A 115,343-nucleotide genomic window follows, 5' to 3' on the forward strand; every position below is an offset into this window, starting at 1 on the left:
GTATCGACCGTGACGGCGTTGAGCGTGGCCAGGTTCTGTGTAAGCCGGGTTCGGTGACACCGCACACCAAGTTCGAAGCCGAAGCCTATATCCTGACCAAGGAAGAAGGCGGCCGTCACACCCCGTTCTTCGCGAACTACCGTCCGCAGTTCTACTTCCGGACCACTGACGTGACCGGCACCGTGACCCTGGCGGCTGGCACCGAGATGGTTATGCCTGGCGACAACGTCGGCTTCACCGTCGAGCTGATCGCCCCGATCGCGATGGAAGACGGCCTGCGCTTCGCCATCCGCGAAGGCGGCCGCACCGTCGGCGCCGGCGTCGTGTCGAAAATCATCGAGTAAGTCGGCTTTGCCGACTGGTGGGCGGCAGTTGCTCTGAAAGAGCAATGAGAGCCCACACCGTCGAACCAAAGAAGGCCGCTCCACACCGGGGCGGCCTTTTTTTTGTGTGAAGACCTTGGCTATTCACAAATATTAACCAATTCTTCCAGCGCTTCTAACAGAGGTGAATTGTTATCTGCTGAATTGTAGTGTTCGGCGTGTGAGCTACCCAAATCACTCGTGCAATGCGTTTCATTGCATTCGATGGCTGTCTCCCGAATGAGCTGGCCAGCAGGCTGAAGAGCTTCATCGTTGTTGTAGGTTTCCATGAACGCAATCGAGTAGTTTTCTGCATTGTCACCCCCACCACTAAATACAACGTAATGGTCATCCGCTCTCAGGATGCGGAGGTCTACAATCGGAGTTTTCAAATAGGTTCCCTGATGCAAGATACCGTTTTGATCTGAAGTTTCCGTGCCGATCAAAAATATACATTTCTGTGGAAAGGAGATCTGCTGGGTTTTCTTTCGTCCGGCTGCCTGCGGCTGTGATGTCAAAGACATCTTGGCGATTTTGTGAGTCAGGCTCTCATAGTCGGCTTCGCCAGCTAAAACCGCGCGACAAGCTACGATGATTAGAATGGAGGCACCTAATAGGTGTTTCATATTGTTTCCTTCGAATGACGCTAGTCGACGGTTGGTATAATCCATATGGAGAAATCCCAATACCGAAAGCAACTTTAACGCGCGATGATTCCGTTTGCAGAGCATGGATTCCCCCTTGCCAAACCCCGCCAACCCCACTTTACGCGCGTTCTCAACAAGAACGTCACGGCGGGGTGATCCCAGCTTTTGAGGCGTGACGTGGATTGGCGATGCGCGTCTGTCCTCCTCCCTGCTGCGACGTCAAGGAAACGGGCAGAGCGTCTCATGTGGGCGCGGTCCGCACGGACTGAAGCCCTTACTTGACAAGGGCTGTGATCCATACCGGCGGCTGACGGTCTTGCCGTCAGCCGCTGGTGATTGCAAATCAGGACAGTGCTGATTCAGCCGCCGCCCGGACAGCGCGGATGTTGTTTCCGTAGACCTGTGGGGTTGAAACCGAACCGCCTTTGAATACAGCCGAACCGGCCACCAGCACATCCGCACCCGCCGCTGCAACCAGCGGGGCGGTATTCGGGTCGACGCCACCGTCGATTTCAATATGCACCGGACGATCACCGATCATCTGACGCAGTTTTTTGACCTTGCCGGTCATGTCGATGAATTTCTGGCCCCCAAAGCCGGGGTTCACGGTCATCACGCAAACCAGATCCGTGAGGTCCAGCAGATGCTCGACCGCTTCGGCTGGGGTGCCGGGGTTCAGGGCAACGCCGGCTTTCATTCCGGCGCCGCGAATGGCCTGCAAGGTGCGATGGGTATGTGGGCCAGCCTCGATATGTGCGGTCAGAATGTCCGCTCCGGCATCGGCATAGGCCTGGATGTAGGGATCGACCGGCGTGATCATCAGGTGAACATCCATCACCGTTTTCACATGCGGGCGAAAGGCTTTCACGGCCGGAGGGCCAAAGGTCAGGTTTGGAACGAAATGGCCATCCATCACGTCAACATGAACCCAGTCGGCGCCCTGCGCTTCGATGGCCTGAATTTCCTGCCCAAAATTGGCGAAATCGGCGGACAGGATAGACGGCGCGATCTTGATGGTGCGGTCAAAGCTCATGGTGGCCTCGTATCAGCTGAAGAGTCGCGGATGCGTATACCCCTGAGCCGGTGGGATGGATAGCCCCCGCAAACGCTGTGCCGCCACAAAACTCTTACCGCGTGGCATCTGACCCAATGGGTTGAGATCTCGGCCCGGAGGTCGGATGCGGCTGAGAATCCTAGTTCGCTGATGCCTCGTTCAGGGTCAGCGTTACACGCTCACCCGCGAAAACCGTGCGGCCGAACTCAACTGGCCGTCCATCCGGGTCGGCATTGACGCCGACCGAAAAGAGAACAGGAGCACCTTCTGACAATTGAAGTTGTAGCGCCTGCGTTGCGGTCGCCCCGCGCGCGGTCAGGCGAGTCGAGACGCGGACGTAATCCCTGATGCCGCAGGCTTGCAGCGCTTTGGTGACGGATTGGGTTTCGGTCAATGTCTGCAAGATATCCGGAAATCGTTCCGCGGGGAAAACGCTTTGAAACAGGGCTATGGGCTGCCCGTCCGCCAGGGATAATCCGTCATAGACGTGCACTGGATCACCCTTGTTAAGGCCCAGAGCTTCGGCTTCGGCTTCATCGGCGACGCGCGTGGTCAAAGCTAGGATTTTCTTACCCGGTATCTTGCCGCTGGCCGAGATGTTCTTGTGATAGCGCACCCTTTTGCCGATCGGATAATCCGTTGGCCGTGCCGCAACAAAAACGCCCGCACCGCGCCGAGCGTGCACCAGCCCCTGATCAGACATGTCAGCCAAAGCGCGCCGTACCGTGTGGCGGTTGACGCCATGGGTGGCGGCCAGCTGGGTTTCGGTCGGCAGGCGATCTCCGGTTTGATAGCGCCCCTCGGCGATGTCCGAGGTCAGGCGCAGGGCAATACTTTTCCAGATCGGCGTTTTGCTCATTCCACCAAACCTTCAAACGGTCGCAGATTGCGTTTTGACAACCTGTCGGTTAACATTTGTCTAGTTGTATAGTTCATGTAGACAACCTATCCAAGAGGCTTTGATGGCAAACCATACGAAAATCGGGATCAAGGCACGGAAGGAATGGATGGGTCTGCTGGCGCGCGCGCCGAACACTGCCCTAATGGCGCTGTGGGACGGCATCCAGGACTGCCCGAGTTTCGAATGGCTGCGCAGGCCCGAAGTGGGTGGTGTCATGGTGCGTGGCCGCATCGGAGGAACCGGCGCTTTGTTCAACCTGGGTGAAATGACCGTTACGCGCTGCTCGGTCGTGTTGCAGGATGGTACGGTCGGTCACGGATATGTTCAGGGCAGGTCGAAATCCAAGGCAGAAGCGGCGGCATTGATTGATGCGATGATGCAGACGGCCGCTGCTGGTGATTTGCAGGAACGGCTGCTTGATCCGCTGAGGCTGCAAATGCAGTCCATCAAGACAGCGCGCGCCGCAAAGGCAGCGGCCACCAAGGTCGAGTTTTTCACGCTGGCTCGGGGGGAAGACTGATGCCTGTTCAAATGCGGTACTCGGGGGGCTTTCAAGACGCACCTGTCGACGCGGCACATGCATTCCGCGCGGCCATGACCGCCATGGCGCGCCCGGGTGAACTCCGCACCCTGACTGGCTGCGCACCACCTGCGCCCTTGTCCGTCGCGGCTGGCACGCTGCTCCTGACGCTTTGCGACGCCGAGACAAACGTTCATCTGGCGGGTGAAGCCGACACCGATGTGGTGCGCGAATGGCTGACCTTTCACACGGGTGCACCGATAGTGGCGGCGGAAGAGGCTGATTTTGCCCTTGGTACGTGGGATGCACTGGCGCCGCTCAACACCTATTGTATCGGGACGCCGGAATACCCGGACCGGTCCGCGACACTTGTTGTGGAATGCAAGCGGCTGGAGCAGAACGGAGCGGTTCTGAGCGGCCCCGGCATCCGGCACACGGCGCGGCTTTCTCTGCCGGATATTCCGGCTCTTCAGAACAATGCGCTGCTTTTCCCTTTGGGGTGTGATTTTTTCTTCACCTGCGGTGAGGCGGTCGCGGCCCTGCCGCGTAGCACGCAAATCAGGTCCAGGGGGTAAGCCATGTATGTCGCTGTCAAAGGGGGCGAAAAAGCTATCGAAAACGCCCATGCGTGGCTTGCCGAAGAACGCCGCGGTGCGACAGATGTCGCGGAACTGAGCTTCGCGCAGATCCGTGAACAGTTGGGCCTTGCGGTGAACCGGGTCATGGCTGAGGGGTCGTTATACGATCCCGACCTTGCTGCGCTGGCAATCAAACAGGCGCGCGGCGATCTGATCGAGGCGATTTTCCTCGTCCGCGCTTACCGCACGACCCTGCCTCGTTTCGGCTATTCCAACCCCGTCAAAACCGGCGACATGGCCTGTGATCGCCGGATCTCGGCCACGTTCAAAGATGCCCCCGGTGGTCAGGTTCTGGGGCCAACCTTCGACTACACCCACCGATTGCTGGACTTCAAGCTGGCGGCCGAGAGCGAAGTTCCAAAGGCGCCTGAAGGCCCTGTGCGGCTGGAATCAACGCCACATGTTACCGCATTCCTGAAGGATGAGGGTATCATTCAGGATGAACCGGCCCGCGATGACGTTCCGGGCGATCTGACCCGTGAACCGATGGAGTTCCCGTCCACCCGCCCGGTGCGCCTTCAGTCGCTGACCCGTGCGGACGAGGGATTTGTGCTGGGCATGGCTTATTCGACCCAGCGCGGTTACGCCCGCAACCACGCCTTTGTCGGAGAATTGCGTATCGGCAAGGTCGTGGTTGAGCTGGACATCCCCGAGCTGGGCTTTGCCATCGATATCGGCGAGGTCGAGCTGACCGAATGTGAGACGGTGAACCAGTTCACCGGTTCGAAAACGGAACCGCCACAGTTCACGCGGGGCTATGGGCTGGTCTTTGGCCAGTCTGAACGAAAGTCCATCGCGATGGCGCTGGTCGATCGGGCCTTGCGGTGGGAAGAGTTGGGTGAAGACAACGTGGGCGCGCCCGCGCAGGATGAAGAATTTGTTCTGAGCCATGCGGACAACATTCAGGCCACCGGCTTTCTCGAACATATCAAGCTGCCGCATTACGTCGATTTCCAGTCCGAGCTGGAACTGGTCCGCAAACTGCGCCGAAAGGCCCAAGAGCGCATGTCAGAGGAGGCCGTGGAATGAAAGCCGTCGTTTTTGATATCGGAAACGTTCTGGTCAAGTGGGATCCGCATCTGGCATGGCTGGAGGAGATGGGCAGCCGCGAGGCGGTGGCAGATTTCCTGACGCGCATCAATTTCCCCGAACGCAACCTGCGGGCCGATGGAGGAGAGATGTTCGCCGATCTGGCCGCTGAACTGGAAAATGCGGAAGATCGGCAGCGCCTCAGTGTTTACGTTGAACGTTATGCCAGAACCGTTCCGCAAAAGATCGAGGGAAGCTGGCGCCTGCTTTACCGCCTGAAAGAGAAAGGCACTCCGGTTCACGCGATCACCAATTGGTCAGCGGAAACCTGGCCTGTCGGCGTGGGGGCACATCCCGAATTGGGCGAAGTGTTTGGTGTCACCGTCGTGTCGGGGCAGGAGAAGCTTTTGAAGCCTCAGCCAGAGATTTTCCATCTGTTGTGCAAGCGGGCCGGGCTTTCACCCGAGAACTGCATTTTCATCGATGACGGGCTGCACAATGTCGAAGGCGCGCGTGCGGTGGGCATGGATGGGATCCACTTCACCGCGCCGCACGCGCTTGAACGCGCTCTTGCAGAAAGAGGCTGGTTATGAGCGCGTACAACTTCGCCTATCTGGACGAACAAACCAAGCGGATGATCCGGCGGGCGATCCTCAAAGGTCTGGCCATACCGGGGTATCAGGTGCCGTTCGCCAGCCGCGAGATGCCGATGCCCTATGGCTGGGGTACCGGGGGCGTACAGGTTTCAGCCGCGACGTTGACGCCCGAGGATACGTTCAAGGTGATCGATCAGGGCGCAGACGACACGACCAACGCCGTATCCATCCGCAAGTTCTTTGAAAACACCGCAGGCGTCGCCACCACGGAAAAGACGGAACAGGCCACAATCATTCAGACCCGCCACCGCATCCCCGAAGCAAAACTGCGCGAAGACCAGATCATCGTTTATCAGGTGCCGATTCCCGAACCTCTGCGCTTTTTGGAACCGCGCGAGACTGAGACGCGCAAGATGCACAGTCTTGAGGAATACGGGCTGATGCATGTGAAACTGTACGAGGATATCAGCCAGCACGGGGCGATTTCGACCGCTTATGCCTATCCGGTGAACGTGGCTGGACGCTATGTCATGGACCCGTCCCCGATTCCGAAATTCGACAATCCAAAGCTTGAGATGGACGCGATCCAGCTGTTTGGAGCCGGGCGCGAGCAGCGTATTTATGCGGTGCCTCCGCATACCAAAGTCGTGAGCCTCGATTTCGAGGATTATCCGTTCGAGGCCACCAAGGCCGATCATCCCTGCGATCTGTGCGGGGCCGAAGACAGCTATCTGGACGAGGTTATCATGGATGACGCGGGCAACCGGATGTTTGTCTGTTCTGACACGGATTACTGCCGGTCAAGGCGTGAGGCGGGGCATGCAGGCCAATTGGCCGGAAAGAACGCGCAATGACCCCTCTGTTGCAAGTCAAAGGCATTGAAAAAAGCTATGGCCGCCGGATCGGATGCGCGGATGTGAATTTTGATCTCTTCCCCGGAGAAGTAATGGGAATCGTTGGTGAAAGTGGGTCGGGCAAGTCGACCTTGCTCAACTGTATGGCCGGCCTTCTGAAGCCGGATGCCGGGCAGGTGATCTTTGATACCCGTGCAGACGGCCCGGTCGATACGGTCACAATGTCCGAGCCAGAGCGCCGGATGCTGAGCCGCACCGATTGGGCCTTTGTCCATCAACATGCGCGCGACGGGTTGCGGATGTCTGTCAGCGCCGGAGGCAACATTGGCGAGCGGCTGATGGCCGTCGGCGGACGCCACTATGGCAGCATTCGGGGCAAGGCCATTGACTGGTTGGGCCGGGTCGAGATTGACGAGAGCCGCGTCGATGACCGCCCAAGCGCGTTTTCGGGCGGGATGCAGCAGCGTTTGCAGATCGCGCGCAATCTGGTGACAGGTCCTCGGCTGGTGTTCATGGACGAACCGACCGGTGGTCTGGATGTGTCGGTACAGGCGCGTTTACTGGATTTGTTGCGCGGACTTGTGCGTGAGATGAGGTTGAGTGCGATCATCGTCACCCATGATCTTGCCGTGGTGCGTCTGCTGGCGGATCGGTTGATGGTGATGAAAAGCGGTCGCGTGGTCGAGGCCGGGCTGACGGATCAGGTACTGGACGACCCGCAACATGCCTATACGCAGTTGCTGGTGTCCAGCGTTTTGCAGGTTTGAGGCTTTGGGGAAAGATGAAGCGATGATTGAACTTGTCGATGTCAGCAAAAGCTTCACCCTGCACAATCAGGGCGGCGCCGCGATCCCGGTGGTGAAAGGCGCGTCTCTGAAAGTGGAACCGGGTGAGTGCGTCGCCCTGACCGGGCCGTCGGGTGCAGGCAAATCCACGCTGATGCGGGTGATCTACGGCAACTATCTGGCGGCCACTGGTCAGGTGCTGGTCGCAGGGTTGGACGTGGCCCGGGCTGAACCGAGGCAGATCCTGTTGCTGCGTCGTGACACGTTGGGCTATGTCAGCCAGTTCCTGCGGGTCGTGCCTCGGGTGCCGACGCTGGACGTTGTGGCAGAGCCGCTGCTGGCCGTGGGCTGTGACAGGCAAGTGGCAATGGACAGGGCAGCCGGATTGCTGAAACGGCTGAATATTCCCGAACGTCTGTGGACCCTCAGCCCGACGACTTTCTCGGGTGGCGAAAAGCAGAGAGTGAACATTGCGCGAGGCTTTGCGCATGAATATCCGGCAATGCTGTTGGATGAACCGACCGCAAGCCTGGATGCGCAGAACCGGGAAACGGTTTTGTCCCTGATCGAAGAGGCCAAGAACAAGGGCGTGACGATTGTCGGGATTTTTCACGATCTCGACGCACGCGAACGGGTCTGCGATCGCGAGGTCGATGTCTCGGACTTCACGCCGGGGATGGCTGCATGACGCTTGCTCCGGTCATAGCGGTCGTGGGTCCTTCGGGGGTCGGAAAGGACAGCGTAATGAACGCGTTGGTGGCCCGGGCGCCGGGTGTTCAGCGGCAGCGGCGGGTGATTACCCGTCCCGAAGGCGAAGACGGCGAAGATTTCGACCGGGTCTCGGTCGATACATTTCAGCGAATGGAACGGGATGGTGCGTTTGCGCTGAGTTGGCATGCGCATGGGCTGTGTTACGGCGTGCCGAAGACGATCACGCGGCAGCGGCAGGTGGCCGTGGCCGTTCTGGTCAACCTGTCACGAACGGTGTTGCTTGAGGCGCAGGAGGTGTTTGGTGATCTGATCGTGATTTCCCTGACGGCCAAGCCCGAGGTTCTGTCCGAACGCTTGTCCTTAAGAGGGCGGGAAAGCAAGGCGGAACAGACGCGGCGTCTGGACCGGGCCCAAACGTCTTTGCCCAACGGTTTGAATCAGGTCCTGGAATTCGACAACTCCGGTGCGATGGAAGATACGGTTGCCGAAATCCTGTCGCACCTTCAACCGGAAAGCCCGTAGCGATGGATAAGGTAGAAGCGCCCGTCCTCGGCCTCGCCCGTAAGGGCCAGATCCGTGATCTGGAAGGGCTGCGGCAGCAGTGGGACCAGATCGGTTTGCAGCGCGTTCCGAGTTGCTTTCAGGGTTGGTTTGTCCAGCTTGCCGCTCAGCGTGATGTGAAAGCGGAACGCGTCCAGTACGTAAGGATAGCCCCACTGAACCAGGTTGGCGTCTTGCTCTGGGGTCAACCCGGCGGCGCGACGGCGGGCCAGTTCGGCCTTGGAGGTAGGCGCACGAAAGCTGTCCAGTTCCCGAACACAGGCCGCGGCAAGCGCATTCAGTGCCCGCGTCTCACCCAACGGACGCAGGGCCAGAAAGCGCCCAAACCGGGCGATCTCGAGGCCATCCAGCGACACAGGTGGTTGGCGGGAGGCGAGCGAGCTGCACGCCTCTTGCAGGGCTTCGAGTGTTTTGCTGTCGCGCAGTCTGAACGGTGGCTTCAGTGTCGCGTGCAGCCCGTACTTGCGCGGCACCTCCGTGACAGCGGCAACGTCGATGCCTTCGACAATCGGATGGGCAACCGGCTTTCCCGCCTCCATGTCCCAACCCAGCCAACTGGTTGCAAATTTCGCCCATTCCTTTCCCGCAGGCGGCGCAAAATAGATCGCGTATCGCGTGAATGTCATGTCGGCCTCCTCTTGCGTGGCCTTCCTCGGTCTCAACATGCGTGAAGTTCAGATGACAGAAGAGTTGATCCTTGCCAATGCCACGCTTGTATTGCCGAATGAAACCGTAACCGGCAGTGTCCGGATTGTGGGTGAGGCCATCGCTGAAATCGACACCGGAAACGGGGTTCCCGCGGGCGCGATAGATTGCGAAGGCGACTATGTCAGCCCCGGCCTTGTCGAGTTGCACACGGACAACCTTGAACGTCACATTCAACCGCGCCCACAGGTGAACTGGCCCCATGCCGCCGCAATTCTTGCGCATGATGCGGAATTGGCCGGCGCCGGGATCACGACAGTGTTCGATGCCATGCGGGTTGGATCGATCCCGTCGGGCGCCCGGCGGTATGGGAAATACGCCCGCGGCCTGTCGCAGGAGTTGTGGGATCTGCACGAACAGGATGCGCTCAAGATCAGCCACTTTCTGCACTTGCGGGCCGAGGTGTGTTCGGAAACTCTGGTTGAAGAGCTGAGCGAATTTGGACCGGAAGACAGGGTTGGCATTGTGTCCATAATGGATCACACACCCGGTCAGCGTCAGTTTCGAGATATGGGCAAGCTGGAGACCTTTTTGAAGGGCAAATATGCCATGGATGATGACACGTTCTTTCAGCACGTGGCGCAATTGAAAGGGCTTCGAGATCGCAATGGCGTACTGCACGAGGTCGAAGCTGTCAAAGCTGCCCGCCGTTTCGGAGCAGTATTGGCCAGCCATGACGACACGACTGAAGATCAGGTGAAAGTGTCCGTAGGTCACGGCATCCGTCTGGCCGAGTTCCCCACAACCGTCGAAGCGGCACGCGCCTGCCACAAGAACGACATTCGGGTCATGATGGGCGCGCCGAACATAATCCGCGGGGGGTCGCATTCAGGCAATGTTGCTGCCTACGAGCTGGCTCAGCTTGGGTATCTGGACATCCTGTCTTCGGATTATGTGCCGTCGGCCTTGTTGCTGTCGGCGGTTAGGCTGGGCGAGATTTGGGGCGACCTGGCGCGGGGGATGAAGACGGTTACGCTGGCACCGGCTCGGGCCGCAGGGTTGGAGGAGCGGGGCGAGTTGCGCGTCGACGCCCGCGCCGATGTCATCCGCTTCCGGATGCGCGCGGGTGTACCCGTCCCGAGTTCGGTTTGGGCGCGCGGTCGACGCGTGGCGTGATCAGGCCGTGTAGAACAGGTAACGGTCCGGGGCGATTGTCTTGGGCCCCTGGATCTGGGCAAAGCCGACCAGGGGCTGACCTGAAATCAACAACCCGCCGGGCTGCATGACTTTTGCGATCAGCGGGCTGAGACGCTCTGCTTCGGCGACGTCCTCGTGCTTGATGCCGCGTCCGAAATCGTAATGCGCCAGCGCGATTCTATGCCCGTCGGCCGCCAGTCTGAGCAGCATCGGTTCGGCCTCACCTTGCAGGAAATCCTCGGCCGGGGGGGTGCTGTCCGGATGGCATTGCAGGATCCGGTCCATCACCCAGATCCGGCGCTCTGGCAGGATTTCACGCAGGTGGTCATAGGTGCGGCCATTGCCCAGGCCCATATCCAGCACATCCCCCGGCTGGCCGCTGATCCGCTCGGCCGCCCAGTTCAATCCGTCGCGTTGGGCCGTCAGTCGGCGCAGCATGGAATCCAATCGGCTCATGGTGATGTCCTCATTCGTTCTCTGGCGCGACCCAGGCTGTGGCGGGCCCGCTCAGCAGTTTGCTCAGAAGGGCCTCGGTAAAGGTCCAGATGTCCTGATCATGGACCAGATGATGGGTCAATATGCCAAAGGGCTCGGTGTTGTCTGAACGGCCTTCGCGTCGGTCTCGCAGAAGACCAGCAGTCTGCGCGACCAGGGCGTCGGCTGAGATCAAGCCACGCGACCCGCGCCAGTCGATCGGATCAAGGTGGGTATTGATCTGCTCAAGACCCGGTGCGGCCAGGCATGATTTGCGGGGCGTTGCGGTGGACAGGATGCGGTATCCCAGCTTTGGCAACTGTTTGGCCATTTCGGGTGCAATGCGATTCCAGGGGGGCACGAACATTTGTCGCATATTGTCACCAAACAGGGACCGAAGACGCACCATCCCGGCCTCCGCATCCGTCACCATCATGTCCAGCGGACGGTCGAGCCGAAACTCGGCCTTCTTCTCGCCGCGGGGCGCATGGTTTGTATGCGCCCACCCGTGTACGACCGGAACAAGAGACGCGCGCGCGGCGACGTATTCCGCCAGCGCGGGCGTCGCGTCGCGTGGAATGACGGCCAGATGCACGGGCAGGCCCAGTTTGTCGGCCAGCTCGGAAAGGCGGTCCAATTGCGGTGTTGGCGCAATGGCATCATCATCGCGCCACCACAAAGGCAAGAGCAAGCTTTCGGCACGCCAATGATTCAACTCGACGTCAAGTGGGCGCCAGTCGGGGTTCATGTGCGCTGCTCCAGCAGGCGCTTGGCGATATGAACGGACTGGATGGCCCCGTCAAAACCGAAATCCTGTTGTACACGGGGGCCGTCGGCCACGACACGCTCCACCGCCCGAGCCAATGTCGCCCCGCTCAACGCTCGGCTTTCCAGAACTTCGATTGCGGGCAGATCGGACAGGCTTTGCCCGCGCAGCCCTTGTTCCACCTCTTTGCCGTCGTCGAAAGGTACAAACACGGCGGGGGTGCCACTTTGAAGGATATCCATGGCAGTGTTGTAGCCGCACATGCTTACCGATGCCGCTGCCAGGGGCAGCATCTGGCGGAAATCCGGCCGCACAGGTTCCAGAACAACCGAAGCACCTTCGGCCATCCGGGACAATTCCGCGATCCGTGCCTTTGCATCCGTTCCACCGACCAGCAGGCGCCAGCGCCTGTTGGGCATCTTTCGGGCGGCCTCGATGGCCGCGCGAAAGATCGGTTGCCCGACGGATCCGCCGCCAGCGCTGACCAGGATTTCATCCTGGCCCGCTGCGTCGGGGTGAGGTTGGGGCAATGCAGGCGCCACAAAGCCGGTATAGTGAAGTCGCTTGGCCAATCGGTCCGACACCGGCCAGCTGACCGACAGGGGTGTAACGCTTTCGGTGGAATGCACCAGAATGCCGTCATAATGCCGAGACACGATTTCATCCGCGCGCTCGGCCTTGGCGGGTTTGGAGGGCGGAGCCAGAATGTCGCGGACCGATCCGAGAATGACGGGACGCTCAGGCAACGCGCTTGCCGCATTCAAGGCCGCATCGAACTCGGCCGACAGTGATCGGCGACCAAAGGGGTAAAGCTCGGTGATCAGGATCTGCGGCTGGAAGCTGTTCACCGCCTGCACCAGGGCGGCCTCGCGCGTGGCGTGATAGGCCGCGTCAGCCTCGTCGCCGCTTTCGGTCAGCAAACGGGTGAAGTTGGTTCCGTCTGACCTGAGCGGCGGCAAGCCGAACAGGGTCATGCCCGTGCTGTCCAATTGCGGCGCGGGCATGCCACCCGTCACGACCATGACGTCGTGGCCATCATCCCGAAAGGCCCGCCCCAATGTCAGCGCCCGGCTGAGATGCCCGGTGCCCAACAGGTGCGTGACGATGATCATCACCTTCATTGCGGGGCCTCGTATTTGATCAGGCGAACGGGGTCGGCGTCGGCGGTCATGGTCTTCATGTCGACGATATACAGCCGATTGCGTTTGATCTTAAAGGGGGCAGGTCCTTCGAAATTCCAACCCCATGCCCAAGCCAGAATGACCCGCATGATACCGATATGACAGACTGCGACCGTATCCTGCCGCAGCGCGGACAGCCAGGGGCGAAGCCTGTCCCGAACCTCGGCCGGGCTTTCTCCGTTTGGTGGGCGGAAATCCCAGCCCCAATGCTCGATATGACGATATCCGCTGGATGCGTCCGCGATCAGGTCGACCCCGCGCTGACCTTCCCAATCGCCCCAGTTCATCTCGGTCAACGCGTCCGAGGTGTTCGGGTCGCGACCGGTCACGATTTGCGCCGTCTCACTGGCGCGGTGCAGGGGGCTGGACCAGATGTCAGCCTTGGCCCAGTCCTGCGGCAATCCATAGCCCGCCAATTCGGCTCGGGCGTCATCGTCCAGCGGTATGTCGCTGCGCCCCTGGATCCGTCCCGCGCGGTTCCAATGGGTGTGCCCGTGGCGGAGCAGTGCAAGCCGGGTCATGTTACGTCCTTCAGCAGGGGTCGGAGGGTTGCCCACAAGCGCTCGGTCGCCTGTGGCATCAGGTGGCGCTCTGCCACGTAGTTGCGTGCCGCAGCGCCCAGAGTGTGGCGCAGCGTGGAATCCGATAAAAGGGCCTGCATGCCATCCGCAAATCCCCTGGCGCCGCTTTCGACGGATGGATAGGCCGCCGGGGACAGAACATCGCGTACACCGGGCCGATCCTGAGCGACCACAGGCAATCCCGCAACCTGCGCCTCGAGGTAAATCATGCCGTAAGCCTCATTCACTCCGGGCCATGCGAGCAGAGATGATTGTTGATAGACGCGTTGCAGTTCTTCCCGGTCAAGCTGACCCAGAAAACGCACCCGCTGTCCGAACGGCGCCATCAGCGCCTCAACCTGCCTGCGAGCCGGGCCGTCTCCTGCGATGTTCAGGTGCCAGTCCCCGGTCAAATGCGCCAGGGCCTCGGACAATATCTGATAGGACGCCAGCTTGTCCCCATGCCGCATCATGCCGACGGTCAGCATGGGTGCGCCACCTGTGGCGGCCGGAGGCAGTTCCGAGATGGGCAGGAACGGAGGCAATTCGACCAAAGCCTGATCGCCAAAGCGATCCCGCCGCAAAGTGATCAGGTCGTTGGCCGTATGATAAAAGATCACATCCGCTGCATCGCAGGCCTGATGCGCTGCCTTGGCGAACTCAGCCCACGGCCCGTTTAACCGACTGGATGCGCGGGTGCTTTCCAGTTGCACATAGGGAATGCCACGCGCCTTGCAAACCCGAGGGCCCAGCAGGTCAGGTGCCTTGTAATAGTTGTGGTAGGTCACCCACAAATCGGTATCTGAAGGCATGTCAGAGACAAGTCGCTTCGCTTCATCTTCTGCCGCGCGCCTCAGGGCTTGTTGCAGGTCTTCGTCGCCGCTTTTGTCATAGATGCGCAAGTCGGTCGCCAGATCGACCGTATCACCCTCGGCGGTCAGCGCCTGCATCAGGTTCCGGGCCATTTCACGGTCGCCCGAAGGTTTCGGGCTGTCAGGAGATTTCATCGGGGCATAAAACGCGACCCGCGCCATTAGGCGTTTTCCATGCACATGGAGTTGAGGCGTTCCGACAGCCGTGCGATGCCGGGAGCCATCCGGAACTCAGCGATCAGACGGTCATAGGCCGCATGCGCCATCTTTGACGCTTGCTGCGGATTGGCTGACAAACGTTCCACGGCTTCTGCAAGTGCAAAAGGGGCGTCATCGGACAAAACCCCATGTGTTCCGGTTTCGATAAACTCGGGGATCGCCGAGACCGGTGTCGACAGGATTGGCAACAACTGAGACGCGGCCTCCATCAGCACATTCGGCAACCCGTCGCGGTCTCCGTCCTTCGCGATACGGCTGGGCAGAACGAACAGGTCGGCATCACGCATTGCTGCGATGACCTCGGGCTGGTCGCAAGCCCCTTTCCAAGTGATCCGGTTCGCAATGCCGGCTGCGTTCGCCTGTGCCCTCAAAACGTCATCCAATGCGCCGCCGCCGATATGGGTCCAGTGCCAGTTCAGGTCATCGGGCAGCAATGCGAAAGCCGCGATCAGACGATCGAAGCCTTTTTTCTCGACCAGCCGCCCGACAGAAATCATGTGAAAAGGATCATTCACAGCACGCAGCTGTCGCGTTGGGGGCTTGGGAAAGCGAGACAGGTCCAAACCGTGATAGATCAGGTCCACGCGCTTGGGGTCATCGGCCAGGCTGCGCAGATGTTCCGCTCCGATGGCTGTGCAGGTGGCGCCAAACGTGGCCCCGTAGGAGGCGGCTTGCAGCTTTTCACGTTTTTCCCAATCCGGCGACGTCCAGATATCCTTGGCATGAGCCGAAAAACTCCACGGCAATGCGCGCATGATGGCGGCGTAACGGGCAACGGATGACGGCGTGTGCATGAAATGAGCGTACAACCCTTGCGTCCGGGCAGGCAATTCTGCGGCCAGAACGCAGGCTTGCCCAAACCGTCGGATGCGATTGGGCGTCGGGTCGCGCTTCAAGTCCTGACGCCAGGTCCGATAGGCCCTGTCGTAACCGGGAAGCGTTTGGGCCAGGGCCCGTGCCGCCCAGACCCGTTTGGGTTCATCATGAAGATACTCGGGCAGGTATCGGACCTGTCCTGTGAACCGGTCATGCAAGGGATGACGTTTCGTATCGGTCGGGTGCCGCAAAGACCAGATGTCAAAGCGATGCCCGGCCTCCTGCAAGGCGACAAGTTCCTGCGCAATGAACGTTTCGGACAGTCGTGGCCAACCTTTGACCACAACCGCCAATCGAGGAGAATCTGAGGTCATCCGGTGGCTCGTTCCTGTTCCCAGGTCAGCAGGCTCTCGATGCGGTCGGTGACATAATCCAGCCCGTCCAGCAATCCGCTTTGTATCGCCTGCGACGGTAGGGACTGGTGCGGTAATTCCCGAATGGCGCGGATCATCGCGTCCGGCGTCAGGCCATCCCGGTTTTCATCCAGCATTCGGACAAGGCCCAGCCCTTCTGCGCGCGAGGCCCGTATCCACTGTTCCAGACGGGGCGTGGTGCGCGGGACGATGACAGCGCGTTTGTCAAAGGAAAGAACCTCGCAGAACGTGTTGTAGCCGCCCATGCAGACGACGCCTTCGGCCCCTGCAAACAGCGTTTCGATCTGGGATTCGAACCCAACGGCAGTGACGCGGCCGTTCAACGCGGCAACGCGGGTTTCGAAATCTTCGCGCAACTCACCGGACAGGAAGGGGCCATAGACCAAAACCGCGCGCGGCGACAGATCCGGGTCTTTTTCATATGCGGACAGGACGAGGTTGACCATCGCCTTGCCGTCGCCGCCACCGCCGGGCGTGATCAGGATGTAGGGTTGTTGCGGAGGCTCGCCGACCGGACCAAGATCGCGGCGCAGATATCCCGTCCAGTGGATGCGGGACTGCGCCGAAGCGCTCAGCGGCAACCCCTGCGTCGGGTCATAAATCGACTGCAAGCCGTAAACCCAGATTTCGTGATAAAACCGTTCGGTGGCTTCAACGGCCTCCTTGCGCGCCCACTCGGCGGCCAGGACTTCGGGTTCATCCAGAACATCGCGCAACCCAAGCACCATTTTGGTTCCGCAGTTCTTTTGCAGATGGTTCAGTGTCGGTAGCAGCTCACCCCGAAACCCCGTCGGTTCCTTGTCGACGATCAACACGTCAGGGTCGAACTGCTGAACGGCGGTTTGAATAAGACCTGACCGCAACTCGGTCACTTCTTCGATGCCCATCCCGATCGTGCGTGCAGCATAAGACCCGTCTGCGCGTTTGGTGACACCGGGCAGGCGCACGTGGTCAACGCGACGGGGAAAGGTAAACCGTCCGGCCACGGGTGATCCCGTCAGGATCAGCGCGGATGCGCTTTGGTCCGCCTGCGTGATCGCGGCCGCCAAAGCCCGAGACCGGCGAAGATGGCCCAGCCCGAACGTATCGTGACTGTAAAACAGGATACGCGGTGCGCGGCCCGGTTTGGAATTGGTTTTGCCTAGGCTCATAGTGTTGCCTGTCTTCTTGATCCCGGTTCGAAATCCGCGCGTTTGCAAGCGTTACTGTATATATCCCCGTCGCGCTTGCCAAAGGAGGAATTGCTCTTCAGCAAATGTTCCAAGCATTGCGATTTGGCAACAGCATATTGACGGTTTCGCGTCATGTCGCACCAAAGCTTGAGAGGGATCGCAAAAGAACCGATGAACTGGCAAAGGGGCAGGGCCTTCAACTGCCGTTCATATTCAATTTTCGCCAGATTGAAAACATCCGGAATTACGCAGTGCGCCAAGAACACGCCCGAACACGATATTGAGCAGGGTGCACCCGAGTGTTTGAACTGCCTAAAACCCTTCTGTAATCTGATCGCTATCGGAAAAACTGGATGCAAAACCCCATGAAACATACCTTTCTGGCCGCAACACTTCTGGCTTTGTGGGCTTTTGTACTGGCGCTTCCGGTAAGCGTTTCAGCGCAAACATCCTTGATTCCGGGATACAACGCGGACAGTTCGTCTGCGTCCTCGCCGGAAAGCGACCTGGCTGCCGCAATTCGCGCCGCCAGCGAAGCCGGGGCCAGTGTGATCGTCATCGACAGCGCCGGGCAGGTTGTGACAACGGCAGGCGGCACGGATGCGGGTACGAATGATGCGGCGGGCGATTCGAACAATCCCATGGGTGAGGGGTCGCAGCTGATGAAGGCGCAGGAGCGGTTCTCGAAATTCCGTGAGTCCATGCAGTCACGGCTTGAGGCGCTGCCGTATTCGGTGTTCGAAGTGAAGTATATCCTGCGCCAGACCAGTCCGGACGGTCGCATTCAGACCTATGTGGAAGTTCTGGGCTGGAACATCCTGTTCCTGTTGTTGGGCCGCTGGCTGTCTATCGAGATATACGGGAAACGCATCGCGCGTCGCTGGGTCGTGGCGCGGATCAAGGATGAACCGCAGGGTTACCGAGAAAAGATGCCCTTCCTTCTGTTCCGGTTCCTGATGGGGATCGGAGCGACGATATTTGCCATGCTCATGGCCCTGATCGTCGGATACCTGTTTTTTGGCGAAGCGGACGATATCTCGATCCAGTTCACGGTCACGGCGATCTTCACGGCGTTCTTCCTGTCGCGCACGGTGTCCGATCTGTGGCGGATGGTTTTGTCACCTTACCTGAGTCAATACCGGCTGCCGCCGTTCTCGGACCGGGACGCCAAGCGGCTGTATCTGTGGGCTTCGGCCCTCGCGACCTATGACATCACGGTTGTTCTGTTTTCGACCTGGGTTGCGGATTTCGGGCTGAACTACAACGTCTACGCCATGGTCTATGGCTGCCTGACAATGGTAGGCGCTTTTGGCAATATTCTGATGATCCTGTTCAATGCCCGGGCCATTTCAAATGCCATCCGGGGCGGAAGAGCGCCGGATCAGGTCTCGTGGTTGTTGCGGTTCGTCTCCTTCGGCTGGGCACCTGCACTGATCGTCTATGTCGTGTTCAGCTGGTTCCGCCTGGCGGTTGATCTTGCACTGGAGAACCCAACGCCGCTGCCGCTGATCGCAAGCAGCTATATGATCTTCATGTCTGTCGTCGTTGCCTATGGTGCGATGAACTACGTGCTGGAGCGGTATTTTGACCGTTCGCGCAAGATCAACGAGATAAACGAAGAAACCGCCGCTGCCGAAGCGGATGCCGAGCCCGTGGAAACGCCCGAGGCAGAACAGCGCAAACAGTATCTTCTGACCTATGAGGATCTGGCGCGTCGGGTGGCTGGAATTCTGGCCTTTGTGATCGGTGTCTATGCCCTTGTGGTGATTTGGTATCCCGATGCGGAATGGAGCGAGGACCTGCCGGTTGCACGTGTGCTGGATGTAATGGTCATCATCTTCATCGGCTACATCCTGTTTCATTTCTTTCGCATCTGGATCGACAGCAAGATAGCGGAAGAAGTCGATGATGGCACCGAGGCCGAACTGGGCGATGAGGGCGGGGAAGGCGGACAAAGCCGGCTGGCGACGCTGCTGCCATTGTTCCGCGGCGCAATTCTGGCCGTTGTGGTCGTGACCATCATGCTGATCGTTCTCATGGAACTTGGTATCAATGTCAGCCCGCTGTTTGCGGGTGCCGGTGTGGTTGGTCTGGCTGTCGGTTTCGGATCTCAAACACTGGTGCGAGACATCTTTTCCGGGGCGTTTTTCCTGATGGATGATGCCTTTCGGAAGGGTGAGTACATCGATATCGGAGACGTCAAGGGAACGGTCGAGAAGATCTCGGTCCGGTCCTTCCAGCTGCGTCACCATCTTGGCGCGTTGAACACGATTCCTTTTGGCGAAATCAAGGTTCTGACGAACTATTCCCGTGACTGGGTGATCATGAAACTGCCGCTGCGCGTGACCTATGACACTGACGTGGAAAAGGTGCGAAAGCTGATCAAGAAGCTGGGGCAGGAGTTGCTGAGCGATCCTGTGATCGGCGAAAACTTCATACAGCCGCTGAAGTCCCAGGGCGTGATCGAAATGCAGGATTCAGCGATGATCATCCGGGTCAAGTTCATGACCAAACCGGGCGATCAGTGGCTGGTGCGCAAGAAGGTCTATCAGGAAATTCGTGAATTGTTCGCGCGGGAAGGCATCAAATTCGCGCATCGCGAAGTCACCGTGAGGTTGGCAGACGGCAAAGACGCCGATGACCTGACGCCGAAACAGCGTGAGGCGGTAACAGGCGCGGTGCAGGCAGCGATCGATGAGGATTACCTGGACGATATCGGCCCTGGGGGCGACGATCGATAGGGGCGCGGCTGCGTACCGGATGGTCAGTAGGCGTCGAGCGGCCAGACAGGTTCTGAACTGCCCAGTTTCGACGCGGGCAAATCCCAGCGCATCGTCGCTTCGCCGACCCTCAGTGCAGGGTTGAGGCGATGGCCCGGCCCCCAGCCGGACGCCTCTGTCGCCGTGCCGTAATCCGGTGTTGCCGGGCTGATGGGTGAAGCTTCTGCGTCGTCTTTGCCGAGCACGGCCAGAAGTTCGGCGGTGCGCGCCAGAGAGAGATGTGCGTGCATGATGGAATTGCCTGACGCGGCCTCGGCCAGTGCGGACAGGACGGCAGCCGCCATCAGATAGCCGGTCGCGTGGTCCAGAGCCTGAACCGGCAACGGGGTCGGCTTGTCCGCGTTCGCCCACTCCATCCCGGCATGGGCGATACCCGCGCTCATCTGGACAAGGCTGTCAAACCCGCGCCGGGTCGACCATGGACCTTGCCAGCCATAGGCATCCAGCGTGACTTCGATCCGGTTCGGAGCCAGCTCGTCACGTTTGGCCCGGGTCAGACCCAGTGCCTCCAGCGCGCCGGGTCGATACCCGTGTATGAACACATCCGCCTGAGCCAGCAACCCATGCAATCGTTCAAGGCCGGTTTCGGATTTCAAATCAAGATAGGCGCAGCACTTTCCCAGCGATATGTCGGGGATCACCCCCGGTTCATCCCAGCCAGGTGGGTCGATGCGCAAGACCTCGGCTCCGAACCCTGCAAGCGTTCGCGTAGAAACCGGGCCGGCCAGAACGCGCGTCAGATCCAGCACCCGTAACCCTGCCAGAGGCCGATCAGCAGTGGCCCGGGGTCTGTCGCGCAGATTGACATAGCGCGGTCCCTGCCATCCGATCAAAGGGTCGCGCGACACGGCGCGGCCTTGTGGGTGATCAAGCCATTCCGTCCGGCTGCGCATGGCAGCGGCCACCCCACCTTCGGCAACAACCGCCGTTTCCAGATCCGATACTGACCAAGATCTGACGGCTTTTGCCACGGCTTCACGCTCTGGCCGGGTGCCAAGGACTTTCAACGCGGCAGAGCGATGGCGGGGCAGGTTTGTGTGCAGCCTAATCCAGCCATCAGCGGCTTTGTAGTCGCCCGCGACCGCATCCCACAAACTGGGCATGTCCCAACCATCCGGCTTGAAGGAATAGCCGAACCACAGAGATGCCAGCCGATGATCAATCGAGACTTCGGGTGCCTTCGTGGACAGGTTGATCGCCTGGATCAGCTGGGCCATTTCCCGCCCCACGGCTGCGAAACTGGCGGTGGCCAATTCGGAAACGGCAAAGGCGCTTGGCAGAACACCGGCACCGACCCTGTGATAGCTGCCGGCAGCGGGAAGCGTGGCAAGAAGACTCATTGCTGATAGGGGTCGAGACTGTCGCGCAGCCCGTCACCAAGGAAGTTGAACGCCAATACCACGACAATGATCGGCAGCATCGGGATTGCCGTCCAGGGATAGATCTCGATCGACGCGAGGTTCTGCGCGTCATTCAGCATCACGCCCCAACTGACTGCGGGTGCGCGCAGGCCGAGGCCAAGAAAGCTGAGCGCCGTTTCCCCCAGGATCATGGCTGGGATCGACAATGTGGCCGATGCAATCAGGTGCGACATGAAGTTGGGCAGCAGGTGCTTGCGGATCACGCGGCCAGAACTTGCCCCCATCATCTCGGCGGCTCTGACATATTCCTCTTCCCGCAAAGACAGGAACTTCGCCCGAACCGAGCGCGCCAAACCCGGCCAGTCGAGGATGCCCAGAATGATCGAAATGATGAAGAACACTGCGACCGGGCTCCAGTTCGAAGGCACGGCGGCGGAAAGGGCCAGCCACAGCGGCAGTTCCGGCAACGAACGCAGGATTTCGATGACGCGGTTGATGGTCCAGTCGATACGCCCGCCGAAATAGCCGGCCATCGAACCGAACAGGATGCCAAGGAAGAAGGACACCGAGATACCGATCAGACCCACCGTCAAAGACAGTTGCGCGCCATAGAGAATACGGCTGAAGATGTCTCGGCCCAGACGGTCGGATCCCCACAGGAACAGCGTTGTCCCCTCTGGCGGGCAGAACAGGTGTGTGTCCGACGGTATGAAACCGGCCAGCTTGTATTCAGAGCCTTCGCAGAAGAACCGGATCGGGCGCGGGTCTTCTGTGTCGGGGACAAACTTCCATTGGAAGGTTTCAAGGTCCGCCTCGGCGACGATCGGATAGACATGTGGGCCGATGAACTCGCCCTCGTGAAACCAGTTTACCGATTGTGGCGGCGCGTACAGGTGCTCTCCGTTTCGGTCATTTGGCCCGTAAGGCGCAATAAACCCGGCAAAGGGCAGCATTAGATAACAAAACAGCAGGAAAATGCCCGAGATTAGGCCCAGCTTGTGGGTTTTGAACTTGCGCCAGACCAGAACCCAGTTGGGGGCATCCAGATCGGCGCGTTCCAGCTGCTGAATCGAGGCCTGCGGATCAAACGGCGCGTCATCGACATAGCGGTTGTCAGGACGATCAGTCATGCCTCGCGCCCCTCATACCGAATGCGCGGATCCAGCATCACCAGCAGGATATCCGAAATCATCGTGCCGATCAGCGTCAGCAGGGCGACGAACATCAGGATGAACGCCGACAAGAACTGATCCTGCGTCTTCAAAGCAGTCAGCAGTGTGGGGCCGATGGTTTGCAGGCCCAGAACGACCGATACCAGAACCGAGCCGGACACCATCGACGGCAGCAGGTTGCCGATATCGGCGACAAAGGGGTTGAAGGCCACCCGCAGGGGATACTTGGTCAGCATTCGTGACGGGGCCATGCCCTTCGCGATGGCGGTTTCCACATAGGGTTTGCCGAGTTCGTCCAGCATGTTCGCGCGCAGACGCTGCATCATCGCCGATGCCCCTGAAGTACCGATGACGAAGGTCGGTACGATCAGGTGGATGAGGATGGACTTCAATTTCTCCCAACTCATCGGCTGGCCTTCGAAACTCGGATCCATCAAGCCCCCGATCGGCAGGTTGAAATACTGGTGGCCATAATAGAACAGGATCAGCGCCAGCAAAAAGTTCGGCGTTGCCAGCCCCAGATATCCGACGAAGGCCGAGGTATAGTCGATCCATGTCCGGGACCGCGCGGCGGCGATAACGCCCAGTGGCAATGCGACGGCATAAACAAACAGGATTGCAGCCAGATTGACCACAACCGTCAACCAAAGCGTGTCACCGACGATTTCGGAAACGGGACGGTCGAATTCAAAGGACCACCCGTAATTGCCCTGAATCAACCCGGAAAACCCGTGCGGTCCGGGCCAGAATCCCATCCAGATCAGGTATTGTTCCCACATCGGACGGTCCAGAGCGTATTCAGCGCGCAGAAACTCTGCCTTTGCGACACCTGCGGACTGGCCCGAGGCCTGAAGTTCAGCGATCTGGTTGCTCAGATAGTCGCCGGGCGGAAGGTTGATGATTACAAAAACCAGAACCGAGACCACCAACAAAGTCAGCAGCATCGTGAAAAAGCGATACACCACGTAGCGCAGCATGATCATTTAGCTGCTCCTGCTCAGTCGGCGAAAAAGAATTCGTCCGGGCGGTGAATGCCGAAATGTGCACCGGGTTCCCAAGCCCACATAGCCTGTTCCGGAACATTGCGCAGGCGGTTTGACACCACAATGGGCTGGGGGGCGCCGTTTAGGATGCCAATCGCATAGACCTGATCGGCATGGATTTTCAACATCTCGGTCCAGACAGCTGCGCGTTCTTCATCGGTCGCGGCGATTTGCCATTCATGCGCCAATTCCATCAGGCGCTGCGCCTCTGGCATGTCGGGGGCCTCACCCGCTTCGCCACCGGTCTGATAGTGCTGCCCCCATTTTGGCCAGGCCAGAAACACCTGATCTGTCGGGGCCAGATAAGCCGGAGATGTATGCGCCTGTGGAATACCGTCATCCCAACCGAACCAGACGGACGCCATGGAGTTGCCCGCGAAAACGCGGTTGCGCAGGATGTCCCTGTCCAGCGGGCGCATGACCAGTTTGACACCGATTTCACGCCAGGTATCGGTTACGATCTGAAGCGCGTTTTCGACTTCCTGCCGCTCACCCGCGGTTTCGATAACCAGCTCCATCGGACGGCCGTCAGGCAAAAGGCGAATGCCGTTCTTGTCGCGCTGATCCAGACCAGCCTCATCCAAAAGTGCATTGGCCTGATCAATATCGTATTGTGCCCAGGCCGCAGCGTTTTCTTCACTGTAGAAGGGCGAGGCGGGAAGAACCGAGTTCGCGGCAGGGTGTGCGAGTTTGAAGTAAAGCGCCTGGTTGATGGTCTGCCGGTCGATGGCCAGCGACAAGGCGCGCCGAACACGAGCGTCCCTCAGTACATTGCGCCAGACGTCATCAGAGAAGTTCAGGTTCGGGTAGATCGCGACCTGCGAGGCCACGCCGGTTTTCCACAACAGCGTTTTGTATCCGCCCTGTGCTTCGCCTTTCTTGAGGATCGACGCGTCTCGGAAGGCAAGGCCACGGCCTTGCAGGTCGCTTTCACCGGCGTTGGTCTTGGCGGCAACAAGACCGGGGGCGACGATCTCCATCTCGACCACGTCAATATAGGGAAGCTGCACCCCCTTGCTGTCGATGCGGTGATAATAGGGGTTGCGCACAAAGCTGTGACGGATTTTCTTGCCCGAGCTGGCGTTCAGCCATGGCTGCAACGTGGGAAGTTCGTGGTTGTCGAACTTGTAAAGATTATCCAGCTTGTTGTGCAGCGCTGCCCAACTTTTGACCCGGGCATCTTCAACCTGAAAGGCAAGCTCTTCCGCATCTGCGTATTTCTCGTGATACTGTTTCAGAAAGGCGGCCGGCCGGTAAATAAAAGGCGGTCGTGCTTGTGCCAGAGATTGCAGAAAGTTCGGGTTGGGATCATCCCATTCGAAGATCACCGTGGTCTCATCAGGAAACGTGACCGTGGGCAATTTGCCTTCGACGATCAGAAAATCGGGTGGGCCTGACGGGCTGAGCAACTCGTTGTTGGCGACGTCTTCCCACCAATAGCGGAAGTCTTCCGAGGTAAAGGGAGAGCCGTCCGACCACTTGTGTCCTTCGCGCAGTTTCAGGGTGAATTTGCGATTGCCCTCGTTTTCATACGAGGCCAGCAGGTCGGGTACCAATTCGTAATCTTGGTTGAACCCGACCAACCTTGCATAGCCGTAGACAACCATCTGCCGGATATCTTTGGATCGTGTGACCATGGTGCGCAGAGTGCCACCCGGTTTCCCGAATTCTCTTCCTTTTGCGGCCAGATCCACAATCAGAGGGTCCTTGGGCAAACGCTCCTGCACTGGCGGAAGATTGCCGCTTTCAACCTCGGCGCTCCAGAATGCGCTTTCCTGAGGTGTCGGGATTGTCTCTGCCGCGGCGGGCAGGGTCCCTGAAAACGCCAGCATTGCGGCCAGCAGCAGAGGGCGAATGGTATTAAACATGGCAACGTACCTTATGGCCCGGTTCCAATTCCACCAATGAGGGTATCACGGTGTCCGAGAAACGAAAGGCTTCATCCCAACTGTCCGGCGCGCCGGCACCCAGAGAAACCAATTGAAGGTCAATCGGGCGATTGATGTCGGGTTCGGGTTGAGCGGCAATCAGCGCCTTGGTGTATGGATGGCGCGGATTGTAGAAAAGAGTTTCGGGCGGTGCCTGTTCGACGATCAGACCCCGCCTCATGACGGCAACTTCGTCAGCGATCCGTGCAACAACGGCCAGATCATGTGAGATGAACAGGTAGGACAGGTTCAGGCTGTCTTGCAGGTTTTCCAGCAAAGTCAGGATTTGTTCCTGAACAGACACATCCAATGCCGAGGTCGGTTCGTCGCACACGATCAACTGCGGGTCCAGCATCATGGCCCGCGCCACTGAAAGGCGTTGTCGCTGCCCTCCGGAAAACGCGTGCGGATAGCGTTTGAGCATATCACCCGTCAGGCCGACGCGCTGCAACATCTCGGCGGCTTTGTCACGCTGTTCGGCTGTTGTGCCGATGCGATGGATTTCCAGTGGCTCGGTCATGGCGTCCTGGATGCGCATCCGCGGGCTGAGCGAACTGTAAGGGTCCTGAAACACCATCTGCGCCTTGCGCTGAAACGCTGTGCGCTGGGCTCGGGTCATTTTGTGCACCGTGATCGGGTCGGCGTCGGGGGCGGTACGAAACAGGACTTCACCACCGGGGTCGGGCAATTCAGCCCCCAAGGCGATGCGGGCCGCCGTTGTCTTTCCAGATCCGCTTTCACCGACAATTGCCAAAGTCTTGCCGCGCGCCAGGTTCAGGTCGACTCCTCGGCAGGCATAGATTGCTTTGTCGGATTGCCATCCTTTGCTGGACCGCATGGTATAGGTCTTGGACACATCCTTCATCTGCAGGATCAGATCCGTGTCGGGCATCGGTATACCCACCGCATCCTGATCCGGTATTTCCGGCGCGGCATCAAAAAGCTGCTTGGTATACGGGTGTGCGGGCGCGGTCAGGATCGGGGCGGCGGGGCCGGCCTCCATGATACGTCCCTTGTGCATGACGACGACCTGCTCGGCCATGTTGGCGACGACGCCCAGATCATGAGTCACCAGAATAAGCGCCATGCCGGTTTCACGCTGCAATTCCTTGATCAGGCCCAGAACCTGCGCCTGCGTGGTCACATCCAGTGCGGTGGTCGGTTCGTCCGCGATCAGCAATTCGGGTTTGGACACCATTGCCATGGCGATCATGGCACGTTGGCGCATACCGCCTGACAACTCGAAAGGGTAGGAGTCATAGGCACGCTGTGGATCAGGGAAACCGACACGTTCGAATTGCGTCAGGACCTTTTTGCGCGCCGCGGACTCGGACAGCCCACGATGCAGCCACAAAACCTCGCTGACCTGATTGCCGATCTTGTGCAGCGGGGACAGCGATCTCATGGGCTCCTGAAAGATCATTGAAACCCGATTGCCGCGGATGTCGCGCAGCTCACGTTCGGAAACCGTGGTGAGCTCGCACATGCCCTTGGAATCGTTCAGGGTAATCGTGCCGCTTCGAATCTGCGCCGTGCGGGGCAGGATACGTAAGGCTGCGCGGCATGTGATTGTTTTTCCCGATCCCGATTCTCCGACAAGGGCAAGCGTCTGTCCGGCTTCGACATCGAAGTTCACATCCGTGACCACGGAATTGCCCGTACCAAAGCCGATGCTGAGGTCTCTTACGGACAACAACGCGCTCATGCGGGTTTTCCACCCGTTTGACCGTTCGATGACATCGGTTACTTCAACTCCCCGTGATTTTTTGTTCAGTGTCGCGCGGTTCCGCCCGACTAGTCAAACCCGTTCTTGGGCCGAAATGTCGCGAAATCGTGAAACTATGGGCTTCGTCGCTACACAAAGTCTTGAGATTTTGCCATCAAGGACGGCATCGGGCGCATTTATGCTCTCGAATGGTATCAAGGAGATATTTTCCGGTGTCCGAGAATCAAAGCCGTCTGGATCTGTTCATCGATCGCATGGTGTCTCAGCGCGCTTGTCTGGATCACGCAATCCGGCACACTGCGGGCATGACAGGTCCGGTGTTCGAATTGGGTTTGGGCAACGGGCGTACGTATCACCATCTTGTGCAGCACATGGATGGTCGCCCGGTCTATGTGTTCGAACGCGCGGTGGCCTCGCACCCCGACTCGACCCCGCCCGAAGATCGCGTGATTCTGGGTGATGTGCGGGATACCCTACCTGCATCGGTTGAACGGTTCGGTGCGTCAGCCAGCCTGATCCACGCGGATCTTGGCGGGCACAATCGCGAAAAGAATGACAAATTCGCGCGGTTTGTATCTCCGCTCATCGAGCCTTTGCTTGCTCCGGGCGGGCTGATGGTCTCGAGTGATCGGATGTATTTCGAAGGGCTGACCGAGATGCCGTTGCCCGAAGGCGCCGTCGAAGGGCGCTGTTTCATATATCGCCGCTGACCGAAAAGGAGTAACGGCATGATTTTCTACGATTGCTCCACTGCTCCAAACCCTCGTCGTGCGCGGATGTTCATTGCCGAAAAAGGATTGGATATCGAAACGCGTGAGGTCTCGATTGCGAAAGGTGAACAGTTGAGCGAAGCCTTTCGCGCTGTGAATCCACGGGCCACGATCCCGGTTCTGGTAACGGATGACGGAACCGTTTTTACGGAAAATCTGGGCATTGCGGCTTTTCTGGAGGCACAGTTTCCGGAACCGCCTTTGATGGGCCGAACCCCCAAGGAAAAAGGTTTGGTTCTGATGTGGAACGCGATCGTCGAACATCAGGGCGGGGCACCGATTGCCGAGGCATTGCGCAATGGACATCCCGCCTTCAAGGATCGCGCCATTCCGGGCCCTTCCAATCATGCGCAGATTCCCGAACTTGCACAGCGCGGGCGCGAGCGTGTGGCATCCTTCTTTGAAATGCTGGAATCACGTCTGACGGAAAGCCCGTTTGTGGCCGGTGACGTGTTTTCCCTGGCGGATATCTCGGCTTTCGTTTTTGTCGATTTCACCCGCGTCATCAAGATGCGTATCCCGGAAGACAACGCGGCCACCCTTGCGTGGTTTCGAGCCATCCAATCTCGTCCAAGCGCAAGTCTGTAAACCTGCTGAACCGTGCCGGGTTGCGTTGTGATCAGCACTGTACAGAAATGTCTAGACAGATGTGAACAGTGCCACTAGCGTCTCCTCAGATTCTGTTCAGGGGAGGTCGGGATGAAATCCCAATATCGCGTCGTGGTCATCGGAGGAGGCGTTGTCGGGGCCTCGGTTCTGTATCACTTGGCCAAGTTTGGCTGGTCGGATGTCGTCATGTTGGAACGGCGGCGGCTGGCGTCTGGGTCGTCCTGGCACGCAGCGGGAGGCATTCATGCTTTGAATGCCGATCCGAACATGGCGTCTTTGCAGGCCTATACCATTGATCTGCTCAGCGAGATCGAGAAGGAATCAGGCCAGAATATCGGCCTGCACATGACCGGTGGTCTGACGCTGGCGGGAACCCCCGAGCGGTGGGAGTGGTTGCAGGCCAATTACCGTATCTTCCAGTCCATCGGCATTGATGACTGTGAACTGCTGAGCCCTGAAGAGGCGCAGAAACGCTGCCCGATCATGTCCACCGACGGCATTCTGGGCGCGATGTGGGCCGACCGCGAAGGCTATATCGACACCACAGGCACCGTGCAGGCCTATGCCACCGCCGCGAAAAAGCGCGGTGCCGAATACTACGAGGAAACCAAGGTCGAGGAACTGATCCAGACGGCGGATGGCTGGCAGGTGGTGACCGACAGGGGCACGATCACCTGCGAACATGTGGTCAACGCCGCCGGCCTGTGGGCCAAGCAGGTGGGACGCATGGCAGGGGTCGAACTGCCGGTTTCTCCGCTGAAACACCATTACCTGATCACCGACACGGTGCCCGAGGTCGCCGCGGCCGATTTCGAGATGCCGATGACCGTGGATCTCGAGGGCTTCACCTATATGCGGCAGGATCAGAAGGGTGTTCTGGTCGGAATCTACGAGGTCGATCACGAACACTGGGCCATGGACGGCGCGCCGTGGAATTATGGCGAAGAGCTGTTCCAGGAGCAGCTGGACCGTATCGAAAACGAACTGACGCTGGGGTTCGAACGCTATCCGGCGATCCAGAACGTGGGCATCAAGACATGGGTGAACGGTGCGTTCACCTTCTCGCCCGACGGCAACCCTCTGGTCGGTCCGGTGCCGGGCAAGCGCGGTTATTGGACCGCCTGCGCGGTGATGGCCGGGTTCCTGCAAGGCGGCGGCGTCGGCAAGACGTTGGCCGAATGGATGATCCATGGCGAACCCGAGGCCGACGCGTGGCCGATGGATGTGGCGCGCTATGGCGATTTTGCACAGAACAAGCGCTACATCCGCGAGACGACGGGCCAGTTCTATTCCCGCCGCTTCGTGATGACCTATCCGAACGAGCAACTGCCCGCCGGACGCCCGTTGAAAATGGCACCGGCGCATGATGCGATGACCGAGGCAGGGTGCAAATGGGGCGTCAGCTGGGATCTCGAAGTACCGCTTTATTTCGCGCCGAAAGGGTTCGAGGAAACCCCGACGCTCAAGCGTTCGAACGCGCATGACATCGTGGCCGAGGAGTGCAAAGTGATCCGCGAAGGTGCGGGCCTGCTGGATATTTCGGGCTTTTCGCGGTTCGAGGTTTCCGGTCCGAACGCAGAAGCTTGGCTGGACAATGTCATGGCCTCCAAGCTCCCCGGCCCGGGTCGTGCGAAACTGGCCCCGATGTTGGGTGAGGATGGACGCCTGAAGGGTGATCTGACGGTGCTGAATTGGGGCGACGGGACCTGGTGGATCATGGGAAGCTATTACCTGCGGGCCTGGCATATGCGCTGGTTCGACGATCACATGATGGATGGCGTCAATATCCGTGATTTGGGCGAGGAATATTGCGGCTTTGCCGTGGTCGGGCCGAAGTCACAGGCGGTTGTGGAAAAACTGGCGGAACAGGATATCTCGGGCTTGAAGTTCATGGGGTGCGGCGATTTCGATATCGGCCTCGTGCGCGCCCGCGTCGCCCGCATGTCGGTGACCGGAGAAAAGGGGTACGAGATCAACTGCCGCTATGGCGACCATATCAAGCTGCGCCGTCTCCTGCTGGAAGCGGGGGCCGAGGAAGGCATCCGCGAATGCGGTTTCAACGCGATGCTGTCCACGCGGCTTGAGAAAAGCTTTGGCATCTGGTCGGCGGAGTTCACGCAGGCCTACACACCGGGCATGACCGGAATGGATCGCTGGATCGACTGGGACAAGGACTTTGTTGGAAAGGCGGGCGCGCTTGCCGAACGTGACGGCAACGGCCCCGCGCAAATTCAGGCGACACTGGAAATCGATGCTCTGGACGCAGATGCCAGCGGATACGAACCGGTCTGGGCCAATGGCGAACGCGTTGGGTTCGTAACCTCGGGCGGCTACGGGCACTATACCGGTAAGTCACTGGCGATGGCCCTGATTGATCGGGACAAGGCGGAACCGGGCACGGAACTGTCCGTCCACGTGGTGGGCGTTGAACGTCCGGCGCGTGTGATCGCGCCGTCACCTTATGACCCCGAAGGCAAAGCGATGCGAGGCTGATCATGACTGCTGCAGAGCGCGGGCGCCGACGGCGGGGGCGGGGGGCTGAAGCCGCCCCGCAGCCCGGTCGCGATGTGAACTATCGCCAGCTCAGGAATCCTTTCCCACAGATGGAAGTGTTCCCGGCCGATCAAATCGCGGATATGCATGACACCGCCTTGCGGACACTGGAAGAGTTGGGGGTAAAGACCCTGCTGCCCGAGGCGCGGAAACTGTTCAAACAGGGCGGCGCGCGGGTGGATGAAGACACTGAGATGGTGTTTATCGGGCGCGAGATAGTTGAAGCCGCAGTCGCGTCAGCGCCCAGATCCATCGCCTGCCGCGCCGGCTCGCGGCGTCGCGATTTTACTCTCGAACTGGGCTCGCTGGTGTTTCAACCCGGAGCCGGTGCGCCGAACGCAACCGACCTTGAGCGTGGTCGGCGCCCGGCGACAGGTCAGGATTATCTGGAGTTTTTGAAGCTTACGCATCATTTCGACGTGTTCCAGATGATTTCGCCACAGGTCGAGCCGCAAGATGTGCCGACCCATCTGCGTCATTACTTCACGACTCGGGCCCAGATGGAACTGACAGACAAGTTTCCGTTCTTCTTTTCGCGCGGAACCCCGCAGGTGATGGACTGCTTTGAGATGCTGACCACGGCCCGCGGTCTTTCGGATGATGCGTTCCGGGGCCATGCGCATTGCTATACGATCATCAACACCAACAGCCCGCGCACCTTGGACATCCCGATGGCGCAAGGTCTGATCGACTTTGCCCGCCACGGTCAGATGTCGATCATCACGCCGTTTACCCTGATGGGCGCGATGGCGCCGATTACTGTGGCCGGGGCGATCACCTTGTCTCATGCCGAGGCCCTTGCCGCGCTGACTTTGACCCAACTTGCCAATCCTGGAGCGCCGGTCTGCTATGGCACGTTCACCAGTAACGTGGACATGAAGTCCGGCGCGCCCGCTTTTGGGACGCCGTCGCACTTTCAGGCATCACTGGCTGCGGGCCAACTGGCGCGGCATCTTGGTTTGCCCTGGCGGTCGGCTGCCGGATCGGCGTCAAACACCAACGACGTACAAGCCGCGAACGAAAACCAGTTTGGGCTTTGGGGATGCCTTATGGCCGGGGCAACGGTGATCATCCACTCCGCAGGCTGGTTGGAAGGCGGGTTGACGGTTTCCTTCGAAAAGCTGGTCTGCGACGCGGAAGTGCTGAATATGGTCGCCGAACTGTGCGCAGGTGCGCAGGCGGGGCCGTCCGAGATCGGGTTTGAAACTGCATTGAGTGAGGTTGAACCCAGTGGCCACTTCTTCGCATCAAGCCAGACGATGGAGCGCTATAATACTGAATTCTATCAACCGCATGTCCATGACTACGCCAATTTCGGCACGTGGGCCGAGCGTGGTTCGGTGGACGCGAACCATCGGGCAACGGATGTTTGGAAAGGCATTCTAAACGACTTCCAGGCGCCCGCTGTCGACAATGATCGGACAGGTGATTTACATGACTTCATTGCCCGTCGTACCGCCGAGGGCGGTGCCCCACCGGAGAGTTGAATGAGCCCGAAACCGATCCTTCATCGCGATGACCCCGAGGCCGAACCATTGATCGGCAACATCAAGGTCACGCGCGACGACTGGCTGAACGTGGCGATGGATGTGCTGATTTCGGACGGCGTGGACCAGATCAAGGTCCTGAACCTGGCCGAACGGATGGCAGTATCGCGGTCGTCGTTCTATTGGTACTTCAAATCCCGGCAAGAGTTGCTGGATGCGTTGCTGGCGCGCTGGCAGGCCACCAACACCGCCGCCTTGGTCGCGCAGGCCGAAGCACCGGCCGAGACGATAACGGCGGCCGTCTGCAACGTTCATCGGTGCGTGGTGAACACCGATCTGTTCGATACTGCGCTGGATTTTGCCGTACGTGACTGGGCGCGAAAATCGGGCAAGGTGCGGCGTATGCTGGATCAGTCGGACGCCCGCAGGCTGAAAGCGCTGCACGCCATGTTCGCCCGCTACGGCTATTCCGAGATCGAAGCCGAAACCCGGGCGCGCGTGCTGTATTACATGCAGATCGGTTATGATCTGGCGCAATTGAACGAACCTATCGAGATGCGGCTGTCGATGGTGCCGCATTACCTTTACGCCTTCACAGGTGTCGAGCCGAAACCCGAGGAAGTTGAAGAATTCAGCGCGTATTCCCTGCGCTTTTGGAAAGGAAACCAGACATGAGCCAACCAGACGCAATCATCATCGGAACCGGCGTGATCGGCGCGGCCATTGCGTTCGAGATGTCCAAGGCGGGACGGAAAACCCTGTCGTTGGACCGGAATTCTCAGGTCGGGCACGGTTCTACCGCGGGGTCCTGCGCGATTATCCGGATGCATTATTCCACATTCGATGGAACCGCGCTTGCCTGGGAAGGCTACCACTACTGGCGCGACTGGGCCGAGTACCTTGGCTTGCCGAAAGACGCCAACCTTGCGCAGTTCCGCGAAACCGGCTGTCTGGTCATGAAAACCGAGGCGAACGGGATGCTGGAAAAACACATGCGCAATTCGTCCGAGCTGAATTGCCCGTTCGAAGAATGGTCAGATGAAAAAGTGCTGGAACGCTTGCCGGTCTATTCGCTGGACAGCTTTGCCCCCGCGCGCCGTATGGACGATCCTGAATTCGGCCAACCCAACGGGCGTAAAATGACGGGCGGGGTGTACTGGCCTCAGGCGGGTTATGTCACCGACCCGGCCCTGTCGGCTCAGAACCTGATGGATGCCGCGAAACAGCATGGGGCCGAGCTGCGCACCGGCGCTGAAGTCACGGAAATCCTGACCGAGGGCGGGCGCGTTTCCGGCGTCAAGCTGGCCTCGGGCGAGGAAATCCACGCCAAGGTTGTGGTCAATGTGGCAGGACCTGGTTCGTCCATCATCAACAAGATGGCCGGCGTTCTGGACGATATGACCATCAAAACCCGACCCTTGCGGCAAGAGGTCGTGCACGTTCCAGCCCCTGAAGGGTTCGATTTTGAACACGACGGAACCATCGTTTCGGACAGTGACATTGCCTGCTATTGCCGCCCGGAACACGGCAATCACATCCTTGTCGGATCTGAGGATCCGGAATGTGATCCGCATCAGTGGTGCGAGGACGATGTGAACTACAATCGTGAATTCACCGATCAATGGACCACGCAGGCCATGCGGTATGCGCAGCGTGTGCCCAGCCTTGGTATTCCATCGAAAACGCGGGGCGTGGTTGACCTTTATGATGCGTCTACCGACTGGATTCCGATCTATGACAAATCCAGCCTGCCGGGATTCTACATGGCCTGTGGTTCAAGCGGAAACCAATACAAGAATGCGCCCATTGCGGGCAAGATGATGGCGGCACTGATCGATTACTGTGAAGGTGGCGCCGATCACGACGCGAAACCGTTGCAGTTCGAATTGCCATACATCAAGCGGACAATCGACGTGGGCTTCTACTCGCGCAAACGACCGATCAATGAGGAAAGCAGTTTCTCGGTTCTGGGCTAGTCGCGTTTCGCAAACGGTCTATGTCGTGTGTGGCTGTCAACAAGCCCGGCCCTGACATGACCGACCGAAAGACAACCGTATTGATCCTTGGCAGCGCCCCATCGGCGCTGGAGGCGCGGGCATGGTCGCGCGCGCCTTTCACGCATATCGTCGCCATCAACAACGCATGGCGCATCCGAGAAGACTGGGATTACCTGATCCATCCCGAAGACTTCCCGGCAGAGCGCCGCCCTGAAAAAGTTCTTGGCACTCAACACATAGTCACTGCCGACGAATACGTCCCAAGACAGAATGACTATGGCGGGTTCGTTTATGCCGGCGGAACGATGGCTTTCACGGCAGGCTATTGGGCCTTGTCAGTCTTGAAGCCGGATGTTCTGGCTTTTTCCGGTTGCGACATGATGTATTCAGGATCGGGGCGAACACATTTTTACGGAAATGGCACGGCGGACCCTTTGCGAAAGGACGTGACACTGCGTTCGCTTGAAGCGAAGGCCGCCCGACTGGGGCTTTATGCAGCCGCTCAGGGGTGCAGAACCGTACGGTTATCCGGTGCCCCAAGCCGGCTGGTATTTCCATCCGTCAACCTATCTGACCTGGCAGCCGCACCGCTTCCCGATATTGCAGCCATGCACAGTGTGCAGCGAATCGAAGATGATCTTGGCTATTATGTAGCCTCGGGTCGGTATTGGGAAGTTGAGCACCGGTTCGACCCTGCTGCGATTGACGCATTGGATCGGATGTGGCTTAGGGCCTATCGGCTTGCCGTGTCGGAGAACGCGGCCTGACACCGTCAGGCGGCGGCGAAGGTAACCCAGGCCCAAACCATCGCAACATAAGTCAGGTTGTGCATCAACTGATCCAAACCTGCGGCGCGCCAAAAAGCGGGTTGCGTTGGCTCAAGTCGCTTTTTGTCTGAATAGCTGGCCTTGATGAAATCGATATTGAAATGGATGAACCATTCCAGCGCCCCGACAATCAGAATAAAAACCAGCGGCGCGCCGAACACCAAAAAAACGACGATAGAACCCACAACATGCACAGCGGCATGTTGCGCGCGTCCCAAGTGAAAATACTCACCCCGACCGGAAAGCATCTTCGGTGTCTGGAGGTAGTAGTCAGCGAACATATGCTTGATCAGCAAAAGACAAAGCATAAGAAACACCGCGCCAATACTGGCAGTCAAAAGAACCCTCCCGATATCGTTCTGACGCCAACATTAGGCAATAAAACGGGCACGCGTAAATGAACTAGTTCACATTCGGTCAAGAAATTTTCCAAAAGGGAAAAATTTGCTTATCCTGTCTGGATGATATTTGATTCATGCTGTTGAAATTGCATGCATTGCGTTTAATCCACGTCGAAGGTCAGCAGCAGGGGCAGGTTCCATAGAACGCACAATTTTCCGCTTTATCTGGAAATACTCCAAGCGCGAACAGCTGGTCCTGCTGGCCGTGACGGCGACGCTGTTTCCTTTGCTGTATCTCACACTTGAGTTGCCAAAACGAATAATCAATGACGCGATCGGGTCGTCCACCTCTGAGGTGACGATCTGGGGCTATTCCATGTCGCAGACCAATTTTCTGGTTGCTCTGTGCTTTGCCTTTCTGGCGGCCGTGCTGTGCCATGGCCTGATGAAAATGCGCATCAACACCATGAAGGGCGTGCTGAGTGAACGGATGCTGCGGCGCTTTCGCTATCAGTTGATCAGCCGGGCGCTGCGCTTTCCTCAACCCTATTTCGAGCGTGTCAGCCAGGGTGAAATGGTGTCAATGATCACCGCCGAAAGCGAGCCGATGGGCGGCCTGATGGGCGACGCGATCAGCCAGCCGGTTCTTCAGGCTGGCCAAATGATCACCATACTTTCCTTCCTGTTCCTACAAAGCGTCTGGTTCGGGCTGGCCGCCGTGGCGCTGATACCCTTGCAGGCCTGGTTGATCCCCAAGCTGCAACGCCAGATCAACCTGCTGAACAAGAAACGCATTCAGGAGGTTCGAGTTCTGGCGGCGCAGATTGGCGAGAACGCGGCGGGCGCGTCCACCCTGCGGACCAATGGCGGCTGGCGTTTTCGCCGGTCGATGATCTCAGAGCAATTGGGACGCCTGTTCGGCATCCGTTTCGAGATCTATCAAAAGAAGTTCTTCATGAAATTCCTGAACAACTTCATCTCGCAGCTTACACCGTTCATGTTCTATCTGGTTGGTGGTCTGTTGGTGCTTCAGGGCTCGGTTTCGCTGGGGGCGCTGGTTGCCGCATTGGCTGCGTACAAGGATCTCAGCTCACCTTGGAAGGAACTGCTGACCTATTACAACCAGACCCAGGACATGTCGCTGCGCTGGGATGTGGTCGTTGACCGTTTTGCCCCGGCCGGAATGCATGATGAAACCTTGTTCGAAAGTGAACCCTCCGAGTGGCCACACCTGAACGGCGACATCGTGCTGGACCACGTTTCGGTGCGTGACATGGATGGCAATCAGGTGCTTGATGATCTGGACCTCAGTTTTCCTGCCGGAAAGACAATTGGGATCGCCGCCCCCAGCGAGGAAGATCGACGCGCCATCGGCGAATTGCTGACACGGGAAATACGTCCCAGTGCTGGCCAGGTTCGGATCGGAGATCTGAAACTGGCCGAGTTGCATCAGGTGGTTGTCGCCGCGCGTATCGGGTATGTCACATCACGCCCTGTCATGTTCCAGGGTACGCTGGGCGACAACGTGATGATGCCGATGCGGTTCAAACCGCTGACTGACCCGCCGGACGACCCGGATTTTCTCGAAACCTTGAGGGCAGGCAACAGTGCCGATCCGTTTGGGGCGGAATGGCTGGACCCAACTCTGGCCGGCTTTCAGGACGCCGCAGAACTGCGTGCCTGGTGGTTGCAGTTGATTGATGGAATGGGGTTTGGCGCAGCGCTGTTCCAACGGGGCGCCGAACAAAGCTTCGATGCGGCCGAGCATTGTGAACTGGCAAAGAAACTGATCGAGCTGCGCCCGGTCGTGCAGCAGGCGGTTCGGGATGCCGGGCTGGAACAACAGGCGCTTGTCTTTGACCGGAACACCTATAATGCGGCCCTGCCTGTGGCTGAAAATCTGCTTTTCGCAACGCCACGTGTTCCTGTGACACAGGCTTTGCTTGCGCAGCAAAAGGTCTTTCTCGGACAGTTGCGTGAACTGGGGCTGGACGAGACATTGATCGCGTTGACCCGCGACGTGATCGACATGCTGCGCCAGATCTTCGGGATGGATGGAACCGACCACCCGTTGTTCCAAAAGCTTGGTCTTGATGCAAAAACCTATGAAATTGCGGTGGATCTGGTGGACCAGACCCGCAAAGAAGGTTCGGACGGGCTGGATGACGAACAGCTTGCCAACATGTTGGCGGTGCCATTTGTGATCTCTGCCGAACAGATCGGACCTGCGTTCACGGATGAACTGAAGGATCGCATCCTCGAACTCCGGCACAGCCATTCCGAGAAACTGATGGAGCGTTTGCAAGACGTCTTCGTTCCATTGGATCCGAACGTCTTTGCGCCCGGATTGACGGTCATGGAAAATGCGCTGTTCGGAAAAGTCAGCCAGATTGGCGGTTCCCGTTCGGACGAAGCCCGCAAGGTGATAGTGGATGTGTTGGCTGAAAACGGCGCGCGCCCATTGGTCACAGAGCTGATCTATGATGTCCAGGTTGCTCTCGGCGGTCAGAATCTTCCGGCGGTGTTTGCCGAACCCTTGGCCTTTACCCGAGCGACGATCAAGAAACCTGACATCCTGATTCTGGAAAACGCGCTGGCCAGCTACGACATGAAAACGCAGGTGGCGGTCTATAAACGGCTCCGTGAACTGCTGCCGGACACCACCGTCGTCTATCTGAATGATCAGTTTGAAAACCCCGGTGCATTCGACATGTATGTTGAAATCCGGCAAGGTCGTGTGGTCTCGGACGGAGGGCCTGTGGCGGTGGAGGAAGACAGTGCAGCATCGGCGGATTTGACGCGGAAACTGCGCGCTCTGGAACAAACCCCCTTGTTTTCGGGTCTGGACCGGCGTCAGCTGCGCCTGCTGGCCTTTGGTGCGCGCTGGTTTGATGCCGCGCCGGGGCAGGTGGTGTTCTTGAAAGATGACCAACCCACCGACGGTGCCTATGTGGTGCTGGAGGGCGAAGCAGGTTTGTATCTGCCGCAAGAACAGGGGCCTGACCAATTGATCACCAAAGTCGGGCCTGGTGCTTTGGTCGGAGAGTTGGGCCTGATCAGAAAAGAACCACGTGCGCTGAGCATGGTGGCGGAAACCCAGCTTTCCTGCTTGCGGATCGGTGAAGAAGAATTCCTTGCCGTTGTGGAAAACGACGCGGCGACCGCATTCAAGCTGTTGCAGGTTATCGCCGGCTATGTGTCCAATTAGCGATCAAGAGTCCGTGTTGCAGAACAAATCATAAAGCAGGCGGATCACTTTTTCCGTGGCACCGTCGCGCAATGAATAATAGACCGTTTTGCCTTCCCGGCGCGTCGAGACCAACTCTTCCTCGCGCAGGCGTGCCAGCATCTGGCTGACGGCAGCCTGCCGTAGCTGAAGCAGCTCTTCAAGTTGGCCGACGGATTTTTCACCACCGCCAAGATGGCACAAGATCATCAGGCGCCCTTCATGTGCCAGTGTTTTAAGAAATGCAGCCGCGCGTGCAGCGTTGTCTTTCATGTCCGGCGGAGCGTCTGTTGGGTGTGCCTGAGGTTCGGTTTCGTTAAGTGCCACTTTCGGACCGTCATATCGCGTTTCGTGATGCCAATATGCATCAAGGCCATTTGTATTGTCACCCCTCGGTTGCCGGGGCGCCCCCTTGAAAAGCGTTGCCTTCAACGTAATCGCATGGGTCCTCCTGCATTTGCAGATGCAACCCGTCGCCGTCATATGGGTGCGCGCGGGCCAGGTCTTCATCGACATCGATCCCAAGGCCCGGAGTATCCGGGGCGGCGACAAAGCCATTCTCGACCCGGATCGAGCCCTTGATCAGTAGATCGTGGAACGGTGTTTCGATGGTTTCCAGAAGCAGCAGGTTGGGAATGGACGCCGCCAGATGAATATTGGCGGCCCATTCCACCGGACCCGCATAGAGGTGCGGTGCCATCTGCGCGTTGAAGACCTCGGCCATGGCGGCGACTTTCTTCATCTCCCATATTCCGCCTGCACGCCCCAGCGCCGGTTGCAGGATTTCGGCGGCTCCGGCGCGCAGGACGGCTCCGAATTCGGCCTTTGTGGTCATCCGTTCTCCGGTGGCAACCGGAATGCGTACATTGCGCGCGACGCGGGCCATGTCTTCGATATTGTCCGGCGGCGTAGGTTCCTCGAACCACAGGGGTTGGTATGGTTCCAACGCCTGCCCCAGCCGAATTGCACCGGCTGTGTTGAACTGGCCATGGGTGCCGAACAGCAGATCGGCCCTGTCCCCCACGGCCTCGCGGATCGCTTTGCAGAAGGCGACGGACATGGAAATGTCGCTCATCGCGGGCATGTGCCCGCCGCGGATGGTATAGGGGCCGGCCGGGTCGAATTTCACGGCGGTGTAGCCACGGTTCACCATTTCCGCCGCCGTTTCACCGGCCTGTTCGGCAGAGGTCCAGAAATCGTTCAGGTTGTGCTGGGGCAGGGGGTACAGGTAAGTATAGGCCCGGATCCGGTCATTCATCCTGCCGCCCAGCAGCGCATGCACCGGCCTGTCGCGATCTTTGCCCAGAATGTCCCAGCAGGCAATTTCCAACCCCGAGAATGCGCCCATCACCGTCAGGTCCGGCCGCTGCGTAAAGCCGCTGGAATAGGCGCGGCGGAACATGAGTTCAATGTTTTCGGGGTTTTCTCCCAACATATGCCGGTCGAACACGTCCTGAATGACATGACGCATCGCTACAGGGCCCACGGACGAGGCATAACACTCACCCCATCCCGTGATGCCGGTATCGGTCGTCACTTTGACAAGTATCCAGTATCGCCCTCCCCAGCCCGGGGCGGGCGGGGCGGTGACGATGACGTCGAGATCCTGAAGTTTCATCCCAAATCCTTTCGGTGGGTCAGGTCCTGTCGAACAGGATCACATTTCGCTTGGCCGATCCGGTTTTGGTGTCGGCGATGGCCTCGTTGATCTGATCCAGAGACCAGCGGCCCGAGATCAGCTCGTCCAGTTTCAGCCGTCCCTGCTTATACAGGTCCACCATCCAGGGTATGTCGCGCTGAATGACCACGTCGCCCATTTTCGACCCGACGACACCCTGGCCCAGGGCTGCCAATACAACGGGTTCATAGCTGGCCATGTCACCGGAATGTGGCATTCCGATCATGATCGCCTTGCCGCCGCGCCCAAGATAGCGCGGAGCCTGATCATAAGCGGGAATCGCGCCGACGGTGATCAGAACGGCATCGGCACCGCGCCCCCCCAGCGCCCTGTATGCGGCTTTCCAAGGTTGATCCAAGCTGGCCAAAACGCCATGGGTTGCGCCGAACTCTTTGGCGATCTCAAGCTTTTCTTCGGTCATGTCCACGGCCACGATCCGCCGCGCGCCTGCAATCCGCGCGCCTTGAATTGCGTTCAGGCCGACCCCGCCCGCCCCAATGACCACCACGTCCTGACCAGGGCGCACGCCTGCCGCATTAACCGCAGCGCCGACCCCGGTGATCACGCCGCAGGACAGCAGGCTGGCCAGTTCCTTAGGCAGGTCATCCGGGATTTTGACAATCTGGCGGTGGCTTACCATGACCTTTTCGGCAAAGGCCCCGCATGCCATCGCCTGTTCGAGCGCGCCGCCATCGCCTGTTTTCAATGGACCTTTGACAGTGTCGTAGGGTGTTTCGCAAATTGTCGGTTGCCCGCCTGCACAGGCAGGGCAAGACCCGCAGGCGCGGATCAGGGTCACCACCACAGGGTCGCCGACCTTGAAATCCCCGGCCGCGTCTCCGACTGCGGTGATCACGCCTGCGGCTTCGTGCCCGTAAACCGCTGGCAGGAACCCTCCCCATGCGCCTTCGGCATAGGAAATGTCCGAATGGCAGATGGCCACGGCATCCAGTGTCACCTGGACCTCGCCCGTGCCGGGGGGGGCCAGATAAACGTCTTCGATCACCAGTGGCTCGCCAAATGCCCGGCAGACTGCGGCTTTGATTTTTTGCATGTTGTCCCTCACTCCCGTTGGGTTCACGGTGGCGCGGGAAAAGGCGGCTCGCAAGGCAGAAACCGCCATTTGCGTGTCGTTGTTACGCCACGACAGGCCGGGACCGTCTAAACAGTAGGTACCCTGCCAGCATCAACAAGAGTGCCAGCAGAAACGGGGCGCCAGGCAGGTAGAGCGGGGTGTCAGGTCGAATGAACTGCGCGAATACGCTGGTCATCACCAACGGTGAGATCACCATCGAAAGCGCATGCAACGCAGTCAGGACACCCTGCAATTCACCTTGCTGAGAATCTGGTGTGGCCCGTGACATCATCGCCTGAAGGGCGGGCGTGATGACCGCCCCAATGGCGGTAATCGGAATGAGAAGCAGTGCTATCAGGCCGTTGGTCAGAAAGGCCAGAATGGCGAAGCTTATGATTTCAAAGATCATGCCATAGATGATTGTTGCCCGCTCGCCCAAAAGCCGGATGGCCGGGCGGATCAGACCGCCTTGCACGACGGCCATGCCGATACCATAGATTCCAAGCGACAGGCCGATCATCTGCGCGGACCAACCGAAGCGCTCGGTCGTGAAATAGGACCAGATGGCCGGATAGACGTAGATTGAAACCGAATACAGGAAATAGACCCACAGCATAGGCCGGATGCCGGGCAATAATGCTATGGCGCGAAGCGAGTTCACCGGGTTCGCGCGCCGCAGGTTGAAGGCACGCCTGTTTTCATCGGTCACCGTTTCGGGCATCACGAAATATCCGATGCAGAAGGTCAGCGCCGCCAAACCCGCAGCAGCCCAGAATGGTGCGCGGGTTCCAAATTCGCTTAGCAATCCGCCGATCACCGGACCCAGAACGAACCCCACGCCAAATGCCGCGCCCAGAAGGCCGAAATTTGCGGCCTTGTCTTTTGGGTCGGACACATCGGCCATGAAAGCCGCCGCCGTCGAATGGGTGGCCGCCGTTATGCCGCCGACGATACGTCCGACCAGCAAAAGCCAGATGCTGCCCGCCAAGGCCATGACGACGTAGTCCAGCGCCATGACGAACAAGGACACCAGCAATACCGTTCTGCGCCCGTAAGCATCGGAAAGGTTTCCTAGAATGGGGCCGAAGATGAATTGCATCGCGGCAAAGGCTGTGCTCAGCACACCGCCCCAGATCGCGGCATTGGCCAGGGTGCCGCCCTGAACCTCGACGATCAGTTGCGGCATGATCGGCATCACAAGACCAATGCCCATAGCATCGATCATGACGATGTAGAGGATAAAGAAAAACGGCAGACGCATGGGACCTGAACACATGAGTTGTGAGCGGCACCCTAGTCATGCCCGACGAATGAGGGAAGAGACAGTTCCGCGGGACACCCCATGTCGTTGCGGCAGGTTGTTAGAGTTTGCCCGCCAGTTCGGACAGAAGCTCAGCCAATTCCTGCGGATGTGAAAAAAACGGCGAATGCGAGCTGTCGATTGTACGTCGAAGGTTTTCGGGGACGCAGGCGCTCATGTCTGCCTGGTACTCGGTCGGTATCGTGTGGTCGTCGGTTGTTCGGATATAGGCCTTGGGGACCTTGGAAAAGCGAGGGCCGACAGGCAGCGGTGTTTCTTGTGGCAGGATGGCTTGCGGACACAGGCGCGCGTATGCGTATGGCAGGACGTCGTCCGGGCAATCGTGATAAAACAGCTGTGGGATCGCATCCACTGACACGGTATAGGAAAGCCCGTCCGCAGATTTTTCCACTGCGTGCGCAATGGTTTGCCGTGGCCCGCGCCTGCGCATTTCCGCCATCGAAAGACCATCCCGAGGGACATAGGCACACAGGTAAATCAAGGCGCGCATCGCATCCGGGCGGGCCTCGGCCGCTGCGCTGATCGGAAAGCCGGCCCAGGAATGGCCGACGACGATCGTATCGGGTGTACAGGCGTTCAAAATGGCATCGCGGCAACCGTCCAGCGTGACGTCGGCCACCGGCGTGGGGTCTGCACCATGGCTGGGCATGTCGATGGCGCGGGCGGTATGGCCCAGGGCTTCCAAAGCGGGGATCAGGTCGCGCCAGCACCAGGCGCCGTGACACGAGCCATGGACCAACAGGAAGGACGCCATTGTCATTCTCCTTCAGACATGTCCGATCTCGGTCAGAAATCCGGTCAGGATTTCTGCGTATTCCGCGGGATTCTCAACGCAAGGCAAATGTCCAACGCGGCGGATCAGCCGAAATCGGGATCCGGGCACAAGATCAATCGTTTCCCGCACCAGATCGGGTGGGGTCGATCCGTCTTCGCTGCCCGCAATTCCAAGCGTAGGCAGGCGCAGGCCGCTTGTGGGGGTATAAAAGTCGGTACCGGCAATGGCGGCACAGCAGCCCAGATACCCTTCGACTGGTTGGCTGACCATCATATCGCGCCAGGGCAGGTAATTTTGGGCGTGGCGGAATTCGCGCGAGAACCAACGCTCCATCGTGGCATTGGCCAAAGCCTCGATCCCGCCCTTTCGCACCGCCTGAATGCGCTCTTGCCAGATCGAAGGCGTGGCGATCTTGGCAGCGGTGTTCGATAGCACCAGCGCTCGAATCTGGTCCATGCGTTTGATCGCCAGCCCCTGCGCGATCATCCCGCCAATCGAGAGGCCGACAAAGACGCAATCGCGAACCTGAAGGTGATCCAGCAGCGCCTCGGCATCCCGCACCAAAGCGCCCATCGAATAGGGTGCAGGGGGCACCGAGGATTGCCCGTGCCCACGTTTGTCATACCGGATGATGCGCAGCCCGTCGGGCATGTATGGCAGCACCGCGTCCCAAAGATGCAGGTCGGTTCCCAGGGAATTGGCAAACACAATGGGCGCACCGTCCGTGGGGCCGTCGATGCGATAGTTCAGTTTCACGTCGCCCAGATCAGCGATCATCATGACAAAGGTCCTTGTCGTCATGCCGTCCTGATGCAATTTGCACAGCTTTCGCACCCATGTCAGGTCAGGAATTCCAACGCCTTAGCAAATATTCCCGGATCGACATTCCCGCCCGATGTGACGACGATCACGTCGTCGCCTTCGATCTCGTCGCCCCGGAAAAGGGCCGCGGCCAGTGCTACGGCGCCGCCGGGTTCCAATACGATTTTAAGGCGCAGAAAGGCATATGCCATGGCCTGCAATGCCTCGTCTTCGGTGACAGAGAGTCCGGGGCCGCAAAGACGGTGAAGGATCGGAAAGGTGATGTCGCCGGGCTGCGGTGTCAGGATCGCATCGCATATGTTACCCGACGCCGCATTGTTGTTTTGAATGCGACCTGACGCCAAGGATCGTTTGACGTCGTCGAACCCTTCCGGCTCACAGGGGCGCGCCCGCAAATTCGGCGCGTGTTTCTCCAGCGCCAGCGCAATGCCCGAGGTCAAACCTCCGCCGCCGCAACAGACCAGAACATCCGACTGCGAAACCCCAATTTCCGCGGCCTGCCTGGCGATTTCCAGCCCGGTTGTGCCTTGTCCCGCGATGACCTGCGGTTCGTCATAGGGGCGGATCAGGGTCAGACCACGTTCAGCAGCGATGGCTTCGCCTATTTCCTCCCGTTTTTCATTCGCGCGATCGTACAAAACGACTTCGCCGCCCAGCGCCCGGGTGTTGTCGATCTTGAGCTGCGGCGCGTCCGATGGCATGACAATGACCGAGGCAATCCCATGTTTCGAAGCGGCCATCGCAACGCCTTGCGCATGGTTGCCCGATGAATATGCGATCACACCACGCTGGCGTATGCCTTCATCCAGCGCCGAAATGGCCGACCACGCGCCGCGAAACTTGAAACTGCCGGTATGTTGCAGGCATTCCGGTTTGACCCAAATGCGGCGGCCCGCAAGCGTGTCGAGAAAGGGCGACGACAGGATCGGCGTTTCGCGAACGTGTCCTTTCAGCCGTTCTGCGGCGGCTTCGATCATCTCAAATGTGCTCATGCGGCGTTCTTCAATACCTTCTGTATCAGGTCCAGTGATTGGACTTCGTTCAGGAACGGAACATGCCCGCGATCCGGTACCTCGACCGAGATCAGCTCCGGGTGTCGATGCCGCATCTCGGCCAGAGTGTCCGCGCCCAGAACATCGGAATTCGCGCCCCGGATCACACCGGTGGGAATGCCACGCAAGGCTTCGAAGAACACCCAAAGATCAGGGGCTGCCGCGCTTGCAGCTTGTTCAAGAAGCCCCTTGCGCAGGGCTGGATCATATCGCAGCTTCAGCCCGTCTTTGCGCATTTCATACTGAAATTCTGCCTGCTTGCGCCAGGTCTCCAGTGGAACACCGGGAAATTGTGGCTCCATTACGTGTTTCAATGCGGCGGCGGCTTCATCATAGGTTTTGGCGGTGGGCTGCGCCCCCACGTAGGCCATGATCTTGGCGATGCCCGACGGCTCGATAACCGGACCCACGTCATTCAGAATTACGGCGGCCAGACGTTCGGGGTGGCTTGCGGCCAGCGCCATGGCGATCAGCCCGCCGCGCGATGTTCCCAGAATGACTGCTTTCTCGATCCCCAGATGATCGAGCAGCTCAATCGCGTCATGGGATTCGCGGAAGATATTGTAATTCATAAAGTCGGGGTCGTATTCCGAACGCCCGCGCCCCCTGTAATCCATGGCGATCATGCGCAGGCCCGAGGCATGTGGCGCAAAAAACGAAAAGTCGCGGCTGTTTCGGGTCAGACCGGCCAGGCACAAAAGCGGCGTGCCGGTGCCGGACTCTTTGAAATAGATGCGCCTGCCGTCCGTTGTCATGAATTCTGACATCAGAGACCGGCCAGCTTGGGAATCGAGGCCAGATCGGACAGCACATGCGCAGGTGTCCAGGGAAGGCGATCCATGGGTTCACCAATCCGATTGACCCATGCGGTCACAAAACCGTACCCGCTGGCCCCGGCAGCGTCCCAGCCGTTCGAACTGACGAACAAAACGTCATCGCGTGCGCAGCCAAACCTGTCTTGCACCAGATCATAGACACGGGCGTGGGGTTTGAAGACGCCGACGCTTTCGACCGACAGCACATCATCCAATACATCGCCGATTCCGGCGGACTTCACGGCTCCGTCCAGCATCGGGGGCGACCCGTTGGACAGGATCGCCGTTTGCAGCCCACCATCCTTGAGGGCTTTCAGCATGGCCGGAACTTCGGGATAGGCCTGCAATTCCCAATAGAGATCAAGCAGACGTTGGCGCAGCCCCGGGTTGCCTTGCAGGCCTGCGGCCTCCAGAGCCCAATCCAGCCCGTCCTGGGTAATGTCCCAGAAATCCGCATGCGCATCCGCCACGGCGCGCAGCCATGTGTATTGCAGTTGTTTCAGACGCCAATGCCCCGCAACGGTGGTCCATTTGTCTTTCAGGGCTTCGAAACCCGGCTCGTCTGCCGCCTGTCGGGCAGCCGCGGCAACATCGAACAATGTTCCGTAGGCATCGAACACACAGGTCGTGATCGGCATATAGTCCTCCTTAGATTGCGCGCAGGTTGGCACATCGGCGCAGGGGGTGAAAGAGCCGAGGGTTTACAACATTGTGTCAACCTATAGGGTTGGCCGCTTAACCCCTTGGAACGGCCGGAGGCCACGATGACCGAAATCAAACAAGGCGACACGGTTCGCATCCACTACACCGGGACATTGCTGGACGGCAAAGTCTTTGACAGCTCGGACGGGCGTGATCCGTTGGAATTCGTGGTCGGGTCGGGCCAGATCATCCCGGGGCTGGACCGTGCCATGCCGGGCCTGTCCACCGGGGACAAGACGCGGGTGGAAATTGCCTGTACAGACGCCTACGGCCCGATCAACCCTGCGATGCGTCAGGAAATTCCCCGTGAAGGCATTCCAGACGACATCCCCCTGGATCCCGGGACACAGTTGCAGATGCAAACGCCAGAAGGTCAGGCCGTGCCTGTAACGGTTGTGGATTCAAACGAAGCCACCGTTACTCTGGATGCAAATCACCCGCTGGCAGGGCAGGATCTGGTTTTCGAGATCGAAGTCGTTTCAGTCAACTGAGACATGGTTCGGGCCGGATGTCCGGCCCGGATCTCACCCTATCAGAGCGTGAATCGCGGCCCTTACCTGTGGCTGCGTAAAGAAGACGAACACCAGCAACAGTGAAGTCAACGTAAGCAATAGCACCCTGGCCCGTTGGCTGAGAAAGCCGGGCTTTCGCCGGCTTTGCGTCGCGCGTGCATTGTTTGCAATGATTTGGTCAAGTTTGCTCATATCGATTACCTGCCGCCTAATGATGGTGAAATCTGGGCAGCGGCAGGGAAAGATATGGTCACATGGATTCGGGCTGAGGCATGCCCAGAACGTGGAAGCCACCGTCAACGCGGATGATCTCACCCGACGTGCAGGCACCTGCATCTGACGTCAGGTACACAGCCGTTCCGCCGACAGCTTCAAGTGTGGCGTTAGAGCGCATCGGTGCATTCTGATCGCAGAATTTGTAGGTCTTGCGGGCACCGCCGATCGCTGCACCGGCGAGGGTTCTCATCGGCCCTGGGGAAATCGCGTTCACGCGGATGCCATCGGGGCCAAGATCGTTGGCCAAATAGCGCGTTGCCGATTCCAGCGCAGCCTTTGCGACACCCATCACGTTGTAGTTGGGCACAACCCGGTTGGAGCCCTGATACGTCAGGGTCAGCAGGGAACCGCCATTGTCTTTCATCAACGGATAGGCGCGACGCGCGACCTCGATGAAGGAATAGGCCGAGACATCCATCGAATGCTTGAAATTCGCACGTGTGGTATTCAGGAACCGACCTGTCAGCTCGGACTTGTCCGAATAGGCGATAGCATGCACCAGGAAATCTATGGTGGGCCAACGTTCGGCCAGCTCGCCAAATGCGCGATCCAGCGACTCGTCGTCGGTGACATCCGCATCGACCATGAAATCGCTGCCCAAGCTCTGAGCCAGCGGCTCCAGCCGCTTTCCGAATGCCTCGCCCTGATAGGTGAATGCCAGTTCGGCGCCAGCCTCGTGCATGGCCTTGGCAATGCCCCACGCAATCGAGCGGTCATTGGCCACGCCCATGATCAGGCCGCGTTTACCTTTGAGAAGATCCGACATTACTTTCACCCGTTATACTTTGAAAGAACCATGGACCCGTTCGTGCCGCCAAAGCCGAAGCTGTTGGTCATGACACTGTCCAGTCCTGCGTTTTCAACCACTTGAGTTGCAATTTCACCGGGCTGAATGCCTTCGGCAAGCGTGTCGACATTGATCGATGGAGTAATGAAATCATTTTCCAGCATCAGCAGGCAGAAAATCGTCTCAAGCGCGCCCGCCGCGCCCTGAGCGTGGCCTGTCATCGACTTCGTCGAGGAGATGGGGGGTACATTGCCTTCGCCAAAGATGCGGCGCACCGCCTCTACCTCACCCACGTCGCCGACGGGGGTCGAGGTGCCGTGAGCATTGATATAGCCGACCTTGCGCCCCTCGGGCAGGGTACTCAGAGCTAGTCGCATCGCGCGCTCGCCGCCCTCACCTGAAGGAGCAACCATGTCGTGACCATCTGAAGTTGCGGCATAACCTGTAACTTCAGCATAAATTTTGGCGCCGCGGGCCAGAGCGTGGTCCAGCTCTTCCAGAACAACGATTCCACCGCCGCCCGAAATCACGAAACCATCACGGTTTTCGTCGAACGCGCGCGAGGCTCTATCGGGTGTGTCATTATATTTCGACGACATCGCGCCCATTGCGTCGAACAGGCAGGAAAGCGTCCAGTCCAGTTCTTCACCGCCGCCGGCGAACATCACGTCCTGCTTGCCCAGCATGATCTGTTCGGCCGCGTTGCCGATGCAATGCAGCGAGGTTGAGCAGGCCGAGGTGATCGAATAGTTGATGCCCTTGATCTTGAACGCGGTCGCCAGATTGGCCGAGATCGTCGAGCACATGCATTTTGGCACGGCAAACGGCCCGATGCGCTTGGTCGCGCCCGTCTTCAGAACGGTTTGATGCGCCGTCAGCATCGCGCTGGTCGAAGGTCCGCCAGAGCCCGCAACCAGCCCGGTGCGTGGATTGACGATCTGGTCTTCGGTCAGCCCGGAATCGGCAATCGCCTGGCTCATGGCGATATGTGCATAGGCGGCCCCTGGACCCATAAAGCGCAATGTGCGCTTGTCCACATGCTGGGCCACGTCGATCTTGAGCGTACCCGCGATCTGGCTGCGAAAACCATGTTCTGCCATCTGCTCGCTGGCCACGATCCCGGATTTACCTGCTTTGAGCGAGGTCAGAACCTCTTCGGCATTGTTCCCGATCGAGGACACAACCCCCAGACCGGTGACGACTACTCGACGCATGTGCGCACTCCTTGTTTCAGACCGTTCAGGCTCAGGCCTCGGATAGAACGACCTTCATGTCCTTGACATCATAAATCATCTCGCCATCGGCTTCGACAATGCCATCCGCCACACCCATTGTCAGGCGGCGCGTTTGAATCGCTTTTTTGAAATCGATTTTATACGTCAGCATCTTGCGGTCCGGGCGAACCATGCCGGTCAGCTTTACTTCGCCGACGCCGACGGCCATGCCGCGCCCCTGCCATCCACGCCAGCCAAGGTTGAAACCGGTCAGTTGCCAAAGCCCGTCCAGCCCCAGACAGCCCGGCATGATCGGGTTGCCCGGAAAGTGGCACTCAAAGAACCAAAGGTCGGGTGTGATGTCGAATTCGGCCAGCACATGGCCCTTGCCGTGCAGACCACCATCGGCAGAGATGTCGGTGATCCGGTCCATCATCAGCATCGGTGGGGCGGGCAATTGTGCGTTGCCGGGGCCAAATAACTCACCACGAGCGCATTTCAGCAGATCATCTTTGTCAAAACTGCTAGGGAACTGGGCCATTCTGCCACCTTTCCTGCCGGGGGTCTGTCTTTACATCTGGCTTCGTCTAACACCCGTTTGCAAGGTCCTGCAAGAGCGGCGCGCCACATCATGTTGTGTTGGTTCTTATCTTGCGAATGAATTTCATTTGTAATTGCCGGTGATGCGCCCCTATATATAAAGGCAGGAATAATGGGTATCGGATCGATGACACCTCAGAGCCGCGAAATCGCAACAGGTTGGCTGGTGAATGCCGGCTTGCGACCGACGCGTCAGCGCGTGGCGCTGGCCGAGCTTTTGGTGGGCGACGGCCGCCATCGCCACGTCACCGCAGAAAGCCTATTTGAATCGGCAAAGGCGAATGGCGATGCGGTGTCTCTGGCAACGGTCTACAACACTTTGCGTGCTTTTTGCGATGCGGGTGTGCTGCAAGAAATCACAGTGGACGGATCGAAAAGCTACTTCGACACGAACACGCATGATCATCCCCACTTTTATTGGGAAGACGACGCAAGGCTAAGCGATGCGCCGTCGGATCAGCTGGTCATTCAGCGCCTTCCCGAGGCGCCGGAAGGTGTCGAAATCGCATCTGTCGATGTCGTCATTCGCTTGCGCAAAAAGTAAAAGACCTTAAACGCCTGTCAGCCCGGCCACCAAAACTCGCTCGGCCTTTTCGATGACCGTGTCAGAGGGTCCTGTGCCGTGCCGCGCCAGAACGACGGATTCTGCTGTGTCCGGATTGGCAATCGGTACGCTGACCAGATGCTTGTTGTCATAGCTGAAGCTGCTGGGTGGGCTGGCATAGCTGATCCCGATTCCCTCACCATGGGCGGCAAGGCTGCGTTGAATCTCAAGGGATGCCGCCCGGTGCGCGACGGTAGGGCGCAGCCCGTTTTGTCGGAACAGGCCGAGAATGTGTTGGGCGGATAATCCTTCCGAAGACAGAATCAACGGATGACCTTCCAGCGCTGCAAGGGTGACTTCTGTGGTTGTCGCCAATGGATGATCCGGGGACATCAAGGCCTTCGGTCTGCTGTCGAACAGTTTTGTACGGGCGAACCCCGCATCCATGGTCAGGTCGTATGTGATTGCGATGTCAATCTGGCCATCCATCAATCCATTCAGCAGCCCTTCGAAGGACCCGGCCACATAGGTAAGGTTGAGATCGGTGAACGTGTTGCGGAGAAGTTGCAGGGCCGGGGCCAAAAGGAAGGGGGCCAGGTCCGTAAAGCAGCCCAATCTCAGCCTGGAGGTGCCCGGCGCGGAGGTATCGGACGTTTCGATTCGCGCAGCATTTTCCAGCAAGACCTCGGCGTTCTCTATGAACGTACGTCCCTGAGGTGTCAGTGCCATGGCTGCACCCCGGCGGCGAACGAACAGCGGATACCCCAAATGGGCTTCAACACGCGTCAGCGCAGTGGACAAGGCCGGTTGCGAAACATTGAGATGCTGGGCTGCCGCCGACAAACTGCCGTGACGCCCGACTGCACAGACATATTCATATTGGCGCAGCGAAATATATAACATGAGATTAATAATAACTTCGAAAGATATGATTTGAACAGAATGCATTTTTTCGGTCAAAAGCAAAAAAACTTCAGGAGCTGCCGATGCCACACCGTCTTGTTACTCAGCAGATGATCGACACTTATCAGGCCGACGGCGTCGTACTGGTCAAAGGGCTGTTTGCGGATCACGTGGATCAACTGCGCGATGGTGTGGCCGCGAATATGGCCGATCCCGGTCCCTATGCCTCGGAAAACAAGAAGGCGGGTGAAACAGGTCGTTTCTTTGATGATTACTGCAATTGGACCCGGATTCCGCAGTTCCGCGACGTGATCGAGACGTCTCCCGCAGCTGAGGTTGCCGCGGATCTGATGCAATCGAGACGCGTTCAGATGTTTCACGATCACGTGCTGGTCAAGGAACCCGGTACGTCGATGGCGACACCGTGGCATCAGGACGGCCCATATTATTTCGTCGAGGGTCAGCAGACGATCAGCTTCTGGTCTCCGCTTGATCCGGTCAGACAGGCGACGCTGCGGTGTGTTGCCGGGTCGCACCGATGGGATAAAGAAGTTCTGCCGACCCGATGGGTTTCCGAGGACGGCTTTTTCCCGGATGAAGGTCAGTACATCCCCGTGCCGGATCCGGATGCCGAAGGTATGAAGGTCATCGAATTCGAGATGGAGCCCGGCGATGCCGTCGCTTTCAACTATCGCACGCTGCACGGTGCGCGCGGAAACCAGTCGGACAGCCGTCGCCGCGCCTTTTCACTGCGGCTGGTGGGCGACGATGCCCGGTATGTAGAGCGCCCCGGCCGAACCTCGCCCCCGTTTCCCGGTCATGACATGACGCCGGGACAGCGCCTGCGCGAGGATTGGTTTCCGATCTTGTTGCAGCGCCAGGCCGGCTCAGAACCACTGACCTGATTCGATCAGCCCGAGATCCAGCAGCTGGCGGGACTGCCATTCAAACGGCACCGAGTTGCGCCAGCGAAAGCTTCGGATGTCAAAGGTTGACCCTGCATTGGATTTCAGCGCCTTCGCGGCACGGAAAGAACAAATGGCGGCCGTCAGGTTGTGATGCCAGGGACAGGAATAGGTATTGTATTCCGGTTCGTTGAAAGTGTGATCGGGTCTCAGCACCAGGTTTTTTTGTGCTTTGAACAATGCGATGCGGTCGATCCTGCGACGTTCGTAGGGAATGTGGTCCTCGAACCGCCACCGCAACCCGCCCGAAAGATCCACCTGACGGTCCAGCGGTTGGCCGCTTGGGTCGTGGCGGGTATGGGCATAATAGCCAACACTGTCGAACATGGCCTGATCGGGGGCCACGCCATTGGGATGTGCGGTCAGATCCTCGGCGTACAGGTCAATGACATAGCTGAGCATCGCATTGCGACGCTCTTCACCATGAAAGACAAGCATCTCGCCCACGCTGCGCGTTTCGCAGTAGGGAAAGAACAGGTATTCGGCGTTGTAGCAATAATACATCCAGATGCCGGGTGCGGCCTGAATGATCCTGTTTATGGTTTCGAACACGACCAGCCGGGGAACACATTTCAAATTGACCCGATGCACCTTGGCGGACAGGTCCTCTGTCAGATGAAACTCGTCCGGTGCAAAGACGATGACGGATTTGAAACCCAGCCTCAGATGATGGTGCAGCGTGCTGGCCAACTCGACGTCGTCCTCGGCAAAAATCAATGCTACGGGGCCTTTGGCCAGTGCGGCCTGTCCCGATTTCAGGAAATGGTCGAGGGAATCGTACGTCATCGGGTGTTTTTTGGTCCGGCCTTGCTGGAAAGTCCTGCCAAATTCGGGTAATTGCGCCCGCATTGCAAGCGGCGTTCGAAGCGTATAGATGACGCCGATCCAGCGAATGCAAAGGCCCGTCCCATGTCTGAACCGAAGAAGCTGTTTATCAAGACTTATGGCTGTCAGATGAACGTCTATGACAGTGAACGCATGTCCGAGGCGCTGGGCGGGCAGGGCTATGTCGAAACCAAAACGCCTGACGATGCCGACATGATTCTGCTGAACACTTGTCACATCCGCGAAAAAGCGGCTGAGAAAGTGTATTCGGAACTCGGTCGCTTCAAGGGTCTGAAAGCCGAAAAGCCTGACCTGAAAATCGGTGTGGCAGGCTGTGTTGCGCAGGCCGAAGGTGAAGAAATCATGCGCCGCCAACCGCTGGTCGATCTGGTCGTCGGTCCGCAAAGCTATCACCGTCTGCCCGAGATGGAGGCCAAGACCCGTGCGGGCGAAAAGGCGCTGGACACCGATTTCCCCGAGGAAGACAAGTTTGAAAAACTGAAAAACCGTCCCAAGGCCAAACGCGGCCCGACGGCGTTTCTGACCGTTCAGGAAGGGTGCGACAAGTTCTGCGCCTTCTGCGTGGTGCCTTATACGCGTGGGGCCGAAGTCAGCCGCCCCGCTGATCGCATCATCCGCGAAGCCCATGATCTGGTTGAACGCGGCGTGCGCGAGATCACGCTGTTGGGTCAGAACGTGAACGCCTATCACGGGGCCGGCCCCGACGGAGACATGACCCTGGCCGGGCTGATCTGGGAACTGAACAAGGTTGACGGGCTGGAACGTATTCGTTTCACCACGTCGCACCCCAATGACATGGCCGACGACCTGATCGAGGCACATGGCAGCTGTGAGAAACTGATGCCGTATCTGCACCTGCCGGTTCAGTCGGGCTCGGACCGTATCCTCAAGCGAATGAATCGCAGCCACACGGCAGAAAGCTATCTGCGCCTGATCGAACGCATTCGTGCGGCGCGCCCGGATATTGTGATGTCGGGGGACTTCATCGTCGGCTTCCCAGAAGAAACCGAAGAGGATTTTCAGGCAACGATGGATTTGGTTGAAGAGGTCAAATACGGCTACGCCTATTCCTTCAAGTATTCCACACGCCCGGGAACACCAGCGGCCGAACGAGCTCAGGTTGATCCGGCTGCGGCGGATGATCGATTGCAGCGCCTTCAGGCCCTTATCACACGGCACCAAAGGGAAATTCAGGACGGTATGGTCGGTCGTACAGTCCGCGTTTTGTTTGAAAAACCGGGCCGCCTGCCGGGCCAGATGGTCGGAAAATCCGAGTATCTGCATTCGGTGCATGTGAAAGGGCCCGAGATTGCCGTTGGTGATCTGAAAGAGGTCCGGATCACCGACTCGGGCGCCAACTCTTTGGCGGGTGAGCTGCTCTGAGTCGGTAAGATTCCGCCGTTCAGACACCATAGTTGGTGTTTGTTTCCAAAATTTACCCTTGATTTATTGCTTGGAACTATGCTCCGAGAGGAGCCATGTTTTTCAGGCGCCGTTATTGCGTCAAAAAACGATTATACGCCGATCTTAAGATCGGAGTGATGGAGGTACGAGTGCCAATCTTGAACAGCTTCAGGACCCTGAGCCTAGTGAAAACCTTGCCTTTGGCCTCGGTTGTTACTTTTTTTGCCAGCGCGACGATTGCCGGAGACCTGAAGGGCACGACAACCGATCCTGTCGTTATCAGCCCCAAGAAGTTCAGCAGTGACGTCAGTGCATTTTACCTGGGGATTGCTGGAGGCTACGCCTCAGGCTGGGACGATCGATTTGGTCTGAGAACGCCCGCCGGGCTGTTTGATATTGGCGACCTGAACGTATCCGGCGCATACGGCGGCTTTCGTGGTGGTTGGCGTGGTGTTCTGCCTTCAAGGTGGGGGCGTGATTTCGTCTATGGTTTTGAAGTCAGTTATGATTTCGGATCCTTGGACGACAGTGTCAGGGCCCAGATCGGCGGTTCGAACGTTGAGGGTGGGGCAGAGATATCTGACGTTTTGTCCCTCAAATATCGAAGCGGCCTGACAAGCCGAAATGGTCGGGTTCTGTACTTTTTCAGCGTCGGTTACCTATGGGGCGATGTTGAAACAACCAACAACATCACATCCGGAGCTACAGTACAGAGCTTTTCGGCATCGGATCGGCGGGGCGGATATACCGCAAGCATCGGTGCCGAACACAAGCTGACCGACAATTGGTCGGTCACCGGCGAATACGAATACGTCCAGTTCAAATCCGAAGACGTTCAATTCGGTTCGGGCTTTTCCACGAAGTCCACACCGAAATACGGCGGCTTGAGATTCGGGCTGAACTATACGTTCTGATGCGCGTCTGACAGGCTTTTTTCTTTTGTATGATCGGCGCTTTTGTCATCCGCGGGCTTATTTTTGAAACTGTGGCTTGCGCCCACCGAGATTTGTTGTCTACGCTCGGGGTGAACCGCCAAGACAGGAGAACGGATTGGCCATCGGTGCCCTGACCCCACCGCAAGACGAAATGCCCCAACGCGAGGCGTTTTTAGAGTTTCCCGACAACCGATTGTTGATTGACCTGTGCGGCGAATACGACCGCAATCTGACCGACATCGAAAGCAAGCTTTCCGTCCAGATCGTACGCCGCGGCAACCAGCTTGTCGTGATGGGCGATGAAGACGCCCAGAAGCAGGCTATTGAGGTGCTGCAATCGCTTTACACGCGCTTGGAAGGCGGGCGCGAGGTCGAGGCCGCGGACGTGGACCGAGAACTGCGGATGGGTGGTTCGGAACAGGGGACCGGCAGCCGCGACGGCGATCAGTTGGAAATGTTCAAGGGCGGTTCAGTCGAGATCAAAACCCGCAAGAAACTGGTGGAACCGCGCACGGACGCCCAGAAAGCTTATGTGCAGTCACTGTTTCAAAATGAGCTTGCATTTGGCATTGGGCCTGCTGGCACGGGGAAAACCTATCTGGCTGTTGCCGTGGGCGTGTCGATGTTCATTGGCGGGCATGTGGATCGAATCATCCTCAGCCGCCCGGCGGTCGAAGCGGGTGAAAAATTGGGCTATCTGCCCGGTGACATGAAAGACAAGGTCGATCCCTACATGCAGCCGCTGTACGACGCGCTGAATGATTTTCTGCCCGGCAAGCAACTGGCCAAGTTGATTGAGGAAAAGCGAATCGAAATAGCGCCGCTGGCGTTCATGCGTGGACGCACGTTGGCCAATGCTTTTGTGGTGCTGGACGAAGCACAAAACGCTACGACCATGCAGATGAAGATGTTCCTGACTCGTCTGGGCGAAGGCAGCCGCATGGTAATCACCGGCGACAGGTCTCAGGTGGATTTGCCACGCGGCGTTCAGTCGGGTTTGCAGGATGCGGAAAGACTGTTGAAAACGATACCCAACATCAGTTTCAACTATTTCACGTCCAAGGACGTGGTTCGCCACCCGCTTGTGGCCGCGATCATCGAGGCGTATGAGGCGGATGCGGGCCGGGAATCCACTTGATTGCAAGGCTCATTCACAGGGCTTTTGTGCGATAAGATGAATCTGGAACTCACTGTCGAAGACGACCGGTGGCAAGGGCTTGAAGCTTTGTCGCGGCAAGCGATGTCCGCTGTCTTGTCCTATGCGGAACTGGACCCTGAACTTTGCGAGATCAGCGTTCTGGGATGCGATGACGCACGCATTTCGGAACTGAACGCCGAGTTTCGCGGCAAACCAGCCGCCACCAATGTTCTGAGCTGGCCGGCAGAAGATTTGGCCCCGGAGGAAGCCGGGCAAGCGCCCCATCCGCCAAAGCCGGATTTCACTGGTGAAATTCCTTTGGGCGATATTGCGATCTCCTTCGACACCTGCGCGCGTGAGGCGGATGAGGCAGGCAAGGACGTTGACGATCACGTCATCCATTTGCTTGTTCACGGAACGTTGCATTTGCTGGGATATGATCACATTCGTGACCCCGACGCCGCTTTGATGGAAGGGATTGAGGTCGAGATACTTGGCAAGTTGGGTATAGATGACCCATATAAGGTATAAGGTGGGTCATGTGACCCGATCAATTGGAACAAGGTAATGGGCGAAACAGACGGCAGTTCTAGGGCGGCGCAAAGCGCGCAACCTCAGGACAGCGGCAATGATACAGAAGAGAAAAGCGGGTTTATTTCCCGAATTTTCGATGCGTTTTCGAGTCAGGAGACTCAGCAAAACCCGGGGATGAACGGGCAGAGCGCAGCGGCAGCTCGGCCTCACGGGATGATGAACCTGCGCAGGATGCGCGTCGAAGACGTGGCCATTCCCACGGCCGAGATCATCGCGGTTCCTTCGACCATCACCAAGGATGAGCTGGCTGACGTGTTCCGGGACAGTGGGTTGTCCAGAATTCCGGTCTATGAAGGAACGCTGGATACGCCGTTGGGCTTCGTTCACCTCAAGGATTTAGCGCTGACCCATGGTTTCAATGGCGGTGCGGACAAGTTTGACCTGAAATCCATGTTGCGCACGCTTTTGTTCGTGCCGCCTTCAATGCCGATCGGTGTCCTGCTGACCAAGATGCAGACCGAACGTCGCCATATGGCGTTGGTGATTGATGAGTATGGCGGCGTCGACGGGCTGCTGACGATCGAAGACTTGATCGAGCAGGTCGTGGGTGAGATCGCGGACGAACACGATGCAGACGAAGATCAGCTTTGGGTGCAGGAAAAGCCGGGCTGTTACGTTGTGCAGGCACGTGTGCCGCTTGAGGACTTCGAGGCCGAGATCGGCAGATCCTTGACCAGCCACGAGGATGTGGATGAAGAAGACATCGACACGCTGGGGGGGCTAGTGTTCATGCTGTCCGGGCGTGTTCCGGCACGGGGTGAGGTCGTGATTCATCCGGAAGGGCCGGAATTCGAAGTGATCGAAGCCGACCCGCGACGCATCAAACGGTTGCGCGTCATGCTGCCGGACGTCGCTGCATGACGCCTGTCCGGGGCTGGCCGTTATCGTTGAGATTGTTTGCCGCCGCCGCACTGGGCGCCTTCGGCGCTTTTGGCCAGGCACCGCATGGGTATTGGGGCGCTACGGTTGTTGCACTGGTTTTGACCGTTCCGGTGTTCCTCGCCAGTGAAACCCGTGCTCGCGCGGGGTGGATCGGCTGGTTCTTCGCCACCGGCTATTTTGCCCATGCGCTCAGCTGGATCATCGAGCCCTTTCAGGTGGATGCAGAGCGTCACGCCTGGATGGCACCGTTTGCGCTGGTGTTAATGGCTGGCGGGCTCGCCCTGTTCTGGGCAATTGCGTTTCGACTTGCGCGGCATGTTGGCGCGACCGCCATGCAGCAAGGCGTTTTGCTGATCGCAACGCTGTCGCTGGCCGAACTGGCCCGGGGATACGTGCTGACCGGGTTCCCTTGGGGCGGAGTGGCGCAAATCTGGGTGAATACGCCCGTGGCGCAAGTGCTGTCTCTGGTGGGGCCGTATGGCTTGAATGTGCTGACATTTGCCGTGGCGTTTCCGATAGGGGCGGCACTGATTCAGGAAAGACGCTTGCGGGCACTGGTCCGTCCACTGGGATTTACAGCTGCGGCGGCGGTGCTGGCGATTGGCTATGCGTCGATGCGGCCAACGGTTCAGGAAGGCCGGCACACAGTTCGTGTCGTTCAGCCCAACGCGCCGCAACACCAAAAGTGGGATCCGGCATATGCGCCCTTGTTCTTTGCCCGTCAGATTGAATATTCCGCCGCTTTGCCCAGACCGGACCTGATCGTCTGGCCCGAGACCGCAGTTCCAGCCTGGCTGGGCAGCGCGCAACCGTATTTGACGGCCATTGCGGATGCCGCTCAGGGGACGCCCGTGGTTTTGGGGATCCAGCGTGGAGACGGCCCGAGGATTTTCAACTCGATGGTCTATCTGGATGAAGCCGGGCAGCAGGGCGGTCTGTATGACAAACACCATCTGGCCCCGTTTGGAGAATATGTGCCTTTTGGCGAGTTGATGGGCCGTTTTGGGATTTATGGGATGGCGGCCACAACGGGGCATGGATTCAGCGCAGGGCCGGGGCCCGAGCTCTTGGGCCTTGGCAAATTGGGAAGGGCGCTGCCTCTGATCTGTTACGAAGCCGTGTTCCCGCAAGATGTGAACGGGGCGGCGGGTCGGGCGGACTTTCTGTTGCAGATCACAAATGACGCGTGGTTCGGAACGCGTTCGGGACCGTTTCAGCATCTGGCACAGGCCCGGATGAGGGCAATTGAACAGGGTCTGCCGATGATCCGTTCGGCCAATACCGGCATATCGGCCATGATTGACCCATTGGGTCAGGTCACGGCCTCATTGGCGCTGGGCAAGGCGGGATACGTGGATGCGATCCTGCCGCAGCCACATCAGCCAACAGTTTATTCCCGCATCGGGGACAGCCCTGTTCTTGGACTGCTATTGTTTCTTGCTGCATTGGCGTGGTTCAACATCCGTCGCCTGACCAAATAATTTAAGATTGACCCCATCTTTAAGCGAGCGTATGCGTCTGTGACCTGTCACAACGGCTTCCTGGCGTGGCGGAGAAACCCCTAATGGAGCGCATTTATGTCCCGACAGAACTATACATTTACTTCGGAATCCGTTTCCGAAGGGCATCCCGACAAGGTCTGTGACCGCATCTCGGATGCTGTCCTTGATGCATTTCTCAATGAAGAACCAGAAGCCCGTGTGGCCTGCGAAACTTTCGCCACGACCAACCGGGTTGTGATCGGTGGCGAAGTAGGTCTGTCTGATCAAGACAAGCTGCACGATTACATGGGGCGCATCGAACAGATCGCCCGCGACTGTGTCAAAGACATCGGTTACGAGCAGGACAAGTTTCACCACGAAACCGTCGAAGTAACCAACCTGCTGCACGAACAATCTGCCCATATCGCTCAGGGCGTTGACGCTGCGGACGACAAGGACGAAGGTGCCGGCGACCAGGGCATCATGTTCGGTTATGCCACGACTGAAACTCCGGCGCTGATGCCCGCGCCGATCCAGTATTCGCACGCCATCCTGCGACGTCTGGCTGAAGTGCGCAAGAATGGCACCGAACCTGCTTTGGGCCCCGATGCAAAGTCGCAGCTGTCAGTCGTTTATCGCGACGGCAAGCCGGTCGGCGTCAGCTCGATCGTTTTGTCTACGCAGCACCTGGATGAAGCGCTGTCTTCGAATGACATCCGCGCCATCGTCGAGCCTTATATCCGTGAAACCCTGCCTGACGGCTGGCTGTCGACCGAAACCGAATGGCACGTCAACCCGACCGGCAAATTCGTTATTGGCGGGCCGGATGGCGACGCGGGCTTGACCGGGCGCAAGATCATCGTGGACACCTATGGCGGTGCGGCCCCTCATGGCGGCGGCGCGTTCTCGGGCAAAGACCCGACCAAGGTTGACCGTTCGGCAGCATACGCAGCACGCTATCTGGCCAAAAACGTCGTGGCGGCCGGCATGGCCGAACGCTGCACGATTCAGCTGAGCTATGCGATTGGCGTGTCCAAGCCGCTGTCGATCTATGCCGACACACATGGAACCGGCCAATTGGCGGATGCGGTTATCGAAAAAGCTGTGGGTGAGGTCATGGATCTGACACCGCGCGGCATTCGCCAGCATCTGCAACTGAACAAGCCGATCTATCAGCGCACAGCTGCATACGGCCACTTTGGTCGCCAGCCGAGCGATGATGGTGGTTTCAGCTGGGAGCGCACCGATCTGGTCGATGCGTTGAAATCCGCAGTCTGACCTGAACAACACAAAGCGCGCCTTTGAGGGCGCGCTTTTTCCTTGTGCGTGCCGCGCGCCCTTGCAACGTTCTCTGGCGCGCAGTATGGCGACCGCCATGAGCACCGAGACCCCACGACGCCCGCGCAGAAACTTCTATGGCCGCTTCAAAGGCAAGACCCTGAAGCCCAGCCAAAAGACCTATCTGAACGAAGATCTGGCGGCTTTGTCGCCCGGTGCGGTGGATTGGGATACAAACCCCGAACGCAGGCCGTTGGACCTGAACACGTTGTTCAGCGGCAAACCGGTCTGGCTGGAAGTCGGCTTTGGCGGCGGCGAGCATCTGGTTCATCAGGCGCAAAGCAACCCCGACATCGGCATCATCGGGGCCGAGCCCTATATCAACGGCGTTGCCATGCTGCTGGGCAAAATTCGGCAGGCGGGGGTTGATAACCTTGCTGTGCATCCCGGCGATGCCCGAGACCTGTTCGACGTGCTGCCAGAGGCCAGTATATCGCGCGCCTTCCTTCTGTATCCTGACCCGTGGCCGAAAACCCGGCATCATCGTCGCCGTTTCGTGACGCCGGAACATCTTGAACCATTGGCAAAGGTCTTGAAGCCTGGATCGATCTTCCGGGTCGCCACGGACATCCCCGACTATGTGCGGCAGACACTGGAGGAAGTCCCCCGCGCCGGGTTCGAGTGGCTGGCCGAGCGCCCCGCAGATTGGCGCGAGCCGTGGGACGACTGGATTTCCACACGCTACGAGCAGAAAGCCTTGCGTGAAGGACGCACGCCCCATTACCTGACCTTCCGCCGCAAAGACTGATTGCCGCTGGACCAACCGGTGCCAATTCGCTAATCGGCTTGAGCACTGATAGCGCAAAAGGAGCCCCCATGTCCGGACACGGAACGCCCATCCCGATGACTTCGCATCCCTGCGGCCCGCTGACCGGCACGGCAGAGGTGCCGGGCGACAAGTCGATTTCGCACCGGTCACTGATCCTTGGCGCGATGGCTGTAGGCGAGACCAGGATATCGGGGTTGCTCGAAGGTGAGGACGTCTTGGACACCGCAAAGGCAATGCGGGCCTTCGGGGCAGAAGTCACAGATCATGGCGGTGGCGAATGGACCGTGCATGGCGTGGGCGTTGGCGGGTTTGCCGAACCGGATCAGGTGATTGACTGCGGCAATTCCGGCACCGGAGTCCGGCTGATCATGGGTGCCATGGCGACCTCGCCGATTACGGCAACTTTTACCGGCGATGCCAGCCTGAACAAGCGTCCCATGGCGCGAGTAACGGATCCGCTTGCGTTGTTTGGTGCGCAGGCCGTGGGCCGCTCGGGGGGGCGTTTGCCCATGACGATCGTCGGTGCGGCAGACCCGACTCCGGTCCGGTACGAAGTTCCGGTGCCCTCGGCCCAGGTGAAATCCGCCGTCCTGCTGGCGGGGCTGAATGCCCCCGGTAAAACCGTGGTTATCGAGAAAGAGGCGACCCGCGATCATTCCGAGCGGATGTTGTCCGGTTTCGGTGCCGAAATTACGGTGGAAGACACCGATGAAGGCCGGGTCATCACTTTGACGGGGCGCCCGGAGTTGAAGCCGCAAGTCATCGCCGTTCCACGCGACCCGTCCAGCGCGGCCTTCCCGGTTTGCGCGGCGCTGATCACGCCCGGTTCGGACGTTCTGGTGCCGGGTATCGGCCTGAACCCCACGCGCGCGGGCCTGTTCACGACGCTGCGCGAGATGGGCGCCGACCTGACCTATGAAAACGAGCGCGAAGAGGGCGGCGAGCCGGTTGCCGATCTGCGCGCAAAATACTCGCCAGACATGAAGGGTATTAACGTACCGCCTGAACGCGCGGCCTCGATGATTGACGAATATCCTGTTTTGTCCGTGGTTGCCGCAAACGCCACGGGCACCACGATGATGGGCGGAGTGAAGGAACTCCGAGTGAAGGAAAGCGACCGCATCGATGCCATGGCGCGCGGTCTGCGCGCCAACGGCGTCACGGTCAACGAGGGTGACGACTGGTGGTCGGTCGAAGGGTTGGGTATCGGCAAGGTTCGTGGCGGCGGGACGTGCGAAAGCTTCCTGGATCACCGCATTGCCATGTCCTTCATGGTGATGGGCATGGGCGCGCAGAACCCGGTGAGCGTGGATGATGGTGGTCCGATCGCGACATCCTTCCCGATTTTTGAGCCGTTGATGGCGTCGCTTGGTGCAAAGGTAGTGCGCAGGTGAGCTTCACTGTCGCCATTGACGGACCTGCGGCTGCGGGCAAGGGCACGATCTCCAAGGCCGTTGCGGCGCATTTCGGGTTCGCGCATCTGGACACCGGCTTGCTGTATCGCGCCGTTGGGCGGCGTACTCTTGAAGGGTTTGGCGCGCTTGAAGCAGCGCAGGCCCTGACCGCCGAAGAGCTTGAGCAGGGTGATCTGCGCACGGCTGAAATCGCGCAGGCCGCATCCAAAGTGGCGGTGATCCCCGAGGTTCGCGCCGCCTTGGTGGATTTTCAGCGCGCCTTTGCCCGAAGGTCGGGCGGTGCCGTCTTGGATGGGCGCGACATCGGGACGGTGATTTGTCCCAATGCCGAGGTGAAGCTGTTTGTAACGGCCAGCCCAGAGGTGCGAGCTGAACGCCGGTTTCTGGAGCTTAGCGCAAAAGGTGCTGACGTGACGCGCGAACAGGTTCTGGCAGATGTTAAAGAGCGGGATGCGCGGGACGCAGAGCGCAGCGCTGCGCCGATGAAGCCAGCCGAGGATGCAGTGCGACTGGACACAACAGACCTCAGTATCGAGGCTGCATTGGCCAAAGCGCTTGAAATCATAAGCGCAAAACTGCCCGCGACGCGCTGACGTCGCAGGCATGGGCGGAGTTTACAGCTCGCCTACGGCGATGCTCTTGATATTTGCCCACTGTTCGTCCGCCGTTTTTGTGGTGGCGGGAACGTCCTTCAGGAAGGCCGCGCGGGTTTCGGCGTTCAGAAACAGGTACAGTTTTCCATCTGCGACCAGGTACTGATCCGGGTCTCCGTCGAACTTCTTGCCGACCGACACGCCGAATGAACAGAACCCACCATGCTGCGGCAGATAGGCCGCCGGGTTGGCCACGAACGCCTCGAGGTTGGCGGCGGTGGTGAAGTAGTAGGATGCGCCATCATATGTCGCCGAGTGGGTGGCGAAGCCTTCGACCGGGTTGCCATCATTGACCAAAGCAACCAGATCAACCCCATGTGCGGCAAGCGGGGCACCTGCGGCCGAGATGCCGTTCGACACGTTGATTTCGTCCGCGGCAAAAGCCGGAGTGGACAGGGCGATGGAGGCCGCCAGGGCGGTGAAGACGATAGTTTTCATTACACGTTTCCTCTTGGTTCTGGGTTCGGGTCGATCGGATCGTCGACCGGTGAAACATAGTTAGGGGGTGAAAGTTGGACGTGTAATCGCAGATAGGCCATCAGATATTGCAGATCGTACAAGTATCTGAATGGCCAGAAGGCGCGTTCACCAAGCTTTGTTTGGTCAGTGTGGTTTTGCGTACCTATGCTGAAAGAATGCCTGCAGGAGTGCCATCATGATCCGATTAGCCCTCATTCTTGTTTTCATTGCCCGAAGCCTTGCCGCGCAAGAGCCCGTGCAAAGCCCACCCGAAGCCGAGCCGCCCATGACGTACGAACGGCTGGGCAACATTCTTTTCGCGCTTGACCCCGAAGCAGAGCCGAGCGGCCCTGGGTTTCAATTGACGATTGCAGGGGTACAGGTCTTGGTCATCACCGACACCAATGCGGATCGGATGCGGGCCATGGTCCCGATCCGCAGCGCTGAGGCGCTGTCGGAGGAAGACTTGATTCGAATGATGCAGGCCAATTTCGACAGCACTCTGGATGCCCGTTACGCGATCGCCAATGGCACCTTGTGGGCTGCGTTTATCCACCCGTTGTCCCTGTTGGAAAAAGATCAGCTGATCTCGGGGCTGGCCCAGACTGTGAACATCGCCAGGACATATGGCACCCTGTATTCCGGTGGCGCGGCAGAGTTCGGAGGCGGCGACAGCACCGATCTGCAACGTGAGTTGATTGAAGAACTGCTGAAGAAAGGCGAAGAGATCTGACCTGCACCGTGAATATGGGAATGGCGTGACGCCTGCTGGTTGGCCGACGTTGCGCGGCCGGGCCTTCATAGACCCTAGATGGATTGAGGAAAGCTGTTATAGTTTCTTCCCAGCGAAAAGGGAAAGCAGCGACACAACCCGCAAAAAGCAGGGGCGCAGCAAAAAATTCCCGAGCCAACAGGGACAAAACTACATGAACAATCGTTTGAACAAAATCACTATCGTGGGTGGCGGTACGGCTGGATGGATGACCGCGCTGATCCTGGATATGGTGTTTTCCCGCACGTCAGCGCCCAAGGATCGACCGCAAATCTGTCTGATCGAAAGCCCGAACATCTCGACCGTGGGGGTGGGTGAAGCCACGGTTCCGCGGATGCCTGTCACGCTGCGTCAGGCGGGCATTTCAGAGCGGAGTTTCTTCCGCGAGACAAACGCATCGTTCAAGCTGGGTGTGAAGTTCTGCAATTGGAACAATGACGCCAAGGGCAATCGCATCGACTACATGAACCCCTTTGCGCACGGCCAGATGCTTGAGGGACTGGAGGCTGCCGAGTATTTCCTGCGCTTCGGCAATGGCGACAGGGATTTCACGCAGTCCATCTCGCCGCATGATGATCTGGCCCGTTTGTGCAAGGGCGCGCGTCAGTTGGGGCAGCCGGAATTCGAACAACGGTTTGGTTATGCCTATCATCTGGATGCCGTAAAGTTTGCAGGCATGCTGACCAGGGTCTGCACGAAGCGCGGAGTGGAACATATCCGGGATGAGGTGCAAACGGTCGAGCTGGATGAACAGGGCAATGTCAGTCATCTCATGCTCGAGGCAAAAGGCCGCCATGATATTGAGATGGTCGTGGATTGCACCGGGTTTCGTGGGCTGATCATCAACAAGGCACTCGGTGAGCCATTTTTGGATTACTCTGACTACCTGCCCAATGATAGGGCCATGGCGTTGCAGATCGAGCATCCGGATCCTGACAAGATCGAAAGCGCCACCAGATCCACTGCCTTGGGCGCAGGTTGGACGTGGCGCGTGCCGCTTTTTAACCGTGTGGGCACAGGATATGTCTATTCGTCGGCACACCGAACGGATGACCAGGCGGCGGACGAGTACCTTGAGTGGCTGGGTGACAGCGGCAAAGGTTTGACACCGCGCGTGATCCCGATGCGCGTCGGTCGCGTGCGCAATGCCTGGGTCAAGAATTGCGTGGCCATAGGCCTGTCCGGCGGGTTCATTGAACCGCTGGAAAGCACGGCGATCCATATGATTGACCATGCGATACGCTGGTTCGCCGAGCATTTGCCCACGCGAGACATCGAGCCTTCGCTGAGGGACAGATACAATCGGCAGATGGACAAGCTTTATAACGAGGTACTGGAATTCATCTGTTTACACTATCGGTTGGGCAACCGTACCGATGACCAATACTGGATCGATGCGCGCACCGAGATGAAGATACCGGATCGATTGGCCGAAAATCTTGAACTGTGGCAGTATCGCCTGCCGATGGATCACGATATCGAGTTCGCCACTTTGTTTGACAGCCGCGTTTATCAAACCGTTCTTTTGGGCAAACAGGTTTATGATACGGGCTATGGTTCAGGCATCCGTGATCGTCTTCGACCGTTGAAGAAACCGATTTGGTTCCAGGGTATGAAGAACGCGAAAATGGATCTGGCGAAGATCGTTAAATCCATGCCGGATCACAAAACACTGTTGCGCGATATCCGGGGGGAACTTGATCAACCTGCCTTTGGAATGGCGGCGGCAATGAAGCCGACAGTGGCGATGCCGGGCACGGCGCCAGCCCCTGTGGTCATCGAGAACATGCCGAACTTTGCTGAAATCCAAAGCGGTAAAAAGGATTTGCAACTGTTCTGACTGCTTCCTGCCCGTCGCGCAGGGAATGTTTGCAGGAAAGGCGGGGTGCAAACTCCCCGTCTTTTTTACTTCCAACTGTTTTATCAATATGTAATGTAATCACATATATAGTGAAAGGCGACCGCATTGCGACAACAGAAGAAACAAGGGCAAACAAAGGGTCGGAACTTGCGGAGCACCCTCAAACGTCGGAGACGACAGGCGGCGCCTATGCAGGTTTACGATTCTCTGCCGTCAGGGCTGCGCCAGTGGTTGGCCTCGGCAAGTTTGCCGTGGAGCCCCGTTTCTGCGCAAAAAATCTGGACCCGGGCCGGAGGCGCGCGCAACCCATCCGCAGCGTTGATGCGACTGGACGCAATTGAACAGGCCATGCTGCGGCGCGATGCCGGGGTTTGGACCTTCAAAACCGGCAACGCGCCTGGGTACAGAGCCGCCAAACCTTGAAAATATGGGCTTTGCCCTTGCACATACCGGGGAATCCGCCTATACGCGCGCTGTCGATACAAGGGCGGTCAACGTCCGGATGACGTTTCTGAGCAGGGCCGGGTTACCTCGGCCCTTTGTGTTTGTTTGCTCAGGGGCGCACCGGGTCACGTCCGATGGCACCATGAATCAAGACCGGCGGAGACAACCGCTCGGCCAGCAAAAACGTATTGTAAAGGAAAACAACGCCACATGGCTAACGCATCCATGGAGGAATTCGAAGCCCTCCTGAATGAAAGCTTCGAAATGGACACACCCGAAGAGGGTTCTGTTGTCAAAGGCAAGGTTTTGGCGATCGAAGCCGGCCAGGCCATCATCGACGTCGGCTACAAAATGGAAGGCCGCGTTGATCTGAAAGAATTCGCAAATCCCGGCGAAGCCCCTGAAATCGCTGTAGGTGACGAGGTCGAAGTTTACCTGCGTGCCGCAGAAAACGCCCGTGGCGAAGCTGTCATCTCGCGCGAGATGGCCCGCCGTGAAGAGGCATGGGACCGGCTGGAAAAAGCATATGCCGACGACCAGCGCGTCGAAGGTGCAATCTTTGGTCGGGTCAAAGGTGGTTTCACCGTCGATCTGGGTGGCGCAGTTGCGTTCCTGCCCGGCTCGCAGGTTGACGTGCGCCCCGTGCGCGACGCTGGCCCGCTGATGGGGCTGAAGCAGCCGTTCCAGATTCTGAAAATGGACCGCCGCCGTGGCAACATCGTTGTGTCGCGCCGCGCAATCCTGGAAGAATCGCGTGCCGAGCAGCGTGCCGAAGTCATCGGCAACCTGTCCGAAGGTCAGACCGTCGAGGGTGTTGTCAAGAACATCACCGAATACGGTGCATTTGTTGACCTGGGCGGCGTTGACGGCCTGCTGCACGTCACCGACATGGCATGGCGTCGTGTGAACCACCCGTCCGAGATCCTGACGATCGGTGAAACCATCAAGGTTCAGGTCATCAAGATCAACAAAGAGACCCACCGCATCAGCCTGGGCATGAAGCAGCTGCAAGAAGATCCATGGGATCTGGTTGCTGCGAAGTACCCGCTGGGCTCGGTCCATCAGGGTCGCGTCACCAACATCACCGACTACGGCGCGTTCGTCGAGCTGGAAGCCGGTGTCGAAGGTCTGGTGCACGTCTCCGAGATGTCCTGGACCAAGAAAAACGTCCACCCCGGCAAGATCGTTTCGACCAGCCAGGAAGTCGACGTCATGGTTCTGGAAATCGACGGCGCCAAGCGTCGCGTGTCTCTGGGCCTGAAGCAGACTCAGCGCAACCCATGGGAAGTGTTTGCAGAAACTCACCCCGAGGGCACCGAGGTCGAAGGCGAAGTCAAGAACATCACCGAATTCGGTCTGTTCATTGGCCTCGAAGGCGACATCGACGGCATGGTTCACCTGTCCGACCTGTCCTGGGACGAGCGTGGCGAGGATGCGATCCAGAACTACCGCAAGGGCGATGTCGTTCAGGCGGTTGTCTCGGAAGTTGACGTGGAAAAAGAGCGTATCTCGCTGTCGATCAAAGCCCTGGGCGGTGACAAGTTCGCCGAAGCCGTGGGCGGCGTGAAGCGTGGCTCGGTCATCACCGTCGAAGTCACCGCGATCGAAGATGGCGGCATCGAGGTCGAATACGAAGGCATGAAGTCCTTCATCCGTCGTTCAGATCTGTCGCGTGACCGTGCCGAACAGCGCCCCGAGCGTTTCTCGGTCGGTGACAAGGTCGACGTCCGCGTCACCAACGTCGACAGCAAGACCCGTCGTCTGGGCCTGTCGATCAAGGCGCGCGAGATCGCCGAAGAAAAAGAGGCCGTGGAACAGTACGGTTCCTCCGATTCGGGCGCATCGCTGGGCGATATCCTGGGTGCAGCGTTGAAATCCGGCGACTAAGCCAAGGCAGTATCCCAAGCATGAATTTCGGCCCCGCACGACAGTGCGGGGCCGTTTTTGTTGCGAATCAATATGTTCCGAACCGCAGGGTTAATTAGGGGATTGATCGCGCATTAAGTGTGGAAATTGGCCTGACAGATAAAATTTCGCGCGAGAATGTGGCAAAATAAAGCCTCAAAACTCAGAGTATCCGTTCCCCCCTTCCGGGTTTTTTCCTATACTGTCAAAACAGTAGACCTGTCACACCGGCTGCCTGGGAGGGTATCACGCATGATCCGTTCAGAATTGATTCAGAAAATCGCTGACGAAAACCCGCATCTCTATCAGCGTGATGTCGAGCGGATCGTGAACACCGTATTCGAAGAAGTCACAGACGCCATGGCGCGCGGTGACCGTGTCGAACTGCGGGGCTTTGGTGCCTTTTCCGTGAAAAAACGCGACGCACGTGTTGGGCGCAACCCGCGCACGGGCGAAACGGTGCAGGTCGAAGAAAAATGTGTACCGTTTTTCAAAACTGGCAAGTTGCTCAGGGATCGATTGAACGGTAAAGCCTGACACCATGATGCGTTACCTTCGATATGCTTTTCTGGCGGCTCTCGGGATCATCCTGATTTCCGTGTCTCTTGCCAATGTTCAGTCCGTAGAACTGAAACTGATGCCGGATGCTCTGGCCGAGCTTCTGGGTTTTAACCTCAGCGCGTCACTGCCGCTGTTTCTGGTGGTTTTGGGGGGTGTTGCGGCAGGATTGGTTATTGGTTTCCTGTGGGAATGGCTGCGGGAACACAAGCACCGCCGCGACGCGACCGTGAAGAAAACCGAAGTGCGCAAGCTTGAGCGCGAAGTCAAGAAGCTCAAGAAAAAGCAAAACGAAGGCAAGGACGATGTACTTGCCATTCTGGATGAGGCGAGCTGAGCCTGACCGCTATGCCTGATGTTCGGTTCAAAATCTGCGGTCTGACCGCACCGGATCACGTGCGCGCTGCGGCCGAAGCCGGGGCGGGCTATGTTGGGTTTGTTTTCTTTCCGAAATCGCCACGCAATCTGGATATTTTGCGGGCCGCAGAACTGGCGCATCTGGTCCCAGTTGGCGTTGCCAAGGTGGCTTTGGTGGTGAATGCCACTGACGAAGAATTGGACGGAATCGTTTCGACTGTACCGCTTGATATGCTTCAACTGCATGGCAAGGAATCGCCCGAACGGGTTTCCGAAATTCGCGAGCGATTTGGTTTGCCGGTGATGAAAGCCATAGGAGTGGCCGAGGCCGAGGATCTGGCGGCCGTCGATCTTTACTCGGAGGTGGCCGATCAACTGCTGATCGATGCGAAACCGCCCAGAGAGGCCGAATTGCCGGGCGGCAACGGGTTGGCTTTTGACTGGCGGCTGTTGGCCGGACGGAAATACTGGCGCCGGCCTTGGATGCTGGCCGGTGGCCTGACACCCCAGAACGTTGCCGAAGCAGTCCGGATGACAGGTGCCCGGCAGGTGGATGTGTCATCCGGTGTCGAAAGCGCGCCGGGTGTGAAAGATGCTGCCCTGATCCGCGACTTTGCATCGGCTCTCAGGTGATCTGATAAAGATCTTGCTGCGTATCCCTCGAAACAGAGGGGTTGAGCATGCTCGCAGCAATCGGGGGCGTTTCCTTGAAACACTGGTACCATGCGCCGGAGTTTTTCTGGCGCGCGGGACAGGCCTGTCGGCAGGCGCAAGGCGACCCATTGTGCCTGCACGCTGACTTGTTCAGGCAGGATGGCATCTATTTTTCATTCAGTGTCTGGCAAGACATCGAAGCAATGCTGACATTTTCCCAATCCGGCCCACACAGGCGTGCCTTGTTGGCGGCCGATCGTTTGGCGGATGTGAACAGGTTTCATCATTTTCCGTGCATTGGTGTGCCCAGCTCGGCGCAGGCGGTTCAGGTCTGGCGTCAAAACACGCAGGTTGTGGAATGATGCGTTTTGCCCATGGCAAATCCCGCTGCCACCACCTATGAACAACAGATACGACGAGGGAGACACCCATGGCCAACGATCTTTTCAATTCCTTCATGTCCGGCCCTGACGAACAGGGACGTTTCGGCATCTTCGGCGGGCGTTTTGTCAGTGAAACTCTGATGCCGCTGATCCTGTCACTGGAAGAGGAATACAACAAGGCCAAAGATGATCCGACGTTCTGGGCCGAAATGGATGACCTGTGGGCAAACTATGTGGGTCGTCCTTCGCCGCTGTATTTTGCGGAACGCCTGACCGAGCATCTGGGGGGTGCCAAGATCTATCTGAAGCGTGACGAGCTGAACCACACCGGCGCGCACAAGATCAACAACGTGCTGGGGCAGATAATTCTGGCGCGGCGTATGGGCAAGACCCGGATCATTGCTGAAACCGGGGCAGGGCAACACGGCGTGGCCACCGCCACCGTATGTGCCAAGTTTGGCTTGAAATGCATTGTCTATATGGGGGCGCACGACGTGCAGCGTCAGGCCCCGAACGTATTCCGCATGCGTCTTCTGGGGGCCGAGGTGATCCCTGTGACCTCGGGTCGTGGGACGCTCAAGGATGCGATGAATGACGCGCTGCGCGACTGGGTGACTAATGTGCGCGACACGTTCTACTGCATCGGCACCGTGGCTGGGCCGCACCCCTATCCGGCAATGGTCCGCGATTTCCAGTCGATCATCGGCAAGGAAGCGAAAGAGCAGATGATGAAGGCCGAAGGCCGTTTGCCCGACACGATCATTGCGGCCATCGGCGGCGGTTCGAACGCGATGGGTCTGTTCTACCCTTTCCTCGACGACAAGGACGTCAATATCATAGGCGTCGAGGCGGGCGGAAAAGGTGTGAACGAGAAAATGGAGCATTGCGCTTCGCTGACCGGCGGACGGCCGGGCGTGCTGCACGGCAACCGGACCTATCTGTTGCAGGATGACGATGGCCAGATTCTTGAAGGCTATTCAATCTCGGCCGGGCTGGACTATCCGGGCATCGGGCCCGAGCATTCCTGGTTGCACGAAATTGGACGCGCGAATTACGTCTCGATCACTGACAAGGAAGCGCTCGAGGCGTTCCAGCTGTGCTGCGCAACCGAGGGGATCATCCCGGCGCTGGAACCAAGCCACGCATTGGCCCATGTGATGAAGATCGCACCGGAATTGCCCAAGGATCACCTGATCTGCATGAACATGTGCGGCCGTGGAGACAAGGACGTTCAGACCGTGGCCAAATATCTGAACTTCGATATGTCAGACACCGAAGGCCGTACGGCGGGTTGAGTGTGAACCGGGGCGGCATGTCCCGGTTGCTCTGTTATGGCGTCCATGGCTCAAGCGGTCCTGAAAGCAACATTTTCAAGGCGAAACGTCCTGACGTTCCAGGGCAGGACAGGCGGGATAGTCAAACATGTGACATGTCCGCCCAAATCAGGTTGCCCTGCAAAAAAAGGGCCGCCGCCAAGGCGCATGTAAGGACAACACAGAGGCCCGAGGAATCGCCGGCTGCTGGGAAACCTCGATCATTGTGCCTGCATTTGTTTCCCGACAACTGCCAGTTGCGATCTCTGCCTGGGATTGTTTCGAATATCCCGTCAAGGTCGAGAATCTGTAACCGGCATATTTTGAGCACGTGACTTGCAAAGTCACGGCTTGTTGTGACGTCTTGCCGAGAAGACTCCTTGAAAACACCGGGGTTCGAAGTGCTTTCCGACATTTTTTGCCTTTGTCTTTTGGTTTGTGCACAGCCATGTGGCCCGCACGCCAAAGTTGAGTTGCTTCCAATTCTATACAGTGTCTCCAATTTGAATTAACTATTGGGTAACTGGCGTAGTTGCGGCCGGTTCAGGGGACGTCTCTGCAATGGATGGGACAATGGATGACGTGGCTCGGGGCACAGTGTCTTTGCCCGGGCGCCCTGGTGTTTAGCGCCCTCGCGGTGTTGTAGGAGGTAAAATGGTCAGGTCCGTTATTTCGAGGCTGTTGTGCCTCTGTTTTCTGATTTCAGCACTCATGATCGGAAGCGCGAAAGAGGGTGCGGCCCTTGGTGGCGGCTTCTTCATAACCTCAGTTCCGACGCCGAACGGGGGAAGCATCTTTTTCAACAATATCCCACTTACCGGATCGGCCTTTGTTTCGCTGGGTGGGTCGGGGCAGGTTCCCGGCGGTAGTTTCTATTTCAACAACGGCATTCTGAACCTGAGTGCGATCACGCCTGCCGGCCTTGCTTCCCTGGGCTATATCGGCGCAACCATTCTCAGTCAGGATGGCGCGGATTCCACATATGCGGCAGACGGGTATGTGGGGATTACGTTCACCGCGCGCGAAACCGTCGGAGGGCCGCTTTATCGCTATGAGATCGCGTTGTCCGGTGTAACGAACACCCAAATCGTCAACACGCGCGTTCTGGTGGATACGACACAGCCAACTGCAACGATTGGGGCCCTGACGCCGACCGGCAGCGGAACGTTTCAAGCAACCATTACGCTGAGCGAACCAAGCACCGATTTCACCGTGGGCGACCTGTCCGTCACCAATGCAACGACCACTCTGACCGGGTCCGGCACCAGCTATGTCGCCACTTTGACGCCCCAGAACAACGGTACCATCGAGCTTTTCATTCCGGCAGGGGTGTTCTCGGACGCGGCTGGGAATCTGAACCTTGAGTCAAACAGGGTCAGCACGCTTCAGGCCGTGACAAATGCTCAACGTCAGATTCAGGCGTTCCAGAACGCCCGGGCCAACAGCCTTGTGTCGAACCAGCCGAAACTGACCCAGTTTCTGCAAGGTTCGGGGTCGGGTGTACTGGACGCTTCGGTCACGCAGGGCTCGGGGTATCTGAATTTCGCCAGTGATCCGGCGCGCCCCGTCTGGTTCAGTGTGACCGGCAACTGGAGTTCTCAGGATGATTATGACAACTCCTATGCACTGGCTGTTGTCGGGGCTCATCGCCAGATCAATTCGAACCTGTTGATCGGCGCCATGCTTCAGTTCGACTATGCCGAAACGGAAAACGGCCCGGCCAGCGTGGACGGTACGGGCTGGCTGGTTGGCCCTTATGTGGTGGCAAAATTGCCCAATCATTCGGTGTTTCTTGAAGGGCGGGTACTTTATGGCCAGGCCGACAACAACATCTCTCCGTTTGGCACCTACGAAGACAGTTTCGACAGTGACCGTTGGCTCGTCCAGTCGCGCGTAACAGGTGAGATAAAGCGTGGCGCCCTGACATTGATGCCCTTGCTGGACGTAAGTTATGCCAGTGACGATCAGAAAGCTTATACCGACAGCCTGGGTAATCTGATTCCACAGCAGGATTTCAGTTTGACGACGGCACGGCTGGGTGTGGATTTCAGCCACCCGCTTCAAGTGTCACGAGGAGAGATGATGCTGACGGGCGGGCTTTCGGGGATTTGGAGCACGACTTCGGGTACTGGCACCGCCCCGGGCGTGACTCCGATTGGCGACACCGCCCGAGCCCGTGCGGATCTGGGCCTGGACTATCGGTTGGAAAACAACAGCTTGCTTGCAGCAAACGTGTTCTACGATGGCATTGGTGAAAGCGGTTTTGAAAACTACAGCATCAGCCTGATCTGGCAAATGGCGTTCTGACCTTGGGGCGAAACTGGATCGCGGATCAGGTCTCGCCCCAGGCGCAATGGCTGTCTAGGCATTCGCCTTGTTCTGAAGCAAGATATCAAGCGGCACAATCTCGAGCGCGCGTTGATGGGTCGCCTCCAGGTGAACCTTTGGGGCGCATCCTTCGTCATGGGCTTGTAGGAACCGGCCGGCACACAGACACCAGCTGTCACCGGGCTTGAGGCCCGGGAAATCGAACTCGGGCCGAGCCGTGCTCAGATCATTGCCGACGTATTTCGAGAATGCCAGAAACTCGGCCGTCATCACGGCACAAACCGTATGGCTTCCCTGATCCTCGGGGCAGGTATTGCACGCACCGTCGCGGAAGAACCCGGTCAGAGGATCGCGTGAGCAGGGCGCCAGAACGCCGCCGAGTACATTGATACTGTCTTGCTTCTGCATGAACACACCTTACAGGCTTTCTGCGATCTTGCGGAACATTTCGATATTCTGGTCGTTTACGCCAGTGTCGCGAAATTTCCGATCAGCGCCGGTAGACACAATCAGAACGCCGCGAGGTTGGTTGAAATAGATGTATTGCCCATACACGCCCCGGGCCAGAAACTCTCCCTCATGGGCGCCGCGCGGGATCCACCACTGGTACCCATATCCAATCTTCCCCTGAGCGGTCGGGGCGCTGGGTTGAGTTGCCTCGAAAATCCAGTCGGAGGGCACCACTTGCCGGCCGTTCAATGACCCATCTTGCAGGATCATTTGCCCGAACCGTGCAAAGTCACGTGTCGTGAAGTTCAATCCGCCCAAAACGAAGGCGACACCAGCGCCGTCAGTGACATAATACCCGTCCCGCTCAAGGCCCAGGGGCTGAAGGATTTTTTCCGTCAATAGATCCGCGACACTGCGACCGGTCGCCCCGCGTATCACCATGCCCAATACATGCGTGTCTATGGAAACATATTGCCAGGTTTCACCGGGGGGCGCGAAACTGTCCTGCAATGAGGCCGCGAAATCGTCCAGTTCACCGCCCAGGGCAATCACACGGCCCATCCTGTTGATGTCAGATTTCGGGTCCAGATAATCTTCGTCAAACGTGACGCCGCTGGCCATGTTCAGAACGTTCCGAATTGTCGCCCTGTCATATGCGCTGCCTGCAAGTTTGGGGGCGTATTTGACGACGGGATCATCCAATGAATCGATTGCGCCCTCTTGCAGGAGAATGCCGAAAAGCGCCGACAGATAACTTTTTGCCACTGACCACGAAATCCGGCGATCATCGGGACCGGTGCCCAGATAGTATTCCTCGAACCGGATCTTGCCGTTGTGCATAATAAGCAAAGAAGTGACCGAGCGTTCATTGATCCAAGTGTCGGTGCCTTCCGGAAGATCGAAACCTTCGCCGTAAGGCAGTTCCCATGTTGGGGCGTTTCCACGCGGCAGATCCACGGTCAGAAAGGCTTCATCCATATGCGAAAAGTTGTGAACGATCTTGTCCTCGGAAAACAGAGAGTTCACCGCCATCAGGCGCTGTAACTCTTCGCGTTTCCAAAGCCCAACGGCAGCGGCGGCCAAAGCCAGCGCCAGCACAATGCGCAGAACCCACTTCAGTATGGACCGCATCGCATAGCCTCCCTTGTTTGCGTGTATTGGAACGTGGACATCCCGCTTTCGCAACGCCGACGTAACGGAAAGAGGGCGGGGCGCTATTTGAACTTGTCCAACAGTTTCTGCATGGCCGACCGTTCGTCGGCTGGTGGCTTCGGAGGTGCCTTAGATGCGGTTTCAGCTTTCGGAGCCGCCGTCTTGGACGACCGGGGCGGAGCAGTACGCAGGGCCACCGCGTTCATGAATTTTCCACCATCATCTCGCGCCAGATGGGGCGCGCCGTCCGAAACACCCCGCAGAACGTCGTCCAGCCAGTCACTCTCGGATTTCGCAAAGTCGCTCAGGACATAAGCCGAGACCATCTCCTTGCGGCCCGGATGTCCGATCCCAAGCCGGACACGGTCATAGGCTGCGCCTATATGGTCGTGGATCGAACGCAGACCATTATGCCCTGCGTGTCCGCCGCCCGCCTTTACCCGCACTTTGCCCGGGGCGAGGTCCAGCTCGTCATGGAACACGACAACATCTGTGGACTCGAGTTTGTAGAAACGCATCGCTTCACCCACGGATTGACCGGACCGGTTCATGAAGGTCTGTGGTTTCAGCAAAAGGATTTTTTCAGACCCTAACCGCCCTTCCGAGATTTCGCCCTGAAACTTGGACTTCCATGGGCCAAACCCATGATCTTCCGCAATCCGTTCCACAGCCATGAACCCGATGTTGTGCCGGTTTCGGGCGTATTTCTGCCCCGGGTTTCCCAATCCGACAAAGAGTTTCATGACCATGCTCCGCCTCTGTAGCCTCGAGGCTATGTGATGACCGGAATTGCCATGGAAATCCAGCCGGTGCCGCGCGTCATGACCACAAAAAAACGGGGCTCGTCAGAACCCCGTTTCAAAAATCAGACGTTTGATCCGAATTTATTCTTCTTCTTTGCCGACGACTTCGACTTCATCGACTGCAACTTCTGCTTCTTCACCTTCTTCGTCGTCACTTGTCGACAGACCGGTCGGTGCCGAGACGTTTGCGATCACGAAGTCGCGGTCGATGGTCGGCTTGGTGCCTTCGGGTAGTTCAACCGACGAAATGGTGACGACGTCGTTGATGTTCATTCCGGCCACATCAACGGTGATCTTCTCAGGAATGTCACCTGCGGTGCACAACAGCTCGACTTCCGGGCGGACAACGGTCAGCACGCCGCCCTTCTTGATGCCGGGGGCTTCATCTTCGTTGATGAACTCAACCGGAATGTACAGTGCGATCTTGGTGGTCCGGCGCAGGCGCATCAGGTCCAGGTGGGTCGGCAGGTCTTTGACGACATCACGCTGAACGTCGCGGCAGATGACGCGAACGTCTTCATGGCCTTCGACTTTCAGGTTCCACAGGGTCGACTTGAAGCGACCGGCCTTCAGGCGCTTGAACAGTTCGTTGAACGGAATCTGAATCGGCAGCGGATCTTTGTCGCCGCCAAACACTACGCCCGGAACCATGCCTTCGCGGCGCGTTTTGCGAGCGGCGCCCTTGCCTGTCCCCGTCCGTTCCAGAGCTACGAGATCAGGAATCTCTCCAGCCATGATAATTCTCCAATGTTAGGGCGGGTATCCTCCAAGGCTGTATACCCGCGTGAAGCCGCGTCCTTATCTCGATTCATCCGGTTTGGAAAGGGGGAAATCACAGCTTGTCGTTCTCTATGGCCCAACCGCGCGCTTCGGAGTGTTCTTCGTCAAATGAGTGAAGGGTCCGCTGCTTCATCTGGCCACAAATATCCCGGGGGAGACGCCCGGAACGGGCGGCGGGGGCAGAGCCCCAAATCTGCCGCGGTCTCAGGCTTGCCAGCGACCACCAAAATCTTCTGGTACCAGAAGATTGTGCGCCCCCAGCGCGCTAACGGTTTTTTCACCGCACAGCGCCATTGTTGTATCAAGTTCCTTCTGAATCACTTCCAGCGCGGTGGTGACGCCTTTCTGGCCCATGGCGCCCAGCCCATAAATAAATGCGCGGCCGATATACGTCCCCCTGGCCCCCAGTGCCAATGCCTTAAGCACGTCCTGACCCGAGCGGATACCACTGTCCAGATGCACTTCGACATCGTTGCCGACAGCGTCCATGATCTCGGGCAATACCCGAATCGAGCTGAGCGCACCATCCAGCTGACGCCCACCATGGTTCGACACGACTATGGCATCCGCTCCCAGCTTGGCAGCCATTTTGGCATCTTCCGCGTCGAGTATCCCTTTCAGGATCACTTTTCCGCCCCACTTTTCCATCAGTTTTTCGACTTTGCTCCAGTCGAGGGTGGGGTCGAACTGTTCAGCGGTCCAGGCCCCCAGTGAAGACGCGTCCGAGATACCTTGCACATGTCCCACTATATTGCCGAACTCGCGCCGTTTGGCACCCAGCATTTCAATGCCCCAGGCCCATTTGGTCATCAGGTTCGCTATGGTCTTTGCGGTCAGCTTGGGTGGTGCGGACAGGCCGTTCTTCAGGTCTTTGTGCCGTTGGCCCAGAATCTGCAGATCCAACGTAATCACCAGCGCCGAACACTTGGCGTCCTTGGCCCGCTGGATCAGACGGCTGACATAGTCATCGTCCTTCATCGTGTAGAGCTGAAACCAGAACGGCTTGTCGGTGTGCTCGGCCACGTCTTCGATCGAGTTGATCGACATTGTGGAAAGGGTAAAGGGCACACCAAAATCCTCGGCGGCTTTGGCGGCCTTCATCTCTCCGTCCGCATGCTGCATCCCCGTCAACCCGACCGGGGCCAACGCGACCGGCATTGACACCTTCTGGCCGATCATTTCCGAGGCCGTCGAACGCCCGGACATATCAACGGCAACCCGCTGACGCAGGCGGATCTTTTCAAAATCGGAACTGTTCTCGCGGAAAGTCTGTTCCGTCCAGCTGCCGCTTTCAGCGTAATCGTAGAACATCCGCGGCACGCGACGCTCGTATATGCGCCTGAGGTTTTCGATATTGGTTATCACAGGCATGACTCAGACCTCCGAACTTACTGGTTCGTTTTCCTTACCAATGCATGTCAACGCCTGCAATGATCTGGCCCGGCGTCGGGCAGTCAAAAAAAGCCTGCCCCAGAACAGTCTGCGGCAGGCTTTTTAGTCTTGTGTTATCTGCGGGATCAGGCGCTATGAGCGCCATCAGACAGGGACTTTACAAAATCCAGCACTTCATTGACCGGTTTGCCTGCACCGATCTGGCTGACGATCGCCGACCCGACTACGGCACCATCTGCCACGGACGCGATATTGCGGGATTTCTCGGGCGTATTGATGCCAAATCCCACGATCACCGGCAGCTCGGTTGCGGCCTTGATGCGGGCAACCTCGGGGGCCACATCCGTTGCCTGCGCCTCGGCCGCGCCGGTGATGCCAGTGATTGAGACGTAATACACGAAGCCCGAGGTGTTTTGCAAAACGCGCGGCAGGCGCTGGTCATCCGTGGTAGGTGTTGCAAGACGAATGAAGTTCAGGCCGGCCGCCTGCGCAGGCAGGCAAAGCTCTTCGTCTTCCTCGGGCGGCAGATCGACAACGATCAGCCCGTCAATACCGGCATCTTTGGCATCGGCCAGAAAAGCCTCTACACCCCGGCTGTAAATCGGGTTGTAGTACCCCATCAGGACAATTGGCGTTGTGTCATCTGTTTCCCTGAACGCGCGCGCCAGATCCAATGTGCGCTGCAACGTCATCCCGCCGTCCAACGCGCGTTGACCCGCTGCCTGAATTGTGGGGCCATCCGCCATCGGATCAGTGAAGGGCAAACCAAGTTCGATGATGTCCACACCCGCGCCGGGTAGGCCTTTGACCACGTCGAGCGAGGTGTCATAATCCGGGTCCCCTGCCATCACATAGGCAACAAAAGCCTTCTTTCCTTCGGCTTTCAGGGCGGCAAACTTAGCGTCGATACGGGTCATCGGATGTCCTTGCAATCGGGTTTGGACCCGTGTGCAGAAACTTTGACCGAAAATCAATCCCGCCAACGCAGGAATAGCTCAGAAGCCCAGATGGTACCGCAGCAGAACCGCGTTTACACCAGGGTTCTCATCGTTGGTGCTGGCGTTCGACTTGTGCGTGATCGCAACTGACATTCTGTTGCCGTTGTTCAGGTTATATCCAAGACCCAAAAGGCTGCGGATCTGAAAGTCTCCGCCCAGGTCGTTCTGGTCGTTGCTGGCATTGAAGTATCCCGGCATGACACTGCCTTCGACGAACCAGCGCTCACCCAGAGAATACAGCCCGACCAGCCCAACACCGATATGCGTATCCCCGTCTTCGTTCACAGAAAACGCAGCACCCCAGCCAGCACTGAACCGAGTTGCCTGGTGAAAAGGAGTGTGATGGTACTCGAGAGCAATCAGTGCCTGATCTTCGGACGTCGCCTCGGAAAAATCTGAATACCCGGCACCAAGAACAACCGTCTGAGCATGGGCTGTAGCAAATGTAGAGACCGTCAGTACGGCTGCAAGAAGTAGTTTTTCCATTATATTCTGCCATTTAATTTGATCGCGCTATGTTAATTGTTCATCCTACCCTTCGGTTTTCAGGGCCGACAAGAACACGATTTGAGAACAATTTCGTGATGTGGCCGAAGGGACTCAAACAAAGTGGCCCGGCAATCACTTGCGCATTGATGCGGACCTGCATAGAAGCTGCGTTCGTATTCTATGCAGGAGGCCGTTATGGGCTTTAAGATGGGAATCGTGGGTCTGCCGAACGTGGGCAAGTCGACCCTGTTCAATGCGTTGACCAAAACCGCTGCCGCGCAAGCCGCGAATTTCCCGTTCTGCACGATTGAGCCCAATGTCGGCGATGTGGCCGTGCCGGATGAGCGGCTCGACAAGTTGGCCGCAATCGCATCGTCAAAACAGATCATCCCGACGCGCATGACATTCGTTGATATCGCCGGACTGGTGAAGGGGGCCTCGAAAGGCGAGGGGCTCGGGAACCAGTTTCTGGCAAATATTCGCGAGGTCGATGCCATCGCCCATGTCTTGCGCTGTTTCGAAGATGGCGACGTGACCCATGTAGAAGGCCGCATCGACCCCGTGGCCGATGCTGACACCATCGAGACTGAGCTGATGCTCGCCGATCTGGAAAGCATCGAAAAGCGCCGCGCCAATCTGGTGCGCAAGCTGAAAGGCAATGACAAAGAGGCCCAACAGCAGGACCGCCTGCTTGCCGAAGCGCAAAAGATGCTGGAAGGCGGCAAACCTGCACGGTTGGTCGAGGTTTCGGACGAGGACGCCAAGGCCTGGAAGATGTTGCAACTGCTGACCACCAAGCCGGTTCTTTATGTTTGCAACGTGTCCGAGGAAGAAGCCGCTGAAGGCAACGAATACTCGGCGAAAGTTGCCGAGATGGCTGCCGCCCAGGGCAACTCTCACGTCATTATCAGCGCCAAGATCGAAGAAGAGATCAGCTTGCTTGAAGCGGACGAGGCACAGATGTTCCTTGAGGAAATGGGTCTGGAAGAGCCCGGTCTCGACCGTCTGATCCGTGCCGGTTACGACCTGCTGAAACTGGAAACCTATTTTACGGTCGGCCCGAAAGAAGCTCGCGCCTGGACCATCCGCACCGGCACCGCTGCACCGCAGGCGGCTGGTGTCATTCATGGTGATTTCGAAAAGGGATTCATCCGCGCCGAGACCATCGCCTATGAAGACTTTGTCGCCTGCAACGGCGAGCAAGGGGCAAAAGAGGCAGGCAAGATGCGGGCAGAGGGGAAAAGCTATGTCGTCAAGGATGGCGACGTGATGCACTTTTTGTTCAACACCTGAAATTGCGCCACAATCCGCAATCGTATTGGCGTATCGAGGCCCGCCAACTCAAATCGGGAAATGAACTGTCCTGTGCTTTTAAGTCTGTCCGACGACTGAGGTTGCATCCCAAGATTGCGCAGACTCTTGATAGATTGATTTTTCCGGGTTGTATTTTCGCGGATCATCTAGCGATGATGCGTGAACATAGATACGATCATCCATAAGACTGCTGCGCCTTGTAAGTTGCGCTCCACAGTTCGGGCAGAAGCCGCTGAACGTTGGGTTGCCCGACCCGCCCAGCATTTCGTACGTTTTGCAAGCACTACTTATTTCAAAAGAGTCACGGACCAAAGGCATCATCTCTGAATGCCCGGAACCTGTGAGGTGCTGGCAGTCGCGACAGTGACAGCGAAACATTGGTACATCAAGTCGGGTGCCTGCATAGCGTACCAGGCCACATTTGCACCCACCTGTTATTCGTTCCGTCATCCTGAAACCTCCGCCTCTGGAAGCTAAGGTAATTTCCGGGTTTTGTCAGCTTTGTTTCGCTTGGTTGAAGACGTCATACGATTCACTGTTCCTGCATGGTAAATGCCTTGAGTTCGGGAATCACAAGTCGCAGCCCGCGCAATTTAAGCGCTCTTTTCTCTGCCGTCGAATATCCGATACTCTGACGAACGACCCGCCAACAGGAATGCCCTGAGATGATCGAAATTCGCGACCTGCAATTGCTCAGTGCCTTGGCACGGCATCGGCATTTTGCCAAGGCGGCAGAGGAATGCGGGATATCTCAACCCGCGTTCTCGATGCGTATCCGTAACCTCGAAGACCGATTGGGCGTCTCTATCGTCCGCCGCGCCAACCGGTTTCAGGGTCTGACCGAAGAGGGCGAGATGATCGTCCAGCGGGCGCGTCGCATTCTCGATGACACCAAAGCACTGGAACAGCAGGTGCTGGCCACCAAGGGCGAGATCACCGGTACGCTGATCCTTGGCGTGATTCCGACGGCCATCGCCTTTACCGGGCGCCTCACCAAACGCTTTCGGCAAGCGCATCCGCGCATCGTTACGCGCATCGAAACCATGTCTGCCACCGCCATTCAACACCGGCTGGACGAAGGAAGCCTGGACGCCGGGATAACATATGGCGACAGCATCGGGACCGATCTGCGACAGGTGCAACCTTTGTACGAGGAAACCTATGTTCTGCTGGTTCCGTCACACATGACGGACGAAAACGGCCCCTTGCCTTGGGCGCGCGTGGCTGAATTTCCGCTGAGCCTGCTCGAGCCGCAGATGCAAAACCGGCGTATTCTGGATCGTATCTTTGCCGAACAGGGGCTGCACCCGGACGTGGTTGCCGAAACCAGCGGATTTACCGCGTCGATGGTGATGGCACGCGAGGGGCTGGCTGCCACGGTTGTGCCACGTGTCCTTATTCGGGCATTGGGCGAGTTGCAGGGGACAAAGGTGCTGCCGCTGGTCGATCCGATTGTCAGCAAACCGATCTGTCTGGCCACCCTGAGCCGAGATCCTGAACTGCCAACGGTGCAGGCACTGCGCGCTGTGGTGACGTCTTTACGGTGATAAGATGTCGTTATCGTGCGATTGCAAAAAGCGATTTGACGATATGCTAGCCTGATGAGACACGGGGCCTGAATCGGAGGGCATTATGGCACCATTAGACACCAAGCCATCAGGCGCACCCAAGGGCGTCTGGAAGTCAGGTAAAGGCAAGGGGCGGCACACGCCCAAAGGCCGACAGTTTACGGATGAAGCACAGGCCGAAATTGCGCGCCTGCTGGGCGACCGCCCACGCCGCCGCGACCTGTTGATCGAGTATTTGCATCTGATTCAGGACACGCACGGCCATATCAGCGCCGACCATATTGCCGCGCTGGCCGTCGAGATGCGGATCGGGCAGGCCGAGATTTACGAGACCGCGACCTTCTATGCCCATTTCGACGTGGTGAAAGAAGGTGAAACACAGCCCCCCGCGCTGACCATTCGTGTCTGTGACTCCCTGTCCTGCGAAATGGCTGGTGCGCAGCAGTTGAAAAAAGCGTTGGAGGATGGGCTTGACCCGTCCGAAGTGCGCGTTCTGCGCGCGCCCTGCATGGGGCGCTGCGACACCGCGCCGGTGCTGGAAATCGGTCACAACCATATCGACCACGCGACCCTCGAAAAGGTGCAGGCCGCGATTGCTGCGGATGACACCCATGCCCATTTGCCTGATTACGAGACCTTCTCGGCCTATGTCGAGAATGGCGGTTACGCCAAGCTGAATGAATTGCGCGAGGGCGGCGATTGGGAAGAGGTTCAGGAACAGGTTCTGGCCTCGGGCCTGCGCGGTTTGGGTGGCGCAGGTTTCCCGTCGGGCAAGAAATGGGGCTTTGTCCGCATGAATGACGGCCCGCGTTACCTGGCCGTGAACGGGGACGAGGGCGAACCCGGCACGTTCAAGGACCGCTATTACCTGGAACGCACCCCGCATGTCTTCCTTGAAGGCATGTTGATCGCCGCCTGGGCGGTCGAGGCTGAGACCTGCTTTATCTACATGCGTGACGAATACCCTGCGGTTCTGGAAATTCTGCGCCGCGAGATCGCCGCGCTGGAAGATGCCGGAATTGTTGAGCCTGGCTATATCGACCTGCGCCGTGGCGCAGGCGCCTATATCTGCGGTGAAGAATCCGCGATGATCGAGTCGATCGAGGGCAAGAAGGGCCTGCCGCGTCACCGCCCGCCTTTCGTGGCACAGGTCGGCGTATTCGGCCGGCCGACGCTGGTGCACAATGTCGAGACGCTCTACTGGGTATCCAAGATTTGCCGGGAAGGCCCGGAAATCCTCAATTCTTTTGAAAAGAATGGCCGCAAGGGGCTGCGCAGTTATTCGGTCTCGGGCCGGGTGGCGAAGCCCGGCGTCTACCTGCTGCCGGCAGGGTCGACCATTCTTGACGTGATTGATGCAGCCGGAGGCATGGCCGAAGGTCATGTGTTCAAGGCGTATCAACCGGGCGGGCCGTCGTCAGGTCTTCTCCCCTCCAGCATCGACGACGTCCCGCTCGATTTTGACACTCTACAGCCGCTGGGCACGTTTATCGGGTCTGCTGCGGTTGTGGTTCTGTCCGATCAGGACACCGCCCGCGATGCGGCGCTGAACATGCTGCGGTTCTTCGAGGACGAAAGCTGTGGCCAATGCACCCCCTGCCGGGCGGGCTGCGAAAAGGCGGTGAAGCTGATGCAGGCCGACACGTGGGACACAGACCTGCTGGAAGATCTGTGCCAGGTCATGGGCGATGCCTCGATCTGCGGCCTGGGGCAGGCGGCCCCGAACCCGATCCGCCTGGTCATGAAACATTTCGCCAATGAGATCTGAGGGAGACAGAGCCATGCTTGATGCAAGCCCAAACAAAACCGTCACCTTCAACCTGAACGGCGATGACGTCACCGTGCCCGAAGGCACCACCATCTGGGAAGCGGCCAATGGCCGTGGGCTGGTGATACCGCATCTGTGTCACAAACCGGCGCCGGGTTACAAACCCGATGGCAACTGCCGCGCCTGTATGGTCGAGGTGGAAGGCGAGCGCACGCTGGTCGCCTCGTGCATCCGCCCGGCTGCTGACGGGATGGTGGTCAAGACCGACAGTGACCGCGCCGAGAAATCGCGCGCCATGGTCATGGAACTGTTGGTGGCCGACCAGCCCGAGGTGGCGCATGACAAATCGAGCCACTTCTGGGACATGGCCAAGCTGAACGATGTCAGCGACAGCCGTTTCCCGGCGAAAGAGCCCGAGAAGATTCCGCTGCTGGATGACAGCCATGTGGCAATGCGGGTCAATCTGGATGCCTGCATCAACTGCAACCTCTGTGTCCGCGCCTGTCGCGACGTGCAGGTGAATGACGTGATCGGCATGGCTGGTCGCGGGCATACCGCTCAGGTGGTGTTCGACCAGAACGACCCGATGGGCGATTCAACCTGTGTCGCTTGTGGTGAATGTGTTCAGGCCTGCCCGACCGGCGCCCTGATGCCTGCAACCGTGCTGGACGACCAACAGCAGGGCGACAGCAAAGATTACGACTCTGAGACCGAAAGCGTCTGCCCGTTCTGCGGGGTGGGCTGCAAGGTTTCGCTGAAGGTCAAGGACGGCAAGGTCAAGTATGTCGAGGGTATCAACGGCCCGGCAAACGAAGGCCGTCTGTGCGTCAAGGGCCGGTTCGGGTTCGACTATATCCACCACCCGCATCGTCTGACCAAGCCACTGATCCGGCGCGAGGACGCGCCCGAGAAGGGGCTGAACGTCGATCCCGGCAACCTGTCGACCCATTTCCGCGAAGCATCATGGGAAGAGGCGATGGATCTGGCCGCAACCAGGCTGAAAGCCCTGCGCGACGAAGACCCGCGCAGCGTTGCGGGCTTTGGTTCGGCCAAATGCACCAACGAAGAGGCCTATCTGTTCCAGAAGTTCATCCGTCAGGGTTTCAAGCACAACAATGTCGACCACTGCACGCGGCTGTGCCACGCGTCGTCTGTTGCCGCTCTGATCGAGAATGTCGGCTCGGGTGCTGTGACCGCGACGTTCAATGAGGTCGAAAATTCGGACGTGGTTATCATCATCGGCGCCAACCCGATTGAAAACCATCCCGTCGCGGCGACCTATTTCAAACAGTTCGCCAAGCGCGGCGGCAAGCTGATCGTGATGGACCCGCGCGGCGTTGGTATGCGCAAGTTTGCCGACGAAATGCTGCAATTCCGGCCCGGTGCCGATGTCTCGATGCTGAACGCAATCATGAACGTGATCGTCGAGGAAGAGCTGTATGACAGCCAGTACATCCACCGCTGGACCGAGAACTGGGAGGCCGAGAAAGAGCACCTGCGCCAGTTCACGCCCGAGGCGATGGCACCGATCTGCGGCATCGAACCGGATCAGCTGCGCCGCGTTGCGCGCACCTTTGCGCAGGCCAAGGCCGGTCTGATCTTCTGGGGCATGGGCGTCAGCCAGCATATCCACGGCACCGACAATTCGCGCTGCCTGATCAGCCTTGCCCTGATGACGGGCAATGTGGGCAAGCCGGGCGCGGGTCTGCACCCGCTGCGGGGGCAGAACAACGTGCAGGGCGCGTCGGACGCAGGTCTGATCCCGATGTTCCTGCCGGACTACAAGACTGTTACCGATGACAGTATTCGCGCGCAGTTCACCAGTGTCTGGAACTCGGACGACTTCTCGAACGAGAAGGGCCTGACCGTCACCGAGATCATCGACCAAGCCTATGCGGGCAACATCAAGGGCATGTACATTCAGGGTGAAAACCCGGCCATGTCCGATCCGGATGTTGGCCACGCACGTGAGGCGCTGGCCAAGCTGGACCTGATGATCGTGCAGGACATCTTCCTGACCGAAACCGCGAACTATGCGGACATCATCCTGCCGGCCTCGGCGCTGTATGAAAAGAACGGCACGGTTTCGAACACCAACCGTCAGGTGCAACGTGTCCGTCCGGCCGTGGCGCCTCCGGGTGAGGCACGCGAGGATTGGAAGATCACGGTCGAACTGGCGCAGCGTATCGGTCTGAACTGGGATTATCCCGATGTGTCTGAGGTCTTTGCCGAGATGAAACTGACCATGGAGTCGCTGGACAATATCACCTGGGAACGGCTGGAAACCGAGACGATCACCTATCCTTCGCTCAGCGAAACCGATCCCGGCCAGTCAATCGTGTTCGGTGATGGTTTCCCCCGCGCGGGCGGCAAAGCAAGGTTCACACCGGCCAGCGTCATCCCGCCCGATGAGGCGCCCGATGACGAATACCCGATGATTGCCACCACCGGCCGTCAGCTGGAACATTGGCATACCGGTTCAATGACCCGCCGGGCAACGGTTCTTGACGCGGTCGAGCCCGAGGCCAACTGCTCGATGAACCCGCGCACTCTGAAGCTGATGGGAATTGATCCGGGCGAAATGATCCGCCTGACCACGCGTCGCGGTTCGATTGAAATCATGGTGCGCGCTGACCGGGCCATTGCCGAAGACATGGTGTTCATTCCGTTTGCCTATGTCGAAGCAGCGGCGAACATCCTGACGAACTCGGCCATCGACCCTTACGGCAAGATCCCCGAGTTCAAATTCTCGGCCATTCGTGTCGAAAAGATCGAGGATGCGATGGCAGCGGAATAAGATCGCGGCCAGACTGAACAAGGGCGGCCTCTGGAAGGGGCCGCTTTTTTCTTTGCCGCGCCGTCGTTCAAACGATTGCCTCATCTGACTTGCCCCGGCAATTCGTCGCGTTTTCATTTGGTCGCGGCACCACGCAAATTTCCGCACTGGCGATGGCATCGCGACCACCAACGAAATCGGAACCAGGCGTCCATAAGGCAATGTGAACACCCGTCACCTGCTGGTGCGAAACAAACGGATGGCTCAACGCGGCTTTTATTGGCAGCTGGTCAATAGTCACGCTCGAAGAACAGACCCAGGCCGGTTTCCCCTCGGCCATCGACCGTACCGCGCACCGTGAAATTGTCCGTGACATCGAGGTTTAGGTTCACTTCGGTGTCACCTTCGGTGTTCACGGTGAAATCCGTATAGAGGTTTTCACCCAGGTACGCGCCCGCGCCCAAACGGCCCGCGCCGCTTTCCGAAGCTCCTATGTCGACCGTGTCGACTCCGGTGGAGTCGCGGAGACCTTTGGTTGCATCACCACCCGCACCGCTAAGCTGCGCCAGTGATGCTGCCATTTGCGCGATCAGGAAAGGCGAGATTTCTGAAAACCGGTTCCCGAACAGCAACATTGCCAGCGCTTCTTCAGCCGGACGTTCAGGGTCGGAAAACACATTGACCTCAGGTGAATCCAGCGGGCCGGCAATTTCGATCGTCGCGGTGCCGTCAGACGTGCTGGCTGAAGACTCGAACTCGATATACGGGGTCAGGTCGCCCTGCAACGTGACGATCCCCTTGGTCAGTGCCAATCTGCGGCCCAGAATGTCGAAATTCCCTCGGATCAGTTCGATCTGACCGGACGGAACAACAGAGGCGGTAGTGCCGCCGATGAAAATTCGACCCCCCAGTTCTGCGTTCACCCCGCGTCCTCTGACGAAAACCGCCTTGGGTGCAAGCAGGCTGATATCCAGCGCAATACGGGATGCGCTTTTCTCCGATCCTTCGGTCACGACCAATCCGGCCCGCTCTCGCGTGATGAAACCGGCGCGACTTTCGTTGATGTGCTGGATGTCCGGGATAGGTGCCGCGCCTACCGCGCCGGACGCGGCGGCAAGGTTGATGTTGGTTTCGTCAAACGTGATCTGACCGGCAAGCGAACTGTTTCCGGCCAACGCCCCGGTCATGGCAATCTGACCGTTCAGGGTGGTTTCATACAGCAACCGGTCTGTCAGCACCAGGTTGTTCAGGGTGGTGGTAATCTGGGCGTTGAACGGAGGGGTCAGGTCAACAGGCCCGTTGACGGTAAAGTTGCCTCCCGCCCGAACTCCGCCATTCAGTGTAATGTTTGCGCGACTTTGCGCCAGATCCACCTGACCACTGATCCCGGTAATGGTCTGACCAGCACCCGGAATGGCAAGGGATGTGCCCGAAGTGGTGACTGAACCGCTCAGCGACGCCAGCGCCGGAGCACCCTTGAGTGCCAGATCGAAGCGCGCCGACCCGTCGATCTTGTTGGGTGTGATGAAGACATTCGCGATCCCAAGGTTGATGCCGCCCTGTGCCTTCAGATCCGCCTGACCGCTGGTTTCATCAAAGGTGCCAGCCAACGTGGTGTCTATGTCGGCAGGCCCTTGCGCCTTGGCGTCAATCGTCCAGACACCGTTATCGCGTTTGGCCGTTCCCTTTGCTGCCACAGTGCCGGGAAATTCGGGAACGAACCGCTCGATCCGGTTCAGTTTGGCGTCAAAATCCACATCAGCCGAGCCATTCTGGCCGACTGTTCCTTGAAGGCTGGCGTAAGAGCTGTCAGGCCCGTCCAGGCGGGCAGTGCCTTCCAACCCAGAGCCGGTCGGAGCGACGTTCCCGCTCAGGTTCAGCGGGCCGGACAAGGTTTGCGACAGACGGGCAAGGTCATCCAGTTTGGCGGAAAAGTCCAAACCGCCGGCGTCTCGGTTCAGCTTGCCCGATGCATTCGCCGAAAGGGCCGTTCCAATCAGTTGGAACGTACGGATATCCAGGCCTTCATCGTCGTTCATCGCGTCCACGGTCAGGTTCGTTCGCCCCTGGATCAGGTCGTCAACGGCGTCGATCCCGGTTTTGATGTCGTCCGCCGCCAGATTGCCTTTTACGTCGAACGCTTTGCTGCCGACTGCGCCCTTGCCGACAATATCCGCACGGATCGCCCCTGCCAGATCGCGTTTTGCAAGGCTTGAAAACGGTGACAGGTCCGGGATGTTCAGATTGACCTGCCCGTCAATGGCAAGGGCTTTCCTTGGGTCGTCTATGGTGGCAGAGGCCTTGACGGTCAGGGCTGAACCGTTCACCGATGCGTCGCGGATCACAATCTGTTCCTGGCTCAGCGCACCGTCGAACGTGATCTCGTTGCGACCGACCAACAGCGGGTCGATCTCGGCCAGACCGGTTTTGATATCCCGGCCCGATACGCTGGCCGTGCCGTCAAACTCCAGCGTCTGAACAGTTCCTTTTCCGTTCAGTTTCGCTTGCACTGCTCCCCCAAGCTCGCGTTTGGCAAGGCCCGAAAACACGGACAGGTCCCGGGAATTGACCGTCGCCTGACCATCGATCGTCACGTTGCCATCAGGGGTCGTTACGGTGCCGTCGGCCTGGGCGCGCAAGGTATCACCGATCAGGGTGAAATCTTGGATGGTTATGCCATCTGCGCCACGCTTGGCGTCGAGCGTTATTGCTGTGTTGCCCTTGATCACCGGATCGATGTCATCACGCCCGGTCGAGAGGTCGGTTCCTTCGACCTCCAGTTTGCCGTCGAAACTGCCTTCCAGTGGTGAGCCTTTACCGTTTAGACGGGCCGAGACCTGGCCTCCCAGCTCCAGTTGGGCCAGTTCCGAAAACCGGGACAAATCCGTGGCTTCCAAAGTGGCGGTGCCGTCGATGGCCAAACCGGTGGACAGGCCGCTGACCAATGCGTCGACACCCAATTCGTAATCTGAACCAACCAGTTCGAGACCGGTCAGGTTCAGGGATTGGTCACTGCCATAGTCAAAGGTGCCATCCAGAGTGATGAGGTCGCCTATTGCTGCATTCAGGGCCTCGTCCGCCAGATCAATTCCGTCCAACGCGGCCTGCAGATTGCCATTGATTTTTAGCGCTGCGCCCTGTTCCAAGGTCCCGTGAGCAGTAATTTGCGCGCGCTCCAAATTAACTTGCTCGGCCTGCACGGCGTTCGCAGTCAGGCTCAGGTCCCAATGATTGCCGTTTTTTTCGTCGTACAGCGCCGAAATCTGTGCCGCTCCAACGGACGTGTCACCGCCCGAGGCTGGAAGAGTTACCCTTTCACCCTCCGGTGGCGTTATGCGTCCTTGCAGGGCCGCGAGTTGCAATCGCCCACCTGCCGCCAACTGTAACTGGCCTTTCAGGTTCAGTGCTTGTGACGAGATCTCAAGTTCGTCAATTTCCAGCGCACCTTCAGGTTGGGTTCGCCCATCCACATAGAGCTGTGTTTTGGCACCGAAAAACGTATCCATTTCATCGGCGACAAAAGGTGTCAAATCACCGCCGAGATCGGCAGTAAACGCAATGCCCTCTTCCGCGCTGGCCGCGGCAGTCGGGGCCGAGCGTAACCGAACCTGCCCTGTCACCCGAGGCTGACCATCGCTGCTGAGACCGATATCGGCCGTAAAATCGGTCACGGGCCCGGACCCTTTCGCTGTCAGCGCGATAGGCGGGGTATCCGGCATTTCAAGAGCGGTCGAGATCAGGCCGCCCGCTGCCTCTGTCACCTGAACGTCAATATTGATCTGGCTGTTTGAATTCTGAAAGCCCGCGGCCAACTTGATCTCATCGCCCGCCCGGTCCAGCCGCGTGATATCAAGGTTGGTGTCCAGCGTTCCGTCGGCCAGTGACAGGTTGCCACTAACCGCCAGTTCTGCGGCCACTCCGATCAGGGGCTGGCCCAAAGCCAGCTCGTCGATGCGAATTTCACCGATTTCGATGGCTACGGGCAGTTCAGGCAGTTGGAAGCCTTTTGTTTCTGCGGTTGGCGGCGGCGTGTCTTTGGTGGTGGTGCCCGGCGCACGGGCAACGTCGATTTCTTGTGCAGTCAAGGCATTGACCGAGAACCGCCCACGGATCAAAGCCAGCCGGTTCCAGTCAAGTTCGGCGTCCTTTATAGTCAGCCAGACCCCTTCGTCATCGGCAACCGTGATCTCGGCAATCGTGGCACGTGAACTCAGTGCACCTTGCAGGCCCTTGACGGTGACGTTCTGATCGTCGCCCGACAGGGTATCCTGCAGGAACCGCTCAATCATGCTGCCGCCTTCGTCCTCCTGCGGATGTCCGGCCACAGGCACGATTGCCAGCGCGGCGATCAGCAGAGGATATGAAAGGTGCCGTCTCAAAATGCCTGTCCGATCCCGATATAGAACTGTAGCCCGTCCCCGGTGGGACCGCTGACAGGATAGGCCAGATCAAGACGCAAGGGGCCAAACCCGCCCAGATCGTATCTTACGCCGATACCGGCGCCCGAGTGGTCTTCCGCGCCGCTGCCGACAAACGAAGATGTATCGACGACACCGTAGTCGTAAAACCCGACAAGCGACAGGCTGTCGGTCACCTTGCCTCGGATCTCGCCGGACAAGCCAATAAATGACTTGCCGCCCGCGACGCCGCTTCCGACCGGAATGCCGAGGCTTTCATACGGCTGCCCGCGAACGGTTCCCGCACCGCCCGAGAAGAACAGAAAGTCGGGCGTGACGCCATTTGCGGGTGGGCCGATTACCGATCCCAGTTGCGCCCGCCCCGCCAGTACAACCCGTCCTCCGGTGCCAAGGCTGGTATAGGCACGACCGTCGAAAAACAGACGAATTCCCGTGTCGCTGCCGGAAAACCCGACAAAGGGCATGATCTGGGAATCCAGATAGAAACCGCGCGTTGCACTGACTTTGCTGTCACGCTCATCCCATTCGGATCGGAACGGCACGATGAAATACCTGAACTTGCGCCCGCTGCCATATGCGTCATCCGCGTCCGACCACTGGAACCCGGCCGATGCCTCGGCGTAAAGATTGTCCGAGAACGTCCGGCGCGCACCATAGGCCAGCGAAGCCACCGTCACATTGTAGTTTTCCGTGTTGCGGCGTTCCAGCAGGGCGCTCCAGAAGGTGTTGTCATCAGGTCCAAGCCGGTCAGGTTGATCCAGACGCAGCCCGATCCGGCCATCAATATCCTCTGCACCGCCAATATTTCGAACCGCCGCTTCGAAGCGCAGACGTTCTGCGCGCCTGAACATATTGCGATGGGTCCACGTCGCCGTCACATCCACACCATCGCGAGAGGCCAGTTCGACACCAAAGGTCAACCGACGTTTGGGCAGGTCTTCGAACGTGGCGTCGAAATCCAGTGTGCCATCGGGGTTTGGAGTCTCTCGTTCCTGCAACGAGACCACGTTGAACGTGCCGGTCCGGCGCAACCGTGTTCCCACCTTCTGGATTTTCTCAGGGGAATAGACCTCTCCACTTGGGAACCCGGCGATCTTTTCGATGGATCTGTGGCGTACATCTGAATTGCCCTTGATGAACATCTTGCCAAATGTCAGCCTGCGCCCGGGATCAAGGTCGATCTGGGCATCCAGACGAGCTTGGGCGTGGCGCGCGATGATTGTCTGACCCGCAATTCCGGCTTTTGCGTGACCCGCGTCCCTCCATCCCTGAACACCGGCCGAGGAGGCCTGTTGAATGGCACCGGTCGTCGCCAGTTTCCCGGGGGCAAAATCCTCGGGGAGTTTGGTTTCAGGGGCCAGGGGCTGAACAGTGGCGGTGCCGAATTTGAAGCTTGGCCCGGTTTCAACGGCAATCGCAGCACGGTTTATTTGTGCAGGCACCGTGAGAGAGCTCAGCTCGGCCGCTTCCTGTCCATCAAGCTTGATGCTGACGACCGGGCTGAAATAGCCCTCGTCGTAAAGGATTTGCACGATCGTACGGTAATCCGACAAGGCCGCCGAGAGGATTTCAAGCGGGGTGTCGAGGCCGCGTTCTTCAGCCGTGGTTACTGAGGATGTCTGCTTGAGACGTTCAACCAGTTCTTTCGATGCACCAGGGGCGGTGAGAGACGTTTCCAGCGCCGCCAGCGTGGTTGGGGCCAAAGTCACAACTGTGGCCATCAGCCAGCGCCCCAGGCGGCATTGCCGCTTGCTCCTTTGCATGAATTGCCCCAACTGTCCCAATTCCAGTTCTCTTGTCCGTGTCGTGCACGGCCCTTTGAATTCAGGTTAGAGCATCTGAAAGCGGATGGGGAAAGGAATTATACATGAGACGAGAATTTTTTCGGCCAAATTGTGTTGAGGTTGCCGCCCGGCTATTCGGCTGCCATCAGGCGGGCCACGTCCAGCATTCGCGCCGAGAAGCCCCATTCGTTGTCGTACCAGCCAAAGACCCTGACCTGATTTTCACCCACCATACGGGTCTCGGGCCCGGCAACAACCAGCGATTCAGGGCGGGACCGCAAGTCGGACGAGACCAGCGGCAAATCAGTCCAGCCAAGCACCGGGGATGCAGCAACGGATTGTTTCAGGGCTTGATCGAAGGTTTCGGCGCTCATGCCGCGCTGCAATGTGACCACGAGGTCCACGGCTGACACACTTGCCGTCGGAACGCGGACAGCCGCGCCCGAGATACGCCCGGCCAGATGCGGAAGGACGACATCGATCAGGTGCATCGCGCTCGATGTGGTCGGAACCATCGACAGCGCCCCCGCCCGGGAACGGGCAAGGTCGCCGCGCGGCGCATCCACCATCGGTTGACTGTTGGTATAGCAGTGGATGGTGGTCATGTGCCCCGACACGATACCGCCGATATCGTCGATGACCTTGACCAGTGGCACCAGCCCATTGGTGGTGCAGGATGCGTTTGACACAATCCGGGCGCTGCCCAACTGGTCTTCGTTCGCACCCAGAACGATGGTGACATCAGCAGCAGGGGAGGGGCCTGAGATCAGTACTTTGCCTGCGCCCGCAGACAAACCGCGACGCGCAACGTCCGAACTGCGGGCGATACCCGTACAATCCAGCATGACGTCAACGCCTGACAGATCAACGCGGGACAGATCATCGCTGTGGGTCATGGGAATCGAGTGCCCATCCACGATCAGCGCGGCGTTCCCTGTGGACACATCGCCGGAATAGGGGCCAAACGTGCTGTCGTATTTGAACAGGTATGCACAGGTGTCCAGCGGCGCGATGTCATTGATCAGCACCAGCTCGATATCTGACCCTGCCGGCAGGGCCAGAACCTGCCGCAGGATCGTACGGCCAATACGGCCGAATCCGTTTATTGCGAGTTTCATGCGCAAGCTATGGCAGGCCGGTCCGGCGACCTCAATGCCTGATCTGACGCTGTGTCAGTTGCAGCTGACCTGCGAGAAAAACTGGCCCGAGATGTTCTGGTACATGCTGGCCACGATCGGCTTGCACCCGGTTGCCTGCTGAATCGCGGCAATGGCCTGAACGGTGCGCAGGCGCGGTGGCGGACCGAATGGGTTGAGGTTGTTGTTGTCACGCGTGGCGCGATAGACAACCGGCGCATCGGAAACCTGTGTCACCGCCCAGGTGCGGCTCATGACGAACACGGATTTGGTTTCTTCCTTGGCCGAGATGGGGGATGCAAAAAGGGCCGCGGATGAAGCGAGTGCTGCGACGGCCAGCAGGGCAGGGCGTAGTTTCATGGAACAATCTCCAGTGCTCAAAATCAGAATTTACTTGGATTTCAGCAAATTCCGGCCCGCCTGTGAAGCCCCAAGGTCAGAAATTTGCGACGCCACCCCGTCGGGCAGGTGTTACCGACGAGCTGTGGGCAATGGCAAATGCCGGTTGCAGCACCTGTGCCGCCAATGCCTGACCCACCCCGGATCGCCTGTGTTGCGGGCTTGCGAACAGGGGGCACGCAGACAGATTTTTTGGTATGCTTCGAAGGTACGTGTCGGGGGCTTGGCCCTGCCGGGTTAGGGGTATAACCTTGACCACAAATGATTTCAGCTCTGCGAGGCCGCCATGAATGCCCCAAGTTTTACCGCCATCGCCGCATGCGGCATTCTATTGATGAACACCGTGGTCGAGGCCAAGCCGCTGTCCCGAATCATAGCCGAGATGGGGTTGTCTCCGGCAGATTTCGAAGTGGTCAACGCAGCCTCGAACGCGCTTTTGACCAGCGGTACGCCTTCCGTGGGCCAGGAACTGTCATGGAAGAATGACGACACGGGTTCCAAAGGGACAATCCGGGTACGATCGGTACAGGGAAACTGCGTTGGTCTTCAGCATGTGATTCAGCCGGACGGCGGTGATCAGAGCAGGGAAATCCGAACCCGCCGGTGCAACGACGGCAACGGCAATTGGATCCTTACGCCCTGATCATCAGCTCAGATTTCAGTAACCCTGATCACGATTGACTTCATGCAGCAAGGCCGCGCCGGAGCTGAGGCGCCGGAAGTTTTCAGCCACATCCGACAAGGCGTCGCCCAGATGCCAGCCTGAAACATGTGGTGTGATCGTCACACCGGGGTGGCGCCATAGCGGGCTGTCTTGTGGCAAAGGTTCCTGCGAGGTGACGTCCAAAACGGCATGGCCCGGAACCCCTGCGTCCAGTGCCGCGATAAGGGCGCCCTCATCAATCAGATTTCCGCGCCCGGCGTTCAGCAGCTGACTGCCGGGTTTCATCGCCGCCAGCATCCGGGCATCAAACAGGCCAGCGGTCTGAGGGGTCGAGGGCAGGATGGCGCAAACGTGGTCACATTGGCCAAGAAGCGCGGGCAACGCGTCCTGCCCATGCATGCAAGTTACGCCTTCAATGGCTTTGGGCGTACGGCTCCAGCCCATGACTTGAAAGCCCACGGCGTGCAGCATCCGCGCGGTGCGGGCGCCGATGTGGCCAAGACCCAGAACACCGACCACGGTGTCCGGGGTAAAAACCGGTGCTCGCGGGGACCACTCGGCGCGGGTTTGAGCCGCTTCGTGAAACGCCATGTGTCGCTGAGCGCGCAGGATATAGGCCAGAAACCACTCGGCAATGCCCTGTGCCGGTGCGTCAGGCTTCAGGCGGGTGATGCGAACGTGACCGGGCAGACCGGGATGGCTGACAATGGTCTCGACCCCTGCGCCCAGCTTTTGAACCAGTTTCAGGTTCGGCAATCGCGTCGGGTGGTCACGTTGCATGTCAACCACGGCCAGCATGGTTATGTCATCAGGATTGCCCAGCGTTTCGGCGGTGCGGATATCCGCATCCGGTAACACGGCCTGTAAACTGCGGGCAATTTCGTCATCACTTATCCAGTTGGACAGCCCGGTTTCGATCAACAACGCCATGTGCGGCTCCTGCATATGTTAGATGTGGTGACGTCCCGTCACTGCGGTGGACAGGGCCCGGGCAGTTAAGCCATCCTTGCGGCGAAAGTATAGCCCGGACCCGGTGCTTCAGAGGGACATTTCCGAAAACATGACAATCAGCCTGGCCGTGCAAATTCATGATCATCTGCAAGACGTTGCTGATATGACCGGGGTCGAGGTCACTCGGATGGATGACGCATGTGTCCCTGGCGGTAATGGCGAAACTGATCGCAAGGCCGGCGTGTCCTACATTTTCGCCGCCAAAGTCGGAATGGGGAAAGTGTTTGAACGCCTGGGTTCAGACAAACGGAAACGATTTGCGCAAGAACAAACCTGAGGATCACATGGCGGAAGCGCTCGACTTTACCAACACGACTTATTTTCATCAGCGCGAGGACGGGGCGTTTGTTGGTAACGATGCCGCGCGCGGGCCTTGGTCTGCCGCACATTGCCACGCGGGGCCGGTCAGCGGCTTGATCGTACGGGCCGCGGAAACCGAAATCGGCCCCGAGAAGATGCTGACCCGACTGACTGTCGATTTGCTGAGGCCGCTCCCGCTGGCCGGGCTTCGCGTTGCGGCAGAGACCACGCGCCACACAAAGACGCTTGGGACCACGCGGGTCACGGTGCACGATCTGGACGATACGTTGTGCGCCACGGCAACAACCATGCACCTGTTGCGGCGCGATCTGGGGCAGGTGCCGAATGTCGAGATGGATGCGCCGAAAATGGAGGACGTTGTCGATGGCCCTTTTCCGATAGGTGAAATTCGCCACGATCTGCCAGGCTTTGCCCATTACAGCGATATTCGCTATCCCGCAGGGGGAAAACAGGGGGCCGGGCCCAAAACGATTTGGATGCGTACTCCGCAGCTTTTGCAGGGCGAGGATCAATCGCCCATACAGGCCCTGTGCCCGTTGGCCGATTGTGGAAACGGTATCTCATGGAATGCGCCGACCACTGAAATGGGGTTCATGAATACGGACCTGACCGTGCATATCCACCGTGAACCGGTTTCGGATTGGCTGGCCTCAAAATCGATTTCGCATTGGCAGCCTTCCGGCATCGGCATGTCTCAGTCCGTCCTCTTTGATACGCAAGGTCCGGTGGGCACAGCGCTGCAAACACTGGTTCTGTTCCCGCCGACCTGATGGTGGGCCGGATTTCGCATCGGGAGTGAAAATGTCGTTGCCGCCACGCGGACGGAGACCTATCTTGCGCCTATGCGTTATCTTATAACCACTATGATCCTTTGTTTGCCGATGCAGGCCAACGCCCACCCCCATGTCTTCATTGATACCGGGCTGGAGTTCATCGTGGATGACGCTGGTCAACTGACCCATGTTCGCGTGACCTGGGCGTATGACGAATTCTACTCGTTGTTGGTTCTGGAAGACATGAAGCTGGATCAGGATGCTGACGGCGTTCTGACGGAAAGCGAAGAACGGTTCCTGACCGGGTTCGATACGCAGTGGGTGGAAGGATATAACGGCGATCTTGTCGTTACCACAGACGGAACCCCCGTCGCGCTGTCGGGCCCGATGGAGGCGCAGGCGACAGTTGAAGACGGGCGCGTTGTCACCACGCATCTCAGGGCGGTGGAGGCCGGTTCCGTCGCGGCCACGGCGCTGTCTGCGAAAGCGTTTGATGAGACGTTTTATACCGCCTACGAGGTGACGCGACCCGTGACCGTGACGGGCCCCGCCGCGTGCCAGATTGACCGGTTTGACCCGGATATCGACGGCGAACTGGCCCAGATGCAGGCCTTTCTGCTGACCCTGGACGCCGACTATGACCTCGAGGAAAATGACATCCCTCTGGTCGGTGAACGTTTTGCCACCGAGATCCGCGTATCATGTCCCGCTACCTGATCCTGCCTGTCGGCCTGGCGATTGCACTGCTGCTCTGGTTTTGGGGCAGCGGAGGCTTTGACAGCCTTGCGGCCTGGGCTGCGGGGGAGCAACGAGAATTCCAGAACCAGATCGCCCGGTCCTTGCGTGCCGCGCGTGCCGAGCAACCCGAGGCGGTGGCAACGCTGTTGACGGTCTGTTTCGCCTACGGGTTCTTTCATGCCATCGGCCCCGGCCACGGAAAGGTCCTGATCGGGGGTTACGGTTTGGGTCGGCGTGTCGCCTTCTGGCGGTTGTCGGCGATCAGTGTATTGTCCAGCCTGGGGCAGGCGGTGACGGCCGTCGTCTTGGTCTATGCCGGGGTGCTGGTGTTCCAGATGTCCCGCGAAAGCCTTGTTGGAACGACGGAACAGGTCATGGCTCCGATCAGCTACGGAGCGATCGCCCTTATCGGTCTTTGGCTGGTGGTCCGGTCCTTGCGCAGTTTCGCAAAGAGACGGAATACCACATCGCTCCATGAGCACCATCATCATGAAAACGATCACACCCATCACCCTCACCACGATGGAGAAGTCTGTTCAGATTGCGGCCACCGCCATGGCCCGACCGCGCAGGAAGTTGCAAATGTGGGTTCACTGCGCGAGGCCCTGATCCTGATTGCGGGCATCGCGGCGCGACCGTGCACAGGGGCTTTGTTCGTACTGATCCTGACGTGGCAGATGGGCATCGCGATGGTCGGTATCGCCGGGGCTTTTGCCATGGCATTGGGCACGGCGCTGGTGACGACATTGGTGGGATGGACGTCCGTTGGCCTTCGCGGAGGTCTGCTGGCCTCAGCCTCAGCTACACGGTTCGCATCGGTGCTGGCCCCAACCATCGAACTGGTGGCCGGGCTGATCATTGCCGTGATCGCAAGTGGTTTGCTGCTGCGTGCGATTTAGGTCAGTCGAACACCGGTTCCGGATATCCGACCCGCGCCAGATACAACCCCTGCGGCGGGCATACTGGCCCGCAGGCCGCACGGTCGGCAGCTTCCAGCGCCTCGCGCACCTCTTCAGGGGTCCACGCTCCGGCGCCCACACGTTCCAGCGTTCCGACGAAACTGCGCACCTGATTGTGCAGGAATGACCGAGCCCTTACGTGGAAATGGACCTCGGGGCCGGAAAATCCCTGAACCTGTTCAACCCGCAACTCATCCAGAGTTTTGACCGGGCTGGCCGCCTGGCAAATCGACGACCTGAAGGTCGTGAAATCATGGCAACCCAGCAGCATGTTCGCCGCTTCCTGCATGGCCTCGACATCCAGCGGATGATTGATCTGCCAAACCTGCCCTTTGTCATGGGTTGCAGGCGCGCGTCGCATCAGGATGCGGAACAGGTATTGCCGTTCGACCGCCGAAAACCGCGCGTGCCAATCGTCGGTCACGCGTGCGGCGTCCACGATCGCCACCGGCTGCGGTTTGAGGTGATAGTTTAGCGCCTCGGACAGGCGGAACGGGTCCCACTCCTTGGCCATGTCGCAATGGGCGACCTGACCCAACGCATGAACCCCGGCGTCGGTACGCCCTGCGGCAGCAATCGTATGCGCACCCGGCTGGATACGGGACAGGGCCTGTTCGATTGCGCCCTGCACGGACGGCTGATCCTTCTGCCGCTGCCATCCGGCAAACGGTTCCCCCTGGTATTCGACTTTCAACGCGTATCTGGGCATGTGCCGCTGGTACAGCGCGGCGCGGGAACGGGCAAGGGGGCGAAAGCGCTGGTATGTGCGGTACCCTCTACCTATCTTGGGTGAAACGATAATTGCGGGGCGACAGATTGGTCATCTCATCTCTGGCAGACAGTCTTGTGCGCGGCGTCGAAACCATCGGCGACAGCGTATCCGAGACGTTTTTTGAGCCTGTCATCCGCCTGGGTGTCACCGGGTTGGCGCGATCGGGCAAGACGGTTTTCATCACCTCGTTGGTGGCGAACCTGCTGGATCGGGGGCGCATGACCGGGTTGGTTGCGCAGCAGGAAGGTCGGATCAATGCCGCCTATCTGCAACCCCAACCGGATGACACCGTGCCCCGGTTCGATTATGAAGCGCACCTGTCCGCCCTGACGGGTCCGTCACCGCACTGGCCGGACAGCACACGCGCGGTGTCAGAGCTGCGCCTGTCCTTCAAAGCCCGCCCAGCCGGCTTGCTTGCTGGCTTGCAGGGGCCGCGCACCGTCCATCTGGATATCGTCGATTACCCCGGCGAATGGCTTCTGGATCTGGCCCTGCTGGACAAGTCTTATGCAGACTGGTCTCGGGAAACACTGGAACGTATCGAGGCCCGCTCGGAGGCGGTCGAGTATCTGGGGCAGGTCAATGCCGCAGACCCGTCCGGCGCACATGACGAGCCGACCGCGCAGGCGCTGGCATCGTCGTTCACAACCTATCTCAATCAGGCGCGTGAAGCGGGGTATTACGACTGTACCCCCGGGCGGTTCCTGCTGCCGGGGGATCTGGCCGGATCTCCGGTTCTGACCTTTGCGCCGTTGGTGGTGTCTGGCCCGTCGCGGCGCAGAACGCTTCAACGCGAGATGGAACGGCGATACGAAGCCTATAAAGCCCAGGTCGTGAAACCGTTTTTTCGCGATCATTTCTCGCGCATCGACCGGCAGGTGGTTCTCGTCGATGCGCTGGGCGCTATTCACAAAGGTCCACAGGCGGTCGAGGATATGCGCCGCGCCATGGCCGATATCCTGTCGGCCTTTCGCCCCGGCCGAAATGCATGGCTCAGCCAATTGCTGTTGGGCAAGCGGGTCGAACGCATTTTGTTTGCGGCGACAAAAGCCGACCATTTGCACCACACCCAGCATCCCCGCCTGACCGCGATCATCGAAGCATTGACGCGCGAGGCGCGCGATCGGGCGAGTTTCGCAGGGGCCCGGACCGAGGCCCTGTCCCTGGCTTCGCTGCGTGCTACGACCGAAGAACTGCGCCACCACGACGGGACAGACTTGCCATGCGTTCGGGGTACCCTGTTGGAGAACGGCAAACAGGCCGCCTTCTACCCGGGAGAATTGCCCGAGGATCCAGCGCATCTGTTGGGTCCGGCCCGAAACGGGGCTGATGCGTGGTTGGGCGAAGATTACGGCTTCATGGCCTTTGCCCCGGCAAAGCTGTCGCTAAAACCTGGTGATGGCCCGCCGCATATCCGGCTGGACAGGGCGGCACAGTTCTTGATCGGAGATCGGTTGTGACGACAATTCTGCGCCGCGCGCGCCCGACGGATGCGGGCACCATCGGGTCGATCCTGCACGGTTTCGCCTTGGAAAACGACTGGATGCCTGAATTGCACAGCTGCGTCGAGACAATTGCTTTCTGTGGTCGAATGATTGATCTGGAATGGGTGACCGTGGCCGAAACCGAGGCCGGCGTTGTTGGTTTTTTGGCGCTCGACGGTCGTGAAATCCATTCGCTTTATCTGGATGCTTCGGTTCGGGGCCGCGGGATTGGTCGGCAATTGCTGGATCACGCCAAATCGGCCCGCTCAGAGCTGAGCTTGTACGCGTTTCAGAACAATGCCCGAGCCTGCCGGTTTTATGAACGTAACGGCTTTGCCGAGGTGGCCCGCAGCGATGGGGCGGACAACGACGAAAACCTGCCGGACATACGGTTTGTCTGGCGCAGCGAGGATGTGATCAATGGCTAAAGGCCCGGTTTTGATCGATCTTGAAGCGGATGAGCCCCCTGCCGATGTCGCCAAGGCCCCGCCGGTGCCGGACATCGCGCAACCACAAGGGCAGGCGATGCAAGGCGCGGCACGGCTGGCGGCGCGCAAGCCATCGGCTCTGGCGCGCTGGTTCTGGGGGCTGGCCCTGGCAGTGGTCGGGGCGGCCGTATCGGTGGCCGCGTGGGATTTTGCAACTTCGCTGGTGGCGCGAACGCCTGTTTTGGGGTGGATCGTAACCGGGTTGATCGCCGCGCTGGTTCTTGTGGCGCTTATGATCGCAATCCGTGAACTGGCCGCATTGGGGCGATTGTCCCGTGTGGATGGCCTGCGTCGGGCCGCAGATACCGCGTTGGCAGAGGAAGATCTGGCTCAGGCCCGCGCAGTCACCAATCGTATCATCGCATTCTACAAGGGCCGGGAAGACACACGCTGGGGCCGCGAACGATTGGCCGAGCGGATGGCGGATCAGTTCGATGCGTCAGCTCTGCTGGAACTTGCCGAAGTTGAGCTGTTGGCGCCTCTGGACCAAGCCGCCAGCCGCGAGGTCGAGGCCGCGGCCCGGCAAGTTGCAACCGTGACCGCATTGGTGCCGCTGGCGCTTGCGGATGTGATAACCGCGCTGGCCGCGTCATTGCGGATGATCCGCCGGGTTGCCGAAATCTATGGCGGGCGCGCGGGTACGCTGGGCGGCTGGCGTCTGACCCGCAGTGTATTTGTGCATCTGGTGGCGACAGGGGCGGTTGCAGTCGGCGATGATCTGCTGGAGCCTGTCCTGGGCGGTTCCGTTCTGAGCAAACTGTCACGCCGGTTCGGCGAGGGTCTGGTCAACGGGGCACTCAGCGCTCGTGTGGGTGTGGTCGCGATGGAGGTGTGCCGCCCGTTGCCCTTCTCGGACAGGCACAAACCTTCGACGCGGGGCATCATCAAACGCGCCTTGCAGGGCCTGTTTTCCAAGGGTTGATCCAAAGCAAGGCGCCCCGGCCTGCGCTTCGGCACACTGAATGTGTCAAAGGAGCCAGCCATGACGGATCACGGTCACAGCCCGCAGGAAATCGCCGAACGGATCAACGCACCGCCCGGACGCGGAGTGTTGCGCGATGTCGTCTATGGCGGCATCGACGGGTCCGTCACCACATTTGCCATTGTGGCAGGCGTTGCAGGGGCAGGTCTTTCCCCTTTCGTTATCGTGGCGCTTGGCCTGGCGAATGTTCTGGCTGACGGGTTTTCGATGGCTGCAGGCAATTATTCAGGCACCAAGGCCGAGCTGGACAACATTCGCCGCATCCGCGCGGTCGAGGAACGCCACATTGCGTTGTACCCGGATGGTGAGCGCGAAGAAGTGCGAGAGATCCTTGCGCAAAAAGGGCTGTCTGGCGACATTCTGATCGAGGCCACGGCAGAGATCACCTCGAGCACCGAAAACTGGATCAACCTGATGATCGAAGGTGAATATGGTCTGGGCAGTGTCGACCCGCATCCGATGAAAGCCGCATTGGCCACCTTCTTTGCGTTTCTGGTGGCGGGGATGATCCCATTGCTGCCGTTTCTGGTGTCCGTGCCGAACGCGTTTGCGATCTCGGCCTGGATGACCATGGCTGTCTTCTTTGCGATTGGCGCGCTCAAAAGCCGGTGGTCACTGGCCCCCTGGTGGCGGTCGGGGATCGAGACGCTTTTGATCGGCGGGCTGGCCGCGCTGATCGCGTATCTCGTCGGGTCCCTGTTCCACCCATGAAATTTGCGGCGCTGGGATGACGGTTGTTGCAGTGGGCCTTACCGCAGACCCCGGACCTTTTCAGGCCGACGATCGCGCGCCCGGCGATTTCGGTGCTTTAGATCGGTTCACAGCTTTCCTGACTGTCACTTTCGGACGGCTCAAGATAGCCTGACCTCCAAAAGGATCGGAGACTCGGTTGGAATCGCTGCTTGTTCTTGTTGGCCTGATTGTTCTGGCCATCCCTGTGACATTGATCGCTCTTTTGGTCGGGCATTCCCGTTTGCGTCGCCGGGTAGAGCAGCTGGAAGCGCAAATCGACGCCTTGGCCTCAGGCGATGCGACGGTCCTGCCGCAACCGGAACAGGAAACGCCTGCACCGCATCCTGCTGCTGAAGAAAAGCCGCGCAGGCCGGCACCCTGGTCGGCTCCAAGGCGGCAGGAAGACAACAGTGCCGACGCTCAGGATGCAGAGGTTTCTTCTCCGGCTGTCGTGTTTCGCCATGACAGGTTTGCGGCATTGGGAGCGTGGCTGCGCGAGAACTGGTTTTATGTGGTTTCGGCCCTGTCTCTGGCGCTGGCCGGTATTTTCCTTGTGCAATACGGCGTCGAAAACGGTTTGCTGCCGCCGGCGGCCCGTGTCGTCGCAGCCCTGGGTTTCGGCACGGTTCTGATCATCGGAGGAGAAGTCCTGCGCCGCAAGTTCGGTGATAACGAAGCGGTGGCAACCGCCTATCTGCCCTCGGTCTTTTCCGGTGCCGGGCTTGTCACTTTGTTCGGGGCCATCCTGTCCGCGCGCCAGCTGTACAACCTGATCGGTGCCGAAACGGCACTGGCAGGGATGGTCGTTGTCGCGCTGGTGGGGCTCGTTCTGGGGTGGTTCCATGGTCCGCTGCTGGCTGCGGTCGGTTTGATCGGTGCCTTCGCGGCGCCTTTCCTAGTCGGGGGCACGTCCGATGATCCGTCGTGGCTTTACGCATATTTCCTGCTGGTCGCCGTCTTGGGGCTGGGTATCGACACGGTACGGCGCTGGGCGTGGATCTCGGTCCTGACACTGTTCGGGGCCTATGCGGCGAACCTGCTTCTGGTGATGGGCGCGCCGAGTACGGAATCGGGATACCTGATCGCGGCAACGGTGCTGGCGCTTTTGGCAACGGCCATTCCGGTGCGGCGCATTTGGCCAAATCACGCGGGCCCTATGCTAACTGAGATGATCCGCCGCCCAAAGGCCCGCCCCTGGCCAGAATTCCCAACTCGTCTGGCCGCCGGGGTCGTCGCGGCAAGTACGGTGATCCTGTCCTGGCATTGGGCGGATACAGAGTCCGAATTCTGGCTGGGCGTCAGCCTGTTGTCTGCCCTTGTTCTGGCGCTGCTCCTCTGGGCCAAGGATGCACCGGCCCTTCGGGACCTGACTGTCCTGCCTGCGGCCGGTTTGGTGGTCTTTGTCGCCTCTCACGGGCTTGAGGATGGCGCGGTTCTGGGCAGGTTCGCGGCCACTTACGCGGAAACGCCCGAGGCCGACTATCCGATGGTGGTGACTGTTCTCGTCGCTTTGGGAGGTTTGATGTCGGCCCTGATGGCGTGGCGGTCATTCAAGGCAAGCCAGTATCGCGCCGTTTGGGCCGGAGGAGCCGCGCTTTTTGCACCCGTTCTGGCCATCGCGCTGGAAATAGGCTGGCATCCGGCTTCGGTGATCGGGGCTTATCCTTGGGCGCTCCACGCGATTGCGCTGGCTGTGTTGATGGTGGTTCTGGCTGAACGCTTTGCCCGCGTTGACGGCGATGACCGGATGCGGGCGGCACTGGCCACCCTGTCCATGCTGTCGTGTCTGGTCTTTGCCTGCGTCATCGTGCTCAGCTCGGCGGCGCTGACGGTTGCATTGGTCGCCAGCGTTGTGGTTGCGGCCGCGTTGGACCGCAGGTTCATCCTGCCGCCGATGAGCTGGTTCATCTGGGCCGGTGTCTTTTCCGTCACGGTGCGTTTGGTGCTTGATCCCGGGCTGGATTGGGCCAATTCCGCTCCGGTGCTTGAGATGTCGATGGTCTATGGCGCGGCCACATTGGGATTTGTCGTGGGCTGGAGGCTTTTGCGTCCGTTGAAGCGCCCACTGGCGGCGCTGCTGCTGGAAAGCGCGGCCTGGGCGACAGCGGGTATCCTGCTTTCATTGCTGCTGCTGCGTTGGCTTGAAGGCTTCGGCGAGGGCGGCGCTGACAACAGCCATTGGGGCCTGGGTCTGCTGGCCGTCATCTGGCTTTTGCTTGCGTTCGCGCAGGTGCAGAGGTTCGGGCTGGGTGGCAAACTGAACTATCTGCGATACCTGCTTGCTCTGTTCTTTGCGGGGCATGGCCTTTTCTATCTGTTGCAGGCATTGGCGGACCAGAACCCCTTGTTTGATCCGAATGCGGATCCGGTGCTTGGGCCGCCGGTTTTGAATACGCTGGCCGTTGCTTATCTGTTGCCCGCATTGGCCATCGGCGGATCGGTCTGGAGGATCCGGGAAATGCCGAAACCGATCATGCAAGCAAGCTTTGCCGTTGCAGGGACGTTGGCGGCAGTTTGGTTGGGTTTGACCATCCGTCACGTCTGGCAGGGCGCGGCGGGTATGTATGAAGGCAACGGCGTCACCCAGCCGGAACTGTATACCTACACTTTGGTGCTGCTGCTGATCGGGGCCGCTTTGTTCTATCAATCTCTTGCCCGCCGATCCGACCTGATGCGCAAGGCCGGGCTGGCGGTGATCGGGCTGGCGGTGGCCAAGGTCTTCCTGATCGACATCGCCGGTCTGGGCGGCCTGATCCGGGTGTTTTCGCTGTTGGCGCTGGGCCTTGCGCTGGCCGGTCTTGCGTGGCTGAACCGGTGGGCGAAACTGCGCCATTCGCCGCAGCGGGCAGAACCTCTGGACCATTAGGTGCCGGCGTCATATAAGCGCGCCATGTATGACCGGATGGCCATCATTATTCGAATTATATCCCCGGCGCTCTGACCTCCTGAGACGCCGGGCAAAGGTGTTTGAGACTTCGCACCGACCGCTTCGATCCAATAGACGACCAGATCATCCAAAGGACGCCCCAAATGTGCGCCGACACGATCCAGACACCTGATTACAAAGACACGCTGAACCTGCCCAAAACCGATTTCCCCATGCGCGCCGGCCTGCCCAAGCGCGAACCCGCATGGCTGGAACGGTGGGAGACCATCGGTGTCTATGACCGCCTGCGCGAGAAAAAGGGCCGCACGCCCTTTACCCTGCACGATGGCCCCCCTTACGCGAATGGTCACCTGCATATCGGCCACGCCCTGAACAAGACCATCAAGGACATGATCGTGCGATCCCATCAGATGATGGGCTTTGATGCGCGATACGTCCCCGGCTGGGACTGCCACGGCCTGCCGATCGAATGGAAGATCGAGGAACAGTACCGCAAGAAGGGCAAGAACAAGGACGAGGTGAACATCGTCGATTTCCGTCAGGAATGCCGCAAGTTCGCCGAAGGCTGGATCGACGTGCAGCGCGAAGAGTTCAAGCGTCTGGGCATCACTGGCAACTGGCCCGATCCCTACATCACCATGGATTATCACGCCGAGGCGGTGATTGCGGACGAATTTATGAAGTTCCTGATGAACGGCACGCTCTATCAGGGTTCAAAGCCAGTCATGTGGTCGCCCATCGAAAAGACGGCCCTGGCCGAGGCCGAGGTCGAGTATCACGACAAGGAAAGCTTCACCATCTGGGTGAAGTTCAAGATCGTCAACGCGGGTGATCTGGATGACGCCTGTGTGGTGATCTGGACGACCACGCCGTGGACCATGCCGTCGAACAAGGCCGTCGTATACGGTAAAGACATCTCCTATGGACTCTACGAAGTCACCGGCGCGCCGGAAGAATGCTGGGCCAAGGTAGGCGACAAGTTCCTGTTGGCCGACAACCTGGCCGCCGATGTATTGGGCCGTGCCCGTCTGAACGACGATCAGTGGACCCGTGTGCGTGACGTGACTGCCGACGAATTGGAGAGCGTTCAGCTGCTTCACCCGCTGGCCGGCGCCGATGGCGGCAATGGCGAATGGGACGACATCCGCGATTTCCGCGCCGCTGACTTCGTGACCGATACCGAAGGTACTGGATTCGTCCACTGCGCGCCGTCCCACGGGATGGAGGAATTCGAGCTGTACCGTGATCTGGGCATGCTGGAGCAGGTCATCACCTATAACGTGATGGACGATGGCTCGTTCCGCGCTGATCTGCCGTTCTTTGGCGGCAAATACATCCTGTCCCGCAAGGGCGGCGAGGGTGACGCAAACAAGGCCGTCATCGACAAGCTGGCCGAAGTCGGCGGGCTGCTGGCGCGCGGCAAGATCAAGCACAGCTATCCGCATTCGTGGCGCTCGAAAGCTCCAATCATCTACCGCAACACGCCGCAGTGGTTCGCATCCGTCGACCGCAAGCTGGATGACGGTATGGGCGAGATGGGCGACACCATCCGCGAACGTGCTCTGCGCTCCATCGACGAGCTGGTGAAATGGACCCCGCAGACGGGTCGTAACCGCCTGTATTCGATGATCGAGGCGCGCCCGGACTGGGTTCTGTCGCGCCAGCGTGCATGGGGTGTGCCGCTGACCTGCTTCACCAAGAAGGGCGCTCTGCCCACCGACGCGGATTACCTGTTGCGCAACGCCGAACTCAACGCCCGCATCAAGGCAGCGTTCGAGAAGGACGGCGCCGACGTCTGGTACACCGACGGCTTCAAGGAAAAGATCCTCGACGGAATCGCCAACCCGGACGATTACGAACAGGTCTTTGATGTGCTGGATGTGTGGTTCGACTCGGGTTCCACCCACGCCTTCGTTCTGCGCGACCGCGAGGACGGGACCGAGGATGGCATTGCCGATGTCTACATGGAAGGCACCGACCAGCACCGCGGCTGGTTCCATTCGTCCATGCTGCAAGCCTGCGGCACAAAGGGCCGCGCGCCCTATCGCAACGTAGTGACCCACGGTTTCACGCTGGACGCCAAGGGCAACAAGATGTCCAAGTCGCTGGGCAACACCATCGTGCCGGAAGAGGTCGTCAAGCAATACGGCGCCGATATTCTGCGCCTATGGGTGGCTCAGACCGACTATACCGCCGACCAGCGGATCGGGCCGGAGATTCTGAAGGGCACTGCCGACAGCTATCGCCGTCTGCGCAACACCATGCGGTTCATGCTGGGCTCATTGGCCGACTTCACCGAGGCCGACCGCGTCGCGCCCGAGGATATGCCGCGTCTGGAACGCTGGGTTCTCAGCCGTCTGGCGGAATTGGATGAGCAGGTGCGCAAGGGTTATGCCGCGTTTGATTTCCAGGGTGTTTTCAGCGCCGTGTTCAACTTTGCGACGGTTGATCTGTCGTCCTTCTATTTCGACGTTCGCAAGGATGTTCTGTACTGCGACGGGGACAGCACACGCCGCCGCGCCGCGCGCACTGTTCTGGATATTCTGTTCCACCGCCTGACCACCTGGCTGGCCCCGGTTCTGGTCTTCACCATGGAAGAGGTCTGGCTGGAGCGGTTCCCGGGCGACGACAGTTCGGTCCATCTGGTGGACTTCCCGGACACACCCGCCGATTGGCGCGATGCCGAGCTTGAGGCCAATATGGCCAAGGTGCGTCGTGTGCGCCGGGCCGTGACTGCCGCGCTCGAGGTTCAGCGTCAGGACAAGGTGATCGGCTCCAGCCTCGAGGCGGCACCGATCGTGCATGTCGAGGATGGTGATACCCGCGATCTGCTGGCCACGTTCGACGTGGACGACATGTGCATCACCTCGGGCCTGACCGTGACCGGCGATCCCGCCCCGGCCGAGGCGTTCCGTGTGCCGGAAATCGAAGGCGTTGCCGTCGTGTTCGAAAAAGCAGAAGGCGAGAAATGTCAGCGTTGCTGGAAAATCCTGCCTGATGTGGGCCGCCACACCCACGCGGGCGTCTGCGGGCGCTGCAATGAGGCGCTGGGATAAATCAACGCGCCCCCCGAATTCAGTCGGGGGGCATTTTGGGCTATGTCTGCACAGATTGCCGTGTTGGATTGAACAGATCAAAGCCAATGGCAGGATCTGACAGGGCTTTCCAAACCTGATAGTCCGTAAAGTAACCGGTGTGCCCGCCGGGATCGACCGGGATGTTTCGATTTGCAAAAATGAGCCCACCCTCGATCTCGGTTCCGACAAAATCGTCCTGCCGGAAGATGTTGAACCACGCGGCGTTCAACTGACTGGCGGTGATGGTGAACATCTCGGGAAAATAGCGCTGATAGATATGGGTGACCGGAGAGCCCATCGTGATGAGTGTCAGAGCCCGCCCGCCGATGCGTCTTTGGACACGTGGGTCAGCAAGCATCTGTGTGGCGATCACGGTGCCCTGCGAATGGGATATCACCGTGATATGATCCGCTGGAAAGATATCGAGAACATAGTACAACGTGCGATAGAAACGCTCGTCTATCGCCTTACGATCCGGATAGTTGCGTTGCCGCGTTTCCAGATCTTTTTCCAGATAGCATTTGTCGCGAATGGCGTAGGTAACGATATCCCGTGCAACGCCCAGCCCGGCGGAAACAAAATCAGAAAACCGGTACATCAACGCAGTTGCGCCAAGAACGATCAGGCCGATCTCGCCCTGCGAACAGGCCAACCTGTCCAAAGCCCAAGAGATCGGGTTGGTTTCACCTATGCCCACGTTGCATGCGGCCTCAAAACTCTGGTTGGCTGCGATCTCTCGGATCGTGACCAGAACCAGCACGATTGTACCAAACAGAAAGACCCACTGCGCCAGCCGGTTTACAATCGCCCGGCTAATCAGACCGCTGCGGGTGTGAAGGTTGGCCTTGTACGTTTTGCGACCTGCAAAAAGCCCGACGCCAACGAACCCCAACAGAACGATGGCCACAAAGGCCACGCTGAGAGTTTCGATGGACTCGTTCAAATTGCTTTCAAAAAGACGTTGCAGCTGACCGCCGGACAGGCCCGAAACAGTTTCCAGTAATTGCTCTATGGTCAACCAGAGGCCGGAAATGAAGAACATCCAGAAAACCAGCATGCCTGCACAGATGCTGGGGTACAGCCGCCTGTGCTCTGAAAGTGTGTCATTGATCCGCAACGTCCAGGCGGACAACGCGTAAAGAATGATTGTCAGGAAGATAAGAGTGGCCCAGAAGATGGAGAGCAGAAAAACCTGAAACGCCACGAATTGCTCCAGGGCCGGCGGGCAATTTCCGGTTTCGGAAGGGGCGCATGCCCACAATTTCAGGCCCAGCGGCCCAATGACCAGGCACAGGGTCAGTGCTGTTCCCATTGCGAGCATTCCTCGCCAGAAGACCCGCCTGAGATAGGTCGGTGCGGATCGGCTTTGCCCCAGCCCGACAATGGCTCCGCCGGCGTATAGCACGAACAGAAGCCAGAACAACAGGGTAGGGTTCTGGAAAACCGAGACAGGTATCCGGTCGGTCAAGACCGCTGCGGCACCGATCAACAAAAATACGTTCAGCGTCGCAACCGCACCGAAGAAGACCCATGTGAAAAGATGTACCAGCTGTGCCGCCAGTGTATTCCTGCCATTGGGTTGGTCCGAAGCAACGCCTTTTCGGATGTGGGTTTGCTCGACATTGTCCATCGCCAGATATCCCAACGCCAGAACGACCCAAATCAGGTCCAGCACGGTTTTGATCGCTCCTTTCGGGGCCGGAGAGCGATCAGCCCAATAAACTTCGGCAAACAGGGCCTTGTCCTGAGGAACAGCCGGGTCAGTCACCGTGCGCAGATTGACTTCGAACAGCTCTGCATTTCGTGGATTTCCGTCGAAGGTGGATTCGGCCAGTTCGATCATGCCGCGTTCGACTTCGATCGGTGGTCTGGGGTTTCCATCCAGCCAAGTTGTTGCTGCGCCAACGACCTGATCGACGGTTTCGCCGGGTTTTTGTTCACCGATTCCATGTACTGTGAGGATCAAATGTCGACCCATTGCGTTCTCCAAAATCTCTTTAAGTAACGGCAGGAGCGTATCACGAATGGCGCCAATGCCCAAAAATGACGTTTTGCGTGGTCTTGCACATTCCCGCGCTTGTGCTTGGCGCTTTGATCTGAAACCGTCGGTCCATGGCGATGATTTCCGTTGAAACTCAGTTCGGACGACTTGGTGTTGAAGAAACGGACGGGGCCCTTGCACGGCTTGTCTGGAACGGCAGGGACGAGGGTGAGCCGACTGCGCTGCTGCGCGAAGCCGCCGCCCAGTTGAGGGCCTATGATCAAGGGCGGCTTGACCGTTTCGATCTGCCGTATCACATTGACGGTTCAGAGTTTCAAAAGCGGGTCTGTGACCTGATGTATGCCATCCCGCTTGGAGAAACGCGCACCTATGGCGATATCGCCAAAGAACTGGGGCAACCCGCCCAGCCGGTTGGCCAGGCCTGCGGAGCAAACCCCATTCCCGTGATCATTCCCTGTCACCGGGTACTGGCTGCTAATGGCCTGGGCGGTTTTTCGGGCGACGGTGGTGTTGAGACGAAAGTTGCCCTGTTGCGGCATGAGCGGGCGGCAGGTCTTTTGATCTGAGCGTCGAAATTCGGTTGCAATCCGCTTTTTGCAGACACAACTTGTAACCATTGCTGAATTTGAAGGACCGCATTGCATGACCACTGAACAAGACCGTGCAGCCCGCAAGAAGGCCATTATCGACCGGTTGATGTCGCTTGAAGCGCAAGAGCTTGCAACGGCGCAGGCGCATTACGATGCGTTTTTGAAAGATGCCCAGTTGGATGACAGGGAAGGTCACGACAAGGATGACATTGCCGCATCGCGGGAAAACGCCGATCTGGCGGCTGCCTTCGATGCCCCGGTTCATGCGCATCATGCCAAGATTGATGTCATCGAAAATACCGATTTCAGCCTTGCCGACACGGTCAGGCCAGGAGCTGTGATCAAGTTCAACAACCGCAGATTTGTCGTGTGTGTCTCGACAACGCGGTTTGAAGTGGATGGCAAGACCTATATGGGCATTTCAACCCAAAGCCCGATATATCTGGCGATGGCAGGTCTGCAAAAGGGCGACGTCTTTACCCATAACGGCACCGAGTTCGAGGTGCAGGACGTTCTGTAAAACGGGACGGGCAGCGCTACGTCAGGCGTGGCGCTGCGGAACAACCTGTTGAGCGATGCCTGCGAAGGTCAGGTACAGGCTGGTGATGACCAGCCCCCAATGGGCCCAGCTTTCGGGGTGAAAATCGACCCATGCGGCCCAACCCGCGAAGAACGTCCATGCCAGCGCCATCGGCAAGGTCAGGCTGCGCCAGCGCTCGGTGCGCACGGGATGCACGAATTTCAGCGGTAGAAACATGGCCAGCGACAGCAGGGTGACCAGCAGCAGGATGATCCAGAAATTCGGTTCCAGTGCGAAGATCACGATCACGAACATGTTCCAGCACCCGGGAAAACCGGAAAAGGAATTGTCCTTGGTCTTCATGCGTGTATCCGCGAAATACATCGCACTGGCAAATGTGATGACGATGATCGCGAACCATCCGGTCCAGCCGTCCATCAGCCCCGATTTGAACAGGGCAAAAGCCGGAATGAACACATAGGTCAGGTAATCGATGATCAGATCCAGCAGAACGCCGTCGAACTCGGGCGCGTTGTGCTTGACGTGATAATGTCGCGCCAGCGGGCCATCGATACCGTCTACAATGAAAGACACGACAAGCCAAAGATACATAAGGCTCCATTTCTCTTCGACCGCGGCCAGCATGGCCAACATGGCAAAAACAGCGCCTGTTGCAGTAAAGAGATGAACGGAAAGAGCTTTGAATCTGAGTGTCATGCGAGCGTCATGACTGATGCGCGTCCGAGATGCAAACCAAAAGCCCGGGTTTTCG

106 protein-coding genes, 1 pseudogene and 1 riboswitch are annotated in these 115,343 nt (G+C 58.7%); of the genes and pseudogenes, 59 read left to right on the top strand and 48 right to left on the bottom strand.

Translation table 11 applies throughout. The annotated features are described in order from the left end of the window. Nucleotides 1–344, top strand: a pseudogene (gene tuf / locus GS611_RS13985) (elongation factor Tu); the annotation flags it as partial. Nucleotides 345–463: 119 nt separating this feature from the next. On the opposite strand, the gene GS611_RS13990 reads toward tuf, so the two are convergent. The 3 genes from GS611_RS13990 to phnF all read right to left on the bottom strand — a co-directional run bounded on the left by GS611_RS13990 (nt 464) and on the right by phnF (nt 2,922). After that, entirely contained in the window at nt 464–988 is a 525-nt protein-coding gene (locus GS611_RS13990; RefSeq protein ID WP_171636655.1) for a hypothetical protein, read from the bottom strand. 364 nt (nt 989–1,352) lie between these two features. After that, the gene (rpe, locus tag GS611_RS13995; protein WP_171636657.1) at nt 1,353–2,042 is read right to left on the bottom strand and encodes a ribulose-phosphate 3-epimerase; all 690 of its coding nucleotides are present in this window, start codon (nt 2,040–2,042) and stop codon (nt 1,353–1,355) included. 160 nt (nt 2,043–2,202) lie between these two features. Next, nucleotides 2,203–2,922: a phosphonate metabolism transcriptional regulator PhnF gene (gene phnF / locus GS611_RS14000; protein ID WP_171636659.1), complete on the bottom strand. Its 720-nt coding sequence runs from the start codon at nt 2,920–2,922 to the stop codon at nt 2,203–2,205. A gap of 103 nt (nt 2,923–3,025) precedes the next feature. On the opposite strand from phnF, the gene phnG reads away from it, so the two are divergent. From phnG to GS611_RS14040, 8 genes are read left to right on the top strand one after another with little or no spacing between them, the layout of a single operon-like run. Further along, the gene (phnG, locus tag GS611_RS14005) at nt 3,026–3,484 is read left to right on the top strand and encodes a phosphonate C-P lyase system protein PhnG (RefSeq protein WP_171636661.1); all 459 of its coding nucleotides are present in this window, start codon (nt 3,026–3,028) and stop codon (nt 3,482–3,484) included. Continuing rightward, complete coding sequence (gene phnH / locus GS611_RS14010) at nt 3,484–4,059, top strand: phosphonate C-P lyase system protein PhnH (protein WP_171636664.1); 576 nt, start codon at nt 3,484–3,486, stop codon at nt 4,057–4,059. The genes phnG and phnH overlap by 1 nt, the downstream gene beginning before the upstream one ends. A gap of 3 nt (nt 4,060–4,062) precedes the next feature. Continuing rightward, nucleotides 4,063–5,151, top strand: coding sequence for a carbon-phosphorus lyase complex subunit PhnI (locus GS611_RS14015; RefSeq protein ID WP_171636666.1), 1,089 nt, complete (start codon nt 4,063–4,065; stop codon nt 5,149–5,151). Then, complete coding sequence (locus tag GS611_RS14020) at nt 5,148–5,744, top strand: HAD family phosphatase (RefSeq protein ID WP_171636668.1); 597 nt, start codon at nt 5,148–5,150, stop codon at nt 5,742–5,744. The genes GS611_RS14015 and GS611_RS14020 overlap by 4 nt, the downstream gene beginning before the upstream one ends. After that, nucleotides 5,741–6,601 carry an alpha-D-ribose 1-methylphosphonate 5-phosphate C-P-lyase PhnJ gene (locus GS611_RS14025; RefSeq protein ID WP_171636670.1) on the top strand — a complete coding sequence of 287 codons (861 nt, stop codon included), beginning with the start codon at nt 5,741–5,743 and terminating at the stop codon, nt 6,599–6,601. Before GS611_RS14020 ends, GS611_RS14025 begins: the two co-directional genes overlap by 4 nt. After that, nucleotides 6,598–7,368, top strand: a complete 771-nt coding sequence (gene phnK, locus GS611_RS14030) for a phosphonate C-P lyase system protein PhnK (protein WP_171636672.1) — start codon at nt 6,598–6,600, stop codon at nt 7,366–7,368. Before GS611_RS14025 ends, phnK begins: the two co-directional genes overlap by 4 nt. A 22-nt stretch (nt 7,369–7,390) precedes the next feature. Further along, nucleotides 7,391–8,074: a phosphonate C-P lyase system protein PhnL gene (gene phnL, locus GS611_RS14035; protein ID WP_171636674.1), complete on the top strand. Its 684-nt coding sequence runs from the start codon at nt 7,391–7,393 to the stop codon at nt 8,072–8,074. After that, on the top strand, nt 8,071–8,619 hold the full coding sequence (locus GS611_RS14040) for an AAA family ATPase (RefSeq protein WP_171636676.1): 549 nt from the start codon (nt 8,071–8,073) through the stop codon (nt 8,617–8,619). The genes phnL and GS611_RS14040 overlap by 4 nt, the downstream gene beginning before the upstream one ends. Here GS611_RS14040 and GS611_RS14045 read toward each other — a convergent pair. Then, complete coding sequence (locus GS611_RS14045; RefSeq protein ID WP_171636678.1) at nt 8,601–9,284, bottom strand: DUF1045 domain-containing protein; 684 nt, start codon at nt 9,282–9,284, stop codon at nt 8,601–8,603. The two genes, GS611_RS14040 and GS611_RS14045, sit on opposite strands and share 19 nt — an antisense overlap. A 52-nt stretch (nt 9,285–9,336) precedes the next feature. Here GS611_RS14045 and GS611_RS14050 point away from each other — a divergent pair, with 52 nt between their 5' ends. Further along, the gene (locus tag GS611_RS14050; RefSeq protein ID WP_171636945.1) at nt 9,337–10,479 is read left to right on the top strand and encodes an alpha-D-ribose 1-methylphosphonate 5-triphosphate diphosphatase; all 1,143 of its coding nucleotides are present in this window, start codon (nt 9,337–9,339) and stop codon (nt 10,477–10,479) included. Here GS611_RS14050 and GS611_RS14055 read toward each other — a convergent pair whose 3' ends face one another. The 7 genes from GS611_RS14055 to GS611_RS14085 are packed head-to-tail and all read right to left on the bottom strand — an operon-like array spanning nt 10,480 to nt 16,973. Beyond that, entirely contained in the window at nt 10,480–10,956 is a 477-nt protein-coding gene (locus tag GS611_RS14055; RefSeq protein WP_171229514.1) for a class I SAM-dependent methyltransferase, read from the bottom strand. It lies immediately after the preceding gene. Between the two features lie 10 nt (nt 10,957–10,966). Further along, entirely contained in the window at nt 10,967–11,722 is a 756-nt protein-coding gene (locus GS611_RS14060) for a polysaccharide deacetylase family protein (RefSeq protein ID WP_171636680.1), read from the bottom strand. Further along, nucleotides 11,719–12,861 (bottom strand): glycosyltransferase family protein, encoded by a 1,143-nt coding sequence (locus GS611_RS14065; RefSeq protein WP_171636682.1) that lies wholly within the window; start codon nt 12,859–12,861, stop codon nt 11,719–11,721. Before GS611_RS14065 ends, GS611_RS14060 begins: the two co-directional genes overlap by 4 nt. Continuing rightward, nucleotides 12,858–13,442, bottom strand: coding sequence for a histidine phosphatase family protein (locus GS611_RS14070; RefSeq protein ID WP_171636684.1), 585 nt, complete (start codon nt 13,440–13,442; stop codon nt 12,858–12,860). Before GS611_RS14070 ends, GS611_RS14065 begins: the two co-directional genes overlap by 4 nt. After that, the gene (locus GS611_RS14075) at nt 13,439–14,515 is read right to left on the bottom strand and encodes a glycosyltransferase family 4 protein (protein WP_171636686.1); all 1,077 of its coding nucleotides are present in this window, start codon (nt 14,513–14,515) and stop codon (nt 13,439–13,441) included. Before GS611_RS14075 ends, GS611_RS14070 begins: the two co-directional genes overlap by 4 nt. Next, nucleotides 14,515–15,762, bottom strand: a complete 1,248-nt coding sequence (locus GS611_RS14080) for a glycosyltransferase family 4 protein (protein ID WP_171636688.1) — start codon at nt 15,760–15,762, stop codon at nt 14,515–14,517. The genes GS611_RS14075 and GS611_RS14080 overlap by 1 nt, the downstream gene beginning before the upstream one ends. After that, nucleotides 15,759–16,973, bottom strand: coding sequence for a glycosyltransferase family protein (locus GS611_RS14085; RefSeq protein ID WP_171636690.1), 1,215 nt, complete (start codon nt 16,971–16,973; stop codon nt 15,759–15,761). Before GS611_RS14085 ends, GS611_RS14080 begins: the two co-directional genes overlap by 4 nt. A gap of 386 nt (nt 16,974–17,359) precedes the next feature. Between GS611_RS14085 and GS611_RS14090 the strand changes: the two genes are divergently transcribed. After that, complete coding sequence (locus GS611_RS14090) at nt 17,360–19,735, top strand: mechanosensitive ion channel family protein (protein WP_171636692.1); 2,376 nt, start codon at nt 17,360–17,362, stop codon at nt 19,733–19,735. A gap of 23 nt (nt 19,736–19,758) precedes the next feature. Here GS611_RS14090 and GS611_RS14095 read toward each other — a convergent pair whose 3' ends face one another. The 5 genes from GS611_RS14095 to GS611_RS14115 are packed head-to-tail and all read right to left on the bottom strand — an operon-like array spanning nt 19,759 to nt 26,983. After that, nucleotides 19,759–21,114, bottom strand: a complete 1,356-nt coding sequence (locus GS611_RS14095) for a CoA transferase (protein ID WP_171636694.1) — start codon at nt 21,112–21,114, stop codon at nt 19,759–19,761. After that, entirely contained in the window at nt 21,111–22,265 is a 1,155-nt protein-coding gene (locus GS611_RS14100) for an ABC transporter permease (RefSeq protein ID WP_152457136.1), read from the bottom strand. The genes GS611_RS14095 and GS611_RS14100 overlap by 4 nt, the downstream gene beginning before the upstream one ends. Further along, on the bottom strand, nt 22,262–23,290 hold the full coding sequence (locus tag GS611_RS14105; protein WP_152457137.1) for an ABC transporter permease: 1,029 nt from the start codon (nt 23,288–23,290) through the stop codon (nt 22,262–22,264). Before GS611_RS14105 ends, GS611_RS14100 begins: the two co-directional genes overlap by 4 nt. Before the next feature lie 14 nt (nt 23,291–23,304). Next, entirely contained in the window at nt 23,305–25,218 is a 1,914-nt protein-coding gene (locus tag GS611_RS14110) for an ABC transporter substrate-binding protein (RefSeq protein ID WP_171636697.1), read from the bottom strand. Further along, nucleotides 25,211–26,983 carry an ABC transporter ATP-binding protein gene (locus tag GS611_RS14115; protein ID WP_171636699.1) on the bottom strand — a complete coding sequence of 591 codons (1,773 nt, stop codon included), beginning with the start codon at nt 26,981–26,983 and terminating at the stop codon, nt 25,211–25,213. The genes GS611_RS14110 and GS611_RS14115 overlap by 8 nt, the downstream gene beginning before the upstream one ends. A gap of 209 nt (nt 26,984–27,192) precedes the next feature. On the opposite strand from GS611_RS14115, the gene GS611_RS14120 reads away from it, so the two are divergent. The 7 genes from GS611_RS14120 (at nt 27,193) to GS611_RS14150 (ending at nt 35,187) form a co-directional block, all read left to right on the top strand. Then, the gene (locus tag GS611_RS14120) at nt 27,193–27,714 is read left to right on the top strand and encodes a class I SAM-dependent methyltransferase (protein ID WP_171636701.1); all 522 of its coding nucleotides are present in this window, start codon (nt 27,193–27,195) and stop codon (nt 27,712–27,714) included. 18 nt (nt 27,715–27,732) lie between these two features. Next, the gene (locus GS611_RS14125) at nt 27,733–28,362 is read left to right on the top strand and encodes a glutathione S-transferase family protein (protein ID WP_171636702.1); all 630 of its coding nucleotides are present in this window, start codon (nt 27,733–27,735) and stop codon (nt 28,360–28,362) included. A 111-nt stretch (nt 28,363–28,473) separates the two neighbouring features. Continuing rightward, complete coding sequence (locus GS611_RS14130) at nt 28,474–30,876, top strand: FAD-dependent oxidoreductase (protein WP_171636704.1); 2,403 nt, start codon at nt 28,474–28,476, stop codon at nt 30,874–30,876. 2 nt (nt 30,877–30,878) lie between these two features. Beyond that, nucleotides 30,879–32,423: a trimethylamine methyltransferase family protein gene (locus GS611_RS14135; protein ID WP_171636706.1), complete on the top strand. Its 1,545-nt coding sequence runs from the start codon at nt 30,879–30,881 to the stop codon at nt 32,421–32,423. Continuing rightward, nucleotides 32,424–33,098 carry a TetR/AcrR family transcriptional regulator gene (locus tag GS611_RS14140; RefSeq protein WP_171636708.1) on the top strand — a complete coding sequence of 225 codons (675 nt, stop codon included), beginning with the start codon at nt 32,424–32,426 and terminating at the stop codon, nt 33,096–33,098. Then, nucleotides 33,095–34,399 carry an FAD-binding oxidoreductase gene (locus tag GS611_RS14145; protein ID WP_171636710.1) on the top strand — a complete coding sequence of 435 codons (1,305 nt, stop codon included), beginning with the start codon at nt 33,095–33,097 and terminating at the stop codon, nt 34,397–34,399. Before GS611_RS14140 ends, GS611_RS14145 begins: the two co-directional genes overlap by 4 nt. Nucleotides 34,400–34,455: 56 nt before the next feature. Then, complete coding sequence (locus tag GS611_RS14150) at nt 34,456–35,187, top strand: hypothetical protein (RefSeq protein WP_171636712.1); 732 nt, start codon at nt 34,456–34,458, stop codon at nt 35,185–35,187. A 5-nt stretch (nt 35,188–35,192) separates the two neighbouring features. Here the strand turns inward: GS611_RS14150 and GS611_RS14155 are convergent, their stop codons facing one another. Next, the gene (locus tag GS611_RS14155; RefSeq protein WP_371732272.1) at nt 35,193–35,555 is read right to left on the bottom strand and encodes a DUF3307 domain-containing protein; all 363 of its coding nucleotides are present in this window, start codon (nt 35,553–35,555) and stop codon (nt 35,193–35,195) included. A 244-nt stretch (nt 35,556–35,799) separates the two neighbouring features. Between GS611_RS14155 and GS611_RS14160 the strand changes: the two genes are divergently transcribed. Continuing rightward, nucleotides 35,800–38,796, top strand: a complete 2,997-nt coding sequence (locus GS611_RS14160; RefSeq protein WP_171636948.1) for a cyclic nucleotide-binding domain-containing protein — start codon at nt 35,800–35,802, stop codon at nt 38,794–38,796. A gap of 3 nt (nt 38,797–38,799) precedes the next feature. Here GS611_RS14160 and GS611_RS14165 read toward each other — a convergent pair whose 3' ends face one another. The 9 genes from GS611_RS14165 to GS611_RS14205 form a co-directional block, all read right to left on the bottom strand. After that, complete coding sequence (locus GS611_RS14165) at nt 38,800–39,087, bottom strand: helix-turn-helix transcriptional regulator (RefSeq protein WP_171636950.1); 288 nt, start codon at nt 39,085–39,087, stop codon at nt 38,800–38,802. Nucleotides 39,088–39,199: 112 nt separating this feature from the next. After that, nucleotides 39,200–40,432, bottom strand: coding sequence for a mandelate racemase/muconate lactonizing enzyme family protein (locus tag GS611_RS14170; protein ID WP_171636716.1), 1,233 nt, complete (start codon nt 40,430–40,432; stop codon nt 39,200–39,202). 19 nt (nt 40,433–40,451) lie between these two features. Further along, nucleotides 40,452–41,546: a Zn-dependent alcohol dehydrogenase gene (locus GS611_RS14175; protein ID WP_171636718.1), complete on the bottom strand. Its 1,095-nt coding sequence runs from the start codon at nt 41,544–41,546 to the stop codon at nt 40,452–40,454. 82 nt (nt 41,547–41,628) lie between these two features. Then, entirely contained in the window at nt 41,629–42,828 is a 1,200-nt protein-coding gene (locus tag GS611_RS14180; RefSeq protein ID WP_171636720.1) for a TCR/Tet family MFS transporter, read from the bottom strand. A gap of 100 nt (nt 42,829–42,928) precedes the next feature. Beyond that, complete coding sequence (locus GS611_RS14185; RefSeq protein WP_171636722.1) at nt 42,929–43,642, bottom strand: alpha/beta fold hydrolase; 714 nt, start codon at nt 43,640–43,642, stop codon at nt 42,929–42,931. Between the two features lie 12 nt (nt 43,643–43,654). Continuing rightward, nucleotides 43,655–44,443 (bottom strand): 3-oxoadipate enol-lactonase, encoded by a 789-nt coding sequence (gene pcaD, locus GS611_RS14190; protein ID WP_171636952.1) that lies wholly within the window; start codon nt 44,441–44,443, stop codon nt 43,655–43,657. Between the two features lie 59 nt (nt 44,444–44,502). Beyond that, nucleotides 44,503–45,477 carry a threonine/serine dehydratase gene (locus GS611_RS14195; protein WP_171636724.1) on the bottom strand — a complete coding sequence of 325 codons (975 nt, stop codon included), beginning with the start codon at nt 45,475–45,477 and terminating at the stop codon, nt 44,503–44,505. Next, nucleotides 45,474–46,304 carry an alpha/beta fold hydrolase gene (locus GS611_RS14200; protein ID WP_171636726.1) on the bottom strand — a complete coding sequence of 277 codons (831 nt, stop codon included), beginning with the start codon at nt 46,302–46,304 and terminating at the stop codon, nt 45,474–45,476. Before GS611_RS14200 ends, GS611_RS14195 begins: the two co-directional genes overlap by 4 nt. Continuing rightward, nucleotides 46,304–46,990, bottom strand: coding sequence for a haloacid dehalogenase type II (locus GS611_RS14205; protein WP_171636728.1), 687 nt, complete (start codon nt 46,988–46,990; stop codon nt 46,304–46,306). Before GS611_RS14205 ends, GS611_RS14200 begins: the two co-directional genes overlap by 1 nt. 126 nt (nt 46,991–47,116) lie before the next feature. On the opposite strand from GS611_RS14205, the gene GS611_RS14210 reads away from it, so the two are divergent. After that, entirely contained in the window at nt 47,117–47,545 is a 429-nt protein-coding gene (locus GS611_RS14210) for a peptidylprolyl isomerase (RefSeq protein ID WP_171330048.1), read from the top strand. A 271-nt stretch (nt 47,546–47,816) separates the two neighbouring features. Here GS611_RS14210 and GS611_RS14215 read toward each other — a convergent pair whose 3' ends face one another. From GS611_RS14215 to fabA, 3 genes are read right to left on the bottom strand one after another with little or no spacing between them, the layout of a single operon-like run. Continuing rightward, nucleotides 47,817–48,608, bottom strand: coding sequence for an enoyl-ACP reductase (locus GS611_RS14215; protein ID WP_171636730.1), 792 nt, complete (start codon nt 48,606–48,608; stop codon nt 47,817–47,819). A 5-nt stretch (nt 48,609–48,613) separates the two neighbouring features. Next, nucleotides 48,614–49,843 carry a beta-ketoacyl-ACP synthase I gene (fabB, locus tag GS611_RS14220; RefSeq protein WP_171636732.1) on the bottom strand — a complete coding sequence of 410 codons (1,230 nt, stop codon included), beginning with the start codon at nt 49,841–49,843 and terminating at the stop codon, nt 48,614–48,616. Nucleotides 49,844–49,874: 31 nt separating this feature from the next. Continuing rightward, a complete protein-coding gene (gene fabA, locus GS611_RS14225; RefSeq protein ID WP_152457158.1) occupies nt 49,875–50,384 on the bottom strand; it encodes a bifunctional 3-hydroxydecanoyl-ACP dehydratase/trans-2-decenoyl-ACP isomerase in 510 nt (169 codons plus the stop codon). Between the two features lie 186 nt (nt 50,385–50,570). Here fabA and irrA point away from each other — a divergent pair, with 186 nt between their 5' ends. Continuing rightward, nucleotides 50,571–50,987, top strand: coding sequence for an iron response transcriptional regulator IrrA (irrA, locus tag GS611_RS14230; RefSeq protein WP_170344907.1), 417 nt, complete (start codon nt 50,571–50,573; stop codon nt 50,985–50,987). A 6-nt stretch (nt 50,988–50,993) separates the two neighbouring features. Here irrA and GS611_RS14235 read toward each other — a convergent pair whose 3' ends face one another. Continuing rightward, on the bottom strand, nt 50,994–51,890 hold the full coding sequence (locus GS611_RS14235) for a LysR family transcriptional regulator (RefSeq protein ID WP_171636733.1): 897 nt from the start codon (nt 51,888–51,890) through the stop codon (nt 50,994–50,996). An 83-nt stretch (nt 51,891–51,973) separates the two neighbouring features. Here GS611_RS14235 and GS611_RS14240 point away from each other — a divergent pair, with 83 nt between their 5' ends. After that, nucleotides 51,974–52,795 carry a phytanoyl-CoA dioxygenase family protein gene (locus GS611_RS14240; protein WP_171636735.1) on the top strand — a complete coding sequence of 274 codons (822 nt, stop codon included), beginning with the start codon at nt 51,974–51,976 and terminating at the stop codon, nt 52,793–52,795. Here GS611_RS14240 and GS611_RS14245 read toward each other — a convergent pair. After that, the gene (locus GS611_RS14245; protein ID WP_171636737.1) at nt 52,778–53,641 is read right to left on the bottom strand and encodes a hypothetical protein; all 864 of its coding nucleotides are present in this window, start codon (nt 53,639–53,641) and stop codon (nt 52,778–52,780) included. The genes GS611_RS14240 and GS611_RS14245 overlap by 18 nt on opposite strands. A gap of 123 nt (nt 53,642–53,764) precedes the next feature. Here GS611_RS14245 and miaB point away from each other — a divergent pair, with 123 nt between their 5' ends. From miaB to cmk, 10 genes are all read left to right on the top strand, one after another. After that, entirely contained in the window at nt 53,765–55,084 is a 1,320-nt protein-coding gene (gene miaB, locus GS611_RS14250) for a tRNA (N6-isopentenyl adenosine(37)-C2)-methylthiotransferase MiaB (protein ID WP_171636739.1), read from the top strand. A gap of 170 nt (nt 55,085–55,254) precedes the next feature. Next, nucleotides 55,255–56,019, top strand: coding sequence for an outer membrane beta-barrel protein (locus tag GS611_RS14255; RefSeq protein ID WP_348539536.1), 765 nt, complete (start codon nt 55,255–55,257; stop codon nt 56,017–56,019). 136 nt (nt 56,020–56,155) lie between these two features. Then, nucleotides 56,156–57,178: a PhoH family protein gene (locus tag GS611_RS14260; protein WP_171636743.1), complete on the top strand. Its 1,023-nt coding sequence runs from the start codon at nt 56,156–56,158 to the stop codon at nt 57,176–57,178. A gap of 36 nt (nt 57,179–57,214) precedes the next feature. After that, complete coding sequence (gene ybeY / locus GS611_RS14265; protein WP_171636745.1) at nt 57,215–57,709, top strand: rRNA maturation RNase YbeY; 495 nt, start codon at nt 57,215–57,217, stop codon at nt 57,707–57,709. 36 nt (nt 57,710–57,745) lie between these two features. Then, nucleotides 57,746–58,633, top strand: a complete 888-nt coding sequence (locus tag GS611_RS14270) for a hemolysin family protein (RefSeq protein ID WP_171636747.1) — start codon at nt 57,746–57,748, stop codon at nt 58,631–58,633. Further along, nucleotides 58,630–60,135: an apolipoprotein N-acyltransferase gene (gene lnt, locus GS611_RS14275; RefSeq protein WP_171636749.1), complete on the top strand. Its 1,506-nt coding sequence runs from the start codon at nt 58,630–58,632 to the stop codon at nt 60,133–60,135. Before GS611_RS14270 ends, lnt begins: the two co-directional genes overlap by 4 nt. 41 nt (nt 60,136–60,176) lie before the next feature. Further along, nucleotides 60,177–60,226: riboswitch (SAM-SAH riboswitch) on the top strand. A gap of 5 nt (nt 60,227–60,231) precedes the next feature. Beyond that, entirely contained in the window at nt 60,232–61,413 is a 1,182-nt protein-coding gene (gene metK / locus GS611_RS14280; protein WP_171636751.1) for a methionine adenosyltransferase, read from the top strand. Between the two features lie 97 nt (nt 61,414–61,510). Then, the gene (trmB, locus tag GS611_RS14285) at nt 61,511–62,221 is read left to right on the top strand and encodes a tRNA (guanosine(46)-N7)-methyltransferase TrmB (RefSeq protein ID WP_171636753.1); all 711 of its coding nucleotides are present in this window, start codon (nt 61,511–61,513) and stop codon (nt 62,219–62,221) included. 68 nt (nt 62,222–62,289) lie between these two features. Continuing rightward, nucleotides 62,290–63,636 carry a 3-phosphoshikimate 1-carboxyvinyltransferase gene (gene aroA, locus GS611_RS14290; protein ID WP_171636755.1) on the top strand — a complete coding sequence of 449 codons (1,347 nt, stop codon included), beginning with the start codon at nt 62,290–62,292 and terminating at the stop codon, nt 63,634–63,636. Next, nucleotides 63,633–64,250, top strand: a complete 618-nt coding sequence (cmk, locus tag GS611_RS14295) for a (d)CMP kinase (RefSeq protein ID WP_171636757.1) — start codon at nt 63,633–63,635, stop codon at nt 64,248–64,250. The genes aroA and cmk overlap by 4 nt, the downstream gene beginning before the upstream one ends. 21 nt (nt 64,251–64,271) lie before the next feature. Here cmk and GS611_RS14300 read toward each other — a convergent pair whose 3' ends face one another. Continuing rightward, nucleotides 64,272–64,748, bottom strand: a complete 477-nt coding sequence (locus GS611_RS14300; protein WP_171636758.1) for a YHS domain-containing (seleno)protein — start codon at nt 64,746–64,748, stop codon at nt 64,272–64,274. Nucleotides 64,749–64,965: 217 nt separating this feature from the next. Here GS611_RS14300 and GS611_RS14305 point away from each other — a divergent pair, with 217 nt between their 5' ends. The 10 genes from GS611_RS14305 (at nt 64,966) to GS611_RS14350 (ending at nt 75,323) form a co-directional block, all read left to right on the top strand. Then, nucleotides 64,966–65,502 (top strand): hypothetical protein, encoded by a 537-nt coding sequence (locus GS611_RS14305; protein ID WP_170344921.1) that lies wholly within the window; start codon nt 64,966–64,968, stop codon nt 65,500–65,502. A gap of 193 nt (nt 65,503–65,695) precedes the next feature. Next, nucleotides 65,696–67,381 carry a tryptophan halogenase family protein gene (locus GS611_RS14310; RefSeq protein WP_171636759.1) on the top strand — a complete coding sequence of 562 codons (1,686 nt, stop codon included), beginning with the start codon at nt 65,696–65,698 and terminating at the stop codon, nt 67,379–67,381. A gap of 168 nt (nt 67,382–67,549) precedes the next feature. Next, a complete protein-coding gene (locus GS611_RS14315; protein WP_256369019.1) occupies nt 67,550–67,825 on the top strand; it encodes a DUF6525 family protein in 276 nt (91 codons plus the stop codon). Between the two features lie 231 nt (nt 67,826–68,056). Next, a complete protein-coding gene (gene rpsA, locus GS611_RS14320; RefSeq protein WP_068337749.1) occupies nt 68,057–69,733 on the top strand; it encodes a 30S ribosomal protein S1 in 1,677 nt (558 codons plus the stop codon). 270 nt (nt 69,734–70,003) lie between these two features. Further along, nucleotides 70,004–70,288, top strand: a complete 285-nt coding sequence (ihfB, locus tag GS611_RS14325; protein WP_050603110.1) for an integration host factor subunit beta — start codon at nt 70,004–70,006, stop codon at nt 70,286–70,288. Between the two features lie 7 nt (nt 70,289–70,295). After that, the gene (locus GS611_RS14330; protein ID WP_171117412.1) at nt 70,296–70,646 is read left to right on the top strand and encodes a lipopolysaccharide assembly protein LapA domain-containing protein; all 351 of its coding nucleotides are present in this window, start codon (nt 70,296–70,298) and stop codon (nt 70,644–70,646) included. Nucleotides 70,647–70,657: 11 nt separating this feature from the next. Next, a complete protein-coding gene (locus GS611_RS14335) occupies nt 70,658–71,299 on the top strand; it encodes a phosphoribosylanthranilate isomerase (RefSeq protein WP_171636761.1) in 642 nt (213 codons plus the stop codon). A gap of 47 nt (nt 71,300–71,346) precedes the next feature. Further along, nucleotides 71,347–71,682, top strand: coding sequence for a hypothetical protein (locus GS611_RS14340; RefSeq protein ID WP_171636762.1), 336 nt, complete (start codon nt 71,347–71,349; stop codon nt 71,680–71,682). A gap of 68 nt (nt 71,683–71,750) precedes the next feature. Then, nucleotides 71,751–72,998, top strand: coding sequence for a tryptophan synthase subunit beta (gene trpB / locus GS611_RS14345; RefSeq protein ID WP_171229554.1), 1,248 nt, complete (start codon nt 71,751–71,753; stop codon nt 72,996–72,998). 672 nt (nt 72,999–73,670) lie between these two features. Continuing rightward, the gene (locus tag GS611_RS14350) at nt 73,671–75,323 is read left to right on the top strand and encodes an Ig-like domain-containing protein (protein WP_171636763.1); all 1,653 of its coding nucleotides are present in this window, start codon (nt 73,671–73,673) and stop codon (nt 75,321–75,323) included. 54 nt (nt 75,324–75,377) lie between these two features. On the opposite strand, the gene GS611_RS14355 is transcribed toward GS611_RS14350, so the two are convergent. The 7 genes from GS611_RS14355 to GS611_RS14385 form a co-directional block, all read right to left on the bottom strand. Next, nucleotides 75,378–75,752 carry a DUF2237 family protein gene (locus GS611_RS14355; protein ID WP_171117420.1) on the bottom strand — a complete coding sequence of 125 codons (375 nt, stop codon included), beginning with the start codon at nt 75,750–75,752 and terminating at the stop codon, nt 75,378–75,380. Between the two features lie 9 nt (nt 75,753–75,761). Continuing rightward, nucleotides 75,762–76,925, bottom strand: a complete 1,164-nt coding sequence (locus GS611_RS14360; RefSeq protein WP_171636764.1) for a serine hydrolase — start codon at nt 76,923–76,925, stop codon at nt 75,762–75,764. An 83-nt stretch (nt 76,926–77,008) separates the two neighbouring features. Further along, on the bottom strand, nt 77,009–77,689 hold the full coding sequence (gene pth, locus GS611_RS14365; RefSeq protein WP_171636766.1) for an aminoacyl-tRNA hydrolase: 681 nt from the start codon (nt 77,687–77,689) through the stop codon (nt 77,009–77,011). A 141-nt stretch (nt 77,690–77,830) separates the two neighbouring features. Further along, complete coding sequence (locus GS611_RS14370; protein WP_171636768.1) at nt 77,831–78,484, bottom strand: 50S ribosomal protein L25/general stress protein Ctc; 654 nt, start codon at nt 78,482–78,484, stop codon at nt 77,831–77,833. A gap of 249 nt (nt 78,485–78,733) precedes the next feature. After that, nucleotides 78,734–79,900 (bottom strand): alpha-hydroxy acid oxidase, encoded by a 1,167-nt coding sequence (locus GS611_RS14375; RefSeq protein ID WP_171636770.1) that lies wholly within the window; start codon nt 79,898–79,900, stop codon nt 78,734–78,736. 146 nt (nt 79,901–80,046) lie between these two features. Then, complete coding sequence (gene trpA / locus GS611_RS14380; protein ID WP_171636772.1) at nt 80,047–80,838, bottom strand: tryptophan synthase subunit alpha; 792 nt, start codon at nt 80,836–80,838, stop codon at nt 80,047–80,049. A gap of 78 nt (nt 80,839–80,916) precedes the next feature. Continuing rightward, nucleotides 80,917–81,405 carry an acyloxyacyl hydrolase gene (locus GS611_RS14385; protein WP_171636774.1) on the bottom strand — a complete coding sequence of 163 codons (489 nt, stop codon included), beginning with the start codon at nt 81,403–81,405 and terminating at the stop codon, nt 80,917–80,919. 198 nt (nt 81,406–81,603) lie between these two features. Here GS611_RS14385 and ychF point away from each other — a divergent pair, with 198 nt between their 5' ends. Then, complete coding sequence (gene ychF / locus GS611_RS14390; protein WP_171636776.1) at nt 81,604–82,701, top strand: redox-regulated ATPase YchF; 1,098 nt, start codon at nt 81,604–81,606, stop codon at nt 82,699–82,701. Between the two features lie 78 nt (nt 82,702–82,779). Here the strand turns inward: ychF and GS611_RS21325 are convergent, their stop codons facing one another. Then, on the bottom strand, nt 82,780–83,172 hold the full coding sequence (locus GS611_RS21325) for a GFA family protein (protein ID WP_171636778.1): 393 nt from the start codon (nt 83,170–83,172) through the stop codon (nt 82,780–82,782). 215 nt (nt 83,173–83,387) lie between these two features. Between GS611_RS21325 and GS611_RS14400 the strand changes: the two genes are divergently transcribed. The 3 genes from GS611_RS14400 (at nt 83,388) to fdhF (ending at nt 88,855) form a co-directional block, all read left to right on the top strand. Beyond that, nucleotides 83,388–84,269, top strand: a complete 882-nt coding sequence (locus GS611_RS14400; protein ID WP_171636780.1) for a LysR family transcriptional regulator — start codon at nt 83,388–83,390, stop codon at nt 84,267–84,269. An 85-nt stretch (nt 84,270–84,354) separates the two neighbouring features. Further along, complete coding sequence (locus GS611_RS14405) at nt 84,355–86,058, top strand: NAD(P)H-dependent oxidoreductase subunit E (protein ID WP_171636782.1); 1,704 nt, start codon at nt 84,355–84,357, stop codon at nt 86,056–86,058. Between the two features lie 13 nt (nt 86,059–86,071). After that, the gene (gene fdhF / locus GS611_RS14410) at nt 86,072–88,855 is read left to right on the top strand and encodes a formate dehydrogenase subunit alpha (RefSeq protein WP_171636784.1); all 2,784 of its coding nucleotides are present in this window, start codon (nt 86,072–86,074) and stop codon (nt 88,853–88,855) included. A gap of 269 nt (nt 88,856–89,124) precedes the next feature. On the opposite strand, the gene GS611_RS14415 is transcribed toward fdhF, so the two are convergent. The 4 genes from GS611_RS14415 to GS611_RS14430 form a co-directional block, all read right to left on the bottom strand. Further along, a complete protein-coding gene (locus GS611_RS14415; RefSeq protein WP_253285063.1) occupies nt 89,125–93,213 on the bottom strand; it encodes a translocation/assembly module TamB domain-containing protein in 4,089 nt (1,362 codons plus the stop codon). After that, nucleotides 93,210–95,015 carry an autotransporter assembly complex family protein gene (locus GS611_RS14420; protein ID WP_171636786.1) on the bottom strand — a complete coding sequence of 602 codons (1,806 nt, stop codon included), beginning with the start codon at nt 95,013–95,015 and terminating at the stop codon, nt 93,210–93,212. The genes GS611_RS14415 and GS611_RS14420 overlap by 4 nt, the downstream gene beginning before the upstream one ends. Nucleotides 95,016–95,167: 152 nt before the next feature. After that, the gene (locus tag GS611_RS14425; protein ID WP_171636788.1) at nt 95,168–96,154 is read right to left on the bottom strand and encodes a type I glyceraldehyde-3-phosphate dehydrogenase; all 987 of its coding nucleotides are present in this window, start codon (nt 96,152–96,154) and stop codon (nt 95,168–95,170) included. Nucleotides 96,155–96,208: 54 nt separating this feature from the next. Then, a complete protein-coding gene (locus GS611_RS14430; RefSeq protein WP_170344942.1) occupies nt 96,209–96,532 on the bottom strand; it encodes a hypothetical protein in 324 nt (107 codons plus the stop codon). 325 nt (nt 96,533–96,857) lie between these two features. Between GS611_RS14430 and GS611_RS14435 the strand changes: the two genes are divergently transcribed. Further along, complete coding sequence (locus GS611_RS14435) at nt 96,858–97,214, top strand: hypothetical protein (RefSeq protein ID WP_171636789.1); 357 nt, start codon at nt 96,858–96,860, stop codon at nt 97,212–97,214. 15 nt (nt 97,215–97,229) lie between these two features. On the opposite strand, the gene GS611_RS14440 is transcribed toward GS611_RS14435, so the two are convergent. Beyond that, complete coding sequence (locus GS611_RS14440; protein ID WP_171636791.1) at nt 97,230–98,165, bottom strand: glyoxylate/hydroxypyruvate reductase A; 936 nt, start codon at nt 98,163–98,165, stop codon at nt 97,230–97,232. 130 nt (nt 98,166–98,295) lie between these two features. Between GS611_RS14440 and GS611_RS14445 the strand changes: the two genes are divergently transcribed. From GS611_RS14445 to GS611_RS14460, 4 genes are all read left to right on the top strand, one after another. Further along, nucleotides 98,296–98,523 (top strand): hypothetical protein, encoded by a 228-nt coding sequence (locus GS611_RS14445; protein ID WP_171636793.1) that lies wholly within the window; start codon nt 98,296–98,298, stop codon nt 98,521–98,523. Between the two features lie 7 nt (nt 98,524–98,530). Next, complete coding sequence (locus GS611_RS14450) at nt 98,531–99,337, top strand: thioesterase family protein (protein ID WP_171636795.1); 807 nt, start codon at nt 98,531–98,533, stop codon at nt 99,335–99,337. 72 nt (nt 99,338–99,409) lie between these two features. Continuing rightward, nucleotides 99,410–100,057 (top strand): DUF1007 family protein, encoded by a 648-nt coding sequence (locus GS611_RS14455; protein ID WP_171636797.1) that lies wholly within the window; start codon nt 99,410–99,412, stop codon nt 100,055–100,057. Then, entirely contained in the window at nt 100,042–100,977 is a 936-nt protein-coding gene (locus GS611_RS14460; RefSeq protein ID WP_171636799.1) for a nickel/cobalt transporter, read from the top strand. Before GS611_RS14455 ends, GS611_RS14460 begins: the two co-directional genes overlap by 16 nt. Nucleotide 100,978: 1 nt before the next feature. Here GS611_RS14460 and truA read toward each other — a convergent pair whose 3' ends face one another. Beyond that, complete coding sequence (gene truA, locus GS611_RS14465; protein WP_171636801.1) at nt 100,979–101,746, bottom strand: tRNA pseudouridine(38-40) synthase TruA; 768 nt, start codon at nt 101,744–101,746, stop codon at nt 100,979–100,981. A 107-nt stretch (nt 101,747–101,853) separates the two neighbouring features. Between truA and GS611_RS14470 the strand changes: the two genes are divergently transcribed. The 6 genes from GS611_RS14470 (at nt 101,854) to ileS (ending at nt 111,438) form a co-directional block, all read left to right on the top strand. Further along, nucleotides 101,854–103,269, top strand: coding sequence for a YcjX family protein (locus GS611_RS14470; protein ID WP_171636803.1), 1,416 nt, complete (start codon nt 101,854–101,856; stop codon nt 103,267–103,269). Continuing rightward, on the top strand, nt 103,266–103,721 hold the full coding sequence (locus GS611_RS14475; RefSeq protein ID WP_171636804.1) for a GNAT family N-acetyltransferase: 456 nt from the start codon (nt 103,266–103,268) through the stop codon (nt 103,719–103,721). The genes GS611_RS14470 and GS611_RS14475 overlap by 4 nt, the downstream gene beginning before the upstream one ends. Continuing rightward, complete coding sequence (locus GS611_RS14480; RefSeq protein ID WP_171636805.1) at nt 103,714–104,703, top strand: YcjF family protein; 990 nt, start codon at nt 103,714–103,716, stop codon at nt 104,701–104,703. Before GS611_RS14475 ends, GS611_RS14480 begins: the two co-directional genes overlap by 8 nt. A gap of 60 nt (nt 104,704–104,763) precedes the next feature. Further along, complete coding sequence (locus tag GS611_RS14485; RefSeq protein ID WP_171636806.1) at nt 104,764–105,474, top strand: VIT1/CCC1 transporter family protein; 711 nt, start codon at nt 104,764–104,766, stop codon at nt 105,472–105,474. 178 nt (nt 105,475–105,652) lie between these two features. Then, nucleotides 105,653–108,361: a DUF2339 domain-containing protein gene (locus GS611_RS14490; protein WP_171636807.1), complete on the top strand. Its 2,709-nt coding sequence runs from the start codon at nt 105,653–105,655 to the stop codon at nt 108,359–108,361. 164 nt (nt 108,362–108,525) lie between these two features. Further along, nucleotides 108,526–111,438, top strand: coding sequence for an isoleucine--tRNA ligase (gene ileS / locus GS611_RS14495; protein WP_171636808.1), 2,913 nt, complete (start codon nt 108,526–108,528; stop codon nt 111,436–111,438). A gap of 40 nt (nt 111,439–111,478) precedes the next feature. Here the strand turns inward: ileS and GS611_RS14500 are convergent, their stop codons facing one another. After that, entirely contained in the window at nt 111,479–113,437 is a 1,959-nt protein-coding gene (locus GS611_RS14500) for a hypothetical protein (protein ID WP_171636809.1), read from the bottom strand. A 134-nt stretch (nt 113,438–113,571) separates the two neighbouring features. Between GS611_RS14500 and GS611_RS14505 the strand changes: the two genes are divergently transcribed. Further along, nucleotides 113,572–114,027 carry a methylated-DNA--[protein]-cysteine S-methyltransferase gene (locus GS611_RS14505; RefSeq protein WP_171636810.1) on the top strand — a complete coding sequence of 152 codons (456 nt, stop codon included), beginning with the start codon at nt 113,572–113,574 and terminating at the stop codon, nt 114,025–114,027. 76 nt (nt 114,028–114,103) lie between these two features. Beyond that, on the top strand, nt 114,104–114,571 hold the full coding sequence (locus GS611_RS14510; RefSeq protein ID WP_152457211.1) for a hypothetical protein: 468 nt from the start codon (nt 114,104–114,106) through the stop codon (nt 114,569–114,571). A gap of 21 nt (nt 114,572–114,592) precedes the next feature. Here the strand turns inward: GS611_RS14510 and GS611_RS14515 are convergent, their stop codons facing one another. Next, nucleotides 114,593–115,288, bottom strand: coding sequence for a phosphatidylcholine/phosphatidylserine synthase (locus GS611_RS14515; RefSeq protein WP_170344959.1), 696 nt, complete (start codon nt 115,286–115,288; stop codon nt 114,593–114,595). Between the last annotated feature and the right edge of the window lie 55 nt (nt 115,289–115,343).

Origin of the sequence: Ruegeria sp. HKCCD6119, from assembly GCF_013110585.1 — a bacterium.
In the GTDB taxonomy this organism is placed as follows: domain Bacteria; phylum Pseudomonadota; class Alphaproteobacteria; order Rhodobacterales; family Rhodobacteraceae; genus Ruegeria.

Coding starts and splice junctions, on each gene's coding strand:
- GS611_RS13990 (WP_171636655.1), bottom strand. CDS start 988: ATGAAACACCTATTAGGTGCCTCCATTCTAATCATCGTAGCTTGTCGC.
- rpe (WP_171636657.1), bottom strand. CDS start 2,042: ATGAGCTTTGACCGCACCATCAAGATCGCGCCGTCTATCCTGTCCGCC.
- phnF (WP_171636659.1), bottom strand. CDS start 2,922: ATGAGCAAAACGCCGATCTGGAAAAGTATTGCCCTGCGCCTGACCTCG.
- phnG (WP_171636661.1), top strand. CDS start 3,026: ATGGCAAACCATACGAAAATCGGGATCAAGGCACGGAAGGAATGGATG.
- phnH (WP_171636664.1), top strand. CDS start 3,484: ATGCCTGTTCAAATGCGGTACTCGGGGGGCTTTCAAGACGCACCTGTC.
- GS611_RS14015 (WP_171636666.1), top strand. CDS start 4,063: ATGTATGTCGCTGTCAAAGGGGGCGAAAAAGCTATCGAAAACGCCCAT.
- GS611_RS14020 (WP_171636668.1), top strand. CDS start 5,148: ATGAAAGCCGTCGTTTTTGATATCGGAAACGTTCTGGTCAAGTGGGAT.
- GS611_RS14025 (WP_171636670.1), top strand. CDS start 5,741: ATGAGCGCGTACAACTTCGCCTATCTGGACGAACAAACCAAGCGGATG.
- phnK (WP_171636672.1), top strand. CDS start 6,598: ATGACCCCTCTGTTGCAAGTCAAAGGCATTGAAAAAAGCTATGGCCGC.
- phnL (WP_171636674.1), top strand. CDS start 7,391: ATGATTGAACTTGTCGATGTCAGCAAAAGCTTCACCCTGCACAATCAG.
- GS611_RS14040 (WP_171636676.1), top strand. CDS start 8,071: ATGACGCTTGCTCCGGTCATAGCGGTCGTGGGTCCTTCGGGGGTCGGA.
- GS611_RS14045 (WP_171636678.1), bottom strand. CDS start 9,284: ATGACATTCACGCGATACGCGATCTATTTTGCGCCGCCTGCGGGAAAG.
- GS611_RS14050 (WP_171636945.1), top strand. CDS start 9,337: ATGACAGAAGAGTTGATCCTTGCCAATGCCACGCTTGTATTGCCGAAT.
- GS611_RS14055 (WP_171229514.1), bottom strand. CDS start 10,956: ATGAGCCGATTGGATTCCATGCTGCGCCGACTGACGGCCCAACGCGAC.
- GS611_RS14060 (WP_171636680.1), bottom strand. CDS start 11,722: ATGAACCCCGACTGGCGCCCACTTGACGTCGAGTTGAATCATTGGCGT.
- GS611_RS14065 (WP_171636682.1), bottom strand. CDS start 12,861: ATGAAGGTGATGATCATCGTCACGCACCTGTTGGGCACCGGGCATCTC.
- GS611_RS14070 (WP_171636684.1), bottom strand. CDS start 13,442: ATGACCCGGCTTGCACTGCTCCGCCACGGGCACACCCATTGGAACCGC.
- GS611_RS14075 (WP_171636686.1), bottom strand. CDS start 14,515: ATGGCGCGGGTCGCGTTTTATGCCCCGATGAAATCTCCTGACAGCCCG.
- GS611_RS14080 (WP_171636688.1), bottom strand. CDS start 15,762: ATGACCTCAGATTCTCCTCGATTGGCGGTTGTGGTCAAAGGTTGGCCA.
- GS611_RS14085 (WP_171636690.1), bottom strand. CDS start 16,973: ATGAGCCTAGGCAAAACCAATTCCAAACCGGGCCGCGCACCGCGTATC.
- GS611_RS14090 (WP_171636692.1), top strand. CDS start 17,360: ATGAAACATACCTTTCTGGCCGCAACACTTCTGGCTTTGTGGGCTTTT.
- GS611_RS14095 (WP_171636694.1), bottom strand. CDS start 21,114: ATGAGTCTTCTTGCCACGCTTCCCGCTGCCGGCAGCTATCACAGGGTC.
- GS611_RS14100 (WP_152457136.1), bottom strand. CDS start 22,265: ATGACTGATCGTCCTGACAACCGCTATGTCGATGACGCGCCGTTTGAT.
- GS611_RS14105 (WP_152457137.1), bottom strand. CDS start 23,290: ATGATCATGCTGCGCTACGTGGTGTATCGCTTTTTCACGATGCTGCTG.
- GS611_RS14110 (WP_171636697.1), bottom strand. CDS start 25,218: ATGTTTAATACCATTCGCCCTCTGCTGCTGGCCGCAATGCTGGCGTTT.
- GS611_RS14115 (WP_171636699.1), bottom strand. CDS start 26,983: ATGAGCGCGTTGTTGTCCGTAAGAGACCTCAGCATCGGCTTTGGTACG.
- GS611_RS14120 (WP_171636701.1), top strand. CDS start 27,193: ATGGTATCAAGGAGATATTTTCCGGTGTCCGAGAATCAAAGCCGTCTG.
- GS611_RS14125 (WP_171636702.1), top strand. CDS start 27,733: ATGATTTTCTACGATTGCTCCACTGCTCCAAACCCTCGTCGTGCGCGG.
- GS611_RS14130 (WP_171636704.1), top strand. CDS start 28,474: ATGAAATCCCAATATCGCGTCGTGGTCATCGGAGGAGGCGTTGTCGGG.
- GS611_RS14135 (WP_171636706.1), top strand. CDS start 30,879: ATGACTGCTGCAGAGCGCGGGCGCCGACGGCGGGGGCGGGGGGCTGAA.
- GS611_RS14140 (WP_171636708.1), top strand. CDS start 32,424: ATGAGCCCGAAACCGATCCTTCATCGCGATGACCCCGAGGCCGAACCA.
- GS611_RS14145 (WP_171636710.1), top strand. CDS start 33,095: ATGAGCCAACCAGACGCAATCATCATCGGAACCGGCGTGATCGGCGCG.
- GS611_RS14150 (WP_171636712.1), top strand. CDS start 34,456: ATGACCGACCGAAAGACAACCGTATTGATCCTTGGCAGCGCCCCATCG.
- GS611_RS14155 (WP_371732272.1), bottom strand. CDS start 35,555: ATGCTTTGTCTTTTGCTGATCAAGCATATGTTCGCTGACTACTACCTC.
- GS611_RS14165 (WP_171636950.1), bottom strand. CDS start 39,087: ATGAAAGACAACGCTGCACGCGCGGCTGCATTTCTTAAAACACTGGCA.
- GS611_RS14170 (WP_171636716.1), bottom strand. CDS start 40,432: ATGAAACTTCAGGATCTCGACGTCATCGTCACCGCCCCGCCCGCCCCG.
- GS611_RS14175 (WP_171636718.1), bottom strand. CDS start 41,546: ATGCAAAAAATCAAAGCCGCAGTCTGCCGGGCATTTGGCGAGCCACTG.
- GS611_RS14180 (WP_171636720.1), bottom strand. CDS start 42,828: ATGCGTCTGCCGTTTTTCTTTATCCTCTACATCGTCATGATCGATGCT.
- GS611_RS14185 (WP_171636722.1), bottom strand. CDS start 43,642: ATGGCGTCCTTCCTGTTGGTCCATGGCTCGTGTCACGGCGCCTGGTGC.
- pcaD (WP_171636952.1), bottom strand. CDS start 44,443: ATGATGATCGCTGATCTGGGCGACGTGAAACTGAACTATCGCATCGAC.
- GS611_RS14195 (WP_171636724.1), bottom strand. CDS start 45,477: ATGAGCACATTTGAGATGATCGAAGCCGCCGCAGAACGGCTGAAAGGA.
- GS611_RS14200 (WP_171636726.1), bottom strand. CDS start 46,304: ATGTCAGAATTCATGACAACGGACGGCAGGCGCATCTATTTCAAAGAG.
- GS611_RS14205 (WP_171636728.1), bottom strand. CDS start 46,990: ATGCCGATCACGACCTGTGTGTTCGATGCCTACGGAACATTGTTCGAT.
- GS611_RS14210 (WP_171330048.1), top strand. CDS start 47,117: ATGACCGAAATCAAACAAGGCGACACGGTTCGCATCCACTACACCGGG.
- GS611_RS14215 (WP_171636730.1), bottom strand. CDS start 48,608: ATGTCGGATCTTCTCAAAGGTAAACGCGGCCTGATCATGGGCGTGGCC.
- fabB (WP_171636732.1), bottom strand. CDS start 49,843: ATGCGTCGAGTAGTCGTCACCGGTCTGGGGGTTGTGTCCTCGATCGGG.
- fabA (WP_152457158.1), bottom strand. CDS start 50,384: ATGGCCCAGTTCCCTAGCAGTTTTGACAAAGATGATCTGCTGAAATGC.
- irrA (WP_170344907.1), top strand. CDS start 50,571: ATGACACCTCAGAGCCGCGAAATCGCAACAGGTTGGCTGGTGAATGCC.
- GS611_RS14235 (WP_171636733.1), bottom strand. CDS start 51,890: ATGTTATATATTTCGCTGCGCCAATATGAATATGTCTGTGCAGTCGGG.
- GS611_RS14240 (WP_171636735.1), top strand. CDS start 51,974: ATGCCACACCGTCTTGTTACTCAGCAGATGATCGACACTTATCAGGCC.
- GS611_RS14245 (WP_171636737.1), bottom strand. CDS start 53,641: ATGACGTACGATTCCCTCGACCATTTCCTGAAATCGGGACAGGCCGCA.
- miaB (WP_171636739.1), top strand. CDS start 53,765: ATGTCTGAACCGAAGAAGCTGTTTATCAAGACTTATGGCTGTCAGATG.
- ybeY (WP_171636745.1), top strand. CDS start 57,215: ATGAATCTGGAACTCACTGTCGAAGACGACCGGTGGCAAGGGCTTGAA.
- GS611_RS14270 (WP_171636747.1), top strand. CDS start 57,746: ATGGGCGAAACAGACGGCAGTTCTAGGGCGGCGCAAAGCGCGCAACCT.
- lnt (WP_171636749.1), top strand. CDS start 58,630: ATGACGCCTGTCCGGGGCTGGCCGTTATCGTTGAGATTGTTTGCCGCC.
- metK (WP_171636751.1), top strand. CDS start 60,232: ATGTCCCGACAGAACTATACATTTACTTCGGAATCCGTTTCCGAAGGG.
- trmB (WP_171636753.1), top strand. CDS start 61,511: ATGAGCACCGAGACCCCACGACGCCCGCGCAGAAACTTCTATGGCCGC.
- aroA (WP_171636755.1), top strand. CDS start 62,290: ATGTCCGGACACGGAACGCCCATCCCGATGACTTCGCATCCCTGCGGC.
- GS611_RS14300 (WP_171636758.1), bottom strand. CDS start 64,748: ATGAAAACTATCGTCTTCACCGCCCTGGCGGCCTCCATCGCCCTGTCC.
- GS611_RS14305 (WP_170344921.1), top strand. CDS start 64,966: ATGATCCGATTAGCCCTCATTCTTGTTTTCATTGCCCGAAGCCTTGCC.
- GS611_RS14310 (WP_171636759.1), top strand. CDS start 65,696: ATGAACAATCGTTTGAACAAAATCACTATCGTGGGTGGCGGTACGGCT.
- rpsA (WP_068337749.1), top strand. CDS start 68,057: ATGGCTAACGCATCCATGGAGGAATTCGAAGCCCTCCTGAATGAAAGC.
- ihfB (WP_050603110.1), top strand. CDS start 70,004: ATGATCCGTTCAGAATTGATTCAGAAAATCGCTGACGAAAACCCGCAT.
- GS611_RS14330 (WP_171117412.1), top strand. CDS start 70,296: ATGCGTTACCTTCGATATGCTTTTCTGGCGGCTCTCGGGATCATCCTG.
- GS611_RS14335 (WP_171636761.1), top strand. CDS start 70,658: ATGCCTGATGTTCGGTTCAAAATCTGCGGTCTGACCGCACCGGATCAC.
- GS611_RS14340 (WP_171636762.1), top strand. CDS start 71,347: ATGCTCGCAGCAATCGGGGGCGTTTCCTTGAAACACTGGTACCATGCG.
- trpB (WP_171229554.1), top strand. CDS start 71,751: ATGGCCAACGATCTTTTCAATTCCTTCATGTCCGGCCCTGACGAACAG.
- GS611_RS14350 (WP_171636763.1), top strand. CDS start 73,671: ATGGTCAGGTCCGTTATTTCGAGGCTGTTGTGCCTCTGTTTTCTGATT.
- GS611_RS14355 (WP_171117420.1), bottom strand. CDS start 75,752: ATGCAGAAGCAAGACAGTATCAATGTACTCGGCGGCGTTCTGGCGCCC.
- GS611_RS14360 (WP_171636764.1), bottom strand. CDS start 76,925: ATGCGGTCCATACTGAAGTGGGTTCTGCGCATTGTGCTGGCGCTGGCT.
- pth (WP_171636766.1), bottom strand. CDS start 77,689: ATGAAACTCTTTGTCGGATTGGGAAACCCGGGGCAGAAATACGCCCGA.
- GS611_RS14370 (WP_171636768.1), bottom strand. CDS start 78,484: ATGGCTGGAGAGATTCCTGATCTCGTAGCTCTGGAACGGACGGGGACA.
- GS611_RS14375 (WP_171636770.1), bottom strand. CDS start 79,900: ATGCCTGTGATAACCAATATCGAAAACCTCAGGCGCATATACGAGCGT.
- trpA (WP_171636772.1), bottom strand. CDS start 80,838: ATGACCCGTATCGACGCTAAGTTTGCCGCCCTGAAAGCCGAAGGAAAG.
- GS611_RS14385 (WP_171636774.1), bottom strand. CDS start 81,405: ATGGAAAAACTACTTCTTGCAGCCGTACTGACGGTCTCTACATTTGCT.
- ychF (WP_171636776.1), top strand. CDS start 81,604: ATGGGCTTTAAGATGGGAATCGTGGGTCTGCCGAACGTGGGCAAGTCG.
- GS611_RS21325 (WP_171636778.1), bottom strand. CDS start 83,172: ATGACGGAACGAATAACAGGTGGGTGCAAATGTGGCCTGGTACGCTAT.
- GS611_RS14400 (WP_171636780.1), top strand. CDS start 83,388: ATGATCGAAATTCGCGACCTGCAATTGCTCAGTGCCTTGGCACGGCAT.
- GS611_RS14405 (WP_171636782.1), top strand. CDS start 84,355: ATGGCACCATTAGACACCAAGCCATCAGGCGCACCCAAGGGCGTCTGG.
- fdhF (WP_171636784.1), top strand. CDS start 86,072: ATGCTTGATGCAAGCCCAAACAAAACCGTCACCTTCAACCTGAACGGC.
- GS611_RS14420 (WP_171636786.1), bottom strand. CDS start 95,015: ATGCAAAGGAGCAAGCGGCAATGCCGCCTGGGGCGCTGGCTGATGGCC.
- GS611_RS14425 (WP_171636788.1), bottom strand. CDS start 96,154: ATGAAACTCGCAATAAACGGATTCGGCCGTATTGGCCGTACGATCCTG.
- GS611_RS14430 (WP_170344942.1), bottom strand. CDS start 96,532: ATGAAACTACGCCCTGCCCTGCTGGCCGTCGCAGCACTCGCTTCATCC.
- GS611_RS14435 (WP_171636789.1), top strand. CDS start 96,858: ATGAATGCCCCAAGTTTTACCGCCATCGCCGCATGCGGCATTCTATTG.
- GS611_RS14440 (WP_171636791.1), bottom strand. CDS start 98,165: ATGGCGTTGTTGATCGAAACCGGGCTGTCCAACTGGATAAGTGATGAC.
- GS611_RS14445 (WP_171636793.1), top strand. CDS start 98,296: ATGACAATCAGCCTGGCCGTGCAAATTCATGATCATCTGCAAGACGTT.
- GS611_RS14450 (WP_171636795.1), top strand. CDS start 98,531: ATGGCGGAAGCGCTCGACTTTACCAACACGACTTATTTTCATCAGCGC.
- GS611_RS14455 (WP_171636797.1), top strand. CDS start 99,410: ATGCGTTATCTTATAACCACTATGATCCTTTGTTTGCCGATGCAGGCC.
- GS611_RS14460 (WP_171636799.1), top strand. CDS start 100,042: ATGTCCCGCTACCTGATCCTGCCTGTCGGCCTGGCGATTGCACTGCTG.
- truA (WP_171636801.1), bottom strand. CDS start 101,746: ATGCCCAGATACGCGTTGAAAGTCGAATACCAGGGGGAACCGTTTGCC.
- GS611_RS14480 (WP_171636805.1), top strand. CDS start 103,714: ATGGCTAAAGGCCCGGTTTTGATCGATCTTGAAGCGGATGAGCCCCCT.
- GS611_RS14485 (WP_171636806.1), top strand. CDS start 104,764: ATGACGGATCACGGTCACAGCCCGCAGGAAATCGCCGAACGGATCAAC.
- ileS (WP_171636808.1), top strand. CDS start 108,526: ATGTGCGCCGACACGATCCAGACACCTGATTACAAAGACACGCTGAAC.
- GS611_RS14500 (WP_171636809.1), bottom strand. CDS start 113,437: ATGGGTCGACATTTGATCCTCACAGTACATGGAATCGGTGAACAAAAA.
- GS611_RS14505 (WP_171636810.1), top strand. CDS start 113,572: ATGGCGATGATTTCCGTTGAAACTCAGTTCGGACGACTTGGTGTTGAA.
- GS611_RS14510 (WP_152457211.1), top strand. CDS start 114,104: ATGACCACTGAACAAGACCGTGCAGCCCGCAAGAAGGCCATTATCGAC.
- GS611_RS14515 (WP_170344959.1), bottom strand. CDS start 115,288: ATGACACTCAGATTCAAAGCTCTTTCCGTTCATCTCTTTACTGCAACA.